At 58.8% G+C, this 107,756-nt stretch carries 93 protein-coding genes, 4 tRNA genes, 1 rRNA gene and 1 riboswitch (1 of these 99 cut by a window edge); of the genes, 35 read left to right on the top strand and 63 right to left on the bottom strand.

Features of this window, described 5'->3' with window-relative positions; genetic code table 11:
- From ACLEIV_RS07065 to ACLEIV_RS07080, 4 genes are all read right to left on the bottom strand, one after another.
- A tRNA-Pro gene (locus ACLEIV_RS07065) sits at positions 1-22 on the bottom strand; it reaches 55 nt to the left of the window's first position.
- 50 nt (positions 23-72) lie between these two features.
- Positions 73-158: transfer RNA gene (locus ACLEIV_RS07070), tRNA-Leu, on the bottom strand.
- A gap of 33 nt (positions 159-191) precedes the next feature.
- Positions 192-267: transfer RNA gene (locus tag ACLEIV_RS07075), tRNA-His, on the bottom strand.
- Positions 268-295: 28 nt separating this feature from the next.
- Positions 296-372, bottom strand: a tRNA-Arg gene (locus ACLEIV_RS07080).
- A gap of 230 nt (positions 373-602) precedes the next feature.
- Between ACLEIV_RS07080 and ACLEIV_RS07085 the strand changes: the two genes are divergently transcribed.
- The 10 genes from ACLEIV_RS07085 to ACLEIV_RS07130 all read left to right on the top strand — a co-directional run bounded on the left by ACLEIV_RS07085 (position 603) and on the right by ACLEIV_RS07130 (position 15,903).
- Complete coding sequence (locus tag ACLEIV_RS07085; RefSeq protein ID WP_410455943.1) at positions 603-1,169, top strand: TetR/AcrR family transcriptional regulator; 567 nt, start codon at positions 603-605, stop codon at positions 1,167-1,169.
- A 31-nt stretch (positions 1,170-1,200) separates the two neighbouring features.
- Positions 1,201-2,331 (top strand): efflux RND transporter periplasmic adaptor subunit, encoded by a 1,131-nt coding sequence (locus tag ACLEIV_RS07090; protein ID WP_410455944.1) that lies wholly within the window; start codon positions 1,201-1,203, stop codon positions 2,329-2,331.
- Between the two features lie 12 nt (positions 2,332-2,343).
- Positions 2,344-5,421 carry a multidrug efflux RND transporter permease subunit gene (locus ACLEIV_RS07095; protein ID WP_410455945.1) on the top strand — a complete coding sequence of 1,026 codons (3,078 nt, stop codon included), beginning with the start codon at positions 2,344-2,346 and terminating at the stop codon, positions 5,419-5,421.
- A 377-nt stretch (positions 5,422-5,798) separates the two neighbouring features.
- Positions 5,799-5,999: a hypothetical protein gene (locus ACLEIV_RS07100; protein ID WP_410455946.1), complete on the top strand. Its 201-nt coding sequence runs from the start codon at positions 5,799-5,801 to the stop codon at positions 5,997-5,999.
- Between the two features lie 99 nt (positions 6,000-6,098).
- The gene (locus tag ACLEIV_RS07105) at positions 6,099-6,992 is read left to right on the top strand and encodes a DMT family transporter (RefSeq protein ID WP_410455947.1); all 894 of its coding nucleotides are present in this window, start codon (positions 6,099-6,101) and stop codon (positions 6,990-6,992) included.
- 101 nt (positions 6,993-7,093) lie between these two features.
- Positions 7,094-7,753 carry a GntR family transcriptional regulator gene (locus ACLEIV_RS07110; protein ID WP_410455948.1) on the top strand — a complete coding sequence of 220 codons (660 nt, stop codon included), beginning with the start codon at positions 7,094-7,096 and terminating at the stop codon, positions 7,751-7,753.
- Between the two features lie 9 nt (positions 7,754-7,762).
- On the top strand, positions 7,763-9,553 hold the full coding sequence (locus ACLEIV_RS07115; RefSeq protein ID WP_410455949.1) for an aminopeptidase P family protein: 1,791 nt from the start codon (positions 7,763-7,765) through the stop codon (positions 9,551-9,553).
- Positions 9,554-9,811: 258 nt separating this feature from the next.
- Entirely contained in the window at positions 9,812-11,161 is a 1,350-nt protein-coding gene (gene pssA / locus ACLEIV_RS07120) for a CDP-diacylglycerol--serine O-phosphatidyltransferase (protein ID WP_410455950.1), read from the top strand.
- 114 nt (positions 11,162-11,275) lie between these two features.
- Positions 11,276-13,348 (top strand): ATP-dependent DNA helicase RecG, encoded by a 2,073-nt coding sequence (recG, locus tag ACLEIV_RS07125; protein ID WP_410455951.1) that lies wholly within the window; start codon positions 11,276-11,278, stop codon positions 13,346-13,348.
- Positions 13,349-13,866: 518 nt separating this feature from the next.
- Positions 13,867-15,903 (top strand): AsmA family protein, encoded by a 2,037-nt coding sequence (locus tag ACLEIV_RS07130; protein ID WP_410455952.1) that lies wholly within the window; start codon positions 13,867-13,869, stop codon positions 15,901-15,903.
- Positions 15,904-15,945: 42 nt separating this feature from the next.
- Here ACLEIV_RS07130 and ACLEIV_RS07135 read toward each other — a convergent pair whose 3' ends face one another.
- From ACLEIV_RS07135 to typA, 5 genes are all read right to left on the bottom strand, one after another.
- Positions 15,946-16,836: a bifunctional GNAT family N-acetyltransferase/hotdog fold thioesterase gene (locus ACLEIV_RS07135; protein WP_410455953.1), complete on the bottom strand. Its 891-nt coding sequence runs from the start codon at positions 16,834-16,836 to the stop codon at positions 15,946-15,948.
- A gap of 84 nt (positions 16,837-16,920) precedes the next feature.
- A complete protein-coding gene (gene dtd, locus ACLEIV_RS07140) occupies positions 16,921-17,358 on the bottom strand; it encodes a D-aminoacyl-tRNA deacylase (RefSeq protein WP_410455954.1) in 438 nt (145 codons plus the stop codon).
- Complete coding sequence (gene pip, locus ACLEIV_RS07145) at positions 17,355-18,314, bottom strand: prolyl aminopeptidase (protein WP_410455955.1); 960 nt, start codon at positions 18,312-18,314, stop codon at positions 17,355-17,357. The genes dtd and pip overlap by 4 nt, the downstream gene beginning before the upstream one ends.
- A complete protein-coding gene (locus tag ACLEIV_RS07150) occupies positions 18,314-19,213 on the bottom strand; it encodes a virulence factor BrkB family protein (RefSeq protein ID WP_410455956.1) in 900 nt (299 codons plus the stop codon). Before ACLEIV_RS07150 ends, pip begins: the two co-directional genes overlap by 1 nt.
- 160 nt (positions 19,214-19,373) lie before the next feature.
- Positions 19,374-21,200 carry a translational GTPase TypA gene (gene typA, locus ACLEIV_RS07155; protein WP_410455957.1) on the bottom strand — a complete coding sequence of 609 codons (1,827 nt, stop codon included), beginning with the start codon at positions 21,198-21,200 and terminating at the stop codon, positions 19,374-19,376.
- Between the two features lie 341 nt (positions 21,201-21,541).
- Between typA and glnA the strand changes: the two genes are divergently transcribed.
- Positions 21,542-22,951: a glutamate--ammonia ligase gene (glnA, locus tag ACLEIV_RS07160; RefSeq protein ID WP_410455958.1), complete on the top strand. Its 1,410-nt coding sequence runs from the start codon at positions 21,542-21,544 to the stop codon at positions 22,949-22,951.
- Positions 22,952-23,087: 136 nt separating this feature from the next.
- Here the strand turns inward: glnA and ACLEIV_RS07165 are convergent, their stop codons facing one another.
- Genes ACLEIV_RS07165 through slyA form a run of 3 tightly spaced genes read right to left on the bottom strand, consistent with a single transcriptional unit; the run spans position 23,088 to position 25,636 of the window.
- A complete protein-coding gene (locus ACLEIV_RS07165) occupies positions 23,088-24,104 on the bottom strand; it encodes a DUF2955 domain-containing protein (RefSeq protein WP_410455959.1) in 1,017 nt (338 codons plus the stop codon).
- A 10-nt stretch (positions 24,105-24,114) separates the two neighbouring features.
- Entirely contained in the window at positions 24,115-25,164 is a 1,050-nt protein-coding gene (locus tag ACLEIV_RS07170) for an HlyD family secretion protein (protein WP_410455960.1), read from the bottom strand.
- Positions 25,165-25,180: 16 nt separating this feature from the next.
- A complete protein-coding gene (gene slyA, locus ACLEIV_RS07175; RefSeq protein ID WP_410455961.1) occupies positions 25,181-25,636 on the bottom strand; it encodes a transcriptional regulator SlyA in 456 nt (151 codons plus the stop codon).
- Positions 25,637-25,828: 192 nt separating this feature from the next.
- Here slyA and glnL point away from each other — a divergent pair, with 192 nt between their 5' ends.
- From glnL to add, 3 genes are read left to right on the top strand one after another with little or no spacing between them, the layout of a single operon-like run.
- Positions 25,829-26,938 (top strand): nitrogen regulation protein NR(II), encoded by a 1,110-nt coding sequence (gene glnL / locus ACLEIV_RS07180; protein ID WP_410455962.1) that lies wholly within the window; start codon positions 25,829-25,831, stop codon positions 26,936-26,938.
- A 9-nt stretch (positions 26,939-26,947) separates the two neighbouring features.
- Positions 26,948-28,378: a nitrogen regulation protein NR(I) gene (gene glnG, locus ACLEIV_RS07185; RefSeq protein ID WP_410455963.1), complete on the top strand. Its 1,431-nt coding sequence runs from the start codon at positions 26,948-26,950 to the stop codon at positions 28,376-28,378.
- A gap of 31 nt (positions 28,379-28,409) precedes the next feature.
- Positions 28,410-29,414, top strand: coding sequence for an adenosine deaminase (gene add, locus ACLEIV_RS07190; protein ID WP_410456036.1), 1,005 nt, complete (start codon positions 28,410-28,412; stop codon positions 29,412-29,414).
- Positions 29,415-29,431: 17 nt separating this feature from the next.
- Here add and ACLEIV_RS07195 read toward each other — a convergent pair whose 3' ends face one another.
- Genes ACLEIV_RS07195 through ACLEIV_RS07205 form a run of 3 tightly spaced genes read right to left on the bottom strand, consistent with a single transcriptional unit; the run spans position 29,432 to position 32,974 of the window.
- Positions 29,432-30,139 (bottom strand): sulfite exporter TauE/SafE family protein, encoded by a 708-nt coding sequence (locus ACLEIV_RS07195; RefSeq protein ID WP_410455964.1) that lies wholly within the window; start codon positions 30,137-30,139, stop codon positions 29,432-29,434.
- Positions 30,136-31,566, bottom strand: a complete 1,431-nt coding sequence (locus tag ACLEIV_RS07200; RefSeq protein ID WP_410455965.1) for an amidohydrolase family protein — start codon at positions 31,564-31,566, stop codon at positions 30,136-30,138. Before ACLEIV_RS07200 ends, ACLEIV_RS07195 begins: the two co-directional genes overlap by 4 nt.
- A gap of 49 nt (positions 31,567-31,615) precedes the next feature.
- Positions 31,616-32,974, bottom strand: a complete 1,359-nt coding sequence (locus tag ACLEIV_RS07205) for a uracil-xanthine permease family protein (protein WP_410455966.1) — start codon at positions 32,972-32,974, stop codon at positions 31,616-31,618.
- A gap of 340 nt (positions 32,975-33,314) precedes the next feature.
- Here ACLEIV_RS07205 and ACLEIV_RS07210 point away from each other — a divergent pair, with 340 nt between their 5' ends.
- Positions 33,315-34,349 (top strand): substrate-binding domain-containing protein, encoded by a 1,035-nt coding sequence (locus ACLEIV_RS07210; RefSeq protein WP_410455967.1) that lies wholly within the window; start codon positions 33,315-33,317, stop codon positions 34,347-34,349.
- A 21-nt stretch (positions 34,350-34,370) separates the two neighbouring features.
- Here ACLEIV_RS07210 and hemN read toward each other — a convergent pair whose 3' ends face one another.
- From hemN to ACLEIV_RS07235, 5 genes are read right to left on the bottom strand one after another with little or no spacing between them, the layout of a single operon-like run.
- Positions 34,371-35,741: an oxygen-independent coproporphyrinogen III oxidase gene (hemN, locus tag ACLEIV_RS07215; RefSeq protein WP_410455968.1), complete on the bottom strand. Its 1,371-nt coding sequence runs from the start codon at positions 35,739-35,741 to the stop codon at positions 34,371-34,373.
- A gap of 13 nt (positions 35,742-35,754) precedes the next feature.
- Complete coding sequence (locus ACLEIV_RS07220; RefSeq protein WP_410456037.1) at positions 35,755-36,198, bottom strand: DUF2489 domain-containing protein; 444 nt, start codon at positions 36,196-36,198, stop codon at positions 35,755-35,757.
- Positions 36,199-36,209: 11 nt separating this feature from the next.
- On the bottom strand, positions 36,210-36,791 hold the full coding sequence (gene yihI, locus ACLEIV_RS07225) for a Der GTPase-activating protein YihI (protein WP_410455969.1): 582 nt from the start codon (positions 36,789-36,791) through the stop codon (positions 36,210-36,212).
- Entirely contained in the window at positions 36,788-37,450 is a 663-nt protein-coding gene (locus ACLEIV_RS07230; RefSeq protein ID WP_410455970.1) for a class I SAM-dependent methyltransferase, read from the bottom strand. The genes yihI and ACLEIV_RS07230 overlap by 4 nt, the downstream gene beginning before the upstream one ends.
- Positions 37,451-37,498: 48 nt before the next feature.
- Positions 37,499-38,116 carry a c-type cytochrome gene (locus ACLEIV_RS07235; protein ID WP_410455971.1) on the bottom strand — a complete coding sequence of 206 codons (618 nt, stop codon included), beginning with the start codon at positions 38,114-38,116 and terminating at the stop codon, positions 37,499-37,501.
- 143 nt (positions 38,117-38,259) lie between these two features.
- On the opposite strand from ACLEIV_RS07235, the gene yihA reads away from it, so the two are divergent.
- Genes yihA through rsuA form a run of 3 tightly spaced genes read left to right on the top strand, consistent with a single transcriptional unit; the run spans position 38,260 to position 40,307 of the window.
- Positions 38,260-38,907: a ribosome biogenesis GTP-binding protein YihA/YsxC gene (yihA, locus tag ACLEIV_RS07240; RefSeq protein WP_410455972.1), complete on the top strand. Its 648-nt coding sequence runs from the start codon at positions 38,260-38,262 to the stop codon at positions 38,905-38,907.
- A 37-nt stretch (positions 38,908-38,944) separates the two neighbouring features.
- Positions 38,945-39,604 (top strand): GntR family transcriptional regulator, encoded by a 660-nt coding sequence (locus tag ACLEIV_RS07245; RefSeq protein ID WP_410455973.1) that lies wholly within the window; start codon positions 38,945-38,947, stop codon positions 39,602-39,604.
- Positions 39,605-39,620: 16 nt separating this feature from the next.
- The gene (rsuA, locus tag ACLEIV_RS07250) at positions 39,621-40,307 is read left to right on the top strand and encodes a 16S rRNA pseudouridine(516) synthase RsuA (RefSeq protein WP_410455974.1); all 687 of its coding nucleotides are present in this window, start codon (positions 39,621-39,623) and stop codon (positions 40,305-40,307) included.
- Between the two features lie 64 nt (positions 40,308-40,371).
- On the opposite strand, the gene ACLEIV_RS07255 is transcribed toward rsuA, so the two are convergent.
- The 8 genes from ACLEIV_RS07255 to ACLEIV_RS07290 form a co-directional block, all read right to left on the bottom strand.
- Positions 40,372-40,659 (bottom strand): L-serine ammonia-lyase, iron-sulfur-dependent, subunit alpha, encoded by a 288-nt coding sequence (locus ACLEIV_RS07255; protein WP_410455975.1) that lies wholly within the window; start codon positions 40,657-40,659, stop codon positions 40,372-40,374.
- Between the two features lie 41 nt (positions 40,660-40,700).
- Entirely contained in the window at positions 40,701-42,014 is a 1,314-nt protein-coding gene (locus ACLEIV_RS07260) for a TRAP transporter large permease (RefSeq protein WP_410455976.1), read from the bottom strand.
- Positions 42,007-42,540: a TRAP transporter small permease subunit gene (locus ACLEIV_RS07265; protein WP_410455977.1), complete on the bottom strand. Its 534-nt coding sequence runs from the start codon at positions 42,538-42,540 to the stop codon at positions 42,007-42,009. Before ACLEIV_RS07265 ends, ACLEIV_RS07260 begins: the two co-directional genes overlap by 8 nt.
- Positions 42,541-42,680: 140 nt before the next feature.
- Complete coding sequence (gene dctP / locus ACLEIV_RS07270) at positions 42,681-43,742, bottom strand: TRAP transporter substrate-binding protein DctP (RefSeq protein ID WP_410455978.1); 1,062 nt, start codon at positions 43,740-43,742, stop codon at positions 42,681-42,683.
- Between the two features lie 142 nt (positions 43,743-43,884).
- Complete coding sequence (locus ACLEIV_RS07275) at positions 43,885-45,369, bottom strand: aldehyde dehydrogenase (protein WP_410455979.1); 1,485 nt, start codon at positions 45,367-45,369, stop codon at positions 43,885-43,887.
- Positions 45,370-45,379: 10 nt separating this feature from the next.
- Complete coding sequence (locus ACLEIV_RS07280; protein ID WP_410455980.1) at positions 45,380-46,255, bottom strand: dihydrodipicolinate synthase family protein; 876 nt, start codon at positions 46,253-46,255, stop codon at positions 45,380-45,382.
- 66 nt (positions 46,256-46,321) lie between these two features.
- Positions 46,322-47,785, bottom strand: coding sequence for a Na+/H+ antiporter NhaC (nhaC, locus tag ACLEIV_RS07285; RefSeq protein WP_410455981.1), 1,464 nt, complete (start codon positions 47,783-47,785; stop codon positions 46,322-46,324).
- A gap of 31 nt (positions 47,786-47,816) precedes the next feature.
- The gene (locus ACLEIV_RS07290) at positions 47,817-49,127 is read right to left on the bottom strand and encodes an NAD(P)/FAD-dependent oxidoreductase (RefSeq protein WP_410455982.1); all 1,311 of its coding nucleotides are present in this window, start codon (positions 49,125-49,127) and stop codon (positions 47,817-47,819) included.
- A 137-nt stretch (positions 49,128-49,264) separates the two neighbouring features.
- Between ACLEIV_RS07290 and ACLEIV_RS07295 the strand changes: the two genes are divergently transcribed.
- Positions 49,265-50,266, top strand: coding sequence for a 4-hydroxyproline epimerase (locus tag ACLEIV_RS07295; RefSeq protein ID WP_410455983.1), 1,002 nt, complete (start codon positions 49,265-49,267; stop codon positions 50,264-50,266).
- A gap of 71 nt (positions 50,267-50,337) precedes the next feature.
- Here ACLEIV_RS07295 and ACLEIV_RS07300 read toward each other — a convergent pair whose 3' ends face one another.
- Positions 50,338-53,172: a PAS domain-containing protein gene (locus ACLEIV_RS07300; protein WP_410455984.1), complete on the bottom strand. Its 2,835-nt coding sequence runs from the start codon at positions 53,170-53,172 to the stop codon at positions 50,338-50,340.
- A complete protein-coding gene (locus tag ACLEIV_RS07305; protein WP_410455985.1) occupies positions 53,147-54,982 on the bottom strand; it encodes a sensor histidine kinase in 1,836 nt (611 codons plus the stop codon). Before ACLEIV_RS07305 ends, ACLEIV_RS07300 begins: the two co-directional genes overlap by 26 nt.
- Before the next feature lie 160 nt (positions 54,983-55,142).
- Between ACLEIV_RS07305 and ACLEIV_RS07310 the strand changes: the two genes are divergently transcribed.
- Genes ACLEIV_RS07310 through ACLEIV_RS07320 form a run of 3 tightly spaced genes read left to right on the top strand, consistent with a single transcriptional unit; the run spans position 55,143 to position 58,459 of the window.
- The gene (locus ACLEIV_RS07310) at positions 55,143-56,795 is read left to right on the top strand and encodes a GGDEF domain-containing response regulator (RefSeq protein WP_410455986.1); all 1,653 of its coding nucleotides are present in this window, start codon (positions 55,143-55,145) and stop codon (positions 56,793-56,795) included.
- 15 nt (positions 56,796-56,810) lie between these two features.
- Complete coding sequence (locus ACLEIV_RS07315; protein ID WP_410455987.1) at positions 56,811-58,058, top strand: response regulator; 1,248 nt, start codon at positions 56,811-56,813, stop codon at positions 58,056-58,058.
- A 2-nt stretch (positions 58,059-58,060) separates the two neighbouring features.
- Positions 58,061-58,459, top strand: a complete 399-nt coding sequence (locus ACLEIV_RS07320; RefSeq protein WP_410455988.1) for a response regulator — start codon at positions 58,061-58,063, stop codon at positions 58,457-58,459.
- Positions 58,460-58,506: 47 nt separating this feature from the next.
- On the opposite strand, the gene mnhG is transcribed toward ACLEIV_RS07320, so the two are convergent.
- The 9 genes from mnhG to polA all read right to left on the bottom strand — a co-directional run bounded on the left by mnhG (position 58,507) and on the right by polA (position 68,253).
- Positions 58,507-58,887 carry a monovalent cation/H(+) antiporter subunit G gene (gene mnhG / locus ACLEIV_RS07325; RefSeq protein ID WP_410455989.1) on the bottom strand — a complete coding sequence of 127 codons (381 nt, stop codon included), beginning with the start codon at positions 58,885-58,887 and terminating at the stop codon, positions 58,507-58,509.
- Positions 58,877-59,152, bottom strand: coding sequence for an MrpF/PhaF family protein (locus tag ACLEIV_RS07330; protein WP_410455990.1), 276 nt, complete (start codon positions 59,150-59,152; stop codon positions 58,877-58,879). The genes mnhG and ACLEIV_RS07330 overlap by 11 nt, the downstream gene beginning before the upstream one ends.
- A 4-nt stretch (positions 59,153-59,156) precedes the next feature.
- Positions 59,157-59,630 (bottom strand): Na+/H+ antiporter subunit E, encoded by a 474-nt coding sequence (locus tag ACLEIV_RS07335; RefSeq protein WP_410455991.1) that lies wholly within the window; start codon positions 59,628-59,630, stop codon positions 59,157-59,159.
- Positions 59,627-61,129: a Na+/H+ antiporter subunit D gene (locus tag ACLEIV_RS07340; RefSeq protein WP_410455992.1), complete on the bottom strand. Its 1,503-nt coding sequence runs from the start codon at positions 61,127-61,129 to the stop codon at positions 59,627-59,629. Before ACLEIV_RS07340 ends, ACLEIV_RS07335 begins: the two co-directional genes overlap by 4 nt.
- Complete coding sequence (locus ACLEIV_RS07345) at positions 61,126-61,473, bottom strand: Na+/H+ antiporter subunit C (protein ID WP_410455993.1); 348 nt, start codon at positions 61,471-61,473, stop codon at positions 61,126-61,128. The genes ACLEIV_RS07340 and ACLEIV_RS07345 overlap by 4 nt, the downstream gene beginning before the upstream one ends.
- Positions 61,474-61,905: a Na+/H+ antiporter subunit B gene (locus ACLEIV_RS07350; protein WP_410455994.1), complete on the bottom strand. Its 432-nt coding sequence runs from the start codon at positions 61,903-61,905 to the stop codon at positions 61,474-61,476.
- Positions 61,902-64,202 carry a putative monovalent cation/H+ antiporter subunit A gene (locus tag ACLEIV_RS07355; protein WP_410455995.1) on the bottom strand — a complete coding sequence of 767 codons (2,301 nt, stop codon included), beginning with the start codon at positions 64,200-64,202 and terminating at the stop codon, positions 61,902-61,904. Before ACLEIV_RS07355 ends, ACLEIV_RS07350 begins: the two co-directional genes overlap by 4 nt.
- A 229-nt stretch (positions 64,203-64,431) precedes the next feature.
- Positions 64,432-65,235 carry a bifunctional hydroxymethylpyrimidine kinase/phosphomethylpyrimidine kinase gene (thiD, locus tag ACLEIV_RS07360; RefSeq protein ID WP_410455996.1) on the bottom strand — a complete coding sequence of 268 codons (804 nt, stop codon included), beginning with the start codon at positions 65,233-65,235 and terminating at the stop codon, positions 64,432-64,434.
- Positions 65,236-65,308: 73 nt separating this feature from the next.
- Positions 65,309-65,409, bottom strand: a riboswitch (TPP riboswitch).
- 99 nt (positions 65,410-65,508) lie between these two features.
- Positions 65,509-68,253, bottom strand: a complete 2,745-nt coding sequence (polA, locus tag ACLEIV_RS07365; RefSeq protein ID WP_410455997.1) for a DNA polymerase I — start codon at positions 68,251-68,253, stop codon at positions 65,509-65,511.
- Positions 68,254-68,576: 323 nt separating this feature from the next.
- Here polA and elbB point away from each other — a divergent pair, with 323 nt between their 5' ends.
- Together elbB and ACLEIV_RS07375 are read left to right on the top strand one after the other, a co-directional pair.
- Positions 68,577-69,224, top strand: coding sequence for an isoprenoid biosynthesis glyoxalase ElbB (gene elbB, locus ACLEIV_RS07370; RefSeq protein ID WP_410455998.1), 648 nt, complete (start codon positions 68,577-68,579; stop codon positions 69,222-69,224).
- A gap of 257 nt (positions 69,225-69,481) precedes the next feature.
- Positions 69,482-70,069 carry a hypothetical protein gene (locus tag ACLEIV_RS07375; RefSeq protein WP_410455999.1) on the top strand — a complete coding sequence of 196 codons (588 nt, stop codon included), beginning with the start codon at positions 69,482-69,484 and terminating at the stop codon, positions 70,067-70,069.
- 12 nt (positions 70,070-70,081) lie between these two features.
- Here the strand turns inward: ACLEIV_RS07375 and ACLEIV_RS07380 are convergent, their stop codons facing one another.
- From ACLEIV_RS07380 to ACLEIV_RS07395, 4 genes are all read right to left on the bottom strand, one after another.
- Positions 70,082-70,750, bottom strand: a complete 669-nt coding sequence (locus ACLEIV_RS07380) for a 7-cyano-7-deazaguanine/7-aminomethyl-7-deazaguanine transporter (RefSeq protein WP_410456000.1) — start codon at positions 70,748-70,750, stop codon at positions 70,082-70,084.
- Positions 70,751-70,871: 121 nt separating this feature from the next.
- Positions 70,872-71,771 (bottom strand): EamA family transporter, encoded by a 900-nt coding sequence (locus ACLEIV_RS07385; protein WP_410456001.1) that lies wholly within the window; start codon positions 71,769-71,771, stop codon positions 70,872-70,874.
- 185 nt (positions 71,772-71,956) lie between these two features.
- The gene (locus tag ACLEIV_RS07390; RefSeq protein ID WP_410456002.1) at positions 71,957-72,205 is read right to left on the bottom strand and encodes a DUF3630 family protein; all 249 of its coding nucleotides are present in this window, start codon (positions 72,203-72,205) and stop codon (positions 71,957-71,959) included.
- A gap of 11 nt (positions 72,206-72,216) precedes the next feature.
- Positions 72,217-73,650, bottom strand: coding sequence for a protein adenylyltransferase SelO (locus ACLEIV_RS07395; protein ID WP_410456003.1), 1,434 nt, complete (start codon positions 73,648-73,650; stop codon positions 72,217-72,219).
- A 208-nt stretch (positions 73,651-73,858) separates the two neighbouring features.
- On the opposite strand from ACLEIV_RS07395, the gene ACLEIV_RS07400 reads away from it, so the two are divergent.
- Complete coding sequence (locus ACLEIV_RS07400; RefSeq protein ID WP_410456004.1) at positions 73,859-74,158, top strand: c-type cytochrome; 300 nt, start codon at positions 73,859-73,861, stop codon at positions 74,156-74,158.
- A 50-nt stretch (positions 74,159-74,208) separates the two neighbouring features.
- Here ACLEIV_RS07400 and recQ read toward each other — a convergent pair whose 3' ends face one another.
- Entirely contained in the window at positions 74,209-76,035 is a 1,827-nt protein-coding gene (gene recQ / locus ACLEIV_RS07405; protein WP_410456005.1) for a DNA helicase RecQ, read from the bottom strand.
- A 214-nt stretch (positions 76,036-76,249) separates the two neighbouring features.
- On the opposite strand from recQ, the gene rarD reads away from it, so the two are divergent.
- The 3 genes from rarD (at position 76,250) to ACLEIV_RS07420 (ending at position 78,648) form a co-directional block, all read left to right on the top strand.
- Complete coding sequence (gene rarD, locus ACLEIV_RS07410; RefSeq protein WP_410456006.1) at positions 76,250-77,170, top strand: EamA family transporter RarD; 921 nt, start codon at positions 76,250-76,252, stop codon at positions 77,168-77,170.
- A 4-nt stretch (positions 77,171-77,174) separates the two neighbouring features.
- Positions 77,175-77,963, top strand: coding sequence for an AraC family transcriptional regulator (locus tag ACLEIV_RS07415; RefSeq protein WP_410456007.1), 789 nt, complete (start codon positions 77,175-77,177; stop codon positions 77,961-77,963).
- 61 nt (positions 77,964-78,024) lie between these two features.
- On the top strand, positions 78,025-78,648 hold the full coding sequence (locus ACLEIV_RS07420; protein ID WP_410456008.1) for a LysE family translocator: 624 nt from the start codon (positions 78,025-78,027) through the stop codon (positions 78,646-78,648).
- A gap of 38 nt (positions 78,649-78,686) precedes the next feature.
- Here the strand turns inward: ACLEIV_RS07420 and uvrD are convergent, their stop codons facing one another.
- The 7 genes from uvrD to lptM all read right to left on the bottom strand — a co-directional run bounded on the left by uvrD (position 78,687) and on the right by lptM (position 85,900).
- Positions 78,687-80,855, bottom strand: a complete 2,169-nt coding sequence (gene uvrD, locus ACLEIV_RS07425; RefSeq protein ID WP_410456009.1) for a DNA helicase II — start codon at positions 80,853-80,855, stop codon at positions 78,687-78,689.
- A 35-nt stretch (positions 80,856-80,890) separates the two neighbouring features.
- On the bottom strand, positions 80,891-81,598 hold the full coding sequence (locus ACLEIV_RS07430) for an HAD-IA family hydrolase (protein WP_410456010.1): 708 nt from the start codon (positions 81,596-81,598) through the stop codon (positions 80,891-80,893).
- 448 nt (positions 81,599-82,046) lie between these two features.
- The gene (gene xerC / locus ACLEIV_RS07435) at positions 82,047-82,964 is read right to left on the bottom strand and encodes a tyrosine recombinase XerC (protein WP_410456011.1); all 918 of its coding nucleotides are present in this window, start codon (positions 82,962-82,964) and stop codon (positions 82,047-82,049) included.
- Positions 82,951-83,676, bottom strand: coding sequence for a DUF484 family protein (locus tag ACLEIV_RS07440; protein WP_410456012.1), 726 nt, complete (start codon positions 83,674-83,676; stop codon positions 82,951-82,953). The genes xerC and ACLEIV_RS07440 overlap by 14 nt, the downstream gene beginning before the upstream one ends.
- Positions 83,673-84,500: a diaminopimelate epimerase gene (dapF, locus tag ACLEIV_RS07445; RefSeq protein WP_410456013.1), complete on the bottom strand. Its 828-nt coding sequence runs from the start codon at positions 84,498-84,500 to the stop codon at positions 83,673-83,675. The genes ACLEIV_RS07440 and dapF overlap by 4 nt, the downstream gene beginning before the upstream one ends.
- 9 nt (positions 84,501-84,509) lie before the next feature.
- The gene (gene lysA, locus ACLEIV_RS07450) at positions 84,510-85,766 is read right to left on the bottom strand and encodes a diaminopimelate decarboxylase (RefSeq protein WP_410456014.1); all 1,257 of its coding nucleotides are present in this window, start codon (positions 85,764-85,766) and stop codon (positions 84,510-84,512) included.
- Between the two features lie 11 nt (positions 85,767-85,777).
- Positions 85,778-85,900, bottom strand: a complete 123-nt coding sequence (gene lptM, locus ACLEIV_RS07455) for an LPS translocon maturation chaperone LptM (RefSeq protein ID WP_204796050.1) — start codon at positions 85,898-85,900, stop codon at positions 85,778-85,780.
- Positions 85,901-85,972: 72 nt separating this feature from the next.
- Between lptM and cyaY the strand changes: the two genes are divergently transcribed.
- Positions 85,973-86,284 carry an iron donor protein CyaY gene (gene cyaY, locus ACLEIV_RS07460; protein ID WP_410456015.1) on the top strand — a complete coding sequence of 104 codons (312 nt, stop codon included), beginning with the start codon at positions 85,973-85,975 and terminating at the stop codon, positions 86,282-86,284.
- On the opposite strand, the gene ACLEIV_RS07465 is transcribed toward cyaY, so the two are convergent.
- Complete coding sequence (locus ACLEIV_RS07465) at positions 86,281-88,794, bottom strand: class I adenylate cyclase (RefSeq protein ID WP_410456016.1); 2,514 nt, start codon at positions 88,792-88,794, stop codon at positions 86,281-86,283. The two genes, cyaY and ACLEIV_RS07465, sit on opposite strands and share 4 nt — an antisense overlap.
- Before the next feature lie 196 nt (positions 88,795-88,990).
- Between ACLEIV_RS07465 and hemC the strand changes: the two genes are divergently transcribed.
- Genes hemC through ACLEIV_RS07485 form a run of 4 tightly spaced genes read left to right on the top strand, consistent with a single transcriptional unit; the run spans position 88,991 to position 92,990 of the window.
- Complete coding sequence (gene hemC / locus ACLEIV_RS07470; RefSeq protein ID WP_410456017.1) at positions 88,991-89,920, top strand: hydroxymethylbilane synthase; 930 nt, start codon at positions 88,991-88,993, stop codon at positions 89,918-89,920.
- Positions 89,917-90,675, top strand: a complete 759-nt coding sequence (locus tag ACLEIV_RS07475) for a uroporphyrinogen-III synthase (RefSeq protein ID WP_410456018.1) — start codon at positions 89,917-89,919, stop codon at positions 90,673-90,675. The genes hemC and ACLEIV_RS07475 overlap by 4 nt, the downstream gene beginning before the upstream one ends.
- A complete protein-coding gene (locus tag ACLEIV_RS07480) occupies positions 90,659-91,804 on the top strand; it encodes a uroporphyrinogen-III C-methyltransferase (protein ID WP_410456019.1) in 1,146 nt (381 codons plus the stop codon). The genes ACLEIV_RS07475 and ACLEIV_RS07480 overlap by 17 nt, the downstream gene beginning before the upstream one ends.
- A gap of 10 nt (positions 91,805-91,814) precedes the next feature.
- Positions 91,815-92,990 (top strand): heme biosynthesis HemY N-terminal domain-containing protein, encoded by a 1,176-nt coding sequence (locus ACLEIV_RS07485; RefSeq protein WP_410456020.1) that lies wholly within the window; start codon positions 91,815-91,817, stop codon positions 92,988-92,990.
- A 411-nt stretch (positions 92,991-93,401) separates the two neighbouring features.
- On the opposite strand, the gene ACLEIV_RS07490 is transcribed toward ACLEIV_RS07485, so the two are convergent.
- From ACLEIV_RS07490 to ilvG, 7 genes are all read right to left on the bottom strand, one after another.
- Complete coding sequence (locus ACLEIV_RS07490) at positions 93,402-94,268, bottom strand: NAD(P)-dependent oxidoreductase (protein ID WP_410456021.1); 867 nt, start codon at positions 94,266-94,268, stop codon at positions 93,402-93,404.
- Entirely contained in the window at positions 94,268-95,110 is an 843-nt protein-coding gene (locus ACLEIV_RS07495; protein ID WP_410456022.1) for an urea transporter, read from the bottom strand. Before ACLEIV_RS07495 ends, ACLEIV_RS07490 begins: the two co-directional genes overlap by 1 nt.
- A 166-nt stretch (positions 95,111-95,276) precedes the next feature.
- The gene (ilvA, locus tag ACLEIV_RS07500) at positions 95,277-96,797 is read right to left on the bottom strand and encodes a threonine ammonia-lyase, biosynthetic (protein ID WP_410456038.1); all 1,521 of its coding nucleotides are present in this window, start codon (positions 96,795-96,797) and stop codon (positions 95,277-95,279) included.
- A gap of 35 nt (positions 96,798-96,832) precedes the next feature.
- The gene (gene ilvD / locus ACLEIV_RS07505) at positions 96,833-98,683 is read right to left on the bottom strand and encodes a dihydroxy-acid dehydratase (protein ID WP_410456023.1); all 1,851 of its coding nucleotides are present in this window, start codon (positions 98,681-98,683) and stop codon (positions 96,833-96,835) included.
- 69 nt (positions 98,684-98,752) lie between these two features.
- The gene (locus ACLEIV_RS07510) at positions 98,753-99,676 is read right to left on the bottom strand and encodes a branched-chain amino acid transaminase (protein ID WP_410456024.1); all 924 of its coding nucleotides are present in this window, start codon (positions 99,674-99,676) and stop codon (positions 98,753-98,755) included.
- An 11-nt stretch (positions 99,677-99,687) separates the two neighbouring features.
- Complete coding sequence (gene ilvM, locus ACLEIV_RS07515) at positions 99,688-99,948, bottom strand: acetolactate synthase 2 small subunit (RefSeq protein ID WP_410456025.1); 261 nt, start codon at positions 99,946-99,948, stop codon at positions 99,688-99,690.
- Complete coding sequence (gene ilvG, locus ACLEIV_RS07520) at positions 99,945-101,609, bottom strand: acetolactate synthase 2 catalytic subunit (RefSeq protein WP_410456039.1); 1,665 nt, start codon at positions 101,607-101,609, stop codon at positions 99,945-99,947. Before ilvG ends, ilvM begins: the two co-directional genes overlap by 4 nt.
- 382 nt (positions 101,610-101,991) lie before the next feature.
- On the opposite strand from ilvG, the gene ACLEIV_RS07525 reads away from it, so the two are divergent.
- Complete coding sequence (locus ACLEIV_RS07525) at positions 101,992-103,503, top strand: YifB family Mg chelatase-like AAA ATPase (protein ID WP_410456026.1); 1,512 nt, start codon at positions 101,992-101,994, stop codon at positions 103,501-103,503.
- 55 nt (positions 103,504-103,558) lie between these two features.
- Complete coding sequence (locus ACLEIV_RS07530) at positions 103,559-103,867, top strand: hypothetical protein (RefSeq protein ID WP_410456027.1); 309 nt, start codon at positions 103,559-103,561, stop codon at positions 103,865-103,867.
- Between the two features lie 44 nt (positions 103,868-103,911).
- Here the strand turns inward: ACLEIV_RS07530 and ACLEIV_RS07535 are convergent, their stop codons facing one another.
- The 4 genes from ACLEIV_RS07535 to rrf all read right to left on the bottom strand — a co-directional run bounded on the left by ACLEIV_RS07535 (position 103,912) and on the right by rrf (position 107,654).
- On the bottom strand, positions 103,912-104,514 hold the full coding sequence (locus ACLEIV_RS07535; RefSeq protein WP_410456028.1) for a thiol:disulfide interchange protein DsbA/DsbL: 603 nt from the start codon (positions 104,512-104,514) through the stop codon (positions 103,912-103,914).
- A 40-nt stretch (positions 104,515-104,554) separates the two neighbouring features.
- A complete protein-coding gene (locus ACLEIV_RS07540) occupies positions 104,555-105,523 on the bottom strand; it encodes a serine/threonine protein kinase (RefSeq protein WP_410456029.1) in 969 nt (322 codons plus the stop codon).
- Positions 105,524-105,569: 46 nt separating this feature from the next.
- The gene (gene ccoG / locus ACLEIV_RS07545; protein ID WP_410456030.1) at positions 105,570-106,991 is read right to left on the bottom strand and encodes a cytochrome c oxidase accessory protein CcoG; all 1,422 of its coding nucleotides are present in this window, start codon (positions 106,989-106,991) and stop codon (positions 105,570-105,572) included.
- A 548-nt stretch (positions 106,992-107,539) separates the two neighbouring features.
- Positions 107,540-107,654 (bottom strand): 5S ribosomal RNA (rrf, locus tag ACLEIV_RS07550).
- Between the last annotated feature and the right edge of the window lie 102 nt (positions 107,655-107,756).

Genomic DNA, 107,756 nt, shown 5'->3' on the forward strand with positions numbered 1-107,756 from the left:
TACCAAGCTGCGCTAAACGCCGAATTTTTCAATTGTACCTAATCGAGGAACAATTACAACCTATTGAAGCAGTGGTGCGAAGGGGGGGACTTGAACCCCCACATCCATAGGACACTAACACCTGAAGCTAGCGCGTCTACCAATTCCGCCACCCTCGCATTTTCTACTGCTTCCAGACCTTGGCCTGAAACTGGGGTGACCGACGGGGCTCGAACCCGCGACAACTGGAATCACAATCCAGGACTCTACCAACTGAGCTACGGTCACCATTTTCAATACTTCGTCCAATACCAGATGGCGCGCCCGACAGGATTCGAACCTGTGACCTCTGCCTCCGGAGGGCAGCGCTCTATCCAGCTGAGCTACGGGCGCTCTACATTTGGACGACGCGAATACTAAGACCCACCCTCTTTCTTGTCCAGCACTTTCTCACAATAAATCATCGAGTGGTGACTTTATCGACAAAGCGCTGTTTTTTTTAGCTAGGCTGGTCAGAGACACCTCGGCGGACGATTGACTTATAGAGGAAAAGACCTAAAATTCACAAAATGAATGAACGTTCATTCATAAGTCATCCTAATACTGAAAAAAGCGATAGCCTCATGTCCGACAAACGCGAACGTATTTTAGCTGCAGCAGAAGCCCTGATCGCCCATTGTGGTTTTCATGGCATGTCGATGCAGTTGGTGGCCAAACACGCCAACGTCGCGACCGGCACCATCTATCGTTATTTTGCCGACAAGGAAACCCTGCTACGTTGTGTGCATGAAGAACGGCTGCATGAAGTCTCGCATGCCATTCTGCAGAACGTCGACACCAACGATCCGGGCTACGCACAGTTCCGGCAGTTATGGCTCAACACCATGCGCTATCTGCAGGACAATCCGGACAGCCTCTGCTATCGGATCCAGTATGAGGCTTCTCCCCTGTTTAACCGGGAAGAAGAGCACCAGATAAACGAGCGTTACTTCAAACCTGTCTTCGAGTTTTTTGAGCGTGGCCGCGAGGCCGGGTTGTTTCGAGACATGCCGGCCGAACTGCTCGGCTTCCTGGCACTCGAAAACCTGATGTTGCTGTCGCAGAAATGCACCAAGGGCTGTATCGAGCTCGATGAATGCCTTTATCAACAGCTGCTCGATGCCAGCTGGAATGCCATTCTTAAACGTTAATTATTTTAATAAAAGTTGCGGGAGTAATCTGATGAAAAAATGGACACTGTCCATGGTGTTGCTGGTGGTTGTCATCTTCGGCAGCGTCATAGGCTTCAATCTGTTCAAGCAAAAAATGATGGGGCAATACTTCGCCAACATGCCGATACCCAGCTTTCCGGTAACGGTAGAAGAAATCACACCCAGCGACTGGACGCCGCGTATTGCCGCCATCGGCTTTATCGAGCCCATTCAGGGTATCAATGTCAGTAACGAAGCGGCGGGCGTGGTACGCGTGATCCACTTCGAGTCGGGCCAGAAGGTGAGTACCGGCGATATTCTTCTGGAGCTGGATGCCGATGTGGAAAAAGCCAACCTGCGCAGCGCCGAGGGCCGGTTGCCTGCGGTGAAGGCCAATCTGGAGCGGATGCGCCAGCTGTTTGCCCGCGGCTCCGTCTCCAAGGGCCAGCTGGACGAAGCCCAGGCCAGCTATCAAGAACTGCTGGGCCAGGTTGACTCGCTCAAGGCAACCATAGCACGACGCACCATTCGCGCGCCCTTCGACGGTGTCATGGGTATCCGCAACGCCTTTCTCGGTCAATACCTGAATGCCGGTACCGATATCGCGCGACTGGAAGACATCAGCCAGTTCCGCATTCGCTTTACCATTCCCCAGACCCGTATCGCCGATATCAAGGTCGGCCAGGCGCTGAACATCTTCGTCGATGCCTACCCCGACACCCCGTTCGAAGGCGAGATCACCGCCATCGAACCCCAGATCAATCCGGAGTCGGGCGTGGTGCAGGTTCAGGCCAGCATCCCGAATAAAGAAGGCAAGCTGCGTTCCGGCATGTTCGCCAAGCTGGATGTACAACTGCCAACCCAGACCGATCAGATCCTGGTGCCTCAACACGCCATCAACTTCACCCTCTACGGCCAGACCGTATATGTAGTGGAAGAAGCGCAGGTGGAAGGCAAGGAAGAGGGTGAAACCGTGCTGGTCGCCAGACAAAGAGTTGTCGATGTTGCCGAGCGGGAAGCCGAGTATGCACGCGTGGTCGAGGGCCTGCAGCCGGGCGAAACCATAGTGACCTCGGGCCAGGTACGCCTGTCTAACGGCAGCCATGTGAAGCCGGTGGAAGACGACGCGCTGGCCACGCCTGACTCAGCCCCCCAGCTGTAAGCGGAGAATTCGATGCGTTTTACCGATATCTTTATCAAACGGCCGGTGCTGGCCGTATCGATCAGCCTGCTGATCGTGCTGCTGGGACTACAGGCCCTGCAGAAAATGCAGGTGCGTGAATACCCCGAAATGACCAACACCGTCATTACCGTCAGCACCGGTTATTTCGGCGCCAGCGCCGATCTGATCCAGGGCTTTATTACCCAGCCGCTGGAGCAGGCCATCGCCCAGGCCGACAACATCGATTTCATGAGCTCCAGCAGCAGCAACGGCAGCTCGAAAATCACGGTGCAGATGAAGCTGAACACCGACCCCAACGCCGCCCTGTCGGATATTCTGGCGCGGGTCAACTCGGTGCGCTCCCAGCTGCCGCGGGAGTCGGAAGACCCCAGTCTGGAGATGACCACGGGGGCCTCAACCTCCATCATGTACATCTCTTTCAGCAGTGAGCAGCTGAACGCCCCCCAGATCAACGACTATCTGGAACGGGTCATACGACCCCAGTTCTATTCGGTAGACGGGGTGGCCAAGATCAACCTGTTCGGTGGTGCCAAGTTCGCACTGCGTATCTGGCTGGATCCGCTGCGCATGGCCGCCCATCAACTGACCGCTCCCGAGGTGCTATCGGTACTGCAGAGCAACAACTACCAGGCCGCAGCCGGTCAGGCCACCGGCTATTTCATGCTGTACAACAGCGATATCAATACCCAGATAGAAAGTGCCGAACAGCTGGAGTCGCTGGTGGTAGCCACCCGTGACGATGCCGTGGTACGGCTGCGCGATATCGGCCAGGTGTCATTGGAAAAGAGCCACGACGTGGTGCGCGCCCTGGCCGACGGCGAGTCGGCGGTCATCATAGGTGTGGACCCGACCCCGTCCGCCAACCCGCTGAGCGTGGCGGACAATGTGCGTAAGATGCTGCCCAGCCTCGAACGCAACATGCCCGACACCATCAAGATGAAACTGCTGTACGACGCCACCGACGCCATCAACGAGTCCATCAATGAGGTAGTCAAAACCATACTTGAAGCCTCGCTGATCGTTATCATCGTCATCACCCTGTTCCTCGGATCGCTACGCGCCGTGCTGATCCCCATCGTCACCATACCGCTGTCACTGATTGGGGTGGCGATTCTGATGAGCTTCTTCGGCTTCAGCATCAACCTGATGACGCTGCTGGCCATGGTGCTGGCCATCGGGCTGGTGGTGGATGACGCCATAGTGGTAGTGGAAAACGTCGACCGACACATCAAGGCCGGCGAGTCACCCTACCGGGCCGCCATTATCGGCACCCGGGAAATCGCCGTGCCGGTCATTACCATGACCATCACTCTGGCCGCTGTGTATGCGCCCATCGCGCTGATGAGCGGTATTACCGGCTCCCTGTTCAAGGAGTTTGCCCTGACCCTGGCCGGGGCCGTGTTTATCTCCGGCATAGTGGCACTGACCCTGTCGCCGATGATGTGTTCCAAGCTGCTCAAGCCCCATAATAATCCCAACCGCTTCGAGCGCGGCGTGGAAAACACCCTGGACAAGCTCACCGCCAGCTACGCCCGCATGCTGGATGCGGTGCTGGCCAAGCGCCCCGTGGTGATCGCCTTCGCGGTGCTGGTGTTCGGTTCCATGCCGGTGTTGTTCGGCTTTATTCCCAGCGAACTGGCGCCGAGTGAAGACAAGGGCGCCTTCCTGATGATGGCCAAGGCCCCCAACTCCGCCAACCTCGACTATATCGAGAACAATATGCGCAAGGCGGTGGAGGTACTCAACAAGGAAGATGGTCTCGCCACCTCCCTGACCATTGCCGGGGTGCCCAATGCCAACCAGGGTCTGGCCGTGGCTGTGCTCAAGCCCTGGAGCCAGCGCGACAGCCAGCAAGCGGTTATCGAACGCGTGACACCACCGCTGCAGGCCATTCCGGCGGTGGCCATCAGCGCCTTCGGATTTCCCGAGCTGCCCGGCGCTTCCAGCGGTTTGCCGGTACAGTATGTGCTGACCACCCCCAACAGCTTCGAAAGCCTCTATGCAGTGGCGGCCGAGATGCTGGGCAAGGTCAGCCAGAGCCCGCTGTTTGTTTACAGCGAGCTGGACCTGGCGTTTGACTCGGGCACCATGAAAATCAAGGTCAACCGGGACAAGGCCGGCGCCTATGGCGTAACCATGCAGGACATCGCCATTACCCTGTCGACCATGATGAGTGACGGCTATGTCAACCGGGTGGATCTGGACGGCCGCAGTTATGAGGTGATCCCCCAGGTGTTCCGCAAGGACCGGCTCAACCCGGACTCCATCAAGGATTACTATGTACGTGCCCACAATGGCGACATGGTGCCGCTGGCCAACCTGGTGTCCATCACCATGGAAGCCCAGCCCCGCTCCCTGCCTCACTACAACCAGCTGAACTCGGCCACCATCGGTGCCGTGCTGACGCCGGGCGTATCCATGGGCGATGCCATCGGCTTCCTGGAGCAGGACGTGACCGCCCAGCTGCCCAACGGCTACAACCATGACTATCTGGGTGCCGCCCGTCAGTTCGTGACCGAGGGCAATGCCCTGTACATGACCTTCCTGCTGGCGCTGTTCATCATCTTCCTGGTGCTGGCGTCCCAGTTCGAGAGTGTACGCGACCCGCTGGTGATCATGGTCTCGGTGCCGCTGGCCATTTCCGGCGCCCTGATCGCGTTGGCCTGGGGACTGGCGACCATGAACATCTACACTCAGGTGGGCCTGATCACCCTGGTGGGCATCATCACCAAGCACGGCATTCTGATGTGTGAGGTGGCCAAGGAAGAGCAGTTGCATCGCGGACTGGACCGAACCGACGCCATCCGGGTCGCCGCCCGCATTCGTCTGCGCGCCATTCTGATGACCACCGCGGCCATGGTGGCCGGCCTGATCCCGCTGCTGTTTGCCGTGGGTGCCGGTGCCGTCTCCCGTTTCGGCATGGGTATCGTCATCGTCTCGGGCCTGAGCATAGGTACCCTGTTTACCCTGTTCGTGCTGCCGGTGATCTATACCTTCATCGCATCGCATCACAAGCCGCTGCCGGAGTTTGATGAAGACCAGGCGCCCAAGGCCTTGGGTAATCATTAATCCCGTTGCGGAGTAATGAAGTGAATCGAAGGGCTGCCTCAGGCAGCCCTTTCTTTATTTATGCTCACCCAACTAATACCAATCCCAATAATGATATGGTCATATTGAGACCCCGGACCAGAGGCCACACAGCCGCCTCCCTCGACACGCCATGGGCTAAGGCCATCTGCGTTTGGCGATGGCTGCAAACATTCACTGAATGTCTGGTCCGTCACCACTCTTGATGCAGGCAGCAAGCTGCCCCATGGGGGCTCGGAATTGCCGTCCCCGGCATGTCCCTGTCGCCGATAGACAACGCTGGGCGAGGTGATTGGTACTCGACCCTAAACTTAACCCAATTGGTATAGACTGACCTTTTCACACCGGAGGGAACCGTCATGTTGCTGTGGATACTGTTGCTGGGGCTGGCCATCGGCCTGGTACTGCTACTGATACATCAGGGCCGGACTCAGGGCGAAATCGACGACCGACTGCAGAAACTGGAAACGGAAAACCGTCGGCTGTGCGAACGGATCAACATCCTGGAAGAGCTGCTGCTGGAAAAAGAAAAATGTCGCCCCTTCGAAGAATTGGAATAACCATGACACCTGCCCCTTGCCCCTAGCCTCCTGGCTTCCTACACTGGCCCCCTCTCGCACGGGTTGACAACCATTGTTCACAAACCAGTTGATAACAATATGAAAAATCAGAAAAAAGCCTATCTGTTCGGACTCGGGGCCGTGGCCTGCTGGTCTACCGTCGCCACCGCCTTCAAGCTGTCGCTCGGTTATTTTTCTCCGGCCCAGTTGCTGCTGGTCGCCACCTTCAGTTCTCTGCTGCTGCTGCTCGGCATACTGGCGTGGCAGGGTAAACTGACCTATTTGGCACGCTATTTTTGCGCCCGCCCCGGCTATTATCTGTTGCTGGGGCTGATCAATCCGGCCCTCTATTATCTGGTGCTGTTTCAGGCCTATGACCGGCTACCGGCCCAGCAGGCGCAAACGCTCAACTACACCTGGGCCATCACCCTGACCCTGCTGGCGGTGCCCTTTCTCGGCCAGAAAATCCGCCAACAGGACTGGATAGCCATAGTGCTCGGCTACCTCGGCGCCATGGTGATCGCCACCAGGGGCAACCTGCTCAGCCTGGACTTCGAAGATCCGCTGGGCGTCGCACTGGCGCTGTTTTCCACCCTGCTCTGGGCCGGTTACTGGATCCTGAATGCACGCAACCAGGACGATCCGCTGGTGGCGCTGACCCTGAGTTTTCTGCTGGCACTGCCTCTGGTGGCGCTGGCCACGGCGCTGTGGTCCGATTTTAATCTCACCGCCTGGCAGGGCTGGGTCGGTGCCATCTACGTGGGGCTGTTCGAGATGGGGTTCGCCTTCGTGATGTGGCTGCTGGCCATGCGTTATGCCGAAAATACCGCCCGCATCTCCAACCTCATTTTCATTTCGCCCTTCGCCTCGCTGTTGCTGCTGCGTTTTCTGGTGGGCGAAGAAATCTACCCCGCCACCCTGATCGGGCTGTCGATGATAGTGGCGGCGCTGTTTATCCAGCAGTTGAAAATAGGGGCCAAAAAACTCCGGTAACAGGGACCGGGAACATCCGGTTCCCACCCTCGAAGGCCCCGTTTGCCAACCGTATCAAGGCAGAGTAGAGTGACTCCATCGCAAACCGTATACGATTTCAGATGAGCCGAACGCCTTACAAAACCCTGACTCAGTCGGTGGTCGAAACGCTTCGCGCCCGCATCCTCAAAGGGGAATTCGGCGCCGGTGCTCCCCTGCGCCAGGACACTCTGGCCCAGGAGCTGAACGTCAGTCGGGTACCGGTGCGCGAGGCACTGATGCAGCTGGAAGCCCAGGGGCTGGTGCGCTTCGAGGCCCATCGGGGTGCAGTGGTAACCGAGCTGGACATCACAGCCATCGACGAGCTGTTTTATCTGCGCGCCATGCTCGAAAGCGACATCCTGTTCCACGCCGTCGACAAGCTCACCGAAGCCGATCTGCAGCAGGCAGAACAGATACTGGCGGAGTTCGACCAGATACTGGAAACCGGCACCCATGTCGAACGCTGGAGCGAACTCAACCGCCGCTTTCATACCACCCTCTATGGCCCGGCCCAACGACCCCGCACCCAGGCGCTGGTGGATCAGATCAACCTGAGCTGTGACCGCTACATTCAGATGGAGCTGCTTCATTCCCGCCAGGGCATCACTACCGCCGAACGGGAACATACCCAACTGCTGATGCTGTGCCGGGAACGACGCAAATTTGAAGCCGCCGCCCTGTTGAAACAACATATCGAAACGGCGGGCCAGTCCATCAAACAACTGCTTATTTCTCGCTAAGGAGACACCATGACTCATGCCTCTCGCATTAACGCTGTGCGCAACAGCATGACACAACAGGGTCTGAACGCTTTTATCGTGCCCCACGACGACGAGCACCTGGGCGAATACATTCCCCCCTATGCCGAGCGACTGAACTGGATAAGCGGCTTCAACGGCTCAGCCGGTGCCGCCGTAGTGCTGGCCGACAAGGCCGCCGTGTTCGTGGATGGCCGCTACACGGTTCAGGTGCGCCATCAGTGCGATCCGGCGCTGTTTGAATATCACCACCTGATTGCCGAACCCTATCTGGACTGGCTGCTCGCCGAGCTGGCTCCCGGCAGCCGGGTGGGTTTCGATCCCCGCTTGCACAGCCATCACTGGCACCGGAATGCCGAAGCCCGGCTGGCCGCCAGCAACATCATGCTGGTGCCGGTCGATGGCAACCTGATCGACAGCCATTGGCACGACAGGCCGGTACCGGCCAGCCGCCCCGCCTTGCTGCTCGACCAGGAATACAGCGGCCAGCACAGCGAGGCCAAGCGCAGCCGCATCGCCGACACCCTGGCCGCTGGCAAGATCGATGCCCAACTGCTGACTCAGGCCGAGCCCATCAACTGGCTGCTGAATATTCGCGGCCGGGATATCGACTGCCTGCCGGTAGTGCTGGGCTTCGCCCTGTTGCACCGGAGTGGCGCCGTACAGCTGTTTGCGGATACGGACAAATTCGAAGGCCTCGACCTGCAGGTTCACTGCGGACAGGACGTGACTCTGGCGCCCGTCGGCGAGCTGGAGGCCGCCCTGCAGACATTGGGCGAACAAGGCGCCCGGGTACAACTCGACCCGCACACCGCCAATGCCTGGAGCGCTCTGATACTGAGCCAGGCCGGGGCCGAGCTGGTGTTTGCCGAAGACCCCTGCATGTTACCCAAGGCCTGCAAGAATCCGGTGGAAGTAAACGGCAGCCGCGCCGCCCACCTGCGCGATGGTGCCGCCGTCAGTCGTTTTCTGGCCTGGCTGGACAACCGGCTCCAGCAGCCGAACCCCGAGCAGGAAGACGAAGGCACCCTGGCCGACCGGCTGGCGGCCTTTCGCCGACAGCATCCGGAGTTTGTGGAACCCAGCTTCAACACCATATCGGCACTGGGACCCAATGCCGCCATGTGTCATTACCACCACGACAACGGTACCCCGCGCGCCCTGGGACAGGACGCCATCTATCTGGTCGACTCCGGCGGCCAGTATCTGGACGGCACCACCGATATCACCCGCACCGTGGCGGTCGGTCGGCCCGACGACGAGATGCGCAAGCTGTTCACCCTGGTGCTGCGCGGCCATATCGACCTGGCCTGCGCCCGCTTCCCCGCCGGTACCGGCGGCCTGCAGCTGGATGCCCTGGCCCGCATGCCCCTGTGGCAGCAGGGCTACAACTTCGACCACGGCACCGGGCACGGCGTGGGCCATTACCTCAGCGTGCACGAAGGGCCACAGCGCATTTCGCCCAAGGGCAGCATGATACCGCTGACCACCGGCATGATCGTCTCCAACGAGCCCGGTTATTACCGGGAAGACGGCTTCGGCATCCGCTGCGAAAACCTGCAGGTGGTGCAGCCCGCCGACACCGACGGCGAAATTCCGGTGTTCGAATTCGAGACCCTGACCCTGGTGCCCTTCGATACCCGACTGCTTGATGTCGACTGGCTCGAACCCAAGCATGTCCGGTGGCTGAACCAGTACCACCAGACGGTATGGGAGCAGCTCAGCCCGCAGCTGAGTGGCGATGATCTGGCCTGGCTGGAGCAAGCCACCCGACCACTGTAAGACGCCTGGGGATTAGGGACTAGAAGCGGCAGGAATTGCCGTAGCCGACCGTCAAATGCCATGGACGGCATTTGCCGAGCGTCCCATGGATGAGCTTGAAGCGTGTCGGCGCAGGTAACCCTGCTGCTCCTTCGTATTACGAACTTACGGCTTACAGTCGCTACTGTTTGCTGACTTTCCTCAAAATTCGGTAAACTGCTCCGAATCTTGTCGTGCGGGTATGGTCCTGCACGACAGTCTTATTAACCGGGTCCACCTATGCCACTAGCCAATGACTACCGCGCCTTGCTGGAACGACTGCCTACGCTGGCGGTAAATGCCGATCAGGTGCAGGTACTGCACTCTGCCCGCAGCTTCAAGCAACGGTTGCTGGAGCTGATCGCCACCGCGCATACTCGCATCTATCTGGCGGCGCTTTATCTGCAGGACGACGAAGCCGGCCGTGAAATTCTGACCGCCCTCTATGAGGCCAAACAGGCTCGCCCCAGCCTGGATATCCGCCTGTTCGTCGACTTTCATCGGGCCCAGCGTGGCCTGATCGGCCATCAGGGCCAGGGCGGCAACCACCAGATGTATCAGGAATTTGCCGCCCGTTATCCGGAACCCATCGCCATTTACGGAGTACCGGTCAAGGGACGGGAAATTCTGGGCGTGTTGCACCTCAAAGGCTTCGTGTTCGACGATATCCTGCTTTATTCCGGCGCCAGCCTCAACGATATCTACCTGCATCAAGAGGATCGCTACCGCTTCGACCGCTATCACCAATTCACCGATGCCACGCTGGCTGACACCATGGTCGACTACATGGACCGGCTCTTTGCCGATAACCCGGCCGTGCCCTTGCTGACGGCCAATCCCATCCCCAGTGCCCGCCAGCTGCGCCATGTTATTCGTCAGTTCAAACAGCAGATGAAGCGCACCCGCTACGAGTTTGAGTCCATGCCACGTCGGGCGGGCCAGGTGGCGGTCACCCCCCTGGCCGGCCTGGGCAAACTCGGCAACCGGCTCAACCGCGCCATTCGCAACCTGCTGCGCAGCCCGCGGGAAAGGCTGTTTCTCTGCACCCCCTATTTCAATCTGCCCAAGCCCCTGGCCAAGGATATTCGCGGCTTGCTGAAAAAAGGCATCGAAGTGACCCTGGTGATCGGCGACAAGACCGCCAACGATTTTTATATTCCACCGGAGCAGCCATTTCGTACCATAGGCGGCCTGCCTTATCTGTACGAAACCAACCTGCGCCGCTTTGCCCGCGCCCATCAGACCTATGTCTACCAGGGCAAGCTCAACATCATGCTGTGGCATCACGACCGCAACTCCTATCATCTCAAGGGGCTGTTCGTGGATGATGATCTGGCGGTGATTACCGGTAACAACCTCAATCCCCGCGCCTGGGGCCTGGATCTGGAAAACGGGCTACTGGTACAGGATCCGGATCGGCTGTTACAGGCCGACTTCGAGGCAGAAAAAGCCAATATCCTCGAACATTGCCGACGACTGGAGCATTTCTCGGAAATCGAAGAGCTCTGTGATTACCCCGCCCCGGTACAAAAGCTGCTCAAACGGGTACAACGTACTCGTGCCAACGTACTGCTCAAGCGGCTGCTGTAACACCCGGGATACGGGATTGGGAGCTGGCGAGTCCCCAGCCCTCGCCCCTCAACCCGCTTCAAGCTTCCAGCGCTTGCTGCTATTCTCTGTATATATTTACAGGGTGGGGCCGTTATGAATCTGGACAAGATGTCCCTCAGCCTGCTCAAGGGCGTGGGCGACAAGATGTTGGAAAAACTGCACCGGCTGGGTCTGGAGACGGTGCAGGATCTGCTGTTTCACCTGCCATTGCGCTATGAAGACCGCACCCGGGTCTGCCCTATCGCCGGGCTCATGCCCGGTATGCATGTTGCCGTGATCGGCGAAATCGTCGACAGCAATATCAGCTATGGTCGCAAACGCATGCTGGTCTGCCGCATGCGGGATCACAGCGGCACCCTGACCCTGCGTTTCTTCAACTTCGCCGCAGCCCAGAAGAACAACCTCACCGCCGGCACCCGGCTACGGGCCTTCGGCGAGATCAGGCCCGGTCATCACGGCCTGGAAATCATCCATCCGGAGTACAGCCTGCAGCAGGACGACCAGCCGGTGGCCGCCGAAGCCAGCCTGACCCCGGTGTACGGCACCACCGAAGGGCTGCGCCAGATAAGCCTGCGCCAGCTCACCGAGCAGGCCCTGGCGCTGCTGGAGCAGCAACCACTGCAGGAATGGCTGCCCGATGGCCTCTACGGCCGGCAGTTGGGCCTGAACGATGCCGTACGCCTGCTGCACCGCCCTCCCGCCGACGTGGCCCTGTTCGAACTGGAACAAGGCAAACATCCGGCCCAGCAACGGCTGGTGATGGAAGAACTGCTGGCCCATAACCTGTCGGTACTCAAGGTACGAGAGCAGAGTCAGTCCCACCGGGCCCGGGGCTTGTCTTACCCCCGCCGGCTGATTGACGACTTTCTGGCCCGGCTGCCTTTTGCGCCCACGGTTGCCCAGCGGCGGGTGGTCGCCGAAATCGGCACCGATCTGCAGAAAAACGTGCCCATGATGAGGCTGGTACAGGGTGACGTCGGCTCCGGCAAGACCCTGGTGGCGGCGCTGGCGGCGCTGCAGGTGATCGGCAACCAGGGCCAGGTGGCGCTGATGGCGCCCACCGAACTGCTAGCCGAGCAGCATGCCAACAACTTCGCCGCCTGGTTGGCCCCGCTCGGTATCCAGGTCGGCTGGCTGGCGGGAAAAATCAAGGGCAAGGCCCGGGCCGAGCAGTTGGAACGGCTGGCCAATGGCGAGCTGGGGATGATAGTCGGCACCCATGCGCTGTTTCAGGAACAGGTACAGTTCAACGCCCTGGAACTGGTGATCATCGACGAACAGCACCGCTTTGGCGTGCACCAGCGGCTGGCCCTGCGCGAAAAGGGCAGCCAGGGCGAATTCTACCCGCATCAGCTGATCATGACCGCTACCCCCATTCCCCGCACCCTGGCGATGACCGCCTATGCGGATCTGGACACCTCCATCATCGACGAACTGCCGCCGGGCCGCACCCCTGTGACCACGGTCGCCATGCCCGACACCCGTCGCGACGACATCATCGCCCGGGTGCGGGAGGTCTGCCGGGAACAGGGTCGCCAGGCCTACTGGGTCTGCACCCTGATCGACGAGTCCGAGATGCTGGAATGCCAGGCGGCGGAAGATGCCGCCGCCGAGCTGACCGTTCAGCTGCCGGAGCTGAAGGTCGGTCTGGTACACGGTCGCATGAAGGCAGCAGAAAAACAGGCGGTGATGGCCGACTTCAAGGACGGCAGGCTGGACCTGCTGGTCGCCACCACGGTAATCGAAGTGGGGGTGGACGTGCCCAATGCCTCGCTGATGATCATCGAAAACCCAGAACGCCTGGGCCTGGCCCAGTTGCACCAGCTGCGCGGCCGGGTGGGCCGGGGTGCCGTGGCCTCCCACTGCGTACTGCTCTATCACGCCCCCCTGACCAAGACCGCCGGCCAGCGCCTGGGGGTGCTGCGCGACACCAACGACGGCTTCATCATCGCCCAGAAGGATCTGGAAATTCGCGGTCCGGGCGAACTGCTCGGCACCCGCCAGACCGGGCTGGCGGACCTTAAGATTGCCGATCTGGTACGCGATCAGGCCCTGTTGCCCGAGGTGCAGAGGCTGGCCCGCTATCTGGCCGACCTCCACCCGGCGGTGGTGGAGCCGCTGATCCGGCGCTGGCTGGGACAAAGGGATCACTACGGAAAGGTCTAAGGCTGCATTGGGTCACCAATCGTGCATGCAGCAGCCAAAGGGCCCGCTCCGTCGACACGCCGTGAATATCTCCATGTAGGCTCCGCCGCCCCCTCCCTGGCGCGGAGGGTCGGCGGAGCAGATCCCTTTGTCCTCCTTGATACTACAGAGTCGCCTGTTGGCCTGTCTGCGGATAACTCGGTATGCCAGAAGAGGCAACAGAGAACGGCTCCCACGACCGTGACATGCCATATGGCATGTCCGGGCTTACAGGGGGCGAGCCTGCCTCGCCGTGACGAACGGTTTCAACCTGACCGAACATCCGGTGAATGTTCGCAGCAGGTTGAAACTGTGAGTATCGTTTATCCGTAGCGTGTCGAGGGAGGCGGCTCTGTTGCCTCTGGTCTGGGGCTTCAATATGATCAAATCATTACTGGGATTGGTATCAGCGACGAAAAGACAGGCTATGTATGGCAGGCTATTTCCGCCCCAGTTCAAGCTATGTATGATACAAGTATCGGATTTTAAAGGGATGCATCATGAAGAAGCTGGCCAAATATCTGCTGGTGTCGGTGCTGGTACTGTTGCTGGCCGGCTGGCTGTTGCTCAGTGTTTTTGATGCCAATCAACTGAAAAAGCCGGTGCTGGGCTGGCTCAACGAACACACCGAGCTGGATCTCACCATAGGCCGCCTGGAATTCAACCCCCTGCATCCCTATACCCTGCTGGCGGAAGACGTGCAACTGGGCAACTGGTTCAGCGCCCGTCAGCTGTATCTGCAGCTGGCAACGCTGTCGCCGCTGTCGGGCCAGACCCGCATCGCCACCCTGGACCTTATCGACGGCAAGCTGCAGCTGGATAACGCCACCGAGCTGGCGTTGCCGGACAACCTGGCCAACATCACCATAGACGAGCTGAACACCAAGAACCTGAGCCTGACCTGGAATGACTGGGAGGTCGGGGGTGCCGATCTCGCCCTGAGCCAGTGGCAGCCCAGGCGCCAGGGGGAATGGCAATGGTGGTCGGATCTCAAAGTCAGCGGCCAGCTGCGCCAGCTGTCCCACCCCGCGCTGGACATGGCCCAGATAAACCTGGCCGGTCATATCAGCCAGCGGCAACTGATGCTGGAGCGGATGCAGAGCCGCTTGTTCGGCGGCCTGTTCGATTCGGCCCTGACCCTGAACCTGCCGACGCGGGAGCTGACCCTGAACGCGCCACAATTCAGCCATAACAAGCTGCAATTCGAACAGCTGCCCCGGCTCGCTCAAAACTGGACTCTGCTGCTCAACCGCGCCCACATCAAAGACGTCAGCATCACCAGTCCTACGCTGACCGCCAACGGCATCGACGGTGATATTCGCTACCTCGAATGGCAGGACGGCGGCCTGCCCGAGGCCAGAGGTACCTGGAAGGCCGAGGAGGCGGTACTGGACTGGCTGCGGCTGGACAATCATCAGGGGCAGCTGCTGAGCAGCCGGGAACAGTTGGGGCTCAATGTCAGGGGCAGGGCCTATCAGGGCACCTTCGACTCCGAGCTGAGCTGGTATCCGCAGCAGGGTCGGCTGGATATCGACGACCTGCAGTTGCAGGGCAACAAGCTGAACTGGCAGCCGGATCTGTACTGGCCGGTGCCGGATGTCCGCATTCACAAGCTCAACCTGAACCAGGGCGAGTTGCTGTCGCTGGATCCCAGGCTGCCGCTGTCACTGCTGGGCGGTGAGCTGTTTATCGCCGATCTAGCCTGGTCAGCCGCCCAGTGGCGTCCGCTCAGCGAACAGGCTCGGCTGGAAGGCAGCTGGAACGAAGTTGCCTTCGACAGCCTGATCGCCCGCCATGGCCATTTCAATGCCCGGCTCGATGATACCCGGCTGTTACTGGACAAGCTGAGCACCGACGCCCTCGACGGCCGCATCAACCTCGATGGCAGCCTAGGGCTCTACCCGCCCCATCAGGGCAAAATCCGGCTGGAAGGGAAAGAACTGGAATTACGGCGGTTAAGCCACTGGCTGCAGGCCGAACGCGATTTTTCCGGCCAACTGGATATCAGTGCCGACCTCGCCGGAACGCTTCGCCAACCCGCCAGCTGGGAAGGCTCGCTGACATTGGATGGCCGCGATATCTTCATCGAAAAACTGGGGCTGGATGACTGGCTGAAACACCGGCTGGGCGAAGACTATCGCCACCCGACCCGGGTAGCCCCGCTACTGGCGGCATTGGATCTGGAGCAAAGCGACGGCTTTATCTACCGTGCCGAGCTTAAAGGTGCGGTCAAACAAGGTCGCTGGCAGCTGGATGGCAGTGCGATACAAAGCGTACGCCACCTGCTGGCGATTCGCGGGACGCTGGACTTCGCCGGACGCTGGCTGCTGGAGCTGGGCACTATCAATGACCAAGGCTGTCGGGAGCTGGCCATTCGGCTGGAAGACACATGGCGTGCTCCGCGGCTGCGTCTGCATCAGCCCGAACTGAATACCCCCTGCCAGCCCTGGTACCGGGGCCCTGTGCCCTACCCCGCCGCCGGACTACCCGGTCGCCTCACAGAGGCGGTACGCAAACTGGAACAGCAGGCGCGTTAATAGCTTCCACCTCGACCAAAGGTCCAGCTCCTTTCGCCATGCTCAGTGTGGCAGTATCACGTAGCGGCCGGTGAAACTGGCGGACTTGTGTTCGCCGCTATACAGGGTCACGTTAAGCTCTATTCGCACCCGCTCACCGGCCTGCAACGGCATCAGCTGCTCGCGCAGCCGCCCCTGTACCTCGGCGGTGGGCTCGTCCCATACCGGGGTCATGTACTTGATGTCGCCGCTACCCTGCACTATGTCGCCACTCAGCCCGAATTCCTGCATCTGCAGCCAGATCAGGCCCCAGCCGGTCAGCACGCACTGGCTGTAAATACTGCCGGCGAACATCGATTCATGCAGATTGAGGTTGGCGGTCAGGTTGGCCTTGGTTTTGAATCTGCTGCCGGTGTACTGAATGATCTTGATACCCATCTTCTCGCTGATGGGAATGCGTCTGTGCCACTGACGCTGCAGCTCGTCACAGAGCTCGGGACGGTGGCGAATTTGATGAATCGAGGTCAGCGCCTTGATCATCTGCCGGTGGGGGATTTTGCCGAAACTGATGGGACCTTCACCCACCACGGTAAAGCCGCAGCGGCCATAAAACGCCACCGCTTCTTCCCGGGCATTCATCACCAGTCGACGCACACCCAGCTGGCGGGCCACCTGCTCCAGGGCCTGTACCATTCGGGTACCCAGGCCATGATCGCGACAATCGGGCACCACCGCCATAAAGCGGATCTGGGCCTCGTCGCCACTGACATACAGCCGACCCACGGCCACCAGATTGCCGGTGTTATCCACCATCATCCGATGGTGGGCATATTCGTCGAATTCGTCCCGCTCCGAGCCCCTTGGCTGTTGCCAGGGCTTGCGCAGCAGCAACCAGCGTAGCTGATAATAGGCTTCAAGTTCCGCTTCCGATTGCGGGGTGACCACACGATACATGGTCTGCTCCTGTTGTGATTATTCTTGAGATATCTTGCCGCGAGGTGCGGCAGAGTAAAGTTTGGTTACATCAGCCTGACGGCTTCAAACCTGCAGCCAGAAGGTGACGGGACCATCATTGGTCAGGCTGACCTGCATATCGGCGCCGAAGCGCCCCGACTCGGTGGCGATGCCCTGATCCCGTGCCGCCATCACGAAATAGTCGTACCAGCGTTCGGCGTCTGCCGGCGCGGCACCGCGGGAAAAGCCGGGCCGCAGGCCGCTGTGGGTATCGGCGGCCAGGGTGAATTGCGATACCACCAGCAGGCTGCCACCGGTCTGGCGCAGGTTCAGGTTCATCCTGCCGGCATCGTCACCGAACACCCGATAACCGAGCACCTTGTTAAGCAGCTTGTCGGCGCGTCCCTTGTCATCACCTCGTTCCACCCCCAGCAGCACCAGCAGGCCGGGCCCTATGGCCCCTGCCATATCACCGGACACCTCGACCGACGCCGAACTCACTCTCTGGATCAGGGCTATCATGACTGCGCCAACTCCTTCGCCATCTGATCGGTGGCTTTCACCAGCGCGTCTATAATACCCGGTTCAAAGGCGGAATGTCCGGCTCCCGGTACAATTTGCAACATTAATTCCGGCCAGTGCTCCGTCAGACTGACGGCGCCACCCAGTTTGCAGATGGCATCATAACGGCCATGAATCAATACGGCGGGTATCTTACGCACCTTATCAAGATGCTTGATGATATAGTTTTCTTCTATAAAACAGTTATTTATAAAATAGTGACACTCAATTCGCGCCAACGGCAGGGCGGCATGCGCCTCGCCGTAACAGGCCTCGGCGTCTGTCTTCGGCAACAGGGTGGCGATGCGCCCTTCCCAGATAGCCCAGGCCCGGGCCGCATTCAGCCGGGCCAGTTCGTTACTGCTGGTCAGCAGGCGATAGTAACGGTTCAAGAGGTGGCGGGCATCCCCCTCCAGAGGGACCAGAAAATCCCGATAATAATCGGGAAAAAGCTGGGCGGCACCACCATCGGGCTGATAGAGCCAGTGCAGATCCTGCTGCCGGCCCAGAAAGAGGCCGCGCAGCACCAGGCCCCGCACCCGATCGGGATGATCGATGGCATAACACAGGGCCAGGGTTGAGCCCCAGGAACCACCGAATACCAGCCAGGAGTCAATGTTCAGCGTATCGCGGATCTGTTCCAGGTCGGCGAGCAGCGCCTGAGTGTGATTATCGGCCAGTTCGGCATGGGGCTCTGACTGACCGGCCCCCCTTTGGTCGAACAGAATGATGCGATAACGCTCGGGATCGAAAAAGCGCCGGTGTTCGGCGCTGGTACCGGCACCGGGCCCGCCGTGTAACACCACCACCGGAATGCCGAGCGGGTTACCGCTTTCTTCCACATAGAGTCGGTGTCGCGGCGACACCGATAACCACTGCTGGCGATGGGCGCCAATACTCGGATACAGGGTTCTCATCAATCAAGGTCCTCGGGCGAATCGGGATTCTCGTCCTCAAAGCTTAGCCCCTGGCGGCGTTCATAGTCACCGAGGCTGGCGGTCATTTCGGCCCCCAGCAACGCCACTAGCCAACTCAGATAAACCCAGACAAAGAGGATGGGTACCGTCGCCAGGGTGCCATAAATGGCCTCGTAAGACGGGAACTTCACGATATAAAAGGCAAAGCCCCGCTTGGCTATCTCGAACAACAAGCCCGCCACCAGGGCCCCGCAAATGGCATGGCTGAAACGTACCCGCACATTGGGCACTACCATATAAAAAACCACAAACATCATGGTAGAAAGCATAAAAGGCAGAAACGACAACAAGCCGGGGCCTATACCCAGCACGTCGTCATCAAACAGGCGTATGGTGGTGATATAAGAGGTCAGCACCAGGCTGGCCCCCACCAGAATGGGCCCCAGGGTCAATATCATCCAGTAGGTGGCGAAGGCAACCGACACCCGCCGTTTATGGGTGACCCGCCAGATATAGTTGAAATTCTGATCGATGGCGGAGATCAACAACATGGCGGTGATCGCCAGGGCCGCTACCCCGACCGCCGTCGTTTTTGAGGCGTTATCGACGAAGCCCTGGATTTTCTCCTGCACCACTTCACCGGCGGCGGGCACGAAATTGGTGAAAACAAAGTGCTGAATGGTGTCCCGCAACTCGCCGAACATGGGAAAGGCCGACATCATGGCAAAAATCACGGCGAGCATCGGCACCAGTGACAACAGGGTGATGTAAGCCAGATAACCGGCGGTGACCGTCAGCCGGTCCTTTTGTATCCGTTTAAGCATGAAACGACCGAAATCCAGACCATGCTCGCGAATAAAGTGCAGCCGATAAACAACCTGCGCGATAACTTGACTCATAAGGACCTCGTTTCGCTACTAAAGGATATCCATTGTGGCAAATTAATCAGTCACAGTGCCAGTCGGATATCATCACGCCGGGAACCCCTCCCCGAAATCCCCGCCAATGCACAATAAAAAAGGGCGCCGAGGCGCCCTTTTTTAGCTTAGCGAGTCGGAATTAATCGCGACCGGCACGCTTGCGTTCGTTTTCAGTCAGAGCACGCTTGCGAATACGCAGGTGGTTCGGCGTCACTTCAACCAGCTCGTCGTCACTGATGAATTCCAGTGACTGCTCCAACGTCATCTTGATCGGCGTTACCAACGTCAGCGCTTCATCGGTACCCGACGCACGAACGTTGGTCAGCTGCTTGCCTTTAATGCAGTTAACCGTCAGATCGTTCGCACGGCTGTGAATACCGATGACCATGCCTTCGTATACTTCGGTGGCGTGATCGATAAACAGACGGCCACGTTCCTGAATATTGAACAGCGAGTAAGCAGAAGCCTTGCCCTTGCCGTTGGAAATCAGTACACCGTTGGTACGAGCACCGATGGTACCGCCTTTATGAGGACCGTAATGGTCGAAGCTGTGGTTCATCAGACCGGAGCCGGAGGTCATGGTCATGAATTCGGTCTGGAAACCGATCAAACCACGGGCTGGTACAGTAAAGTCGATACGTACACGACCTTTACCATCCGGCACCATATCGGTCATTTCGGCTTTACGCTCACCCAGCTTTTCCATCACGGAGCCCTGGTGCTCTTCTTCCACGTCTACGGTCAGGTTCTCGAAAGGTTCCAGCTTGACGCCGTCTTCTACTTTCAGAATAACTTCGGGGCGAGATACGGCCAGCTCGTAGCCTTCACGGCGCATGTTTTCGATCAGGATGCCCAGGTGCAGTTCACCACGGCCAGATACGCGGAATTTATCCGGATCGGTACCCTGCTCAACACGCAATGCCACGTTGTGCACCAGCTCGGAGGTCAGACGCTCCATGATATTACGGGAAGTAACATACTTGCCGTCTTTACCGGCGAACGGTGAGTTGTTGACCTGGAAGGTCATGGTAACGGTCGGCTCGTCTACAGACAGCGGCGGCAGTGCTTCAGCAGAGCCCAGAGCACATACGGTGTCGGAGATTTTCAGCTCGCCCAGACCGGTAATGGCCACGATGTCACCGGCATTACCTTCGGTCGCTTCGGTACGCTGCAGGCCCAGGTAACCCATAACCATGCCAACTTTACCATTGCGGGACTTGCCATCGGCACCTACCACGGTGACCTGCTGGTTAACGCGCACGGTACCGCGCTTGATGCGGCCGATGCCGATAACGCCGACATAAGAGGAGTAATCAAGCTGGGAGATCTGCATCTGCAGCGGACCTTCCAGATCCGCATCGGGTGCCGGAACCTGATCAACTATGGTCTGGAACAGCGCTGTCATGTCCGGCTCGGGCTGGTCCACGTCCAGTGACGCCCAGCCATTGATGCCGGAAGCATAAATAACCTGGAAGTCGAGCTGGTCGTCGGTCGCGCCCAGGTTGTCGAACAGATCAAAAATCTGGTCCAGTACCCAGTCGGGACGAGCACCGGGCTTGTCGACCTTGTTGATAACAACAATAGGCTTCAGGCCCTGGGCAAATGCCTTCTGGGTCACGAAGCGAGTCTGCGGCATGGGACCTTCCTGCGCATCAACCAGCAGCAGTACCGAGTCAACCATAGACATAACCCGTTCCACTTCACCACCGAAATCGGCGTGTCCTGGAGTGTCTACTATGTTGATGCGGTATCCCTGTTCATCGGGAGCAGTCCAGCGAATAGCGGTATTTTTGGCAAGAATGGTAATGCCGCGCTCCCGCTCTATGTCATTGGAGTCCATGACTCGCTCTTCCGCTTCGCCACGGCTTTCCAGTGTACCGGACTGCTGCAGAAGCTTGTCTACCAGGGTGGTTTTACCGTGGTCGACGTGCGCGATGATTGCGATATTACGTAAGTTATCTAACATTCCTGCCTCAAAATACCGGGGGTGGATAAAAAATCGTCGTCATTTTACTCGCCCACCTCGGATCTGCCTAGCAGAATTGAAAATTACTGCTCGACAACTTCCCAAGTGGCGCCGAATGCACCATGATGATCTGCGCCGGATCCAGATGCACCAAAAAGATCCAATCATGCACCAATCAAGTGCAAGTCAGAGCACCCTGGTCGTGACGGTTTCCCGAACATCGGGGTAAAACACTAGTGTGACAAGCATTTGGCAATGTGGCACAGTTTTCGCTTTATATCTGGCAACTGATGAATTTGTTCATCAAACCCTAGGATGATTATTTTTGGAGGTCGAAATCCATGTCAGTAGAAAACGTAATGGACATGATCAAGGAACACGATGTCAAATTCATCGATCTGCGTTTTACCGATATCAAGGGTAAAGAGCAGCACATCAGTATTCCGGTCAATCAGATAAACGACGACTTCTTCGAAGAAGGCAAGATGTTCGATGGTTCTTCCATGACTGCCTGGAAGACCATTCACGAATCCGACATGGTACTGATGCCCGATCCGGCCTCCGCGGTGATGGACCCCTTCACCGAAGACGCCACCCTGAACATTCGCTGTGACGTGCTCGAGCCGGGCACCATGCAGGGCTATGACCGCGATCCGCGCTCCATCGCGCGCCGCGCCGAAGAATATCTGGTATCTACCGGCATCGCCGACACCGTACTGATCGGCCCCGAGCCCGAATTCTTCATGTTTGATGACGTGCGCTTCCATACCGACATGGCCGGCAGCTTCTTCAAGATTGATGATCAAGAAGCCAAGTGGAACTCCGGCAGCGAATATGCCGAAGGCAACAAGGGTCACAGACCCGGCGTGAAAGGCGGCTACTTCCCGGTTGCCCCGATCGATTCCTCTCAGGACATCCGTTCCGCCATGTGTCTGGTGATGGAAGAGATGGGCCTGGTGGTTGAAGCTCACCACCACGAAGTAGCGACTGCCGGCCAGAACGAAATTGCCTGCAAGTTCAATACTCTGACCCTGAAGGCCGATGAAATTCAGATCTACAAGTATGTCGTTCACAACGTCGCGCACGCCTTCAACAAGACCGCCACCTTCATGCCCAAGCCGCTGGTAGGGGATAACGGTTCCGGTATGCATGTGCATCAGTCTCTGGCCAAGAACGGTGAAAACCTGTTCGCCGGCGACCTGTACGGTGGCCTGTCTGAAACCGCCCTGTTCTACATCGGTGGTATCATCAAGCACGCTCGCGCCCTGAACGCCATCACCAACCCGGCTACCAACTCCTACAAGCGTCTGGTACCCGGCTTTGAAGCCCCGGTCATGCTGGCCTACTCGGCCCGTAACCGTTCAGCCTCTATCCGTATCCCGCTGGTCGGCTCGCCCAAGGCTCGTCGTATCGAGACCCGCTTCCCGGATCCGGCTGCCAACCCGTACCTGTGCTTCGCCGCACTGCTGATGGCCGGCCTGGACGGTATTCAGAACAAGATCCACCCGGGCGATGCCATGGACAAGGACTTGTACGATCTGCCGCCGGAAGAAGCCGCCGAGATCCCGACTGTGGCCGTGTCTCTGGACAACGCGCTGGACAGCCTGAACCAGGATCGCGAGTTCCTGACTCGTGGCGGCGTGTTCAGCGACGAGTTCATCGACGCCTACATCAAGTACAAGCGTGTTGAAGCCGAAACCATCAACATGGCCACTCACCCGCTGGAATACGACCTGTACTATTCCGTTTAAGCGGTAAGCTGGAAAGTGAAAGGCCCGGGAAACCGGGCCTTTTTTGTTTGCATCTGGGGGAAGGGTTTACGGCGAGCCGGCGGAGCAGGCCCTTTGCCCTCCCGGCTTCTGACGTGCGCCTCCCCCTCGCACTGGATTACCCCAGGATCTCGTGCCGGGTGGAAGGAAACAGGTTGAGAACCTTATGCACCAGATACACACAGCACAGGGTCAGCAGTATGGCCACCGTCATCGAGCTCATGCGGTACAGGGCGCTGTACACCAAATCGTGCTCCGGTGACACATACTGGCCGAACAGAATGCCCACCGTGGTCAGGCCGGCAAAACCCACCCCAGGCATGCCTTCCTTCACGTGCCAGCGCGCAAACACCATGACACACAACCAGAATGACAGCAGCAGCAGCAGCAGGTTGTGATAATAGTTATATAGAAACAGCTGGGTCAGCAAACCCAGGGCGCAGCCGAGCAGGGTGCCAATGCAGCGCTGGCGACCCGATTGCACCGCCCCCACAAAGCTCATGGGAAACAGCACCAGTACCGTCGCCACCTGAGCCGAGAGAGAGTCCACAAGGTCCACCGTCTGAAACACCGTGAAGCTGAGAGTCGCCACTATGGCGCCCAGCAGCGCCTGATGGCGAACGATATTATCGTTCTTGGCCGGTAGCGCTCGTGCGGCCGGCGGCTCACGATTGGGCAGCATAGCGTAGGCGATGTACGCCAACGCCACCGATAACACAGAGGCGGTGATATTGCTCATCGCCATGTCGGCCAGATCAAACTGCCGGTAACTGGAAAAATGCAGCATGATACTGAGGCTGACGCACCCCGAGGCACCAAACAACAGCATGGGCCCCCTGGCCATCAGCAGGAAGCGGCCCAGAAACAGGCAGAACACCACCACCGTAAAGGCGGGGGGCCAGTGGTTGAGCAAGCCGGGCAGCACCATGATCTCGAGCGAGGTCAGCAACGATGAGCCAATAAACTGCAGGCTGACGAAGCGGTTCAGCACCGGCACCATGCCCAGCAACAGCATGGGATAGACGGTGAAGAAGACCCCGAAGTTCCAGTTCATCATCTTGGCAATCAGCATACCGGCGGCGCTGCCAAAGGCGATGCGCAGACAGACGCGCAGCCGATCTGGGGTCAATTCCATCGCCATCTCCTCAATACAGGTAACGCAGCAGACTGACCACTCGCGCCTGCATGGCGGCCAGGCCATTCAGCACCGGATTATCGACCGGATACAGCTGCACCGTGGCCTTGGCACCGGTGGCCAGCGGCGGCCAGGTGTCATCCAGCGCAATATGGGTACGCAGACGCTGGGCGTCGCGCACCCAGCGATCGGAATTGACCGGCTGGGCCAGCAGCCCGTCGGCCGCCTGCTGACCCTCTCGAACCCCGCTGTCGATGCTGGTGACATGGCCGGCGAAAACTTGTCCCGGCAGGGCATCGAAAATAATATCTACCGGGGTACCGGATTGCACATGGCGCAGGCTCTTCTCGCGCAAGTCCGCACTTACCCAGGCCTGATCGGAAATCAGCGCCATCAGCGGCTGACCTGCCGCCGCATGCTGACCCTGGCGTAACTGCAGATTGCCGATGCGACCGCGACTTTCCGCCTGAACCCGGGTGCGGGCCAGCTCGAGCCGGGCCTGGCGCAAAGCCACCTCGGTCTGTTCGACCGCAATGGCTGCCGCCGTCAGCGACTGCTCTACCTCCTGCCGGCGAGCTTCGGCCACGGTGAGTACATCACGGGCCAGACTGGTGCTGGTGTTGGCCTGCTCCAGCTGTTGCTGCGACATATGACCCTGTCGATGCAAGCGGGCTATTCGCGCCGCCTCCCGGGCCTGCTCATTCACCTGCAGTTCGGCCTTGTGAGCCTCGGCCTTCACTTCTTCCAGACCGGATTGCGCTCTCTGTTGCGCAACCCGCGCCTGACGCTGCGCCAGCTCGGCCCGCTTGACCGCCAGTTGATAATCGCTGTCATCCAGTTCAAACAGCAACTGCCCCGGCTCTACTCGCTGATTGTTGATCACATGCACCCGGTTGACCTGACCGGATACCCGGGCCGAGACCGGCACCACATAGCGCTGGATGCGGGCTTCCGGTGTCATCGGCATATAGTTGTCGACGATGACGAAATAAACAAAAAGCAGAAAGAAAGCGCTCAGGGCCACTTTTATCCAGCGGCTGAAACTCTGTTCTGGCGTCATGATGACCTCGGTTACGTTATTCTTTGTGATCACAGATCCCGTTAAGGTTCTGGTTGATGTGGGCCACCATGCGATTGAACTCCTTGATTTCCTGTTCACTCAGACCCGCCAGCACCTGCTGGCGGGTCTGATCCAGCACAGCGTCCATCTCATCCATCAGCGGACGCACCGCCGGCGTCAGGTACACCCTCTTGCCACGGCGATCATCGGCACAGACCCTGCGTTCCACCAGCCCCAGCTGTTCCAGCCCGTCCAGGGTGCGCACCAGCGACGGACTTTCCACCCCTACCCGGCGCGCCAGCTGATGTTGCTGGATTCCATCTTCATATTTCAGATGTGTCAGGGTGATCCAGCGGCTTTGGGTCAGCCCCAGTGGCTTGAGTCGTTCATCGTTGAGCCAGCGCCACTGCCGAACCAGGCAGGCCAGAGCCATTCCCAGGGTTTTCATCGCCACCTCCAAATTAGTTAGCATGCTAATTATGCTCTTGCTAACTATATTATTCAATATCCCTGACCGCATCGTTCGACCCCTTGATGCGTTCTGGCAAACCGGCAGGTTTCTTGCATTCTTACGATACCAGTAGCGATACAAGTACCGGCCCCCTGCGGGGTATGCCGGCACCATGCAGCCCCCGAGCGGCAAGAACGCCGAATTCGGGTTAGAATGCATGCACCATGGTGGTGCAAATGCAGACAAGAGGACAAACCGGTGTCGGGATCCCAGCCAGACGTACAAGCGATTATAGATAACCTGCTCACGGCGGTGCTGGTGGTGGATGCCGAACTGAAGGTGCTGTTTGCCAATACCGCCGCCGAACAATTGCTGCCCCTGAGCAAGCGCCGGCTGCAGGCGATGCCGCTCAATCTGGCGGAAGAAGATATTTCACTGGATATGGCCCGCATCAGACACTGCATCTATACCGAACAAGGTTTTACCGACAGCGAGGTGCAGCTGATGATCGACGGCGTACCGCGCTGGGTCGAGGTCAGTGTCACCCCCCTGCCCTTGTCGTTACCAGAGCGGGGGCAGACCCGGGCGCTGATCGAACTCAGACTGATCGACCAGCAGAAGAAAATCAGCCAGGAGCTGCAACAGCGCACCCAGCAGCAGGCAGCCCGGGAGCTGGTGCGGGGCCTGGCACACGAAATCAAGAACCCGCTGGGTGGCCTGCGCGGAGCCGCCCAGCTGCTGGAACGAGAGCTGCCCCGGGAAGAGTTGAAGGAGTTCACCCAGCTGATCATCGCGCAGGCGGACCGACTGCGTAACCTGGTCGACCGGTTACTGGGCCCTCAGCGCCCCGGCCGGCGCCAGGTCGCCAACCTGCACTCGGTACTGGAGCAGGTGCGCCGTCTGGTGGCGATGGAAATTCCGCCCGGCATCGGTCTCGGCCGGGATTACGATCCCAGCATTCCCGACTTCGAGATGGACCCGGAACAACTGCAACAGGCGCTGCTCAACATAGTCCGCAACGCCGTCGAGGCACTGGGCGACCACGGTCATATCCAGATCCGGACCCGCACCGCCTTTCAGGTGATGCTGCAGGGCCGCCGCTACCGACTGGCGGCGGAAATCCGCATTATCGATAATGGCCCCGGCATTCCCGACCCCCTGCGCGACACCCTGTTCTACCCCATGGTGACCGGTCGCGACGGCGGCACCGGCCTGGGGCTGTCTATCGCCCAGGATCTGATCCATCAGCATCAGGGCCGTATCGAAACCCAAAGCAGTCCCGGGCGCACCGAATTTATTATCTATCTGCCGTTACGACGCTAGGAGAGCCTTATGACCGAACAGGTATGGATTGTCGATGACGACAGCTCGATTCGCTGGGTACTGGAGCGGGCCCTGGGCCAGGCCGGTTTCGACTGCCAGAGCTTCACCGACGGCGAAAGCGTGCTGGCCGCGCTGCCACAGGGCAAGCCCGGCGTGGTGGTGTCCGATATTCGCATGGGCGGCATGGATGGCCTGACCCTGCTGGGCGCCATTCACGAACAGCTACCCGAGTTGCCCGTCATCATCATGACCGCCCATTCGGATCTGGACAGTGCGGTCAGCGCCTACCGGCACGGCGCCTTCGAGTATCTGCCCAAACCCTTCGATATCGACGATGCGGTCGCCCTGGTGCAAAGAGCCACAGCCCACCTGCGGGAAAGCAAATCCAAAGCTCGGATCGCCGAGCCCGACACCGTCAATGCCCCCGAGATCATCGGCGAAGCCCCGGCCATGCAGGAGGTATTCCGCGCCATCGGCCGCCTGGCCCGTTCTTCCATTTCGGTGCTGATCAACGGCCAGAGCGGCACCGGCAAGGAGTTGGTGGCTCATGCGCTGCACAAGCACAGCCCCCGCGCCCAGAACCCCTTTATCGCCCTGAACATGGCCGCCATCCCGAAAGATCTGATTGAGTCGGAACTGTTCGGCCACGAAAAAGGCGCCTTCACCGGCGCCAACAGCATTCGTCAGGGCCGTTTCGAGCAGGCCAATGGCGGCACCCTCTTCCTGGACGAAATCGGCGACATGCCGCTGGATATTCAGACCCGGCTGTTGCGGGTGCTGTCCGACGGCCAGTTTTACCGGGTAGGCGGCCATCAGCCCATCAAGGTGGATGTGCGTATTATCGCCGCCACTCACCAGGATCTGGAGCTCAAGGTATCCGACGGCGACTTTCGCGAAGATCTGTTCCACCGGCTCAACGTCATTCGCGTTCATATGCCGGCGCTGAAAGACCGACGAGAAGACATTCCCAAGCTGGCCCGCCACTTTCTGGCCAAGGCTGCCAAAGAGCTGAGCGTCGACGCCAAGGGCCTGCATCCGGACGCCCAGGCCTGTCTGCAGTCTTTGCCCTGGCCCGGTAACGTGCGCCAGCTCGAAAACGTCTGTCGCTGGCTGACGGTCATGGCCTCGGGCCAGGAAGTGCTGGTCGCCGATCTGCCAGCGGAGCTGATGCAGAAAGAACGGGGAAAAGAAACCGGCGGCGCCGGGCAGGACTGGCGCCAGGCACTGCAGGACTGGGCCCGGCAGGAACTGGCCTCAGGCCGGCAGGATTTGCTGGCCGATGCCCAGCCCGACTTCGAGCGCATTCTGCTCGACTGTGCCCTGAGTCATACTCAGGGTCACAAGCAGGACGCCGCCCGCCTGCTCGGCTGGGGTCGCAACACCCTGACCCGCAAGCTGAAAGAGTTGCATGGCAACGACCAACTGATAGAGGATGAATAATCACGCCGACCCCAAGCACGAGGAAAACGCCATGATAGACCCCAGCCTGCCCCTGCTCGACCTGCACCGCCATCTGGATGGCAATATCCGCCCCGCCACCATACTGGAGCTGGGTCAATGCTTTGACATGACGCTGCCCGCCACCACTCTGGAGGGGCTGCGCCCTCATGTACAGGTACAGGGAAAAAGTCGGGATCTGGTGTCGTTTCTCGCCAAGCTGGACTGGGGCGTCAAGGTACTGGGCAGCTACGACGCCTGTCGCCGGGTCGCCTATGAAAACGTCGAGGACCTGCAACGCGCCGGTATCGATTATGCCGAATTGCGCTTCAGCCCGGGCTACATGGCGATGAGCCACCGGCTGGATCCGGAGGGGGTGGTGGAAGCGGTGATCGACGGGGTGGCCACCGGCAGCCGCGACTTCGGCATTCCGGCCAAACTGATCGGCATCATGAGCCGCACCTTCGGCCAGCAGGCCTGTGAACGAGAGCTGGCAGCCTGTCTGGCCCACAAAGACCGTCTCATCGCCATGGATCTGGCTGGCGACGAACTCGGCTTTCCCGGTGACTTGTTCGAGCGGCATTTCAGACAGGTGCGCGACGCCGGTCTGCATGTCACGGTACACGCCGGCGAAGCAGCCGGTGCCGCCAGCATCTGGCAGGCGATTAAGGATCTGGGTGCCGAACGCATCGGCCATGGGGTAAGAGCGGTGCAGGATGAATCCCTACTCGACCATCTGGCCGAGCATCGCATCGGCATCGAAACCTGCCTGACCTCCAACCTGCAGACCAGCACGGTGGCCGAGCTGAGCACCCATCCCATCCACCGTTTTCTGGGACGGGGCATACCGGTGTGCCTGAATACCGATGATCCGGCGGTGGAAGGCATAGAACTGCGCCACGAATACACAGATGCCGCGCTTGCAGCTGACCTGACGCCGGCGCAGACCCGCCAGTGTCAGGAAAACGCCCTGGCCATGGCCTTTATCAGCGCCGAGGAAAAAGCCGCCCTGCTGCTGGCCAGCGCCGCGCGGGAGTAGCAGAGGAAAAGCCCTTTTTATTGCCACAACACCAGGATTCCCGATACCAGGGCGAACACCAGCACGAACTGGCGTAGGAAGCGGGCATTGAGCCGCCGATGCACCCATTGGCTAAACGCCAGCCCCAGCGCCAACGCCGGCAGCATCCAGCCCACCGGCTGCAGTAGTTCGACCTGTAGCCGACCACTGAGCGCCAGCACCAGCAGCGAGACCAGCTCGCCGATCAGGAAACACAGGGCCACCGAGGCGCGCAAAGTCGCCACCGGCATATGCTGGTACACTAGGGCCAGGGGCGGCCCGCCGATGCCGGTGGCGGTTTCGGTGATACCGGTGATCACCCCAGTCGACACAAAGGCCTTGCGCCCCGGCGCAAAGGCCGGTGCCAGCCAGCTGACCAGCACCGCCGCTATAGTGGACACCCCGATCAGGATGTTGAGCTGATTCAGGGGCAGCACCACCAGCACCCAGAGCCCGCCGAAGGTGCCCAGCACCCGGCCCAAGGATATCCACTTGGTGCCCAACAGATCGATGGCGTGACGCTCCCGCCAGGCGATCAGGGCGTTGAGTGGTAGCATCAGCACCAGCAGGCTGATCGGCAGCAACGACGGCGCCAGCAGCCCCAGCACCGGCGCCACCACCAGGGCGAACCCCATACCGGTGGCGCCCTGAACAAAGGCGCCCGCCGCCACCGCCAGGGCGACCCAAACGAAGATATCCGGACTCATAATGCACGCTCGTCGAGTCGCGAGCTGATATCCGGCTGCTGCGCTTCCCGCTCCCGCCGATGCCGGCCCGAATCGGGATGAATTTTCTGGATCGGCGCCCGTGCCACCACCGCCTTGGCATGCTCGTCCACCTCACGCATCAGGGCCCGGGCATCCCAGTCCAGCGGCCAGCCCTCCCACAACCGCAGGCGGCCGGCCACGAACACCCCCAGGATTTGATCCCGGTTGGCCAGCCGCACCAGCTCCCAGCATAGATCCCAGGACGGCAACATCTCGGGCACCTCCAGATCCACCAGCAGGAAATCGGCCGCCAGGCCCGCTGCTATTTCCCCGGTGGCGAGATTCAGCACCTTGGCCCCGCCGCGGGTGCCCTGCTCCAGCCAGGGCCAGCCACCGCCGCAGGACGAATCACCCACCGCCAGGCCGAAGGCAAATCGTTGGGCCGCCTCTGCATAATCCAGCAACCGGAAACCGTCGCTGCGGGTACCGTCAGTGCCTAGGCCGAGGCGGATCCCCAGGCTGTGCATCAGTTGGGCCTGAGCCACGGCGTTGCCCTTCCAAGCACTGGCCACCGGGTTGTAACTGACCGCACTGTCGGAGTCGCGCAGCATCATCAGCTCGTCGGGGGTGAGCAGGGTCGCATGGGCGAGCAACGACTGGGGTCCCAGAGCCCCGACCCGGTGCAGGTGCTCCACCGGGCGCAGACCCCGCTGCTCCAGAGAGCGTTCCACCGCCACCAGGTGTTCGTTGACGTGGGTCTGGAACAAGATGCCGGCCTCGGCGCAGAGCGCCGACACACGATGCAGCATGGTATCGGTGGCGATCTCCGGGATGGGAATGGCCAGCGAAGGAGTGACCAGCGGCTGGTCCTGCCAGCCGGCAATGTGTCGCTCGGCCCGATCCAGTATGGGCCCGGGCGCCATCTCCTCGTTGCCACGCTTGTTGTTACACACCACTCCCAACACGCAGCGCAGTCCCGCTTCGGTAGTGGCGTGGGCGATGGCGTCCAGCCCCTCGCTGGCTCGTGTACCGGCATCACAAACGGTAGTGAAGCCACCACGCAGGGCCTCCAGCGCCGCCAGCTTGGCGGTCAGATAGAGGATATCTGGGTTCAGGCCGGATTCCATGGGTACCCATACCCGGCGGAAAATCTCCGACGGTTCGCCGAATACCAGGGACTTGCCGAAGGACTGGGTCAGGTGATGATGGGTATCGATAAAACCGGGCATGATCAGCTTGCCCGGCAGGGCGGTCACCGCCAGCTCCGGGTAGGCCGCCTGCAGCTCGGCCAGAGGGCCGACGGCGCCGAAGCAATCGCCATCCAACAGGATGGCGTGCTCCCGCACCGGGCCTGCCGCCAGCAATAGCCAGTCGGGCGCCAACAGGCAACGTTGTTCGAACTGACGGGGATTGAGTTGAGTCTTCATAGCTATCCTTTTGTTGATTAGAGCAGGTCCCAGGGCCTGCCCGGTTATATCAGCGGCTCTGTAGCCGGGAGTGGTTTTCGGCCTCGGCAACCGGTGCCGACCCCTTGCCTAGGTAGTGAAACAGGGCATTCATCAGGGCAGCGGTGATGGCGCCCATGGCGACACCGTTACTCAACAGGGAGGCCAGCCCGGAGGGAAACTGGCTATAGACGCCGGGCACCAGTATCGGGAACAGTCCCACCGCCAGCGCCACCGAGACCACATACATGTTGGCGTGCTGGCGCAAATCGACCCGACGCAGCATGTCGATGCCCATAGTGCCGACGATGGCGAACACTACCAGGCCGGTGCCGCCGACCACCGCCTCGGGCACGCCGTGGATCACCCGCGCCAGGGGGGAGAGCAGCGCGAACAGGATCAGCATCAGGCCGGAAACCAGGGTGACATAGCGGGAGCGGATACCGGTGGCCCGCACCACGCCGATGTTCTCGCCGCTGGTGATAATCAACGAAGTGCCGAACAGACCACCGAGCAAGGACACGACGGCGTCACCACGGATGGTCCTGGCCACGTCGTTTTCTGGATCCATCTTCTTGTCCACCACCTCGCCGATGGCAATGGTCTGGCCGGTGGCCTCCACCATGGAGATGATGCAGAAGATCATCAGAGGCAATGAGGCCAACAGATCAAACTTGGGCATGCCGAAGGGCAGCAGCGACGGCAGGCTGAACAGGGGAAACAACGATAGATGCTCGGTATGAAAGGCACCGAACAGCACCGCTACCAGGGTACCGCCCAGCAGGCCCAGCAGGATCGCCAGCTGGCCCATCATGCCGCTCAGCACCCGAGCGAACAGCACGGTGAAACCGATGGTGGCGAAGGCCAGCAACAGGTTGAGCGGCGCGGCGAAGCCCTCGGTGCCGGGGTTACCGACGATCAAGAAGCCCGAAATCTTCACCAGGTTGATGGCCACCAGCAACAGCATGGTTCCCACCACCACCGAGGGGAAGAAGCGCAAGAACTTCTTGAACACGGGCAGCACCAAGAAATAGAACAGTGCAGTCAGGAACACCGCCCCCGAGGCGGTGGCCACATCGGTCTGCTGGGCAATCAAAATGAAAAGAACGATAGGCGCGCCGCCCGGCAGCATGATGAACGGCAGCCGGGCGCCGAAGCCGCGCCAGCCGATGGACTGCAGCAGGGTACCGATACCGCAGATGATAAAGGTGGCGCTCAACAGGTTAATGGTCAGCTCCGGGGTAAAATCCAGCGCCGTGGCCATCAGGAACACGGAGGCGATGGGCGAAGCCGCCATCACCAATACATGTTGTAACCCGAACGCCAGCAGCGTCTTCAGGGGCAGCTTTTCGTCGACCGGGGCGGTGACGTCCTTGTGTACTTCCGACATGATATTCTCCTTGCATCCACATGCCGTCGGCGCTCATAGCCGGCGGCTCCTTGCCACACAACCCAAATCGATTTAGGTGATAGCCGAAAAATAACCCGTCACTATGATATCCAGCACGGATTTCCCATCCCTCGCCAATGTTTCCAGAGATGAATCGATTTGGGTGCTTAACCAACAAACCCCAAATCGATTTGGTTAAAAGTTATTCCAGCTTTCTCTCCCTGTCAAGCCGGTATTTTCACCAATTTTGTTGACCCGAGACCGACACCAGAATCGATTTGGTCCTGAACCGGACCGGGAGTATACTCGAGGGCATACGCGAGCAGCCCGCAGGGATCCCATGAGTTCAGCCAAGCACGGCGGCCCCCGCCGCCTGACCATCGCCGATGTCGCCGAGGCGGCGGACGTGTCCCGCACCACCGTCTCCCACGCCCTCAACGATCGGGGACAGGTGGATCCCAAGACCCGGGCTCGAGTCAAGGAAGTAGCCCGCCTGCTGGGCTACAGCCCCAACCTGCGGGCCCAGCGCCTGCGCACCGGCCGATCCAATTCCATTGCCCTGCTCTCCTCCATGCCCTTCGCAGTGGCTGGCGGCGCTTCCCGCCTCGGCTTCATGATGGAAATCGCCGCCACTACAGCAGAGGCGGCGCTAAGGCAAGGTCTGGCCCTGGTGCTAGTGCCGCCGCTGGCGGAGGCCAAGGGACTGCTGGACGAGCTGGACGTGGACGGCGCCATCATCATAGAGCCGGTGGCCCAGGATCCCCAGGTCACCCAGTTGCGGCGGCGCGGCATCACAGTGGTGTCCATCGGCCGCCAGCCGGAGGCAGATCCCCCCCTGCCCTACGTGGACCTGCAGGCCGGGGCCACCGGCCGCCTGTTGCTGGAACACCTGGCGGTCGGAGGGGCCCGCCACATCGCCCTGCTGGTCGGCCAGCAGCGCCGCCACTCCTACGTAGACGTGGAGCAGGCCTACCGCGACTTCATCACCGCCTGCGGCCTGCCCTGTCTGATCGCCAAGGCCGAGGAGGCCGGTGGCGAAGAAGCTGGGGCCGACGCCTGCCGCCGGCTGCTAGCCGAGCACCCGTCGCTGGACGCCATCTGCGCCCCGGTGGATGCCTTCGCCGTGGGCGCCATCCGGGCACTGCAGCAGGCCGGCCGCCGGGTGCCGGAAGACGTGAGGGTGGTGACCCGTTACGACGGCCTGCGGGCGCAGCAATGCCAGCCGCCGCTAACCGCAGTCAACTTGCACCTGGAAGAAGTGTCAGCCCAGGCCATTTCCCTGCTGCTGGCACACATCAACGGCAAGGCAGTCCCGGGTATCGTCCGTGGTCCGGCCCCCGAGCTGATCATCAGGGCTTCTTCCGATAATTCTTGAACCGGAAACAGGCCTCGCCGTTCAGATCACCCGCGAGAACTGCTGGCCGCGGGCCTGGCGGCGCAGGTGCACATCGAAACACATGCAGATATTGCGGATCAGCAACTGGCCCTTGGGCACGACTCGAATGGCATCATCGGTCAGGGTCACCAGACCATCGTCGATGAAGGTCTGCAACAGCTGGAGATCGTCGGCGAAGTAATCGGCGAAACGGATGCCGTATTGTCGCTCCAGCGGGGCAAGCTCCTGCTCGAAGTTGCAGATCAGCGTCTTGATCAGATCCCGGCGCAGGCAGTCGTCTTCGTTCAGTGCATAACCGACGGTCTGGGCATGGCCCAGTTCGTCCAGCTGGCGGTAATACTGCTTCAGATCCTTGTGATTCTGGGAGTAGGCATCGCCGATCATGCTGATGGCCGACACGCCCAGGCCCAGCAGATCGCAGTCGCCCCGGGTGGTATAGCCCTGAAAGTTGCGGTGCAGCCCGCCCTCGCGCTGGGCCACCGCCAGGCTGTCGTCCGGCAGCGCGAAGTGATCCATACCGATAAACTGATAACCCTGGCCGGTCAGGTAGGCGATGCTGTGCTGCAGCATCGCCAGTTTCTTCGCCGGCGCCGGCATATCCGAGTCTTTCAGCTTGCGTTGGGCGGAGAAGCGGCTCGGCAGGTGAGCGTAGTTGAACACCGACAAGCGGGCCGGCTTCATGGCCACCACCTGTTCCAGGGTATGGTGAAAGCTTTCCGGAGTCTGTAACGGCAGGCCGTAGATAAGGTCCAGGTTGGTGGAGCCAAAACCGAGCTCGGCGGCCCGGCTGACCAGCGCCTCGATGAAGTCGTTATCCTGTTCCCGGTTGACCACCCGCTGCACATCTTTGTCGAAGTCCTGTACGCCCAGGCTGATGCGGTTGAAACCTTCTTCCTTCAGCACGTCCAGCAGGCTCAGTTCGATTCTGCGCGGATCGATCTCGATGCCGAACTCGCCCTGCTCGGCAAAGTGGAAGTGCCGGCGCAGCAGACCGCTCAGTCGACGGATTTGGGGCTCGGTCAAAAAGGTGGGGGTACCGCCGCCCCAGTGCAGCTGGGTCACGGTTCGCTCGATAAACAGCGGCGCCAGGCGCGTGATTTCCCGCTCCAGATAGTCGAGGTAAATGTCGGCCTTGCCCTGATGACGGGTGATAACCTTATTGCAGCCGCAGTAGTAGCACAGCTTGTGGCAGAAGGGGATATGGACATAGAGCGACAGCGGTCGCCCGGGATAACGGCCGGCGGCGGCTTCGAGCTCCGTCATGCCGAAGCCGTCGTTGAACTCCAGCGCCGTGGGGTACGAGGTATAACGCGGCCCCGAATAATTGTACTTTTCGATCAGGGCCTGATCCCATTCAATCTGTGCTGACATTACCTCTCCCCGGTCAGCGACCGGGCAGTTCCAGACTGGCCAGCCGCGTTACCTCAATTTTGATTTGTGCTTCCAGCTCCTGTTCGAAGCCGGCTCGTTGCAGATCCATGCGCATGATTTCATTGCGCTTGTATTGCTTGCGGGCATCGTGGGTCGGCATTTCCCTGACTCGTTCATACAAGTCGTACAGGCCCGGGTATTCATCGGCAAATTCTTTCGGCTGTGCAAACTGCAGGGCGTTGAGCAGGTTGGTCAGGCGTATGGCGCCTTCCGACAGGTTGCACTGGTCTTCGCGCATGGCCATGGCGATGGTGCGAATGCTGTCCAGAATACGCTCGTTACGTTGGGTAACAGCCTGCTGTTGCCGCTGGGTTTGCTGCTTCAGCCGGGCCAGCAGTTTTCCCGCATAGACCGCCAGCCCCACTATGATGACGCCGCCCACGAGGGCGGCCATCAACCAGGGTGAGATCATGACTTATCTTCCTTGTCTTCGTATTGTGCAGGATCAAGATCTGCGTCCATAAAGCGGGTCCAGAGATCGTCGCCTTCTGCCGGCTCTTCTTCATCTTCTTCCAGCAGACCGAGCTCTTCCAGCAACTGCTGATGGCGAGCCAGGGTCTTGTCCAGCCAGCCGGCATCGTCTTTGCCCAGCTTCTCGCCCGCATCCACCTTGTCCAGCAGGGTATTGAGCCGCTCGTTGTTTTCCAGCTGTTCCAGCTGCTGCTCCGGCGTCAAGGCCTCGACATCTGGGTCGATAACCGGTGTCACCCTGGCCGGCTTCGGCGCCTTGGCGGGCTTAGCGGGTTTCGCTACCTTGGTGGTTTCCCCTTGCACCAGGGCTATCGGCTTTTTAGAACCCAGACGCGGATCCTGAGGTGCCTTGGTGCCGCCGTTCTGCTGACCAGCCTCACCGGTATTGTGCCGGGAGCCGGCCGCCAGCCCCTTGCGTTTGGCCTTGCGCTTGCGATCCTTGCTCTGCTCGGCAGTTTCCCGATTTTCCTTGCGGGCTCCGATTTGACCCGGGGTACGGGTCTTTTTCATGCGTGTCATACAGACTCCGGTATTTGCAGAAGTATCACATCGGCACCGATGAATTCGATGCCGAGCCCGTCCCGTGCCGCCAGCCAGAGAAAGGTTTCCCGGCTGAAAAAGCTGACATGGGTGGGATCCTGTTTGTAATGCCAGTTGGCAAAAGCCGCCTGGTCCTGGGCCAGCTTGGTCATGATGGCCAGCCAGCCTCCCGGCCGGAGCAGGGTCAGCAGCTGCTGCCACTCCCTGCCCGGCCGGTAAAAATGTTCTATCGCTTCGGTACAGCAGACAAAGTCGTAACACTGCTGCAACCGGGCCGGATAGTGCGCATAGTAAGGATCATAGGTGGTGGTGGCAAAGCCTGCTTCGGTCAGCATGGCCGCCAGCGCCGGGCCCGGCCCGCAGCCGAAATCGAGTCCCCGGCTGCCTGCGGGCAAGCGGGTCATCAGCGGCTCCGCCACACGTGCCAGAAAACGCCGATAGCCCTTATCATCGGGCCGGTTCTCGTGCAGATCATATTCCGCCTTCTCCGCCACCGCATCCAGCCGGCATCCGGGCTCGACGAAGATCAGCCGGCACCGGTCGCACCGATGGTAACGACGCCGCGCATCCTGCCAGAACAGGGGAGTCTCGATATGATCACAGAGGGGACAGTTCAGGTCGTGCGGCAGGGCAGACATGGGGAAACCAGATAAAGCAGGGGGCACCAGGCCCCCGGAGTGATAGTATTAACGCAGACCAGCTACGTACTGGGACAGTACGTCGATATCGTTGTCGGTCAGCTTGGCGGCAATGCCGCTCATCATGCCGTTGGGATCGTTGTTACGTTCGCCACTGCGGAACATTTTCAGCTGGGCCGCAATATAGGCCGGATGCTGACCAGACAGACTCGGAAACTTTGCCGACTCCAGACCTTCGCCGCGAGGACCGTGACAGGCCATACAGGCGGTCACACCACGCTCGATATCGCCACCCTGATACAGGGCGGCACCCTGCTCAATCACCTCTTCGGGAGTGGCGATGGGGGTAATGGCCTGGCTGGCGAAATATGCCGACACATCGGCCATGTCCTGTTCGGACAAGGGCATCGCCATACCGCCCATGATGGCGTTGGCACGACCTTCGCCACCGGTGAGGGCGGCCTTGAATTCAACCAGCTGCTTGGTCAGGTAAGAGGCGTGCTGACCGGCCAGTTTGGGATACATATCGGTCGGGCTGTTACCATCGGCACCGTGACAGGCCGCGCAGGTGGCGGCTTTGGCCTTACCTGCTTCGACGTCGCCCTGGGCCTGGGCAACACCGACCACTCCGAGCATTAAGGCTAGCGTGAAAATAATTTTTTTCATGACGTTCCGAGTTCTCGTTGTAAGAGCTTCCAGATCACATACCTGCGAGGGCATGTTACAATGCGATTCAAAAAACGGCACCATTCTACAACGATTTTGCGAGAAAGTAAGCAAAGCGGGTTTAGAACCCAGGGGAATTCATATTGAATAACAAACAGATAAATTTTAACACCGCCCGCTTTATTACCAGCGCGCCCGATATCAACCAGATGCCGGCAGACAGCGGGATAGAGATAGCCTTTGCCGGGCGCTCAAACGCCGGTAAATCCTCCGCCCTGAACACCATAACCCAGCAGAAAAGTCTGGCGCGCACCAGTAAAACGCCGGGGCGCACCCAGCTGATCAACGTATTCGAACTGAGCGAAGGCAAGCGGCTGATCGATTTGCCCGGCTATGGCTATGCCAAGGTGCCGGAAGAAATGAAGCTGAAATGGCAGCAGGCCCTGTCGGTCTATCTGCAACAGCGCGAAAGCCTCAAGGGGCTGGTGGTGCTGATGGATATCCGTCATCCGCTCAAAGACATCGATCAGCAACTGCTGCAATGGGCCAGCGAAAGTCGGCTGCCTGTGCTGGCCCTGCTGACCAAGTGCGACAAGCTCAAGCCGGGCCCGCGCAAGTCCGAAGTGCTGCGAGTGCGGGAAGCCGTGACCGTCTTCGGTGGCGACATCCGCGTCGAGTCATTCAGCTCGCTCAAGGGCCTGGGCCTGGACAGAGCCAGGGAAATTCTGAGCGAATGGCTGCTGCAGGATGATGAAGCTATCGCCACAGAAGTACCAGACGAGCAAGCATAACCACCGCCTCACCGACATCACCTTTGCCAGGAATGATATGCACAAAACCAGAACGCAATTTGTGGCCGACGCCATCAGAACCAAGATTCTACGCGGCGAAATAAAAGGTGGCTCGGCCCTGCGCCAGGATGCCTTGGCAAAGGAATTCGACGTCAGCCGGATCCCCGTCCGGGAAGCCCTGCTCACCCTGGAAGCCGAAGGCCTGGTGGAATTCGAGGCCCACAAGGGTGCCTACGCCACCGAGCTGTCAGCTCCCAAGATCCTGGAGCTCTTCGAACTTCGGGTATTGCTGGAATGCCACATCCTTGCCGCAGCCATTCCCAGCCTGACCAAAGAGAAGCTGGATGATGCCGAGGCCCTGCTCATCCAGCTGGATCATCTACTGGATACTTCAAGCCAGATAGATCACTGGAGCGATCATAACTTCGCTTTTCACCGAGCCCTGTACGAAGCCGCCGAAAAACCGGAAACCATGGCACTGATCACCCAGCTGAATACCCAGTCCGACCGTTATATCCGGATTCACTTGCTGCATGCAGCCGGTGTACACAAAGCCGAAGCTGAGCACAGGGAGCTTTTAGAACTGTGCCGGCGTGGCGATATCACCGCCGCCTGCGACCTGCTGCGACGCCACATTCTGGTTGCGGCCGATGATATCGTCGCCCTACTACATCAACAGCAGCAACAGGGTTGCTGACAACACTGGAAACCTAATGCGCCTCGATCGTTTTTTATGTGAAAGCACCGGTCTGACCCGCTCTGTGGCCAAGAAAGCCCTGCACCGGGGTGATGTCACCGTCGACGGCATCGTGGTCAAAAAGAGTGACCAGCAGATCGACGGCCAGGAAGTGCGCCTCGAAGGTCGCCTGCTGGGTGCCCCATCCGCACGTTATCTGCTGTTGCACAAGCCCGCCGGTTATATCAGCTCCACCCAGGATGAAGACCATCCCTGTGTGCTGCAGCTGCTGCCGCCGGAGCTGCGCCGCGGTATACAATGCGCCGGGCGCCTGGATGTGGATACCACGGGCCTGCTGCTGCTGACCGACGACGGCCAATGGTCGCACCGCCTGCGTTCGCCGAAGAAAGCCTGCAACAAGGTCTATCAGGTCGAGCTGGCCGAACCGCTGGCAGAAGATGTCGCCGGACGCTTCGCACAAGGAGTGGATTTACACGGAGAAGACAAGGCGACCCTACCAGCCACCCTGGAAGTGGTCACCCCTACCCGGGTACTGCTGACCATACAGGAAGGAAAATACCATCAGGTGAAACGCATGTTTGCCGCCGTAGGCAACCACGTCTCGGGCCTGCACCGGCTGCAAATCGGAGACATAGTACTGGATGACAGCCTGGCTCCGGGCGAGTGGCGACACCTGACATCGGAAGAAATAGCCAGTATATAAGCAAGCACCCCATAAAAATGGCGCCTGATGGCGCCATTTGCATCCAAAATACCCGATAACTGAGTCAGCAGCATGTAAACTGGTTCAATCGCTGCCCCAGCCTTTTGAAACTTGCGGTAATGGACAGGCCACCCAGAGCGGTGCAACGCAGCTCATGCGCAATACTCTTACCCACGTCGAACATGGTTTTTACTACCTCATCGCAAGTGACTACCGGATCGCAATCGGCCAGCGCCATATTGGCGCAAGACAAGGCATTAGAAGCGGCCATCACATTACGACCCAGGCAAGGAGTCTCTGCGCGATTGGCAACCGGATCACCGATCATGCCCAGCGAGGCAGCGGTAATCACCTGCCGCCGCCATCGAGATCCCGCCCCAGGGTTCAATGATTTCAATTGGTTATCAAGCTCGGCAGATAGGTGGCCGCCATCGGAAACACCACCACCGTCAACAAGACCAGTAACTGCAGGATAACGAAAGGCATCACCCCCTGGTACATATGCCGGTAGCTCATATCATCCGGTGCTATGGACTTCAGGTAGAAAATTGAAGGTGCCATCGGTGGAGTCAGATAGGAAGTCTGTATCACCACCATAAACATCACTGCGAACCAGATGGGATCTATGCCGGCTGTTTTTATAAGTGGCGTGAAGATAGGTACAAAAATCAGCACAATCGAGATCCAATCCAGCACGAAACCGGCCAAAAAAATCACCGCCATCAGGATAAAGGTAAGCTGATAGACTCCTATATCCAGGCTGTTGATGGCATCGACTATCATCCAGCCGCCGCCGGAAACGGCGAAGATACTGGTGAACATGGTTCCGCCAACCACAATCATCATAATCATGGCGGTGATCTGTATGGTGGTTTTCAATGCGCCGATAAAACTCGACCAGGACAGCTCACGAAAAACCAGGGCAATCAGTGCCGCACCGGCGGCGCCTACCGCAGCCGCCTCTGTCGGTGATGCAATTCCCAGTAACAGAGAACCCAGTACCGAACTGATCAACAACAAGGGGGGCAATATGGCCCTGGCAGTCATCAGCAGTTTTTCTGACAATGCCACTTCCTGTTCCAGTATCACCGCCGGTCCCAGGTCTTTCTTGAAATAACAGGCGACAACCATATAGATCATGAAGAAGGCCACCATCATTATTCCGGGGATCAGGCTGGCCGCAAACAACTGGCCGATCGACAACTGGGCCATGGAAGCATAAACCACCACCACAATGGAAGGCGGAATTATGGTACCGAGAGAGCCACCGGCACAGACGGTACCCGCCATTAGTCCCTTGTTGTATTTGTATTTGGCCATGGCCGGCAAGGCCATCATTCCCACGACGATTTCCACCGCCCCCACCACTCCCGAAGCAGCGGCAAAGATGGCACACATCACTATGGTTGACAGCGCCAGGCCACCGGGCAGACGACCAAACCACAGTTGTAATGCCTGAAACAACCTTAACGCAAGACCCGTTTTTTCCAGAATGGCCCCCATTAATATGAATAATGGAATAGATGACAGGGTGAAGTTTGCTGCGGTATGTAATATGGCACCATAAAGCTGGTTAAACAGCAGATCGCCAAAGGTGAAAAAACCGAAGATTACCGAGGTGACTATCAGTGATAGAGCCACGGGAATACCGAGAAACACGAATACAAACAGGATGATAAACATCCACAATGGAATTAGTTCAGTCATGGCTCATCTCATCCTTGGTAACCGATTCGCCGGGGATCTTATCCCCCTGTAAATATCTGATACCGTCCATATAGACCTGTAGGGTAAACGCCATCAAACCGATGGCGATGGCACTATAGAAAGGCCAGACCAGGGGTGACCAGGGACTGACACTTTCCACTTCACCCGTTACCCATGCGCTGATGGCTTTCTCTCCTGCTACATAACTCAGGAAGAAAAATGACGGTCCTATCATGAAGAAATAAAAAAACAAGTTGATAAATTGTTGATGCCTCAGGGAGAGCCGGGAAGAAAGAAAATCGATTCTCACATGAGATTCCACTTTAAGGGAATAACCACTTGCCAGTAAAAACAAGCTGCCATTGAGCATATAGGATATGTCAAATGACCATAATGTCGGCGCACCAAATACATAGCGTGAGATCACTTCATACAGGATCGAAGCCACCAGCATGACGACCATGGCCATGGATATTTTTGCCAACAAAAAAGAAATTCCGTCGAGACGTAAAAATAACACATTCATGACTTTCACCTCATGAGAAAATGACTCCAAAAGGATTCATTCTCCACCCCAAAAGAGCCAGTTAAGCAGAATCAATACCGGGCAGGCTGTAATAGACGGCCTGCCCTGCATCTTGAGTCAGGAGGGAATCGGCAAGGGATCTAATCTCTTACCAATACGGATGAATTTCTAGCCCAACGTTCCTGATAACCCTGATAATCCTTGAGCAGAGTTGTCATTTTTTTATTTCCTTTCTCGGCCTGCTCCCTGGCCCGCTCTGCCATCCATTGATGACCATAGCCTCGTATCTGCGCGATGACGCCCTGATCCAGAGTGATCACCTCGGTTCCATATTCCTTGTATTTGTCCATGGCCTTCATATCTTCGTGGGCAAAGTGAAGATAAGACTCCATCGTAGTCAAACGGGCGGCATCTTCGATACGTCCCTGCAACTCTGGAGACAGTTCATCCCAGGTTTCCTGTTTCACAAAGAACTCCCATACAAAGGTAGGCTGGTGAATTCCGGGAGTGATGATATAAGGCGCGACTTCATGGAAGCCTTCCATAATATTCGATCCGGGAGTGGCCCACTCTACCGCATCGACCCCCTTTCGTTGCAGCAGTGTATATATCTCACCGGGAGGCACGACAGTGGGAACACCTTTGAGATAATGTTGTAATACCCCGGCCCAGGCACCGGAGGTTCGGTACTTTAGGTTTTCAAAATCGGCAACCTTGTGAATCGGTTTATTGGCATGCGCCAGAATTTCCGAAGTACCCAACCCTACTACCATGGTATGCAGGCCCATGAGCTCTTGCCGATATTGCTGCAGACTTTCAAGCCCACCACCTTCATACAGCCAGGTGATGGTGGCCTCGGGCGACATACCACCGGGAAAACCGGCAAAGATGGCATTGGTCGGATCCTGATTGACCAGATAAGAAGGGGTGGAGTGTCCTGCTTCTACAATACCATCCTGCACCGCTTCATATACCTGGAATGCCGGCACCACGACACCGGCACCGAAGGTTCTCAATTTTATTTCCCCCTCGGAATATACCTTAAGATGATCGCTGAAACGTTGCAGGAAGTTATTGTAGAAAAAGGATCCTTCCGGCACAGAAGTGGGAACCTTCCAGGTCACTTCCTTGGCTGCGACAACCGGTGCGACCAGAAGAACACAGGCTGTAATAATGGCACTACAGGAATGAGCTAATTTCATTTTCATATCCTTTTGAAAAATCTATCCCTGTTTTCCACGCAATGGAAAACAAGATGACGAACGTCATAAGCAGAAATAAAAAATTTGATTGATTAATAATGACGTCATCCATTTTTATGACGCCATGCTATTAACTATTCATTCAGGCCTGGTTATACCAGATGGTTTTCTTTTGCAGATACTGATCCATAGCTTCAAGACCGTTGTCTCTGCCACCGAAGCCGGACTGACCATAACCCCCGAAGGGAGTACTGATATCCCCTTCACTGAAACAGTTGATGGAGACAGTACCCGCTTTCAGTGCCCGGGAGACTCTATGGGCTCGCCCCATATGGCTGGTATAGAGGGAAGCGGCAAGACCATACTGAGTCTGGTTGGCCAGAGATACCGCCTCTTCCTCAGTAGAAAATTCGGTTACCGCCAGTACAGGGCCGAATACCTCGTCTCGGAACAGGGTCATGTCGGCACTGACGTCATCAAAAATGGTGGGCTCCACAAAGAGGCCGGCCCCGAGGGCAGGAGTATTACCGCCATAGCGCAGCCGGGCGCCCTGCTCCCTGGCCTGCTCGACCATGGCCTTCACCTTGTTGAAATGCACCGGCTCCACCATGGGCCCAACCATGGTGTCCGTTTCCTTGGGATCACCCAGTTTCCAGCCGGACAGGCGGGAACACAGCTTATCCAACAGCGGTTCCTTGATACCCTTCTGCACCAGCAGACGGGAGCCACAACTGCAGTTTTCACCCATGTTCCAGAAGGCTGCCGCCAGCACATCGTCGACGATAGCATCCAAATCTTCTACATCATCGAACACCAGTTGAGGGCTCTTGCCGCCACACTCGAGCACCACCTCTTTCAGGTTGCTCTGGGCCGAATACTGCAGGAACAGACGGCCGACCTCGGTCGAGCCAGTGAAAGACACCATGTCCACATCCGGGTGCAACCCCAGTGGCATACCGGTTTGCTCACCCAGACCCGTTACCAGCTGCAGCGCCCCTTCCGGGATACCTGCCTGATGGGCCAACTGCACCATACGCCAGGCACTCAGCGAGGTTTGCTCGGCTGGCTTCACAATCACCGAGTTACCGGTCACCAGCGCCGGCCCCACCTTCCAGGCAAACATCTGCGCCGGAAAATTCCACGGCAGCACAGCAGCAACCACTCCGATCGGCTCATTGACCACCAGGCCCAGAGTGTCATCCCCGGTCGGCGCCACCTTGCCAAACACCTTGTCTACCGCTTCCGCATACCAGGCCAGGGTGTTGATGGTTTCCGGAATATCGGTGTTCAGACACTCGGTGATCGGCTTGCCGCCATCTACACAATCCAGCGCCGCCAGCTCTTCCTGGTTTTGTTCCAGCAGCGCAACCCAGGCTTGCATACGTTGCTTGCGCTCGGCCGGGGCCAGTTTGCGCCATTCGCCTTGCTCGAAGCTGGTTCGAGCGGCAGCCACCGCCAGGTTAACTTGTTCTTCGGTACAGGCTTCAACCTGACCGATAACGGATTCATCAAAGGGATCTCGAGATTCCAGTGTCTGATTACCGGGCGTATAGCCAACGATAATGGCATCGGCCCGTAATTCACCCTGCTTTGCCCTGGCAAAGACATTTTCCACTTGTACCGACATGCCTATCTCCTTATTTCAATGCCTGGGTCAGCAGGGCCAGGAAGTCTTCTTCATCCTGCTGGCTCACCGGGTACAGGGGGGCCCGCACCGGACCTACCGGATAACCGATATGACCACAGCCCAGCTTGGCTTTCTGGTTGTAACCACCGGATTCCATGTTCTGCAGCACCGGTAAGATGCGGGCCATGATGCTCCTGACCTGCTGCCAGTCGCCGGCCTTGGCCGCTTCGATTATGTTGACATGATCGGCGGCCAGGTAGTTGGCGCCGCCGCCAATCCAGGAGCGGGCACCCCAAAACATATAGTCCGCACCCTGGTCATCAGAGCCACACACCACTTCAAAGTCTTCCAGACCCAGATTGAGCAGGGTCACGGCGCGGGTAAAGTCGCCGCTGCTTTCCTTGATGCCGACGATATTGGGATCCCCGGCCAGCACCTTGATGGCCTCGATGCCGATCTCCACCCCGGAGCGGGCCGGGAAGTTGTACATGATGATCGGCATGTCAGCTTCACGACTCACGGTCTGGTAATGGGCGATAATTTCGTCCTGCTCCGGCAGACAGTAGATGGGCGGCGCCAGCATCAGTGCCTGATAGCCCAGCTCCTTCGCTTCCAGCGCCTTGGCAATGGATCCTGCCGAGTGAGTGTCGTTAACACCGGCCACCAGTAACGCCTTGTCACCCACTTCTTTGGCAATAAAGGCCATCAGCTCACGGCGCTCGGCCTGGCTCAGTGCGTAATACTCACCGGTGGTGCCGCAAGCGACGATGCCGCTGACACCTGCTTCCAGTTGGTGGGCCAGCAGCGCGGCCAATGCCGGATAATCGATATGGCCGTCTTGAGCAAACGGGGTTACTACCGGAACCATTACACCTTCAATTTTCATTATGCATATCCTTATCGTTATGAGGGGCCTGAGCACAGGCCCGAAAAAGTAAGTTATAAGAGTGAGTTATGAAGAAGCCTTAGCCAGCGCCAGGCTCTCTTCGGATTCGTCTGCAGGCAGGGAGCTGCCTGTACCGGTGCGCCAGACGGCAATGTTGGCGTAGCCGTAAATCAGCGAGATAATCAGCACCAGGAAATGGAACCAGAGGAAAGGCAGATAGCTGAGAGTGCTGACTCCCAGAGTGGTAGCCATGAAGACACCACCATCGGACCAGGGCACCATGGGCGTGGTGATGGTACCGCCGGCCTCGGCGTTACGGGACAACACCCGACGGTCGATACCCTGCTTGTCGTAGTTTTTCTCGGTGATGGTGCTGGCGGTGATCAGCGACACATAGGCCGCACCACCGAAGAAGTTGCCGAAGAAACCGCCCAGCAGGGTCGACAAGGTCAGCCGACCGGCATTGCTGGCCCAAGACAGAAAGCCGTTACAGATCACGGTCAGAACGCCGATGCGGTCCATCAGCCCACCCAGTCCGAGGGCGAACAACACCAGGGCGATGACACCGAACATGGACTCGATACCGCCCCGATTCAGCAGAGTGTTGAGGAAGTCGACGTCAGAGCTCATGGCATTGCCGAAGTAGGCGGTATTAACCGCATCCAGCGCCGCCATGTCCTGGAACAGCACGGCACAGATGATGCCCAGCACGGCGCCGAAGCTGATCACCGGGATAGATGGCTTGCGCATGGCCAGCAGGATGATCACCATCAGCGTCGGCAGCAGCAGATACCAATTGATGTTGAACTGCTCGGCCAGGGCCATCATGGCCGCATCCGCCCGACTGGTGTCGGCGGCACCGTCAACATAGAAATAGCCCACTCCCAGGAATAACAGGCCGGCAATCAGGGCGGAAGGCGCGCTGACATAGAGCATGGACTTGATATGATCGATCAGGTCGACGCGGCAAAGGGATGCCGTCATCACAGTGGTGTCGGACAGAGGGGACAGCTTGTCACCCACATAGGCACCGGAAATAACCGCTCCGGCCACCAGCGGCATCGGAATGCCGAAGCTGTGGCCGATGCCCATCATGGCGATACCGGCGGTGCCTGCGGTACCGAACGAGGTTCCGGTCGCCAGCGACGTCAGGGCACAGATGATAAAAGCCGCAAAAAGAAAGATGCTGGGGCTCATCACCGACAGGCCGTAATAGATGATGCTGGGCACTATGCCACCGGCAATCCAGGTACCGATCAGGGCACCGACGGTGATCAACACCAGCACGGCTTCCATGCCGTTATGAATCCCTTTCAACAAACCTTTCTGAATGGTTTCATATCCCAGTCCCAGCCGGATACCCAGGCCGATCACCAGAAACCAGGACACGAACAGTGCCAGTTGTATGGGCAGACCCCACACATTCAAAAATAAATACATGACGCCGATAAAGGCTGCCAGCAGGCCCAGCACTTCAAAACCACTGGGCAGGCGAATCCTATTCGCCGGAGTTGACTGCTTGATATCCATATACATTCTCCCTGTTGTGCTACGAGTCCGGTTACATTTCTGAGCCCGGCAGGCAAACACTGTTGTTTAAGGTGTGCGAGGGTGGTAATTGCCCAAACCGCGCCAGGCGGAAAGGAGCTATATCGAGCCCGGACGGTTTTCCCGACAACAGGCCCAGAATGAGTTGGGCGGTGACCGCCGCTTGCGTCAGCCCCAAATGATGATGACCCAGAGCCAGCAGCAGGCGGCCCTGGGGGCCAACCCGGTCGATTACCGGCAATGAATCGGGTAAAGAAGGACGGCAGCCCATCCAGGGAGTAGCGCCTTTATTATCTATCCGCTCCCTGAACAGGGCATCTGCATGGCTTAATAACCCTCTCGCCCGTCGATAGTCCGGTACCCGTTTTAGCCCGGCAAACTCCACCGTTCCGGCCAAACGTAGTCCCCCCTTCATCGGGGTCATGATGAATTTCCGCTCCAGAGAGCTGACCGCCATCGGCAGACGACCGGGCTCGGCCGGTAGCATCAGGTGATAGCCTCGTTCTGTATCCAGAGGAATCTTGATACCAGCCAGCTCCTTGACCAGAGGTGCGGACCAGGCACCGGCGGCAACCAGTACCCGTTTGGCGAGCAACTTGCCTTTGCTGGTGTTCAATTCAATACCGCCCTCCAGGCAGCGTCCGCCATGAACGTCAGCTTGAAGCTGTTCCAATCCTGCGCCGACTGCCTGCTCAAACAGCTTGACCACTAGCCGATAGGGATCGGTAACATGCGCGGTATCGGGGAAGAACAGCCCTCCCCTTACTTCCGGGATCAAGCCGCTTATCTGCTGATGCAGGTGCTTGGCCGACCAAGGCTCGGCTGTTACCCCCAGGGTTTCCAGCACCCGTAAATGCTGATGCAGCTCGGAGAAGGCCGACTCGCTTTCGCACACCAACAAAGAGCCGTTTTCCTTCAATGACTGGCTCAGACCCGCCTGCTGTAACAATTGCTGCCAGGCCGGCAGGCTGGCTTCATTGAGCAGGCGCAACCCGGCGCTGCTGTTACGCTGAGCTTGAGGCCGCATATTGACCACCAGCTTTAGCAGCCAGGGGGCAATCTGGGGTAGATAACGCCAATCCAGGCGCAGGGGTCCCAGGGGATCCAGCAGCATGCGGGGTAACTGTCGCAACACGGCCGGCGAAGCCAGCGGCAAGACCTGCTCGGTAGCGATATGACCGGCATTACCAAATGAAGCACCCTGCCCGATCTCATTCTTTTCCAGCAGTAATACCTTGTAGCCGGCACGAGTTAGCTGCCAGGCGCAAGTAACGCCGATAATTCCACCACCGATAACGACCAAATCGTGATTCAGGTCTTGCATCTGAGTATCCCTTCACCAAACTTCTTGATTGTATAAAATATACAACTTATACCTAGATGCCAGAGGTTCTGGTTAATGATTTGTAAAATCATGATCCAGATCTCACAAGTCGATATCATCAAAAGGAGAGACATTAGATGCGCGAAGGAACTTTTTTCTGTATAGATGCCCACACATGTGGCAACCCTGTAAGGCTGGTGGCAGGAGGTTATCCTGCATTACAAGGCAGCAACATGAGCGAAAAACGGCAGGATTTTCTGGCTCATCACGACTGGATCCGCCAGGCACTGATGTTTGAGCCTCGTGGACATTCGATGATGTCCGGCTCTGTTCTTTACCCCCCGTGTAGTGAACAGGCCGATGCATCCATTCTGTTTATCGAAACAAGTGGCTGCCTGCCCATGTGTGGTCACGGCACCATAGGCACGGTCACCAGCGCCATCGAGCATGGCCTGATCAGCCCGAAAACTCCGGGTAAACTGATTCTGGACGTACCCGCAGGGCAGATCCGTATCGACTACGAGCAAAACGGCAGCAAGGTAGAAAAGGTACGTATCTATAACGTGGCCAGCTACCTGGCACACAAGGATGTCACCATAGAGGTGGAAGGGTTGGGGGAGCTGACCGTGGATGTCTCTTATGGAGGAAATTACTACACCATTGTCGATCCTCAGGCTAATTTTCCAGGTTTAGAATCATTCAGCGCCGATCAGGTGCTGCATTATTCACCCAGGGTGCGGGAGGCAATCAACAAGGTGGTGGACTGCGTTCATCCGCTGGATCCTACCGTACGCGGCGCCAGCCATGTAATGTGGACCGGCCAGCCAACCCGGCCGGGTGCCCATGCCCGCAATGCGGTGTTTTATGGCGACCGGGCTATCGATCGATCTCCCTGCGGTACCGGTACCAGCGCCCGCATGGCGCAATGGGTAGCCAGAGGCAAACTCGCGATTGGCGATGAGTTTGTACATGAAAGCATTATCGGTAGTCTGTTTGTCGGGCGGGTGGAAAGCGAAGCCAGCGTGGGAGACTATCCCGCCATCATGCCCAGCGTTCAGGGCTGGGCTCGGGTCACAGGACACAACACCATCTGGGTGGACAGCGAAGATCCCTACGCCTACGGCTTCGAAGTGAAATAATAAATACCGGCAAGGATCCCATGGCGGTGGGATCCTTGTTGATCAACGAAACGAATGACCTGCCTGTGTTATCAGGAGGCCTCGGGTATATCCAGCCAGAAACAGGCACCCTGCCCCGGTATCGACTCGAAGCCGACGCCGCCTTCCATCCGCTCCATCAGCTCCCGGGTAATGGCCAGCCCCAGCCCGGTGCCACCTTTCTTGCGGGTATCCGAGCTGTCGGCCTGAGCAAATTTCTGAAAAATACGCGGGTAAAAAGACTCGGGGATCCCTTCTCCCCGATCCCGAACCAGAATACGCAGCATGCCGGGGCCGCTGCGCACGGTAGACACAGTGACCATGCCCTGATCGGGTGAAAACTTGATGGCGTTGGACTGCAGGTTGGACAACGCCTGCAACAGCCTATCCCGGTCGGCCAGGACGCGGGCACCGTCCTCCCGTCCACGCAGCTCCAGCCACACCCCCCGCTCTTTGCCCAACGGGCCGTTCATTTCCACCGCTTCATGCACCAGTTCGGCCAGATCATGACTTTGCAGATCAAACTGCATTTTACCGGCCACCAGTTTTTCCATATCAAGCAGGTCGTTGATCAACAGATTCAACCGCTGACTGTTGTTATGCGCCACCCGCACCATCTGCCCGGCTTTCGGCGGCAAGTCGCCCAGCACACCCTGGGTCAGCAACCCGAGCGATCCTGTGATGGAGGTCAGCGGCGTGCGCAGTTCGTGGCTCACGGTGGCTACAAACTCCTTCTGCATAAGTTCCACCTTCTTCAGCTCGGAAATATCTTCCACCAGCGACCAGAGCAATAGCCTGCCACTGGCGTCATTGATGACCATTCCCTGCTGACGCACCGGAAAACGGGAGCCATCCCGGTGAAAATATTCCTTTTCGTAGGGAGCATAACGCCCATTGAGCTTCAGCTCCTCCAACGCCAGTTTATCTGTCTCTGCATATTCCGACGGCGTCAGCGCCCGATAATCCAGCGCCAGCAACGATGCCTTGTCGAGCCCAGTCGCGTCCAGCAGGGCCTGGTTGACATCGATGAATTCGCCGGTAAAAAAATCGTTGAGGGCAATACCGATGGAAGACAACTCGAACAGCCCCCGCAGCCGCTGCTCGCTGGCGGTTCGTGCCAGCTCCACCTGTTTTTCATGTTGGATATCAACCTGGTAGCCATGCCAGATGGTACTGCCATCTTCCAGCCGCTCGGGCCGGGCCCGCCCTTCCACCCAGCGCAGGGAACCGTCCTCCTGCACCACCCGATACTGGATATGCCAGGTAGACAGATGCTGTTCCGATACGCTGACAGACTCGGTTACCGATGCCAGATCATCCGGATAAATCCGTTCGAAGAGCCGGCCGGCATCGAATCGGGCCGCGTCGGCCGTCGTCCGATACATCTGCTCTATACCCTTGCTGCTATAGGGCAAGGTGCTGTGGCCGTCGGGCCAGAGCCGGAACTGATACAGCATGCCAGGCAGTTGCTCCACCAGCTTGTCCAGTCGTTCCTGATGCGCCTTGTTACTCAGCAACTCCCCCAGCCAGTGGGCCAAGAGCCCGAGAAACATGCGGTCGGTGTCGTCGAAGGGCTGCTCTCGTACCGGGCCGGACGAAAAATTGAGGGTGCCGAACAGTTGCCCGTCCACTTCCAGCCGAATGGCGATATAGGTCTCCAGCCCCATGTTCCTGTAGCATGACGCCTGCCGGTAAGGCGAGAGCCCCATATGATCGATCGCCAGCACTCCCGCCTGCTGCTGCAGCAACAGGTTACAGTAGGTATCGGGCACCGCAAAATGCAGGCCGGGCTCAATGCCCAGGCCTGCCGGGGCCGCGACCCAACGCACTGCATACACATCACCGATAATCTCGCTGACGATACCTATCTCGAGCCGCAGATACTCACGGCCCAGCGTCAGCGCCTGATGGATTTTCTCATCCAGGGTGCCGGTCAGGTCGAAGGCCATGCGGTTGAGCAGGGCCAGCGCCTGGTTCTTGCGCTCCAACTGAACCACCGCCTCGTACTCGGCACTGACATCTACATGAGTGCCGTAAATCATCAACGGCTGGCCACCTTCGGTACGACTGAACACCCGCCCCCGGCTGTGTACCCAGAGCCAGTGCCCATCCTTGTGTTTCATCCGGCATCGGCATTCGAAAAGCGCCTCCCTGCCTGCCAGATGCCGCTCCAGCAAAGTATTGGCCTGCACCAGATCATCCGGGTGAACCCGCCGTCGCCAGGTATCGATGTTCGGCTTTCCCAGCTCTGCCAGCCGATAGCCCAGCATCTCGGCCCAGCGCTCATTGAAGGAACAGTCACCGCTTTGCAGATCACACTGCCAGGTACCAATATTACCGCCTTCGATAATCAGCTGGGCACGATATTCACTCGCCTTTAGGCTGTCTTTCAATGCAGCCAGCTGCCGCTGGTTGATCTGTTCTTCCACACAGTCGGCCAGTTCCCGCAACAGAATCGAGTCTCTGGCGCCGAAAGTGCGCGGCTGACTGTCGATAATGCAGAGAGTGCCGATCCGGTAGCCATCGAGGGTGTGTAGCGGAGCGCCGGCATAAAAGCGAATGTAGGGCGCCTCGGTCACCAGTGGATTATCGAAGAAGCACCGGTCCTCCAGGGCATCCTCCACCACGAAGACGTCCTTGTTCAGAATGGCATGACCACAGAAGGAGATATCCCGACCGGTTTCACAGACATCCACTCCCTGAGCCGACTTGAACCACTGTCGTTCGCCATCCACCAGCGATACCAGGGCTATTTCGACACCGAAACTCTGCCGGGCAATCCGGGTCAGCCGGTCGAAGCGCGCCTCGGGCGGCGTATCCAGCAGCCCGGTGTTCAGCAATGCCTGCAGCCGTTGCCATTCATTACTGGGTGTAGATGGCGTTATCATTATTCGCTTCCTCGTCCGCCTGGCTTTCGGCACCGCCGTTATCGTCCGGTGACATCATCGGAAGCTCCACCCACACATGGGCCCCGTCACTGTTGTAATAACCGATGTTCCCCTGCATCAGCTCCACCAGCTCCTTGCAGATAGTCAAGCCCAGGCCGGTGCCCCGACTCGCCCGCATGGTGCCGTGTTCGGCCTGAGCGAAGCGCTCGAACAAGCGACACTTGAACTCGTCGGGAATACCCCCACCCTGATCGCTGACGGTAATCCGCAGCCTGTCCTGCCTGACCCGCTCGGCTCTGACCGTAATCCAGCCGCCGGCGGGGGAAAACTTGATGGCATTGCTGATCAGATTATCCAGTATCTGTCGCAGCCGAAGCGGGTCAACGCTGGCCTGCAGCAACGAGGCCGCCTGGCTGCGTACCTGCACCCGGTACGCAGCCGCCATGGGCGCATTGCCGGAAACGGCGTCATCCACCAGCTCGGTTACATTGCTGAGTACCGGAGCCAGCACCATCTTGCCGGTGCTCAATTTATTGAAGTCCAGCAGGTCGTTGATGATGACCTGCAGCCGCTCGCCGTTACGTAACGCCAGCGTCGTCAGCTGACCGGCCTGGTCCGGCAGAGAGCCCGTCGCCCCCGACTCCATCAGCCTCAAGGCACCATTGATGGAGGTCAGTGGTGTGCGCAGTTCGTGGCTGACCACCGCCACAAAGTCATCTTTAATTTCGCTCAGTGCCTTTCGCTCCGCCGTCAGCCGATTGAAGGCCCGGGCCAGGCCCGCCACCTCGCTCACTCCGGTTTCCGGCAACGGCTGGTTGTTTCTGGCCTGAGTCGCCATCATCCGAATTTGCCGGGTCATGGACTCGAGTGGTCGCATCGCGGTCCAGGCCAGCCAGAACGCCACCAGAGCCAGAGCACCACCAATCAGCACACTGATGCCCGCAAAACGCAGAAAAAAGGCCCGGGCCGGCGCTATCGCCTGCTCATAAGGCACGGCGCGTACAAAAATCCAGCCCAGTTGCTGCAGGTGCGTGCTGGCAAACACCAGCCGCTGCTCGTCACCCTGCTCGGATACCCCGACACCGAAACCGGACAGGGCCGCATCGATCAGCGGGTTTTCCCGGGGGGGTGGCAGAGGTTGCAGCTCGGTAGATAAATCGGCCCCGTTATAGACATAGACCAGGTTATCGGTATCCAGAATCTTGAAGATAACCCCGTCGCGCCGGGCCTCGTCGATCTGTCGTTTCGGCAGAATGGATGTGTTCGCCAGATTGATCACGCCACTCAAGATTCCCAACAAATCGCCCTCATCCGACAGAATCGGACTCAAGAAGGAAATCAGCGGTGCCCCCGTGGTCCGGCCGATAATGGGATGACTGATCACCGGTTTACGGGTCTCCTGCATTTGCCTGAAATGGCTCCTGTCTGCATAGTTGGTTCCCAGCCGCCCCGGCACCAATACGCTTTCGGCGATGGCGGTGCCGCCACTGTCCATTACCACCAGTCCACCCGGAAAAAACCGCTGTAAATTTCGCTGCCGCTCTATCGTTGCGGTCAGTTTCGCCGCAGAGTCCAGCTGTCGACCATTGGACAGCTGACCACTGACACTTTCCAGAGCATGCATCCTGAGTGCCAGCATCTGCTCGACCTGTTCCGCCGCCCTCACCGTTTCCTGAGCCTGTCGCTCACTCAGCAGCCGTTCAAAATCATCCACCAGCGAATGATAGGCCGTCGCCAGCACTGCCACCACGGTGAACAGGGCCCCGGCCAGAATAATCAGTGCAATTCTTCCCTTCAGCGATAAACGCATGATCGCTCTCTTCCTTGTGATGGCATGCGACAGCGGATTAATGTATAGCTTAGGCTATCAGTATCAGATCAAGTGTCATACGAAACTTATCAGCATATACTGATCCTGGCTATCCAACTCACTCGGGTTGCGCGACACAAGATGAACTCTGGAGAATTGAATGGCGTCAGAAGTGACCGCGATTGATAACCGACTCATGTTACTGAAAACCCGATTTGCCGACAGAACGGCCAGCCAACTGGACGACATGCTCCGGAATCTGCGGACCTGGCATACCGGTGAACCGACCCATGGCAACCTGCTCGCCCTTTACCAACTGCTCCATCGACTGTCCGGCTCTTCCGGTACTTTTGGATTTGTTGCACTGGGTCGTCACGCGAGTGTACTTGAACTACGCATCAAGCCGCTGCTGGAGAGACCCGATTTTTCGGCTGCTCACGTCCGGCATATCGTCAATGCCGATTTTATCGGGCAACTAAGCCAATTGGCCGACTTGCTGCAGCAGGGCCGGGAAGCTCCCCCGGCTTCGGTGCCACGCAAAGCGGTGGTTTCCGATACTCAGGACACGGAGCTGCTGGTTCTGGGCGAAGCGTTAACCGAACTGGCCACCGCCCTGACCCATTACGGATTCAATACCCGGCACTGCCTCCAATCCGCCGACATATCCAGACAACATTGGCATGAAAACATCACCATCATCGCCCTGGCTCGGCATCTGGTGGAAATTTCCGAATGGAATCGCAGCCAGGCTCGGCGATTACAGCAGAAGGAAGTTCCTATTCTCTGTACCGGCGAGGAGGATGGTTTTTCCTCTCGCTACCGGCTGGCCGATCTTGGAGCCAGTGGCCTCTTCACCCTGCCGGCCGATGTGCCCAGGCTGGCGGAACGTATAGAGCAGCTGAGTCAGGAGCGGCAGCAGGCCGGAGGCGGCAAGGTACTGCTACTGGACGATGATGAAGAGCTGGCCGAGCACTACCGGCTGGTGCTCACCAACGCCGGCATGGATGTACGCGTCATGTCCCATCCCAAGGGACTGCTGGACACACTGGCGGAATTCAGGCCCGACATAGTGCTGATGGACATCCATATGCCTCCTTTCTCTGGTGTCACCCTGTCCCGGATGATCCGGTTCGAGCCCGAATGGCTGAGCCTGCCGATCATCTATCTGTCCTCCGAGCAGGACAGGGATCAACAACTCAGGGCCCTGGCCCAGGGTGCCGATGAATTCATCACCAAACCCATTTCCGATCGGCTGCTGATCCGGACCGTGCGCATTCTGTGCTACCGGGCTCGCCAGCTCTCCAAGCTGGTGTCCTGCGATGGTCTGACCGGCCTGCTCAACCACTCCCATATCAAACAGGCCCTGAGCCACGAACACGCCCGGGTGCAGCGCCTGGGCCACAGCACCACGGTCGCCATGCTAGATCTGGATCATTTCAAGTCGGTCAACGACACCCATGGCCACACCGTGGGCGACCGGGTTATCAAGGCCCTGGCCAACCTGCTGCAAAAGCGGCTACGCAATACCGATCACCTGGGCCGTTACGGCGGGGAAGAATTCGTGGTGATTTTACCCGAATGCGATCTTCCCCAAGCTAACGTCATGTTCGAGGAAATCTGTCATCAGTTTGCCGAGCTGAGCTTTAACAGCAGCGAGGGAGAATTCAGGGTCACCGTCAGTGTCGGCCTCGCCAATCTGAACCAGTTTATTCAGGCCGAACAGGTGCTTAATGCCGCCGACGAGGCGCTTTATGATAGAAAGCAACGGGGCCGTAACGGTGTCAGCTGCTATGCTTCTTCTACTCTGTCATAGGGGCATGGGGAAACCATGGATATACTGCTTCTCGAAGATGATGAACTGACCGCAGAACTGATGGATACGGTGCTGACAGGCGCCATGATCGGTGTCCGGGTGCGTCATGCCGCCAACCTCGCCGAGGCCAAGAGGGCCTGGGAAGAACAACAGGCGCAGCTGGTAATCTGTGATTGGCACCTGCCGGACGGCTCTGGCCTGGAACTGGTCAAACTTATTCGTGCCACCGATAAACAAACTCCCATCGTCATGGTCAGCGCCAGCTCCGACCGTGATAGTGTGATGACCGCTGCCCGCCATGGTATCAACGAGTTTATTGCCAAACCCTTCGATGTGGCCATGCTGCAAAAACGGTTGCTGCCGCTGCTGACCGCCGTCAAGGCTGCCGAGACGCAAACACCCGGCCCGGAATCTTCCCCGTCATCGGCCCGAAATGCACTGGATCGCTGGCTTGAAGATGCTCTGACAGAAACACTCCGGCTACCCAGTGATCTTGAACCGGGGGCCATAATGCCGCTGCTGGCCAAAAGCGATGATCTCTCTGCGGTAGAGCTGACCCGCCTCTGGAAAACAGAAACCGCATTGTCTGCCAGGCTGCTGAACCTGGCTAACAGCGCTTCCCTGAAACGCAGCGGCAAACCAGTTACCCGGCTCGATGAAGCCATCACTACCATAGGGGTCGACATGGCGCTGCGCTGTGCCGTTGCAATGTCACTCGATATCACCGGCTCACTGCACGATAAACAACTAATTGAACAGGCCAGCCTCTATCTGGGCACCGCCGAACAAGTCGCCGGTGTCGCCCGGGCCATGGCCCTGAGTATCGGCCTGGATGGCTTGGGCTGTTATACCGCCGGCTTGTTGAGCCGGAGCGGAGAGCTGGCGGTATTACGCGCGATACAGGACTTCATCAACCAGGGTGGCGAGATAAAAGATTCGGATACAGCAACGATGGTAGCCCGGTGGGGAGCCAAATATGGCAATCGTCTCAAGCTGCAATGGAAACTGCCGCTGCCGGTGCGCGAGCTGGTGGGGGCCATACATGTGGCACCCACCCATGCCTCACAGCGACCCTTGCTGATCATGCACCTGGCCGCCCTCAGGGTCGGATCCCGCCTGAATACCCCGGAAGCATTGCGCATGTTGCGCCGGTCGGGTCTGGATGTCGAAAAATGGCGGCCGGTGGCCGAAAAACTGCCAGAAGATCAGAGCGATAATGCAATCGAAGAAAAGACCGTACCACCCGACGAGACAAGGACGTAAGCATGCCTCAGAACGCCCCACAGCGTATCCTTTATGTGGAAGACGACGATGATATTCGCGAAATAGCCCAGCTGGCGCTGGAGCTGGTGGGGGGCTTCACCGTGTTGTTGTGCGCCTCCGGCGAGCAGGCCATCGCAGAAGCCGCAGACTTTGCGCCCGACCTGATACTGCTGGATGTGATGATGCCGGGCATGGATGGCCCCTCCACCCTGAGCGCCCTGCGCCAGATACCCGAGTTTGCACACACGCCGGTGGCCTTCATGACCGCCAAGATCCAGCCCCAGGAAATTGCTGCCTACAAGGCCATGGGCGCGATAGACGTTATCGCCAAACCCTTCGACCCCATTCAACTACCCGAACAGATCAGGGTCATCTGGCAGTTGGGCTGCCAGCCAGTCTGAGCCGCTTGAAGCTGACAGCTTTCGGCTTGGCCGTCTTGCCGCCTGTATCAGTCTTCTTCCCGCTGGCGGGGAGAGCTGCCCAGCCGGTGAGTCTTGAGATCGTAGCGTTCCTTGATCACGTCCTTGACCGTGCCTTCCCACAGCTTGATACCAACGAAGTAACCGGCCCGGGCCAATACGTGGGCTGCCACCGGCGCCGTGACGATGACGAACACCACCACCGCTAGGGCACGCACCACCACGCTGACATTGTCGCCATAAAATACCGCGAAGCCACAGGCCATCAGACCAATACCCAGGGCACCCGCCTTGCTGGTGGCGTGCATACGGGTCAGCAGATCCGGCATGCGGATAATACCGATGCCGGACAACAACATCAGAAAAGAGCCGAGCAGCAACAGCAGGCTGGTAATGATTTCAGTCATCATGGCGCTCTCCTCCCCGTTCCAGATAACGGGCAAAACCCACGGCTGTCATAAAGGACGTCAGGGCCAGCACTATGGCCACATCGATAAACTGGGGCGCATCGTAGCTGACGCTGTACAGCAGGATAAAACCCACCGTCAACGAGGCGATGACTTCCAGCGCCACCACTCGGTCCGGCAGCGTCGGGCCTCGCAGCAACCGCACCGTTGCCAGCACCAGCCCGATACTCAAAAACACAAAGGATAGGATAATCGCAATCTCAAGCATCGGCTTATCTCAACAAGTTCAGTACACGGGCCTCAAGAGCCTTCAATTCCGCCAGCTGACGGGCCTCGTTATCCAAGTACATCATGTGCACATAAAGCACCTTGCGATCGCTGGACACATCCAGCGTCAGTGAACCTGGGGTGACGGTGATCAGGTTGGCAAACAGCGAAATGCCGGCATCATCCTTGAGATCCAGCGGTATGGCGATCACTCCGGGACGCATCAGATGCGTCGGCGTCAGCACATCATGGGCAACCCGGGCGTTGGCCTTGACCAGATCCCAGATAAAAAACAGGACGAAACGGATGATTTGCGGCAGCTTGCCGAAATAATTGGCAAACGTCGGCTTGTCCCGTGCCACAAAGGCCAGCACCAGATAGCTCAGCAACATGCCGGCCACCAGGTTGCTGATACTGTAGTTACCGGACAATATGACCCAGAGCAGGGCCAGCAGCATATTCCAACCAAAGGCTCTCATCGGTTTACTCCCAGTACTGCCTCGATATAACCGGCCGGCGTCAGCAGCTGATCCGCCGCCTCCATCGCCAGTTGCACGGACCACTCGGCACCGAAGCCGATGAGCAGGGTCAGCGAGGCCAGACTCAATACCGGCAGATACAGGACATACCGGCTCGGATCCTCGGCGCCACGCAGCGGCTTGGCCTCTTCCGGCAACGGCTTCCAGAAGGCCTCGGCCCAGATCTTGACCATCGAATACAGGGTCAGCAGACCGACGATAAGCGCGATAGCCACCATCAGCCAGGACTGGGCCTCGATACCGGCCCTGATCACCGTGTATTTGGCAAAAAAGCCCGACAGTGGCGGCAGCCCCGCCAGCGACATGGCCGGGATCAAAAACAGCAGCGCCAGCCAGGGGGTGGAACGGTACAAGCCACCCAGCCGCGCCAGATCATAGCTGCCATGATAGCGATACATGATGCCGCTGATCAGGAACAGATTGGTCTTCACTATGATGTGATGGAAAATGTAGAAGATACCACCGGCGATGGCCAGCGGCGTAAACAGCGCCAGCCCCACCAGCATGTAGCCAATCTGACTGACGATATGGAAGGAGAGGATGCGGCGCACCTCGAACTGGGCCGCCGCCCCCAGCACCCCGGTCAGCATGGTAAAAATCCCCATTCCCATCAGTATGTTATGGTGCGTCAGCTCCACATCCTGTACGAAAATCAGGCTGAACACCCGATACAGCGCATAGACCCCGACCTTGGTCAGCAGACCGGCGAATACCGCCGAAATGGCCACCGGCGGCGTGTGATAGGAAGCTGGCAGCCAGAAGAACAACGGAAAGGCCGCCGCCTTGATACCAAACGCCACCAGAAACAGCATGGCGATCACCGTTACCAGCCCCGGCTGTTCGCCATTGCCCAGCTTCAGCGCCAGATCCGCCATGTTCAGGGTGCCGGCGTAGCCGTACAGCAGGCCGACGGCGGTCAGAAACAGCGCCGACGAGATCAGGTTCAGGGTCACGTACTTGAGTGCCCCCTCCATCTGCGCCCGCTCGCCGCCCAATATCATCAGGCCGAACGAGGCCACCAGCATGATCTCGAACCAGACATAAAGGTTGAAGATGTCGCCGGTGAGAAAGGCGCCCACCACCCCGGCCAGCATCAGGTGCAGCAAGGGGTAATAGCCGAAGGCCTCGTGGTTGCGGCTCATGGTGGCCAGCGAATAAATCGCCACCGCCAGGCCTATGATGCCGGTAACCAGCACCATGATGGCACTGAGCAGATCCGCCACCAGAGTGATGCCATAAGGTGCCGACCAGTTGCCGACGTAGGCCACCAGAATACCCTCCTGGCGTACTTGCGAAAACAGATAGAGTGAGGCCAGCAGCAGGCCGCCGCCGGACAGCACCGACAGCCAGCGTTGCACCCGCCGCCAGCGCCAGCAGATCAGGGTCAGGGCACCGGCCAGCATGGGGATAAAAATAGGTAGAATAACGGCTATATTCACAAGTCTGTGCTCTTCATTTCGTTCATGTCATCGGCACCGATGACTTCATAGGCCCGGTGGATCAGCACCACGGCGAAGGCCAGCACGCCGAAGCTGATAACGATGGCGGTCAGGATCAGCGCCTGGGGCAGCGGGTCGGCCATGGGGCCGGTCGCCCGTTCGAGCCCGTCCGGGATCAGCGGCGGTGCACCCCGTACCAGACCGCCACCGGTCAGGATCAACAGGTTGGCGGCGTTGGACAAAATCATGAGCCCGATCACCAGTTTGACGATGCTGCGTCTCAGCATCATGAACAGCGCCGTGGCGTAAAGACCGCCAATCACGAAAGCAAACAGGTTTTCCATTTATTCCCCCACCTTGTCCAGTGACAGCAATATGGTCGACACCACACCGATCACCACCAGGTAAACACCGATATCGAACAGCAGCGGAGTACTCACCGCCAGCTCGCCGATGCCCGGCACATCAAGAGTTGCCCACTGGCTGGTCAGAAAGGGCTGACCCCGGAATATCACGCCTATCATGCCGCTCAGCAGCGCCAGCAGCAGCCCCACGCCCATCAGCAGTTGGCTTTCCACCTTCAGCAGCTTTTTGGTGCTGCTGGCATCGAAGGCGAACAAATGTAGGGCAAAGGCGCTGGACGCCACCAGACCGGCGATAAACCCCCCCCCGGGCTCGTTATGGCCGCGCAGCAGCAGGAAGATAGAAAACAGCAGCAACAGCGGCACCAGCAAGCGGGTGGCGGTCTGCAGTATGATGGAAGTATCAGACTTCATTTCTGGGTCTCCCAGCGAAAGCGGATCATCGCATTGACACCGATCGCCGCCAGCGCCAGCACGAAGATTTCACCCAGGGTGTCCAGCGCCCGGAAATCGACCAGGATGACGTTGACGATATTGCGCCCGTGCGCCGCCACATAGCTGTTTTCCACCAGATAAGCGGTAATGCCCTCGCCCGGTAGAGAAGACTGGTTCACGGTGAGCACCATCATGGTCACCAGCACGCCGAAGGTCCCGGCCACGGCCGCATCGCGCCAGCGTACCAGCGGGCTGGACAAGTCCTGAAAGCCGGGCAGACGAAACAGCACCAGCACCAGCATGATCACGGTCAGGGTTTCGACCAGCACCTGGGTAATAGCCAAATCCGGGGCGCTGAAAAACACGTAAATCATCGCCATGGCAAACCCCAGCACCCCGATGGCGGCTACCGAGCCCAGCCGCAGGTGGGTAGCGCCGGCATAGATCACCGCCACCACCATCAGCACCGCGATCACCACCTCGTAGAAGCGCACCCCCTCAAACGACAGGGAGTAGACAAAGGCGTCTTCAGACCAGAAGGTATAGGCCAGAAGCGCTATGGTGGTCAGCAATATGGTCAGAATATAGCGAGTCATGTAGCCATTCTGCAGCACCCGGGTCTGCCACCGGGCCAGTGCTACCAGCGCGTCCATCATCCGCTCGTAGCCCCGTTCTGGACCATATGCCAGGGGCCCGAGAGCGGCGGCCAGGGGATTACGTATCCGCTCCCAGTAATGGTACAGGAGTCCGCCACCCACCAACGCCAGCGCACTGAGCAGCAAGAGCAGGTTGAAGCCATGCCACAGCGCCAGTTCCGGCTCGGCCGCCGGTGCACCGTCGATGGCGGTCACCGCCGCCTGCAGCAGAGGAGACACCAGGCCTGGCATCAATCCCAGCAAGAGGCCGACGATGGCCAGCAGGGTAAAGCCCAGCCGCATCGACAGCGGCGCTTCGTGGGGCGTTTTCGGCGTGGGCTTCAAGGCCCCGTAAAAGGGTTTGATCGCCACCAGGGCAGCCGCCGCCACTATGCCGATGGCGGTGATCACCGACAACCCGATCAACAGGTTCGATAACCAGGGCGCGCCCAGCGCCGATTCGAACATCAGCTCCTTGGCGATAAAACCGAACAGGGGCGGAATACCGGCCAGCGACAACGCCGCCAGGGTGATGAACAGCGCCGTCTGCGGCATGTGTTTTCGCAGGCCACCCAGCTCGCGCACATCCTTGGTGCCGGTGGCGTGGTCCAGAGTGCCCGCCGCCATGAAGAGCGCGCCCTTATAGAGCGCATGGGCCAGCAGGAACACCATGGCCGCTTCCAGCGCATGGGGCGTGCCAATACCGATAAGCATGGTCAGGGTGCCCAGAGCCATGATGGTGGAAAAGGCGAGAATACGCTTGAGATCCGTGCTGCACACCGCCATCAGGGCGCCGACCGTCATGGTCACGCCGCCAAACAGCGACAGGGTCAGCATCCAGGCCTCGCTGCCCGCCATCATCGGCTGCAGCCGGGCCATCAGGTAGACTCCGGCCTTGACCATGGTGGCCGAATGCAGATAGGCACTGACCGGGGTCGGCGCCGCCATGGCGTTGGGCAGCCAGAAATGAAAAGGGGTCTGGGCCGACTTGGTGAAGGTGCCCAGCAACACCAGCACCATCATCGCCAGAAACAGCGGGTGCTGCTGTATGTTGGTGCCTCCGGCCAGCAGCTCGTTCAGCTCGAAGCTGCCGCCGATGCTCCCCAGCAGGATCAAGCCGGCCATCAGCGCCAGGCCTCCGCCGGCGGTGATAAAGAACCCCTGCAGCGCCGCCTTGCGGGCCTTTTCCTGTTCGTGGTTGAAACCGATCAGCAAATAAGAGGTAAAGCTGGTCAGCTCCCAGAATACAAACAGGGAAATCAGGTTGCTGGACAGCACCAGCCCCAGCATGGCGGACATGAAGGCCAACAGATACATCAGCAACTTGTGAATATCTTTATGGCCCTGCAGGTAGCGGCCTGCATAGATAAAAATCAGGGTGCCAATACCGGTGATCAGCAGCGCAAACATCAGGCTGAGGCCATCGACCATGAAATTGAGGTTGATCCCCAGACTGGGGATCCATTCATGACTGAACAGCACCACCTGGCCGCTGGTCACCTGCGGCCAGAACGTCAGGAAATACCCGAACAGGGCGGCTGGCAGCACCGCCAGGCACCAGCCAATTTTCACCCCCATAACGGGGGTCAGTCGTGGCACCAGCATCGCCAGAATAAAACCAGCTATAACAGCAACAAGCATGAGAAAAACGCCTCCTTTCCATGCCGGTTCAGGCAATAGAATGAGCTAAGAGAGAGGGGAGAAAAGCACAGCGCACAGACTATAGTAAGGAAGTGTTTCGATTGGTTTTCAATCAGTTAATCGATTTTTTTTTGAGTTTTTATGGCGGCCGATATTACAAGCCGCCCCGATAAAACACAAGCAGAGCCGGACGCGCCGACTCTGCTGCCGATAAATCCCGGAGCGCAGCTCAGCGATCGAAAAAATGCTCCACCGGCCCCCGCCCCTGGCCGATGCGCAGCGTGCTACCGGCCAGAATGGCTCTGTCGATATAATGCTTGGCGCTGGACACCGCCAGATCCATGGACAGTCCCTGGCCCAGATAGCAGGCCAGCGCCGCCGACAGGGTGCAGCCGGTACCGTGGGTATTGGCGGTGATCACCCTGGGGGTATCGAAACAGCGTACCTCGCCGCCCCTCAGCAACCAGTCCGGGCTGCGCGACTCCTGCTGCAGAAAACCGCCCTTGAGCAGCACGGCGGCACAGTCCAGACCGGCCAGCCCCTCGAACAGGGACTCCACTTCGGACAGGGTCGCCGGCAGGGGGCTGCCGATCAGCGTCGCCGCCTCCGGCAGGTTGGGGGTGATCACATCGGCCAACGGCAGCAATTCTGCTCGCAGGCTGTTCACCGCCTCTTCGGCCAGCAGCATGTCACCATTGGCGGTGACCATCACGGGGTCCACCACCAGGTGGGCCGGACGATAACGCCGCAACACCTCGGCCACGGTATTGATGGTGGCGCTGTCACCGAGCATGCCGACCTTGACCGCAGTGACCTGCAGGTCACCGAATACCGCCTCCAGCTGGGCCCGTATCATCTCCTGGGGCACCGGATGAACGGCGCTGACACCACGGGTGTTCTGGGCAGTAAGGGCGGTAATCACCGAGCAGGCATAGCCGCCGGTGGCAGAAATGGCCTTGATGTCGGCCTGAATACCGGCACCGCCGCCGCTGTCGGATCCGGCGATGGTGAGTACTATCGCTTTGTGATTCACAGGTTTCTGACTTGAGGGGGTGTGACTGGGCATATCCTTATGGTCCTCCGGGCGAAGGAACCACCGGCAAACTGACGTTTACCCGTTAGTTCCCTACGCCAGCATTAACTGGATCAGGTACAGCGGGTCCGGTTCAAAGACCGTCTCAGCCTTGCGGCCCCCCGACTAACAGCCTTCGATGATAACGACCCCGGCTGGCAAATGCCAGCCAGAAGCCGTGAGGAGTAAATGGTGAGGCGTGAGGTGTTTTCCTTCTCACTCTTCACGCAATAGTTAATGCGCCTGATCCCAGTTGTCGCCTTCGCCGGCTTCCACCAGCAGGGGGACATCCAGGCTGGCGGCCTGCTCCATCAGCGCGCGGATCTGTTCCTTGAAGTCCGCGACCTTGTCTGCCCGGATTTCGAACACCAGTTCATCGTGCACCTGCATCAGCATGCGTACCTCATCATCCGCCTGTTGCTCCAGCCAGCCGGCGACCTTGATCATCGCCTTCTTGATGATGTCGGCGGCGGTACCCTGCATGGGGGCATTGATGGCGGCTCGCTCGGCCCCCTTGCGGCGGGCGCCGTTCTTGGCGTTTATTTCCGGCAGATACAGCCGGCGACCGAACAGGGTGGACACATAGCCCTTGTCGGCGGCCAGGGTGCGGGTGTCTTCCATGTAGCGCAACACACCGGGATACCGCTCGAAATAGATATCCATGTAGCTCTGTGATTCGGCACGGGGAATGCCGAGCTGGCGCGACAGTCCGAAGGCGCTCATGCCGTAGATCAGGCCGAAGTTGATGGCCTTGGCCCGGCGACGCTGTTCGGTAGTCACCTGCTCCAGCGCCACGCCGAATACCTCGGCGGCGGTGGCCTTGTGGATATCCAGCCCCTGGGCGAAGGCGTCCAGCAGGCCCTTGTCCCGGGACAGGTGCGCCATGATACGCAACTCAATCTGGGAGTAATCCGCCGCCACCAGCTTGTAACCGGGTGCCGCCACGAAGGCCTGGCGAATACGCCGCCCTTCCGCGGTACGGATGGGGATATTCTGCAGATTGGGATCGGAAGACGACAGGCGGCCGGTGGCGGTATTGGCCTGATGATAAGAGGTATGAATACGGCCGCTGTGCTCGTTGACCATCTGCGGCAGCTTGTCGGTATAGGTGGACTTGAGCTTGCTCAGACCCCGGTATTCCATCAGCAGTTTAGGCAACGGATAGTCCAGGGCCAGCTCCTGCAGCACCTCTTCGGCGGTAGACGGCGCTCCTTTGGGGGTTTTCTTCAACACCGGCAGTTCGAGCTTGTTGAACAGAATCTCGCCCAGCTGCTTGGGAGAGCCCAGGTTGAAGGGTTCGCCGGCCAGCTCGAAGGCTTCCAGCTCCAGTTCTTTCAGCCGCTTGGCAATCTCGTCGCTCTGAACGGCCAGCAGGCCGCTGTCGATGCCGACCCCCGTGTATTCCATCTGCGCCAGAATCGGTACCAGCGGCATTTCGATATCACTGAACACCTGCTGCAGCTCGGGATCGGCGGCAAGCATCGGCGTCAGGTGATGATGCAGCCGCAGCGTGATATCGGCGTCTTCCGCCGCATAGGGGCCGGCCTGCTCCAGCGGTATCTGGTTGAAGGTCAGCTGTTTGGCGCCCTTGCCCGCAATCGACTCGAACGAGATGGTGTTATGGTTGAGGAAAAACGCCGCCATGCTGTCCATGTCGTGCCGGGTCTGCACCGAATTGAGCACATAGGACTCCAGCATGGTATCCAGCCCAATACCCTTCAATTCGATGCCGTGATTTTTCAGCACATTGGCATCGTACTTCAGGTTCTGGCCCAACTTGATGAGCCGCTCGTCTTCCAGCAGCGGCTTGAGCGCTCCCAGTACTACAGCTTCACTCAGCTGCTCGGGCGCATCCAGATAGTCGTGCCCGAAGGGGACATAGGCCGCCTGGCCCGGCTCGATGGCAAAAGACACGCCCACCACCCGCGCATCTCTGTAGTTGAGGCTGGTGGTTTCGGTGTCGAAGGCGAAATAAGGCGCCTGGGCCAGCCGCTCGACCCAGTCGGTCAGCTGCGCTTCGGTGAGCAGGGTCTGATAGTCGGTGGCCATGGCCGGCTCTCTTGCCGGCTCTCTTGCCGGCGCATCGCCCAGGCCTGGCTCCAGCTCTTCCAGCAGGTTGCGGAATTCGTATTCACGGTAAAGGGTTTTCAGGGCCTCGGTGTCCGGCTCGCTCTGCTGCAAGTCCGCCGGGCCCCACTCCAGCGCCACGTCGGTCTTGATGGTGGCCAGTGTGTAGGACAAGCGCACCATTTCCTCATGCTCGACAAATTTGGCGGCAAAGGTCTTGGAGCCACGAAAGCCCAACGCGGCTACCTTGTCGGTATTGGCGGCGATCTCGTCGATGGATCCCAGCCCCTGTAGCAGCGCCAGCGCGGTTTTTTCGCCCACACCCGGCATGCCGGGAATGTTGTCCACCTTGTCACCGACCAACGCCAGCAGATCGATGATCAACTCCGGCGGCACGCCGAATTTTTCCACCACGCCGTTCCGGTCCATGAAGCTGTTCTTCATGGTATCCATCAGCAGCACATGATCCGATACCAGCTGGGCCATATCCTTGTCGCCGGTGCTGATCACCACATCCAGCTGCTGCTCGGTGGCCTGTCGCGCCAGGGTACCGATAACATCGTCTGCCTCTACCCCGTCCTCGATCAGCAACGGCAGTCCCATGGCCCGGATGATGGCATGGATCGGTGCGACCTGACTGCGCAGATCGTCCGGCATCGAAGGTCGCTGGGCCTTGTATTCCGGATAGATATCGTCGCGAAAGGTCTTGCCCTTGGCGTCGAACACCACCGTCACCCGGGAGTCGGGAAACTGCTTGTGCAGGCTGCGCAGCATGTTGGTGACCAGTCGAATGGCGCCGGTGGGGCGGCCGTCGCTGGTTCTCAGATCTGCCTGCTGGGAAGCAAAATAGGCACGGTACAGATAGGAAGATCCATCGACCAGGATCAGGGGTTTGGCAGGAATGGCAACCATGACGTTTTTCTCGTTAATGCGTTGGTCGCTAGCATGCCACAGCCGGGCCGCCGACACCACGGCGGCCCCGAACCAGCCTGTGGATAACTCTGTGTAAAGCGGATCGACGGAAGATCTTGATAAAATAAAAAACCATTTATTTATCAATAAATTATAATTTAAATATGGATCTTGCCTGCGGATCTTGAAATGTGGAAAATAGGCAACAACGACGTTCTGCACAATTGTTGAGCGAAATAAATGCTAGCATAGTTCTGACGGATCGCCCGGCGCTGGATCACAAATTCTTAATGCCAAATTTAATGCCGAACAAGGAGACTGACATGAAAAAAGTTGCCGTTATTTTAAGCGGCTGCGGCGTCTATGACGGAGCAGAAATTCACGAGGCCGTGTTGTGTCTGCTGCACCTGGCCAGACAAGGAGCCGGTTATCAGTGCTTTGCCCCCGACAAGCCCCAGCATCATGTGGTCAATCATCTCAGCGGCGAAGAAGAGCCCGGCAGCCGTAATGTGCTGGAAGAAGCTGCCCGCGTCGCCCGCGGCGACATCAAACCCCTTACCGAACTGAAGGTCGACGACTTCGATGCCCTGCTGCTGCCCGGTGGTTTCGGCGCCGCCAAGAACCTGTGCGACTTCGCCGTTCATGGCGCCGATGCGCAGGTGGATCCCCAGGTACTGAGCGTCTGCAAAGACTTCGCGGCCGCACGCAAACCCGCCGGCTATTGCTGCATCTCGCCGATACTGATGCCGCGCGTCTACCCCGCCGGGGTCAAGGGCACCATTGGCACCGAAGCCACCGTGGCCGAGGCCTTCACCGCCATGGGCGGCGAGCATATAGGTTGTGCGGTGACCGATGTGGTGGAAGACAGCCATTATCAGGTGATCTCCACCCCTGCCTATATGCTGGCCAAAAACATCACCGAGGCCGACATCGGCATCGGCAAACTGGTCAAACGGCTGCTCGAGATGTAATAAGCTAAAAAAAAGGCCGGCATAAGCCGGCCTAAAAACTCTGGAAGCAATGTGAGCAATGTCGTGCCTTCGCAAGCTGGCTTCACCTACCGCTGGAAAAAGTGGAAGTCATATCCCGAAAGCAAGTTAACGATAATCGTTATCATTTGTAATTGCAAACAAATTTCTTCTCCTGCGGTAACTTTTTCCCAGCCCGCTCTCGCTCCGGCCGATCTCGCCTTGACTACAATGGGTAAGAGGCAGCCGGAGGAAAGCAGATGAACAGACCATGTTTATGGGCAGGATTATGGGCGGGACTGGTGTTGCCCTGTGCACTGTTCGCCGACGATACCGACATCAGGCAGGCCATCTCCGAGGGGAACCGGGCCTATGAGGCCGGCGAGCTGTCCCAGGCGGCGGCACAATTCGACTATGCAGCGACCCTGATCCGCCAGCTGCAGGCCGGAGAACTCGGCACCCTGTTTCCGGAGCCACTCACTGGCTGGCAGGCCGATAAAATCGACACTCAAGCCGGCTCGGCTGCTTTTTTCGGCGGTGGCATCAACGCCTCCCGGCGCTATCGTAAAGACGGCGGCAGCATGGAAATCAGCATCACCAAAGACTCTCCTCTACTGCAAACCATGGCGGTACTCTTTACCAACCCCAGCATGGCGGCCATGGGTGGCTACAAAGTAAAACGCATCAAGGGACAAACCGCCATGATGAAAGAAGAGAATAACAGCCGAGAGCTACAGATGCTGATTGCCAACCGCATCCTGATCCAGCTGCGTGGTCGGGGTATCACGGAAGAGGACCTCAACGCCTATGCCGAGGCCCTCGATATCGAGGCGATAACCAGACTGTAGGGTCAACAGACCCTAATAGCCGGCGCGGGCCTCGATACTGGTGTTGGCCTGACCGACAAACTTGCTGCTCAGGTATTTAAGCAAGAGACCGTAGGCGGGCACGAACAGGCCTAAGCTGAACACCAGCTTGACGCCGTAATCCACCCAGGCAATTTCGATCCAGTGCTGGGCCATGAAGGGATCCGGAGAGCGGTAAAACGCCAGGCTGAAGAATACCAGGGTATCGACCAGGTTCCCGAAGATAGTCGAACAGGTTGGCGCCACCCACCAGGTTTTGAGCTGCCGCAGCCGGTTGAATACCGACACATCCATGATCTGACCCAGCACATAGGCCATGAAGCTCGCCAGGGCGATACGGGAAACGAAGAGGTTGAACTCGGACAGGGAAGCCAGCCCCTGATACTGCGCCTCGAAAAACAGCACCGACAACACATAGGAGGTAGCCAGCGCCGGCAGCATCACCAGAAAGATGATACGCCGGGCCATGTCGGCACCGAAGATACGCACCGTCAGATCCGTGGCCAGGTAGATGAAGGGAAAGCTGAGCGCACCCCAGGTGGTATGAAAGCCGAACAGGGTAAAGGGCAACTGCACCAGGTAGTTACTGGCGGCAATGATGGCAACATGGAACAACGACAGCCGAATCAGGGCCCTGCGGTATTGAGAAGAAGAAATAACCATTTTTTACCTTTTTGATTAATGGGGTCAGGGAACCCATCCCGGAAACGGCGCCCAGTATAGCCAGCCACCCGATATTGACCATTGCTTTCTTTTTGACCACCGGAATGTGTATAGTGCCATCTTACCCTTTCACCTCACTTTTGTCTTCACCTGAAAATAGTTTCCAGAGGCGTACACCGAACACATTCAGCCCCAGCCCCAGCATGACCAGCAAGGCCCCGCCCCACTGGGCCGAGGTGAGCCGTTCATCCAGCAGCCACACCGCCGAGCTCAGGCCCACCACCGGCACCAACAGCGAGAACGGCGCCACCATGCCGGTAGGGTAACGCTGCAGCAAACGGCTCCAGAGTCCGTAGCCCAGCAAGGTGGCCACAAAGGCCAGGTATCCCAGCGCCAGCAGGGTATGACTGCCGATATGACGCAAGGCCTCTGCTATCTGCTGTGGCCCCTCCAGCCAGAGTGACAGGCCGAGAAACGGCAGCGGCGGTATCAGGTTACCCCAGACGATAAGGCCGACAAGATCGACCCGGCCTATCTTCTTGGTCACGATATTGCCCAGTGCCCACATGGCCGACGCCGCCAGGGTCAACCCCAGCCCCAGCATGGTCATGGTGCCGTCGCCACCCCGGCCGATCACCGCCAGTCCGGCCGCCGCCACCAGCAAACCGGCCAGATTGACAGGCTTGACCCTTTCCCCCAGCAGCACGGCGGCAAACAGCATGCTGAAGAAGGCCTGCGACTGCAGCACCAGCGAGGCCAGCCCCGCCGGCATGCCGTTGGCCATGGCGTAGAAGAGAAAGGCAAACTGACCCAGCGAAATGGTGCCGCCGTAGGCGACCAACCAGCGCCAGGGCACCTGCGGCCGCCTGATCAGCAGTACGGCGGGAAAGGCCACCAGGGTAAAGCGCAGCGCCCCCAGCAACATAGGCGGCACTCCGTCCAGCCCCACCAGGATCACCACGAAATTCATGCCCCAGACGCCAATCACCACCAATGCCAGTAACAAATCCTTGGGTGCCATGCGGTGAGCTTCCTTTGATTATAAAGACAGGGTTAGCGTTAGATAGTCATGCAAATCTGATGTGTCACGGTTATAGAGGCAAGAGGCCGCCCCCTCCGACACACCATGAACCCTGCTGCCTCTTCTTAACGCCCGAGTCGACGGCGGGTAGCGCAAACAGGGATATCCGAGGTTCAAGCGCCTGTTCAGGGGTTCCACTGTGTAGTCAGCCAGTCGGCCACATCCCGATCCTGCTCGCTCAGCGGCTGCAGCCAGGCGCAGTCCGCATAATGCTGAAAGCACAGAAATAATCGGCTCTCTTCAAAACTGACCAGCCACTGATAATAGTCGGCCCCCTGTTCCCGCTCGAGCAGTTCGAGATCCAGTTCCTTGATCAGCGCCTCGGCCCAGGCGGGAAAATTTTCCATGGTCAGCGGCGTGTCGGTGTTAAGCATCGTCGTCCTCATCAGGAACTGCAGGAAATACAGAGTGATTCGGCCCACGCCGGAGCCGGCATGGCGTAATGGTCAAATTCGGGCTGTTCATCGAAGGGGCGAGCCAGCAGCATCAGCAGGCGATCGGCCTCGCTCATGTCGCCCTGCTCCGCTTGCGCTATCGCCTGCTGAGCCAGATGGTTACGCAATATGTATTTGGGGTTGACCGCATTCATCTGCCCGGCTTTTTCGGCCTGAGCCTTGCCCTCGCGCGCCAGCCGGGCCTGGTAACGGCCAAACCAGTCGTTCCAGGCCTCGGGGGCGGCCAGCAGGCTCTGCAGGCTGTCGGGCACAGGGCCGGACGACTCCAACAGTGCCAGACGGCGGAACCAGCAGCTGTAATCCACCTTCTGGGCCGCCATCAGGGTAAACATGTCCCGAAACAGCGCCGGGTCCTCGTCTTCCCAGGCATCCAGCCCCAGTTTCTGGCGCATGCCCTCGGAGTAGGTCGACAGCAACCGGTACTCGTACCTGCCCAGCGCCTGTTGCAGCGCCTCAAGCTCGATCACACCGGATAGGGACTGGGCCAGTCGTTGCAGATTCCAGTTGCCGACTGCCGGTTGCTGATCGTAGGCGTAGCGACCGCCCGGATCCGAATGGTTGCAGATATGATCCGGATCGTAGGCATCGAGAAAGCCGTAGGGGCCGTAGTCCAGGGTCAGGCCCAGCATCGACATGTTGTCGGTGTTCATCACGCCGTGACAGAAGCCGACCAGCTGCCACCGGGCAATCAGGATCGCCGTCTTTTCCACTACCCGTTCGAACAGGGCCGCATAACCGGCCCGATCTTTAGTGAGATCGGGCCACTGGGTGTCGATCAGATAATCGAGCAGTTCGGGGATCCGCTCCGGCTTGCCGCTGTAATAGAAATATTCGAAATGACCGAACCGCAAATGACTGGGTGCGGCCCTCAGCACGGCGGCTCCCGGCTCCACCCGCTCCCGATATACCGGCTCTTCGCTGCTCACCAGGCTCAGGGCCCGGGTGGTCGCAATGCCCAGATGGTGCATGGCTTCGGAAGCCAGATATTCACGCAGTGAAGAACGCAGCACCGCCCGGCCGTCGCCGAAGCGGGAATACGGCGTCTTGCCGGCCCCCTTGAGATGCAGATCCCAGCGACTGCCATCTGGCGCCACCACCTCGCCCAGCAGCAGGGCGCGGCCATCGCCCAGCTGCGGGCTGAAACCGCCAAACTGATGGCCCGCATACACCTGGGCAAAGGGTTCCATTTCCGGCAGCAGCCGGTTGCCTGCGGTCAGATCCCGCCACTGTGGCTCGGACAGCACAATGCCCAGTTCGTCGGCCAGATCACGGTTCAATAACAGCAGTCGGGGCGATGCCAGGGGGGTCGGTTCGACCCGCGTACCGGCCCAGTCAAACCTTGCATATAAATTGTCTAACGTCATATATTCCATCCTGTGGCCGTCGACCGCATTTTCTTTTTGGCCATGGCTTACTTTATACTGCTTTGGCTAAATAAATAGCGATTACTGGATCTGGCAGCATCGGCATCGAATACCGACGGCAAGATTGTCTGCACAAGCCCGGTCCCGTCTTCGCTATCCAACGAAGCTCGGAAGCCATTTATTTCTCTAACAATAACGGAGTTCAACCATGAAAAAACTGATGACAGCCGCCGCTGCCCTGGCCCTGCTCAGCGCCCCCGCCTTCGCCGCCGGTGACGCCGAAGCCGGCAAGGCCAAATCTGCCGTTTGTGCCGCCTGCCACGGTGCCGAAGGTATTTCCGCCATGGACATCTACCCCAACCTGGCCGGTCAGAAAGCCGCTTACCTGGTTACCCAGATGACGCACTTCCGCGACGGCGAGCGTAGCAACCCCATCATGGCCCCCATGGCCAAGCCGCTGTCCGATCAGGACATCGAAGATCTGGCCGCCTACTACTCCGGCCTGTAAGACTGTCCGGGTCCGCTCCTGGCGGACTCGAGGGTGTGTTTCGGCACACCCTAGTCCTGCCGACGCAACAGTGCCAGAAAAGCCGCGCCATAGCGTTCCAGTTTGCGCTGCCCCACCCCGTTGATCCCCAGCAATTCAGGCTCTGTCTTGGGTCTGTATCGGGCCAGCTCGGTCAGGGTCGCATCGCTGAATACCACATAGGGCGGTACATCGGCCTCCACTGCCAGCTGCTTGCGCAGTTGTCTTAGCTCCTTGAACAAGGCCCTGTCTTCGGCCCGGCTCAACACCGCCTCACCCTTGTCTTTCTGCTTGACCCTGACCAAACGGGGTTCTGCCAGCTGCAAGCCGGTCTCGCCACGCAGCACTGGGCGCGCCGCCTCGGTCAGCTGCAGCACCATGTTGCGGGTGATGTTCTGAGTCAGCAGCCCCGAATGAATAAGCTGACGAATGACGCTGACCCAGTGCTCCTGGCTCTTGTCTTTACCGAGCCCATAGGTAGAGAGTTTGTCGTGGCCATGTTCGCGAATACGCTGGGTGTCCGCGCCACGCAATACTTCCACCACATAGATGACGCCGAAATGCTGCCCTACCCGATAAACGCAGGACAGCGCCTTCTGTGCATCTTCGGTGCCATCGTAGCTTTTGGGCGGGTCCAGGCAGATATCGCAGTTGCCGCAGGGTTCGCGCTGATACTCACCGAAGTAATTGAGCAACACCTGACGTCGGCAGGTCAGCGACTCGGCAAACGCCGCCATCACGTTGAGCTTGTACAGCTCGACCTGCACCTGCTGCTCGTTGTCGCTGTTTTCCAGCAAGCGCCGCACCCGGCCCACATCGCCCGGATCGTAGAGCAGCAGCGCTTCCGCCGGCAGGCCGTCCCGGCCACCGCGGCCGGTTTCCTGATAGTAGGACTCGATATTCTTGGGAATGTCGTAATGCACCACGTAGCGCACATTGGGCTTGTCGATGCCCATGCCGAAGGCGACGGTGGCCACCACTATGTCCAGATCGTCGCGGATGAAGCGCTCCTGAACCGACTGACGCAGCTCCAGCGGCAATCCCGCATGATAGCTGGCTGCCTTGTGGCCCCGGGCCAGCAGCCGTTCGGCCACCTCTTCCACCCGCTTGCGGCTGGAACAATAGACGATGCCGCAGTGGCCCGGCTGCTCGGCCACATACCGCAGCAGCTGGTCGATGCCCTTGAATTTATCCACCAGGGTGTAGCGAATATTGGGCCGGTCGAAGCTGGAGATATGAATAAGGGGATCGGTCAGGCTCAACCGGCTCAGCATGTCCTGGCGGGTGGCTTCGTCGGCGGTGGCGGTCAGCGCCATCACCGGAATATGGGGAAACCACTGCTTGAGTCGCCCCAGGGCCGCGTATTCTGGCCGGAAGTCATGGCCCCACTGGGAAATACAATGGGCTTCGTCGATGGCGAACAGCCCCAGCTCCAGCTCACCGATGCGCTCCATGAATTCGTGTTGCAGCAGCCGTTCCGGCGATACATAGACCAGCTTGAGCTCACCTCGGCGCATGGCCGTGAAGTGACGCAGCATTTCTTCCCGGCTGAGAGAGCTGTTGATATAGACCGCCGCCACCCCGTTGGCCACCAGGGTATCCACCTGATCCTTCATCAGGGAGATCAGCGGCGACACCACTATGGTCAGGCCCGGGCGCAGCAGGGCGGGAATCTGGTAACAGATGGACTTGCCACCACCGGTGGGCTTGATCACCAGGGCGTCGCGCCCGGCAATCACGGTGTCGATGATCTCCTGCTGGCCGTCACGAAAGCCCTGGTAGCCGAACACCTGCTGCAACACCGCCAGCGGTGTGTCGGGAATGGGAACGGAATCAGGTTCTTCGGTTAAGGAGTTCATCTCGGTCTGCCGGGGTAAAAGCGAAGGGGCATTGTAAAGCAGGGCCCGGCAACAATAAACCGCACGAGCAGGAGAGTGGTCCCGACTCAAGGAACGACCGGGTCCCGGCAATGCCAACGCAGTGCCACCGATAACACCAGTGACATTTGCTGCTGGTCAGCCGCATCCGGTTGTCGTTACACTGGGTTCTTAGCCTCTTGCCAGATTTCTGACCATGGAAAAAGACCAATCTACCCAGGGGGCCCTGCTTGCCCTCGGGGCGTATTTCCTGTGGGGCATAGCCCCCATGTACTTCAAGCAACTGATGCATGTACCCGCCTACGAGATCCTGACCCACAGGGTGATCTGGTCATTCCTGCTGTTGCTGGCGCTGATAAGCGGGCTCGGTTACTGGCCGCGGGTTCGGGCCATGTTGCGCGAGCCCAGGCATCTGATGCTGCTGATGCTGTCGTCGACCATCATAGGTCTCAACTGGCTGGTGTTTATCTGGGCGGTGAACAACGATCACATGCTGGATGCCAGCCTGGGGTATTACATCAATCCGCTGTTCAATATAGTGCTGGCCATGCTGTTTCTGGGCGAACGCTTTCGCCCTACCCAGTGGCTGGCGGTCGGGCTGGCGGCCAGCGGGGTGGTGATACAGCTGCTGGTGTTCGGCAGCCTGCCCTGGGTAGCGTTGGTACTGGCCATTTCCTTCGGCTGCTATGGTCTTATTCGCAAGAAGGTACCGGTGGATCCCTTTACCGGCCTGATGCTGGAGACCCTGGTGCTGCTGCCCATCGCCGCCATCTATCTGTGGGGCTTTGCCGACAGTGCCACCAGCCAGATGAGCAGCAACTCACTCAACACCAATTTATGGCTGATCTCCGCCGGCATCGTCACCACGGCCCCGCTGCTGTTGTTTGCCGGCGCCGCCAAACGGCTCAAGCTGTCGACCCTCGGCTTCTTCCAGTATCTGGGCCCCAGCCTGATGTTTCTGCTGGCGGTATGGCTGTACGACGAGTCCTTCACCCAGGACAAGATCATCACCTTCGCCCTGATCTGGGTGGCGCTGGTCATTTACACCCTGGACGGGGTCAGACAGCGACGGCGCAATTCTTTACAAAACAGCGGCGCCCCCGGCACGCTAAAATAATGCCATGAGCTGCGTAAGATACTGGAAATACCCCGGCTTTGCCGGCCTGGAGTTGTGTCTGGCGGACCATGCCGGCTTCACCTATGGCCGCCATATCCATCTCGACTACCATATCGGCTTGGTTGAGCAGGGTGCACAGAAATTTATTCATAAAGGTAGCTCGGCGCCGCTCGCGCCGGGTCAGCTGTCGCTGCTCAACCCGGATGTCGCCCACGACGGCAGTTGCTTCGACGAGCAGGGCTTTCGGGTACGGGTGTTTTCCATCGCGCCCGAGTTGATGGCCAGCCTGGCCGAGGAGCTGCAGCAGGCCACGCCCTACTTCGGACAGCCCCTGATCCACCAGCCCCGGCTCTATCGGCAGAGCCTGGCGCTGCATCGGCAACTGGAGCAGGAGCAGCTCGACCGGCAGGAAGCCGAAAACCACCTGCTGGCGCTGTTATCCACCTTCTTCCCCCATCAGGAATTACAGCCGCTGGCGCCGCCCGCCCTCACTCGCATCAGAGACAAGCTGCTGGCCGAGCTGGACTCATCTCACCCCCTGGAACAGCTCGCCGCCGAACTCGGCCTGTCCCGCTTTCAGTTCTTGCGCCGGTTCAACGCGGCCATGGGTATCACCCCCCACGCCTATCTCAAGCGACTGCGGCTGGAGGCGGCCAAAAAATACCTCGCCGCCGGCGCCACCATCGCCGACACCGCCCAGGCTGTGGGCTTTTTCGATCAGGCCCACTTTCACCGCGCCTTCGTGGCCGCCTACCGGCTGACGCCGGCCCGCTTTCGCGCCCAGATGCAATAACTTACAAGCCTGCCGCTGACCTGCTCCCTAAGCTGTGGTCTCACCATTGCCGGAGCCGAACATGAATCTCTCACTGCTTGTTACCATAGGACTTATCCATATCGTCGCACTGGCCAGCCCGGGTCCGGATATGGCGCTGATGCTGCGCTTTGCTGCCCAGCGGCGAGCAGCCCTCGGGGCCGCGATCGGCATTGCCACCGGCATACTGGTGCACAGCATACTGAGCCTTACCGGTATCAGCCTGCTGATCCAGGGACACCCGCTGTTGTTTACCCTGGTTCGGCTGGCAGGCGCGGCTTATCTGGGCTGGCTGGGTTGGGGGGCCTTGCAGGCGGCACTGACCCCGGCTGCCGCTCCGGGAATTCCGGCCGCTACCGGTGGGCTGCCCGGCAATGGTTTCTGGTCCGGGTTTAATACCAATCTGTTCAATCCCAAGGCATTGGTGTTTTTCATCGGTCTGCTCGCCGCCCTGGTCGGCCCGGAAGTCAACTGGCTGACCCGTACCGCCCTGGTGGTGGAGCTGTTTTTGCTGAGCCTGATCTGGTTTGTGCTACTGGCCTACTGGCTGTCCTCATCCCGAGTGCAGGCTAGGCTGAAGGCCTGGAGCCGGCCGATCAACGGCCTGTGCGGCCTGTTGTTCTGCGGCGTGGCCGGTTCCATCCTGTGGCTGGTAATCAACGCATAATTTGCCTGACGGCCCCCCCTGAGGTGGGCTCCCTCATGTTACAGGGCTTCCAGCCGGGCATAAGAGGTAACCAGCCATTTGCTGCCGCCGTCATCGAAGTTGACCTGTACCCGGCTCTGGGCGCCGGCGCCTTCGAAGTTGAGCACTATGCCCTCGCCAAATTTGGGGTGCAATACCCGCTGGCCCAGGCGGAAGCCGGTTTCATTGAAAGTATCCTGCACCCTGTCCTGGCTGAAACGACCATTGGGCACGGCGCGACTGACGGTGGCCTTGAGCCGGATTTCTTCCAGGCAGTCGACAGGAAGCTCCTTGATGAAGCGGCTGGCCCGGTGAAACATTTCCCGGCCGTAGAGGCGGCGGCTCTCGGCGTGGCTGATATAGAGCTTGCTCATGGCCCGGGTCATGCCCACGTAAGCCAGGCGGCGCTCTTCTTCCAGTCGCTGGCTTTCTTCCGCCGACTGCTGGCTGGGGAACATGCCTTCTTCCACCCCCACCATGAACACCAGCGGGAATTCCAGGCCCTTGGCCGAGTGCAGCGTCATCAGCTGCACCGCGTCGTCGAACTGATCCGCCTGACTCTCGCCCGCCTCCAGTGCCGCATGAGACAGAAAGGCCGACAGCAGCGGCATGTCGTCGTCTTCCGACGGGGTGAACTGGCGGGTGGCGCTGACCAGTTCTTCCAGGTTTTCTACCCGGGCCTGGGCCTTTTCGCCTTTCTCGGCCTGATACATGGCCTTGAGGCCGGACAGCTCGATCACCCGGTCGGTCTGCACATGAAGCGGCAGCTCGCGGGTTTCGTCTTCCAGCTGGTTGATCAGCGCCAGGAAACGGCTCACCGCCGAGGCGGCACGGCCGGTCAGTACCTTTTCTTCTACCAGTGCCCAAGCCGACTGCCACAGGGTCACCTGCCGCTCCCGGGCCGCCTGGCGCACCAGACCCAGGGTGCGCTCACCGATGCCTCTGGTGGGAGTGTTGACGATGCGCTCGAACGCCGCCTCATCGCCCCGGTTGTTGACCAGCCGCAGATAACCCAGTGCATCCTTGATTTCCTGCCGATCGAAGAAGCGCAGACCACCGTAGATCCGATAGGGCAGACGCGCCTGGATCAACGCTTCTTCCAGCACCCGCGACTGGGCGTTGTTGCGATACAGAATCGCCGCCTCGCTCAGCAGCCCGTCCTGCTGACGCCATTGCTTGATACGCTCGACCACGAAACGGGCCTCGTCCACCTCATTGAAGGCGCCATAGAGGGCGATGGGCTCGCCCTCGGAGCCTTCCGTCCACAGTTCCTTGCCCATGCGCTCGGCGTTATTGGCAATCAGGGTGTTGGCGGCCTTGAGTATGGTGCCGGTGGAGCGGTAGTTCTGCTCCAGACGAATGGTGTCGGCACCGGGAAAGTCACGCAGAAAACGGGCGATATTCTCCACCCGGGCACCGCGCCAGCCGTAAATGGACTGATCGTCATCGCCCACTATCATCACCCGGGCCTGCTGGCCCGCCAGCATCTGCAACCAGGCGTACTGGATGCTGTTGGTATCCTGAAACTCGTCCACCAGAATATGGCGGAACCGGTCCTGGTAGTGGGCCAGAATATGGGGTTTATACAGCCACAGCTCGTGGGCGCGCAGCAACAGCTCGGCGAAGTCCACCAGCCCGGCCCGATCACAGGTGTCCTGATAAACCTGATAGATACGCTGGTAGGTTTGTTGCAGCGGATCCTTGAGCACCTGAATGTCCTTGGGCCGCAGGCCTTCATCCTTGCGGGCATTGATGAAGCCGGCCGCCTGCCGGGGCGGCCACTGTTTTTCATCCAGGTTCATGCCTTTGAGGATGCGCTTGAGCAGGCGTAGCTGATCGTCCGAGTCCAGGATCTGAAAATCCTGGGGCAGATTGGCATCCAGATGATGCGCCCGCAGCAGCCGGTGCGCCAGGCCGTGAAAGGTGCCGAGCCAGAGTCCGAACAGCCGACCGCCGAGCAACTGCTCGACCCGGCCGCGCATTTCCGCCGAGGCCTTGTTGGTAAAGGTCACCGCCAGAATGGCCGACGCCGGCACCTGTTCTACCTGCATCAACCAGGCGATGCGATGCACCAGCACCCGGGTCTTGCCACTGCCGGCACCGGCCAGCACCAGCATATTCTGGGCGGGAGCGGCTACCGCGTCCCTTTGCTTGTCGTTCATGCCGTCAAGCAGGCTGGATACATCCATTACAACTCCTGGGAATATTTACAGTATGGCGGCGATTATAACAGCTCCAGCATTTGCTCCAACCGCTCGAGGGCGACATGGGGCAAACAGCGTAAATCCGCCTCGGTCCGGCCATGGTCGTTGAGCCATATGGCCTGACAACCGCCGTGCACCGCGCCGGCCACATCGGTGTTGATATGGTCGCCGATATGCAGGATCTCCGACAGGCTCACCCCGGTCTGCTCCGCCAGCCGATGGAACATATCCGGTGCCGGTTTCATCCGGCCATCGATACCGGCCCGCAGCACGATATCGAAATAGGGCGCCAGCTCGGTACTCTCAATCGGCAGGTTGCCGTTGGTGATCACCGTCAGCCGGTATTTTTCTCCCAGCGTCGACAAGACCCTGTGGGTGGCCTCCGGCACCGTGATTTTACCGCGCTGATCCAGAAAGCCCCGATAAAATTCCCCGGCCAGGGCCGCGGCACGCGCCTCATCCAGCCCCTGTTGTTGCAGGCCTTCACTCAGTACCCGCAGGCGGCAGGCGCTGACGTCGTGGCTCAGCTCGGGTTGTTCCCGCAGGATCCGGCGCTTGATCGCCGCCAGATTTTCCTTGCCGAGCAGGGTCGACTCCGGGTGATGCTGCTTGAGCGCATCCAGCAACCAGGCTTCCGCCGCCGCGATCACCGGCACATTGTCGTACAGGGTATCGTCCAGATCGAAGCTGAGTACCTTGACCGGGGTGAGTCGTTTATAAAAGCGCATGGGCATCTCTCTAAAATCTGTAGCCCGGCAGTAACAGGCGCAGCACACCGACTCGCAGCATAGAATGCCACCTCCACTTGTTACCTGCTGCGAACTTTCACAGGAAGTTCGGTCAGGCAACAAGCTTGGTACTCGCGAGAAAACTCGCCCATCTATGCTCGACGACAGCATCCCTGCTGTCGACGATCGGCTTAGCTGTATCCTGCAACTGCCCGGTTGAATCGTTCGCCAGATCGACCATAGCGTCGTCCGGCACATTTATTAAATTTTGATGCTCGATGTCATCAGGCACTCGAAACTGATGACTCAGGAATCCGACAGAGGACAAAGGGATCTGCTCAGCCGACCATCCGCGCCACGGATGGCGCGGCTGAGCCCCCAGGGAGGGGTTTACGGCGTATCGGCTGAGCGGGCCCTTTGTCCGACTTTCGCCCTGAATATCCAGGCGTCAGACGTCTTCATCCTTGCTGCGTTTGGCTCTGGGATGGGCCTGATCGTAGGCCTTGGCCAGATGCTGAAAATCCAGATGGGTATAGATCTGGGTGGTGGCCAGATCCGCATGGCCCAGCAGCTCCTGCACCGCCCGCAGGTCGCCGCTCGACTCCAGCATGTGGGTGGCGAAGGAATGGCGTAGCTTGTGCGGATGAATATGACTCGACAACGCCTGCTTGCCGCCCCACTGGGCCAGCCGCAGCTGGACACTGCGATGACTGATGCGCCGCTGTCGCTGGCTGACAAACAGCGCCGGCTCGTCGGCACCCGCCAGGACGCTGCGTACCTTGAGCCACTTGTCCAGCCACTCCAGCGCCATCCGGCCCACCGGCAGTATGCGTTCCTTGTTGCCCTTGCCGATCACCCGCACCTGACGTTCGGCAAACTGAATGTCTCCCAGGTTCAGGTTCACCAGCTCGGCCAGCCGCAGGCCGGAAGAGTACATCAGCTCCATGATGGCCCGATCGCGTACCGCCAGCGGATCCGACTCGTCGATGTTCATCAGCTGATGCAGTTCGTCCACGTCCAGGTTCTTGGGCAGAGGCCGGCCCTGCTTGGGCGCACTGACGCCCCGGGCGGGATTGGCCTGCAGCTGGCCTTGCAGGATAAGCCAGTCGCAGAAGCTGCGCAGGCTGCTGAGCTTGGTGGCGATGGATCGCGGCGACAGTCCGCCCTTGTGCATGCGGGTGGCCAGGCCACGCACATGGCTGACCGTGAGCGCCGGCCAGCCGTCGAGCGACAACTCGGCCAGCTGCCCGGCCATGGCGTTGAGATGACGGCCGTAGCCGTCACGGGTATGTAGGCTCAACTGGCGCTCTACCCGCAGGTATTCGAGAAACTCGGTAATAGCCGGGGTCAACTCAACAGTCGTCATCGGCCATCCGAGCCGGTAGTACCGAGGCCGATAACACCAGCCTGGGCAGTAACAGCGCGAGAATATCGGCCAGCTGGCGGATCAGCAGGGTATCCATACCCGAGCGATAGTGACTGCTGTCGATGCTGCCAAACGCCAGCAGGCCCAATTCACCGCGACTCCCCAGACGGATCAGGGCGCAGGAGTTCACCAGCGCATCCTGGAACAGACGATGCTTCTCATCCTTGCCGAGTCGACCCAGATACACATCCTGGCTCGCCATCCGCTCGCGATAGAGCCGTTCCAGCTGCTCACCCGCCGGACTCAGCTCACGCGGATAAGTGCGAGGATCCAGCACCAGTCGCAGCGCCGAGATGCGCAACTGCTCTTGCAGCGTACGGCGCATGCACAGCTCCAGCTCGCTCACACTGGTGCATTCGAACAAGCGGGGCATCAAGTCCATATAGACCCGAAAGATACGCTCGTTTTCTCCGGCCACCGTCAGCAGCCCGGTAATTTCATCTTCCAGCTCATAGATGCGCTGGCGCTGGCGGTCCAGTTTCACTTCCACCAGCGACACGCTGCCATGCTGTTCGTGGGGCAGCCGCAGCTGTTCCAGCAGGCTGCGATGCCGATCGAAAAAATGGGGTCGGGCGGCCAGATAGTCGGCAATCTGGCTGTCGTTCAGGCCCGTTTCCGCACACTGGCCAGTCTCGGTCACGTTCTCGGTCATAGGTTGATCTGTCCGTCAAATACATGCTCTGCCGGGCCCGTCATGTACACCGGCTTGCCCGGTCCCTTCCAGGCAATGCTGAGGTGACCGCCGGGCAACTGTACCTGTACCCGATCCGCCAGCTTGCCCCAGCTCATGCCCATCACCGCCGCCGCACAGGCACCGGTGCCGCAGGCCAGGGTTTCCCCCGCGCCGCGTTCATGCACCCGCAACTTGATCTCGCGGGCATTAAGGATTTGCATGAAACCGACGTTGACCCGGGACGGAAAGCGTTCGTGATTTTCCAGCTCGGGGCCCAGGGTAGCTACCTGATCGGTATTTATATCGTCCACTTCCAGTACACAGTGCGGGTTGCCCAGAGACACGGCGCCACAGAGTACCGTCTGCTGCTCGGTCCGCACCAGGTAGGTTTTCTCCGCCTTCTGGGCCTTGAATGGAATTCTGGCCGGGTCAAACTCGGGCACGCCCATGTTGACCGTGACCTGATTGTCCTTCTCGAGCTGCAGCACTATGTTGCCTTTCTGGGTGCTGACGCTGATCCTGTCTTTATGGGTCAATCCCTTCAGCCGCACGAAGCGGGCGAAACAGCGAGCCCCGTTGCCGCACTGCTCCACCTCGGAGCCGTCGGCATTGAAGATGCGATAGTGAAAGTCGAGGTCCGGATCATAGGGTGGTTCCACCAGCAGCAGCTGGTCGAAGCCGACACCAAAATGACGGTCGGCCAGTTGCCGGATCACCTCGGGATTGAAAAATACCTTCTGGGTGACGCCATCGACCACCATAAAGTCGTTGCCGAGCCCCTGCATCTTGGAAAACTGGATCACGTTCACCCCTCAGGATTCGGGCAACAGGCTTTCGCCCCGCCACAAATCGGCCAGTTGTTCACGCTCGCGTACCACCAGGGCCTGCTCCCCGTCCACCATCACCTCGGCGGCCCGCGGGCGGCTGTTGTAGTTGGACGCCATCACAAAGCCGTAAGCACCGGCGGAACGTACCGCCAGCAGATCACCTTCGGTAATCGACAGTGTACGATCCTTGCCGATAAAGTCGCCGGTTTCACACACCGGGCCCACCACATCATAGACGGCGGCCGGGCGTTCCAGGGTCTTGTCCAGCGGAATAATGGCCTGCCAGGCACTGTACAGCGCCGGACGGATCAGATCGTTCATGGCCGCATCGACGATGGCGAAGTTCTTGGCTTCACCGGGCTTCAGGTGCTCCACCCGGGTCAGCAGCACACCGGCGTTGGCGGCAATGGCACGGCCCGGCTCGAACACCAGGGTCAGATCGCGCTCCTGCAGCCGCGCCTTGAGCTGTTCGGCGTAGCGGCTGGGCTCGGGTGGCGTTTCGTTGTCGTAACGCACGCCAAGGCCGCCTCCCACATCCAGATGGCGAATATGAATGCCATCTTCGGCCAGGGCATCGATCAGCGCCAGCAGCTTGTCTACCGCTTCCAGGAAGGGCTCCAACTCGGTCAGCTGGGAACCGATATGACAGTCTACTCCGTGAATGTCGAGGTGCTCCATGGCCGCCGCCTGACGATAAATGCTCCGGGCCTGCTCGATGGGAATACCGAACTTGTTTTCTTTCAGCCCGGTGGAAATGTAGGGATGGGTACCGGCATCTATGTCCGGGTTCACCCGAATGGAAACGGGCGCCTTGCGGCCCATATCACCCGCAATCTGGTTGATGCGCGCCAGCTCAGCCACCGATTCCACGTTGAAGCAGAAAATATTCTGTTCCAGGGCGAAACGGATTTCATCGACGCGCTTACCGACACCGGAAAACACCACCTTGCCGGCATCGCCGCCAGCGGCCAGCACGCGGCACAACTCGCCCTTGGACACGATATCGAAGCCGGAACCCAGCCGGGCCAGCACGTTGAGCACCGCCAGGTTGGAGTTGGCCTTCACCGCGTAGCAGATCAGATGATTCACATCACCGGCGGCCTCGTCGAAGGCTTTCCAGTGGCGTTCCAGGGTGGCGCGGGAATAGACATAGAGCGGCGTGCCGTGTTGCTCGGCCAGACGACTGAGATCGCAGGCTTCGCCGTAAAGGCGGCCATCGTCCTGATAATTAAAATAATCCAAGATATTTTCCTTTACGACTGCTCAACCCGGGGTTGCTTTTGCTCTGTGTCCGGCAGGGTCAGCGGGCCTTTCAGGCCGCATGCCGCCAGACTCAGACACAGGGCAACCAGCGCGGTTAGCTTGAATATGTTCATAGGATGACTGTGAATATGTTTCCAGGCTCTTATAATCGCATTCACATTCTCAAAAGCAATAGGAAGCGGGCGATGAAAGACAGTGAGTTCCATGCCTTGGCGGATGCCATTTACCAGCATATTGAAGAGTGCATAGACAGAAGCGGGGTCGATATCGACTGCGAAACCATCGGCGGCGTCATGACGCTGACCTTCGAGAACAACATCAAGTTCGTGATCAACCGTCAGGAGCCCTTGCATCAAATCTGGCTGGCTACCAGAGAAAACGGCCATCACTTCGCGCTTCAGGGCGACCAGTGGATCGATAACCGCCAGGGCGTTGAACTGCTGAGCTGGCTCAGCCTGCAGGCACAGCGCCAGGGTGATACCGAACTCGCGCTCTAACTGGCAGGACAGGGTCGGGAGTCGTCCTTGTCTTCCTTGATGGTTCTGTAGGGCAACACCCGCTGTTGCCCGCCCTCCGCCACGATTTCGTAATACTGCGGCAGATTGAAATGGGCAAAATGGCTCTGCCCGGCCACCTGCTGGTCGGAGGTATAGAAACGGTTGATGCTCTGCACCAGCTCCTCCTTGCTACCGGCCACCTGGCGGTAAACCTCGACACGGTTGGCCTCATCGAGGATATAGAGGTTGTAGTCATCGCCGCTGTCTTCGAAGAAGAACTGCATCAGTCCTTCACTGGCATAGACATCCACTATTTCGGGTATCGGCTTTCCTGCCTGCTGATCCAGCCGCAGGGTGCGCTGCGTCGGTGGCAGCCGGGATGGCTGCTGGCCGATGTCCGCCGCACCTTTCCGGTGTTGCACGCTGACCCCCCGCCGCTCGAAAAAGATGCTGTATTCTTCGCTGCCCAATAACAGGGTCTTGACGGTGCTGCCCTGATCCCGGGCCAGCCGCAGGCCGATACATTCCTTGATCAGCTGTTCGAAACGAGTGCGGATCAGGCTGCGGAAATTCAGGCTGTAACAGAACACCTGCAGGCTTTCCGGCGCATTGGCGCCCTGGTGCATCTTGCCGAGAATGGTGGTGAGCGCGTCCACCACCGCCGTGATGCCGCTGAAATGCAGGGTGCGTATTTCGTCCCAGGAATTACGATAGAGCAGCTCTACCGAACCCACCAGATTTTCCAGCTGCTGGCCGAAGCTGAAGGGATCACTGGTCCTGGCGTTGAATTCGATGGGTCTGTCGCGCCAGTGGGCGGTTGGATCCTGCTCCAGATTGATGAAGATGCCGAGCTGGCGCACCTCGCAGGGCCGGCTCAGCGCCAGATTGCTGGGTGATGGCGCCCGTACCGGGAAGAGTCGTGCCAGATCGCTCCGGTACTCCTGCAAATGCCGTTGGCTGATGTCGGTATTCTGGTTGAACAGGTGCAGCCGGGTATCCTCAACCAGCAGGCCGTTGAAGTGGGCCCAGGCGATCAGCTTGCCTGCATAACCGCTGTATTCAAGCTGGCTGCGGCCTATGATATCGGCGGGTTTCAGGCCGTATTTGTACAGGTACCAGCCGGCCTTGTTGAGCCGCCCTTCGGGCACCTGCACCAGGCTGATGTCCGGCTCGCCCAGATCCGGTGCTATGTGCAGGTTGATCAGCTGTACCTTACCCGGCAGATTTTCGAAGGCCGCATAGAGCTTGCGCGATAGTATGCCGATGTCTTCCGGATTGATTGACTCACTGATGTTATTGCGCCGGGCAAACTGGATCAGATTGCGATAGCTCTGCATCAGGGCTTCCAGCAACTCGCCGTAGGCCGATTTGACCTCTTCCACCTTCCAGTGGGCCCTGTCGTTCAGCAAGGCGATTTTTTCCGTTGACCAACCCCAGGCCGACACCAGTTCATTGATACGTGTTCGCCGCCAGTTATCCTGATCGCCGCCCTGACTCAGATCCAACCCTTCCGACACCTTGAGATAAAAACAGCGCCGCACCAGATCGAGCCGTTTGTCATCACCGATGGACTTGAGATAACCGGTCACCTTTTCCAGCATCAACATATAGTGATCCTGGCGTTCATCCAGTCGTTCGGCGGTATGAAAATGCCCCTTGAGATGACGACAGAGCAGTTGGGTGTCCGGATATTCGTGGGAGTAGGCCTCCATCAGCACCGTTTTCAGCACCGCCTTGTAGGGCGAATCGATGCTTTTGTACAGCTGCCACAGGGCAGAGCCGAAATACTCCTCCGCCGGAATACGGGCAAAGCCGCCCAGATCCAGCCATTCGTCGGTATTGAGGGTGCCGTTGGCAAACTGCTCGGCCACAAAACGGTCGTAGCGAGGCCCCAGCTTGCCCGGCGCAAACATCCACACCAACCGCTTGCCGGCAATGCGCAGATGGCTGCGGTAAAACTCGTCCAGCAGCAGCAGGTGCTGGGCGCTGCCACAGCTTTCGCCTTCAACCAGCTGTTGATTATCGGTGCGGAATTTATTGTCCGGAATCAGGAACAGGTTGAGCTCGACCTGGCGCTGTTCGGCCCACTGTGAAATCAGCAAACATTTCTGCTGCAGCCAGGCGACCCGCTCCGGCGCCATCCGGTGGGAATAACAGACCCAGACATCCAGATCGGAGTGGCGGCTTTGGCCTATGGAAGAGGTGCTACCCATGGAATAGAGACCGAATATTTCGCTTCGACCGTGCTCCAACCCCTGATGACCATTGGCGGCCTGGCAGAGTTCATCAATAAACTGCTGCTGGCGTGGGTTCGGCTGGAAGTGACACACACCCGCAGGCACATCACCCGGCACATAGCCCGGCAACAGGGGGTGGTGATAGTGCAACAGCACCGGCAGCAACTGAAATACCTGCTGGCCGTAACGGCTCATCGCCGCCAGGGCTCTAGCCTGTTTCTGCTGGTTAAACTGCTCACATCGCTCGACGAGCCGGTGAAAATTCGCGTGCAAGGGTTCAGGCCTTTGGTGGACCGACACAGACCCGGGACAGGTCAAAAGTGTGATCATGGTAACAATTAGCCGATAGATGAACAATATGTGGCAAGACACATTTCGGCAACATGCCGCCATGCCGCCGTTCCCCCCTGTAAAGCGCCGACAGGAATGATAGTATCGGCGTATTAATGGACACAAAGAAGAGATTCAAATGGCAAATCGCATCATTCGCATCGCCACCCGCAAAAGCCTGCTGGCGCTGTGGCAGGCCCATTATGTCAAGGCCCGGTTGGAACAGCTGCACCCCCATATTGGTGTCGAGCTGGTGCCGATGACCACTCAGGGTGATGTTCTGCTCGACACGCCGCTGTCCAAAATCGGCGGCAAGGGGCTCTTCATCAAGGAGCTGGAGCAGGCCATGCTGGACGGCCGTGCCGATATTGCCGTGCATTCGATGAAAGACGTGCCGGTGGAATTTCCCGAGGGGCTGGGCCTGACCGTGATCTGCGAGCGGGAAGACCCGCGCGATGCCTTTGTTTCCAATCACTATACCCACCTCGAGCAGTTGCCGGCCGGCGCCGTGGTCGGCACCGCCAGCCTGCGCCGGGAATGTCAGATCCGCGCCCGCTACCCGCACCTCGAGGTCAAGACCCTGCGCGGCAACGTGCAGACCCGGCTGCGCAAGCTGGATGAGGGCCAGTACGATGCCATCATTCTGGCCGCCGCCGGCCTCAAGCGGCTGGAGCTGAACGAACGTATCGCCGGACTGATGAGCCCGGAAGACAGCCTGCCCGCCAATGGCCAGGGCGCCGTGGGCATAGAATGTCGGCTGGATGACACGGAACTGCTTGAACTACTGGCGCCGCTCGATCACCGTGACACCCGGCTGTGTGTGGTCGCGGAACGCGCCATGAACCACGGTCTGCAGGGTGGCTGCCAGGTGCCTATCGGATCCTATGCCGAGCTGCAGGGCGATAATATCTGGCTGCGCGGCCTGGTCGGCCGCCCCGATGGCAGCCAGATCATCTTCGAGGACATCAAGGGGCCCGCCGTTCAGGGCGAAGCCTTAGGTGCCGAACTGGCCAGGCGGCTGCTGGCCCGGGGAGCAGACCAGATACTGAATGAGGTCTATCGGTCATGACGCCGTTGGTGGTACGCGCCGAGCCGCAGGCCGCCAGCCTGAGCCAGGCCCTGCTGGCGGCAGGCCACCAGCCGGTGACCAGCCCGCTGCTGAGTTTTGTCGAGGGTACCGAACTCGACCGGCTACCCGCCCTGCTCGCCGGCCTGTCGGCACGGGATTATGTGATAGCGGTCAGCGTACAGGCGGTTCATTTCGCCGATAATGCCTTGAAACAACAAGGTTCTAGCTGGCCCGATACCCACTATATTGCCGTAGGCGACGCCACCGGCAAGGCCTTTGCCGACGTGGGTGTTCCCGGGGTCGCCGTGCCCGAAGACCCCCGCTCCGAAGGTATTATCTCGCTGCCGGCCCTGCAGCAGCTAGCCGGCAGCCGGGTGGTGATCTTGCGGGGCAACGGCGGCCGTCATCTGATCGCTCCCACCCTGATGCAAAGAGGAGCCCTGGTCGATTACTGCGAGATCTACCGTCGCTGTTACCATAAAGATTCGCGCGGCACTCTGGTGAAAAGCTGGCAGAGCCAGAACGTGGACAGTATTATCATCACCAGTGGCGGCCTGCTTCATCACATTGTTCAGCTGGCGGCCGCCAGCGCAAGGGACTGGCTGCTTAGCCGTTTATTGATTGTTCCCAGTATCCGGGTCGCCCAAGAGGCCAGGAAGCTGGGGTTCACTCGGGTCATTAATGCAGAAGGTGCATCCAATCAGGCACTGATTGCCGCTCTGGATGAGAGGAAACGGAATGACAGACAAGACTGACAATAAACAAGAACATCAGAACGCGACGGTCGCTGGCAAGGTTGATGCCGACGTGACCACAGCACAACCGCAGACGGTGCCGCCGGCAACGCCTTCCGAACCGGAACCAAAAGCACCGGAACAGAAAGAGCCCGAACAGAAAAAAACCTCTTCGTCCGGCAAGATCCTGGCCATTGTTGCCATCATCATCGCCATAGCACTGGCGGCGATACTGTACTGGCACGGCCATAACCAGGCGCTGGCCCAGACCGAACAGCTGAACCGGATGCAGGCCGAGCTGCAACAGCAGCAAAGCCGCCTCGAGCAGGCCGAGAACGAGCAGAGCAGCAAGCTGGCCGCCGTGGTAAGCAACCAGAACAGCACCAGCGAAAAACTCGATGGACTGTCGCACAAGGTACTGGATCTGGACAGCAAGCGCCCCAACGACTGGATGCTGGCGGAAGCCGAATATCTGGTGCGCATGGCCGGCCGTAAACTCTGGCTGGAACAGGACGCCGTTTCCGCCGCCATGATGCTGGCCAATGCCGACGAGCGTCTGGCCGCCCTGAATGATCCCGGCCTGACCTCGGTGCGCCGCGCCCTGGCGGACGATATCGCCAACATCAAGTCGGTGAAAAAGGTCGATCGGGAAGGCCTGGTGATCAAACTCAACAGCATCAATGATCAGGTCGACAAACTCTCGCTGGCCGGAGTCATCATGGCCCGCGCCGAAGAACCGGACTTCACCCTGTCCGAGTCGGTCGGTGACTGGAAGGAAAACCTGAAGAAAAGCTGGTCCAGCTTCAGCGACAGCTTCGTGACCGTACGCCGTCGTGACGGTAACGTTGAAGCCCTGTTGTCACCACAGCAGCACTGGTACCTGAGCGAAAATCTCAAGGGCAAACTGTTGCAGGCTCAGCTGGCGGTCTATCGCGAGCAGCAGGAAATCTACGACAGCGCCCTGGCCCAGGCCGAACAATGGCTGCAGGACTATTTTGCCGACGACAGCGTGCGCCAGTTCATGCTGGAACAGCTGAAGCAGCTTGATGGTCAGCAAATCAAGGTAGACTATCCCGAGCAATTCAGCGCTCAGGAACGCCTGCAGCAACTGCTGGATGACAGGCTGCAACGCCTGCTGACCGGCCTGTAAGGGGGAGTCCATGATACGTCTTGCCATTATTGTCGCCATCCTGGTCGCCGGCCTGATCATAGGTCCGGATATTACCGGCCAACAGGGTTATGTGCTGGTGGCCGCCGCCGATTACACCATCGAAACCACCGTTACCGTCTTTCTGGTGGGTGTAGTGCTGTTTTATCTGTTGTTGCTGCTTATCGAATGGCTGCTGGGTCGCATCTTTGGCGTCAGCCATCGCACTCGCAACTGGTTTGCCGGTCGCCGTCGTCGCAAGGCACTGAGCTACACCCAGAGCGGCATGCAGGCACTGGTAGCGGAAGACTATGCCACCGCTGAGAAGATGCTGCTCAAGGGTACCAAGGGCAACGATCAGGCCCTGCTCAACTACCTGAACGCGGCCACCGCCGCCCAGGCCCTGGGCCACGAAGAAAAACGCGACGATTATTTGCGCCAGGCCCATGAGCAGAGCCCGGGTGCCGGTCTGGCAGTTGGCCTGACGCAGGCTCGACTGCAGTATCAGCAGGGGCAGCTTGAACAGGCTCTGGCCGGTGTACGTCAACTTGGGCAGGAATACGGCAGTCAGCCTGCCCTGCTCAAGCTGCAGAAAGACGTCTACTTCGCCACCGGCGAATGGTCATCCTTGTTGACCACCCTGGAGGCACTGGCCAGTCAGGGACTGATCGAGGCCGACGAGCAGCCGTTGCTGAAACAGCAGGCTTATGCCGGCTGGTTTGACAGCACCGCCAATGCCGATGGCAGCGAAGGGCTGATTACCCTGTGGCAGGGGCTGTCGCGCAAGGAAAAATACCAGGCCGAGATTCTGGCCCCGCTGTGCGATCGGCTGATCGGTCTCAAGGCCCACAAGGAAGCACAGCAGCTGCTGCTGGAAGGGTTGAACAAGCAGACAGATCCACGGCTGCTGGCCTGCATGACCCGGTTGCAGCTGAGCGACTATCATCCGCTGCTTACGGAACTGGAGAAGAGGGCAAAGAAAGAAACCCTGCCCGAACTGCACTCCACCCTGGGTCAGCTGTATCTGAAGGACAACAAGCCGGAAGCAGCCGACGCACACCTGCAGCAGGCGGTGGCGCTCAAGCCGTGTGCCGGCGACTATGTGCTGCTGGCCGGCCTGGCAGAGAAACGCAAGGAGCTGGCCAAGGCCAACGATTACTATCGCCACAGCCTGGCACTGGCTCCCTGAGCCGGTGTTTATCAAGATGAAAAAAGGGAGCCGTAAGGCTCCTTTTTTTCTTAATACTTACTTGATTAAGCCTCTTGCCCGAAATCCAGAGGCAACCGGATTACCTCCACCGACGCGCTGTAAATACATTCCTGTACGCTCTGCCACTTCATCCCTGAAGCGGAAGGTCGGCAGAGGCAAACCCGGTTACCTCTTCCTGAGCACCGAGTTATCTGAAGGCAAAGCCAACAGACGACTCCGGCTCATCAAAGAGGGCAAAGGGATCTGCTCCGCCGACCCACCGCGCCAGGGATGGCGCGGTGGAGCCCCCATGGATGGGTTTACGGCGAGTCGGCGGAGCGGGACCTTTGTCCGATTTAAGCGGAGTTATCTGCATAGCCTATAAAAAAGGAGCCTTGCGGCTCCTTTTTATCAGTCCTTGTACAGCTTGATCAGGGTGGCAGGATCCCGTTCCAGATAACCCTTGCTGCCGTGCTGACGCATCAGCTGGGCCGCCAGTCCCGACATGGGAGTGGCGCTGCCCTCGCGCAGGCTCTGGGCCACCGCCATGTCCAGATCCTTGAGCAGGGTACGTACGTGCCACTTGGGATCCGGGTCGGATTCCGTCGCCATCAGCGGACCGGTGATCTGCATCGGTTTGGAGTCGGCAAAGCCGCCGGCCAGCGCCTCGGGGATCTTGTCGGCATCCACGCCGCAGACCTTGGCCAGCGCCATCATTTCCGCCAGCACCATCAAGTTGCAACCGACGATCATCTGATTACAGACCTTGGTGACCTGACCGGCGCCAATAGGGCCCATGTGAGTGACTCGTTGTGACAAGGGCGCCAGCACGGGCCGGATACGTTCTATGTCCGCCGCCTCGCCGCCACACATGATGGCCAGAGAGCCAGCTTCGGCACCGGCTACACCACCAGATACAGGTGAGTCGACCCAATGCATGCCACATTGCGCCTTGAGGCGAGTGGCAAAGTCCCGGGTAGCCTCGGGATCCGAACTGGAAAAATCCACCAGCAGCTGATCTGCCCGGCCATGGCCGGCCACGCCACCGGCGCCGAACACGACCTCTTCTACTACGGCGGTATTGGCCAGGCACAGCAGCACCAGATCCACCTGTTCTACCAAGTCGCTGATGCTGCCGGCCACGGTGGCGCCGGCGGCCCTGACCTCGGCCAACTTGTCCGCGCTGCGGTTCCAGACCGAAACCTCAAAGCCGGCTTGCAGCAGGCGCTGCGTCATCGGCTTGCCCATCAGTCCTATTCCGATAAAACCCAGTTTCATCAAAGCTTCTCCCTGTCGGTCATGTATTTGGTCTGGTAATAACAAAAGCCACTGCGTACGGCCAGGCACAGCCAGCAACTCAACACGAAGGGCATGGTCAGCATCGGCAATCCGGTTTTCAACATGGCAGCCGTCATCAGGCCCGCCAGCACGGCGGCAACGATGCTCCAGCCCGGCTTGAACTGATGCCAGAACATGGCAACCGCAGCCAATACCCCGTTATAACCGGTCAAACCAAAGTTGATATAGTCGGGGTTAACCAGCAAGAAAGTGGCGGTACCACTGGTGATAACGGCACCGACGAAGGCCCAGCCCAACATGCCGATGCCCGACAGCAACAAGGCGGCACAGACCATGACCGCCGGTACCGTATCGGGTAAGAAAATCACCTGACCGATGGCCGATAACGAAAATTCGTAATTACTCGGCACCTCGTCGGCCAGACGTTGCCCGGTCCAGTATAACCAGGGCAGTATCAAGAGGTTAAACGGCAGGGTATAGCAGGGAATATTGGCCACCTGGCGCAGTAAATAATATAGCGGGCATGACACGGCCCCCACCACGGCGGCGGCAACCAGCATACCGGCACTGGGAGGAGCAAACAGCGCCAGCGACAGCCCGACCAGAGCCGCATTAAAGCCATAACAGCCTTCGGCCTGTAATTCCGGGTCGTATTTCAGAAAATGTGCCGCCAAAACCCCGCTCAGGGTCGCGATCAGCATGGCCAGTCCCATATAGGGGGACGCCCAGAACACACCTAGCGTAATCAACAAACCGGCTAACGGACGGTTAACAAAATAGATCTGACTGATGGAAGCCAGTAGTGCAGACAACAGACCCATTGTGGGAACCCTGAAGATAGTGAAGAAACGTGCAGAATTAGAGCAGGATGTTGTGTTTTTTTCAACAGAAAAATGTACACAATGTTAATTCGATGTCAAGGTGGATGTTACGTACTTGCCTGAAAAGAAGCCGGAAAAGGCCGCACGGAGCCTTTTCCGGAACTGCTTAGTGGGCGAGGAAAAACTGGTAGGCGGGATCCCGAGTCACCTCGTCCCAGCGATAGCCCAGCTCGGCCAGGTGCCGCTCGAACGAAGCCAGATCCTGGTCGGGCAGCTCGAAGGCACAGAGCACCCGGCCAAATTCGGCACCGTGGTTGCGATAGTGAAACAGGCTGATGTTCCAGTGCGTACCCAGAGTATGCAGAAAGCGCATCAGGGCACCGGGTTGTTCGGGAAACCTGAAGCTGTACAGCCGTTCGTTAAGTGCCTTGGGTGGCCGACCACCCACCATGTAACGCACATGGGACTTGGCCAGATCGTTGTCGGTCATGTTGGCCACCGGATACCCGGCCTGCTCCAGTTCCATCATGATCTGGGTCAGTTCCCGATCCCCGTCGCTGAGCCGGACCGACACCAGCAGCGCGGCCTTGTCTTCCGACGAATAACGGTAGTTGAACTCGGTCACCATGCGGTTACCGAGTACCTCGCAAAATTCCAGGAAGGCGCCCTTGCGCTCGGGGATGGTTACCGCCAGTACCCCCTCTCGCTTTTCACCCAGCTCGCAACGCTCGGAAACATAACGCAGGGAATGGAAGTTGACATTGGCACCGCTGAGCACCGCCGCCATCCGGGCATCTTTGTAATCCCCCGCCTGACTGTATTTCTTCAGCCCGGCCAGCGACAGCGCACCCGAAGGCTCGGCGATGGCGCGGGTATCTTCGAAGATATCCTTGAGCGCGGCGCAGATTTCGTCGGAACTGACGGTCACCACACCATCGAGATACTCCCGGCACAGGCGAAAGGTCTCGGTGCCCATACGCTTCACCGCCACCCCGTCGGCAAACATGCTGACCCGGTCCAGGGTAACAATTTCCCCGGCCTTGAGGGCGGCATTAAGACAGGCCGAGCCCTCGGCCTCGACGCCGATCACCTTGACCTGAGGCAACAGCTGCTTGATGTAGACCGCCACCCCGGCCGCCAGACCGCCGCCGCCCACCGGCACAAAGACATGGGTCAGGCGGGTATCCTGTTCCAGCAGTTCGCGCCCTATGGTGCCCTGACCGGCGATCACGTCCTGGTCATCGAAGGGCGGGATCAGGGTCAGATTATGCTCTTGTGCCAGCTCCAGGCAACGGGCGTAAGCTTCATCGAAGTTGTTACCATGCAATATCACCTTGCCGCCGAAACGACGCACCGACTCCACCTTGATATCGGGCGTGACCGTAGGCATCACTATGGTGGCGTCGATGCCCAGCTTGGCGGCCGACAGCGCCACGCCCTGGGCATGGTTGCCGGCCGAGGCCGCGATGACCCCGGCTTGCTGCTGCTCCTGGCTTAACTGGGCTATCTTGTTGTAGGCACCCCGTAGCTTGAAAGAGTGCACCGGTTGCATGTCTTCCCGTTTCAGTGAGACATGGTGACCCAGCCGCTCGGAAATCTTCTTGAGCGGCGACAAGGGAGTTACCCGCGCCGCCTCATACACCGGAGACAGCAGGATGCAGCGTAGATACTCGGTCGCCGAGCGCAGTTTGGCGGCCTCTTTCAATGCCGGTTGTGCCATCCTTATCCCCCCAGCTTGCTGATGTCGCGTACCGCGCCCTTGTCAGCACTGGTGGCCAGCGACGCATAGGCGCGCAGGGCAAAAGAGACTTCCCGCTCGCGATCAACCGGGCGCCAGCCCTGCTCACCTTTTGCATTCATGACTTCACGACGAGCGGCCAGTTCGGACTCCGCCACGTCCAGCACTATGCTGCGACCCGGGATATCGATATCGATAATATCGCCGTTCTGTACCAGACCTATGGTGCCGCCGTTGGCCGCCTCGGGGGAGACATGGCCGATGGACAGGCCCGAGGTACCGCCGGAGAAGCGACCGTCGGTGATCAATGCACACTTGGTGCCCAGGCCCATGGACTTGAGGTAGGTAGTGGGGTAAAGCATTTCCTGCATACCTGGGCCGCCCTTGGGGCCTTCGTAGCGGATCACCACCACATCACCGGCTTTCACTTCGCCACCGAGAATACCGGCAACGGCGGTGTCCTGGCTTTCATAGATACGGGCAGGACCACGGAACACCAGGTTGTCGTCGGACACACCGGCGGTCTTGACGATACAGCCATCTACCGCCAGATTGCCGGACAATACGGCCAGACCGCCTTCCTGACTGTAGGCATGCTCCAGGCTGCGGATACAGCCTTCGGCCCGGTCATCGTCCAGAGTCGGCCAGCGGCAATCCTGGCTGAAGGCCCTGGTAGTCCGGATACCGGCTGGGCCGGCGCGGAACATGGTTTTCACCGCTTCGTCTTCGGTCACCATCACATCATATTGGGCCAGCTGTTCGGCCAGGGTCATGCCCAGCACGGTCGGCAGCTCGGTGTGCAGCAGACCGGCACGGTCCAGCTCGCCGAGAATGCCCATGACACCACCGGCTCGATGCACGTCTTCCATATGGTATTTCGGGGTGGAGGGCGCCACCTTGCACAGCTGGGGTACCTTGCGCGACAGGGCATCGATGTCGGTCATGGTGAAGTCAACACCGGCCTCGTGGGCCGCGGCCAGCAGGTGCAGTACCGTATTGGTGGAACCGCCCATGGCCACATCCAGCACCATGGCGTTTTCAAACGCCGCCTTGGTCGCGATGTTGCGCGGCAGGGCAGATTCGTCATCTTGCTCGTAATAACGCTTGGTCAGCTCGACGATTCGATGACCGGCTGACTTGAACAGTTGCTCCCGATCCGCATGGGTCGCCAGCAAAGAGCCGTTGGCCGGCTGAGACAGACCCAGGGCTTCGGTCAGGCAGTTCATCGAGTTGGCGGTAAACATGCCGGAACAGGAACCACAGGTCGGGCAGGCGCTGCGTTCAACTTGCTCACTCTGAGCGTCGGATACGGTAGGGTCGGCACCCTGGACCATGGCATCGACCAAATCCAGCTTGATGATTTGGTCAGACAACTTGGTCTTGCCGGCTTCCATGGGGCCACCGGAGACAAAGATCACCGGAATATTGACTCGCAGGGCGGCCATCAGCATGCCGGGGGTAATCTTGTCGCAGTTGGAAATACACACCATGGCATCGGCACAGTGAGCATTGACCATGTACTCGACCGAATCGGCGATAAGATCCCGGCTCGGCAGGCTGTAGAGCATGCCGCCGTGACCCATGGCGATGCCGTCATCCACGGCGATGGTGTTGAATTCCTTGGCAACGCCACCGGCGGCCTCGATTTCACGTGCCACCAGCTGACCCATGTCTTTCAGGTGCACATGGCCCGGTACAAACTGGGTAAAGGAGTTGACCACGGCGATGATCGGCTTGCCGAAATCTTCTTCGGTCATGCCGGTGGCGCGCCAGAGGGCGCGGGCGCCGGCCATGTTACGGCCGTGGGTGGTGGTGGCGGAACGATACCTTGGCATTCTTTAAACTCCTGTAATAACAATTGAGTAAAACAGGGGCGCGATGCGCCCCTCTCTCTTATCTGAAAATCAATCTTTCACCGGGGTTAACCAACCCCATTTATCCCTGGTACTGCCATCGAACAGGCCGAAGAAGGCTTTTTGCAATTCTGTGGTGATCGGGCCTCGTTTACCGGCCCCAAGCTCTATGCCGTCCACACTGCGCACCGGAGTCACCTCGGCGGCGGTGCCGGTCATGAACATTTCATCGGCCAGATACAGCGCCTCGCGGGAAATGGCTTCTTCCCGCACCTGATAACCGGCTTCGCGCGCCAGCGTCATCAGGGTATCGCGGGTGATACCGGGCAGGATACAGGCGGTGACCGGCGGGGTATAGAGTACCTTGTTCTTGATCAGGAACAGATTCTCGCCCGCGCCCTCGCTCAAATGGCCGTGCACGTCGAGCGAAATACCCTCGTCATAGCCGTGGCGCTTGGCTTCGCCGGATATCAATTGGGAAGACAGGTAGTTACCGCCGGCCTTGGCACCTGTGGGCATGGTATTGGGTGCCAGCCGGTTCCAGGATGTGACGCAGACATCCACGCCCCGCTCCAGCCCCTCTTCGCCCAGATAGGCGCCCCAGGGAATGGCGGCGACAATCACGTCACAAGGCACGTCTTTCGGCGCATTGAGGCCCATGCCGACATTGCCGATAAATACCAGTGGCCGCAGATAGGCGCTGTTCAGCTCGTTTTCGCTCACTGCTTTTCGGCAGGCGTCCATCAGTTCTGCGTGGGTATAAGGAACCTGCATTCGATAGATTTTGGCGGAGTCGAACAGCCGCTGTACGTGCTCTTCGAGACGAAAAATCATCGGTCCCTTGGGAGTGTGGTAGGCACGGATGCCTTCGAACACCGAAGAACCGTAATGCAGCGCATGACTCATCACATGCACCTGGGCCTTGTCCCAGGGCACCATATCACCATTGAACCAGATGTATTTGGCAGTAGACATTGGTTGTTCCCTCAAGCCGTTTTCTTGAACCGTGGCTCCACAAGCTGTGCCTCGACACGGGTTATATCCATCAGCTTTTCGAGTTGACGGCTCAACAGCTGAATGGCTCTGTCACTGCTGACAGTAACTCTAATATTAAGTCTTTTACAATCAACCGAGGTGGACATTTCCATGTCATCCACCCGAAAGCCACGATGACGGATCAGACGAAGCACCCGCTCGAGGACCTCGGGACGAAACTGGGCTTCTATCTGCAAATTGTGCTGGTTCATGCTTTTTTCTCCATCATCTGGTCGTTGGCAACTCCGGGCGGCACCAGGGGCCATACGTTTTCCTGCTCTGAAATACGAACATGCAACAGGTAGGCGGTATCGGCCGCCAGCATGCGCTGGATGGCGGGCTCCACTTCCTCTTTATGGTTGATGGTTTCGCCGGGAATATTGAAGGCGGCAGCCATGGCCACAAAGTCGGGGTTATCGGTGAGTATGGTTTCGCTGTAGCGACCGTCGAAGAACAGTTCCTGCCATTGACGCACCATGCCCAGTCGCTGGTTGTCGAGCAGTACCATCTTTACCGGCAACTGGGCGCGCTTGAGGGTGCCCAGCTCCTGCACGTTCATCATGAAAGAACCATCGCCGGAGACCAGCACCGATTCGTGTTCGGGGCGAGCCAACTTGGCACCGATGGCTGCCGGCAGGCCGAAGCCCATGGTGCCCAAGCCTGCGCTGCTCAGGTGGTTGCGCGGGCTGGTGAAGCTCATGTGCTGCGCCACCCACATCTGGTGCTGGCCCACGTCACAGCTGACCATGGCGGTATCCTGCAGGGCATCGCTCAGCTGCTTGAGCATCAGGGGGGCATAGATGGCCTCGCCCGGGTGATCATAACGCCAGCCGTGATCGGCCTTGAGTGTCTTGCAGTGCTGCCGCCAGTCGTCGATAGCCAGTTGCTCGTTGCCCAACTTGTCATTCATCAGCAAGGGCAATACCGTTGCCAGCTCCGCATCGATCCCCACCTGGGCATGACGCACCTTGCCGAATTCGGCGGCATCCTTGTCCAGGTGAATCACCTTGGCATTCACCGCAAAGGCGTCCAGTTTGCCGGTGACCCTATCGTCGAAACGGGCACCAACCACAATCAGCAGATCACTCTGCTGAACAGCCAGGTTGGCGGCTTTTGTTCCGTGCATGCCGAGCATACCCAAAAACAGCTCATCATCCGGATCCAGGGTGCCGATTCCCTTGAGGGTCGTCACGGCAGGGATACCGGTTTGGCGGGCAAAAGCACGTAATTCTGCCTCGGCATTGGCCATGCCGACACCGCCACCGACGTACAGTACCGGCTGACGAGCGGTCGCCAGCATCGACAGAGCCTGAGCCAGCGCCTCTTCATCCAGCGCATTGGGTTCGGTGCCGAAATCAGGGACTGCTTTGGGCTCAACCAGCGCCACCTGAATATTCTTGGGCACGTCGATCAACACGGGGCCGGGGCGACCGGAACGGGCCACTTCGAAGGCTTCGGCGATGATGACGCCAAGATCCTCGACATTTTCCACCAGATAGGAGTGTTTGGTGCAGGATAGCGACATGCCCAGTACGTCCACCTCCTGAAAGGCATCGGTGCCGATGGCCGCCATCGGCACCTGACCGGTGATGGCCACCAGCGGAATGGAGTCGAGCATGGCATCGGCCAGACCGGTGATCAGGTTGGTAGCCCCGGGGCCGGAAGTGGCCATACACACTCCCACCTGACCACTGGCTCTGGCATAGCCCACGGCGGCCAATGCGGCAGCCTGCTCATGACGACACAACAAGTGCTCCACTCCACCGTCGTAGAGCGCGTCGTAGAGCGGCATGATGGCACCGCCGGGGTAGCCGAATATCTGGGTGACCCCCTGTTGTTTCAAAGTCTGAACGATGTACTGTGCGCCATTCATTTTATTGCTGTCCATGTGTTACTGCCAAAGCCGGTTTAAAAAAAAACCCCCGAGTGAATAACTCGGGGGTTTTGCGTTGTTGTCTGCCGGTTATTTTACGTTTCGTCAGACCACAGTGCCCCGAGAGGTGATTTAATAATCACCACTAGGACCACGATAATGTTGACGAAACGTACAAAAAAATTCATGTCACCGACCGTTAAATAGGATGAAGAGCCAGAACCTTCGACTCAAGCAGATCTATAGAACTAGCATGGTGAACTAAGCTAGACAAGACTTTCTTGTCCACAGCATTAAAAAAACGGTCAAATTGGGTAACGAAAAGGTAGTTTAAAAAGCTGAAAAAAATTAATTCTTAAAAATAAAATATCAGGGAGACCGGATGTCACTCGCCGTTGTTTTTGCCCGCGCCAGCCTGGGCGTCGCCGCACCACTGGTCACCGTTGAAGCCCATCTGGCCAATGGTCTGCCCGCCTTCAATATCGTCGGCCTGCCGGAAACCACGGTCAAGGAAGCCCGGGATCGGGTACGCAGTGCCCTGCTGAATTCCGGTTTTGAATTTCCTGCCCGTCGTATCACCGTCAACCTGGCTCCCGCCGATCTGCCTAAAGACGGGGGCCGTTTCGATTTGCCTATCGCCATGGCCATTCTTGCCGCCTCCGGCCAGATTCCCGCCACCAGCCTGGAGCAGCTGGAGTTTCTGGGAGAACTGGCCCTGACCGGGGCGCTGCGATCGATTAAAGGCGCCCTGCCTGCGGTATTGGCCGCCCGCGACAGTAAGCGGATCCTGATACTGCCGGCCGGCAATGGCATCGAGGCCGGTGTGATCCACCCCTGCCCGGCCCGGCTGGCTCCTCACCTTCTGGCCATTACCGCCTGGTTGCAAAAAGAGGGCGAATTGGCGATTCCAGAGCCTGTCATATCGGAAGAACGCGACCATATCACCGATCTTTGCGATGTGATCGGTCAGGAAGCGGGTAAGCGAGCACTGGAGATTGCCGCCGCCGGCGAGCACAACCTGCTGCTACTCGGCCCTCCCGGAACCGGAAAGAGTATGCTGGCCAGTCGTCTGCCGGGGCTGCTGCCGCCGATGAGTGAGGAGGAAGCACTCGAGACCGCCGCCATCAGATCCATCAGTGGTCTGAATCTGGATCCCGAAAACTGGCGACTGCGAGCTTTTCGTCAACCCCATCATTCGGCGTCTGCCGTGGCGCTGGTAGGCGGCGGCAGCTATCCCAGGCCCGGAGAAATCTCTCTGGCCCATAACGGGGTGCTGTTTCTCGATGAAATGACCGAGTTTGAACGACGGGTACTGGATGCCCTGCGAGAGCCGCTGGAAACCAGCAGTATTTCCATCGCCCGGGCGGCGCACCGAGTGACATTTCCCGCTCGTTTTCAGTTGATCGGTGCCATGAACCCCAGCCCTTGCGGTCACTACGCAGATGGTTACAGCCGCAGCTCCTCCGAGCAGATACTGCGTTACCTGAGCAAGATATCCGGTCCTTTTCTGGATCGTTTCGATCTGTCGGTAGAAATACCGCTATTACCCCCAGGGGAGCTGAGTCGAACCCGGCCCAAGGCAGAAGCATCGGCCCAAATCCGCAAGAGGGTACTGGCCGCCAGGGAGCGGCAACTGAAACGAGCCGGCAAGACCAATGCCCGGCTCAATGCCGCCGAGCTGGATAAATTCTGCCCGCTGGAGCAGGAAGACGCCTTGTTCCTGGAACAGGCCCTGCACCGAATGAAGCTCTCTATCCGCGCCTGGCATAAATTGATCCGGGTCGCCAGAACCATCGCCGATCTGAACGACGAACAAACAATAGGCCGTCATCATTTAATCGAAGCACTGGGATACCGGGCCATGGATCGGTTGCTACAGCAGTTACAGAGCTGAGTCGGCAATACACTGCTATAACTAAGCAGACAGTCCGGCTCTAAAGGAGTAACAGATGAAGAGTGCGAAGGAGTTTGCCATTTGGCTGCATGAACGCTTCAGAGAGGTGAAAAGTGGTGTTTATCTGACCAAGACAGATATTGCTATGCTTTCCGGGAGGCAGCGTTTCACCCACGAGTTCATCACCGATATTCATTATGAACTGGCGTTAAAGGGCATGGGGTTTGTCACCGACACCCACAGGGAGAAATTTTATCTGTTTCATCTGCCTACCGAGTACTGGCAGGCTCAGGGTGATCGCTATCAGGAAGACAGTCAGTCCAACGTTCGTACCATAGTTCAGAACAAGCGCCATACGTCATGATACCCAATGCCATGATGCGGCGGACCGCATCATGGCAAGACCGGTTATCCGGCCGATAGCAAGTATTCCACTACCCGGTAAAACCGCTCTTCCGAGCCGATTTCGCTCATGTTCAGCTCATACTTGTCTCTGACCACTATGGTGGGCGTGCCGCGCACATTGAAGCGTTCGGTGGCCTTGTCGTACTGGGCAACCATGCCATTGAGCGCAAAGCTGTTGATCACGCCATCGAAGGCCTTTGCTTCAACACCATTGGCAACGAAAATAGTCTTGATATCATCCAGACCGCCGGGCATTTTTTTCTGGCGGTGAATACGGTCGAAGATAACCGGCGTCAGCTTGTCGTCCACCTTGAGCAATACCGCAGCACCGTAGGCACGCTGCAGCACAGGGCCCAGTTCCCGGCCGAGAAAAGACACAGGAACTTTCTTCAACTGCACTTCGGGCAACCGCTCTTGCAGTTTTTCCATCAAGGGCTCAAAGCTGTAGCAATGCGAGCAGACATAAGAGAAAAACTCGGTTACTTCCGGTTTGCTGCTCGCGGTTTCATTTACCACCTTGTATTCGACACCCTCCTTGAATTCGGGAGCGGCATTGACCAGTGGAGCCAACAGCAGGGTAAACAAAACAACAATATACTTTTTCATACGGGATCCCATTCGATAGAAACTGACTCACGGTAAGTAATCAGTTCCAGGAGGTCAAGGATAATGGTACCGCATCCAGACTCTGCATTTGATCGGACAGCACTCGAATTTGCTGTTGCCAGTACTCTTCGGTGTTAAACCAGGGAAAATTGGCCGGAAAGGCAGGATCAGACCAACGCGCCGCCAGCCAGGCCATGTAGTTGACCATACGCATGGCTCTGAGTGGTTCAATCAGCGGCAGCTCGGTCACATCAAATTCCCGTACCGTCTCGTAACCGGCCAGCAGGGTGTCCAGCTGCATCAGCTGCTCCTGACGACTGCCGCTGAGCATCATCCACAGATCCTGTACCGCCGGCCCGGAGCGACAATCATCGAAGTCGAGCAACCAGAGTCCGTCGCGCCACAGTATATTGCTGACATGGCAGTCACAATGCAGGGTCAGCTGTTGTTTGGGCCTGTATAGCCCAGTCGCTTTCTCTACCACCTCAGTCAGCCGGGCAAAAAATTCTCCCCGCAGTCGATTCGGTATCCGAGCCTCTTGTTCAAGCACCCTTTGAGCCCGCAGCAGATAGTCGTCGGTACTCAGCTGTGGTCGATGGCGTAACACAAACTGTTCGCCTACCGTGTGTAGCCGCCCCAGTTGCTCTCCCAACGCCTCCAGCTGATCGAGGTTATCGGCCTCAAACTGACGGCCGGAGACCGAAGGCCAGACCGCAAACAGCATGTTGCCGTATTCAAAGACGCTGTTGTTATCGCGTATCAGCGGTACCGCGACTCGAACTCCCGCATCATCCAGGGCGAACAGAAAATCATGTTCCTCCTGGATCTGCTGTCGACTCCAGCGCTGGGGGCGATAAAACTTGGCCACCAGGATGCCATCGCTATCACTCTTGAATCGGTAAACCCGGTTTTCATAGCTGTTCAACGCCATGAGTCCCGAATCGATATAAATGCCGGCACTGGCCAGCGCATCGGCAATAACATCGGGTGTAAGCTGGTAATAGTTCATGCCACTCCAAAAAAAGACCGCAGCGACTGGCTGCGGTCTGAGAATATCAGTTAATCGAACTGAAGAACTTGGTATCGCTGCGTAAGTTGGCCTTGCTGTCGTTCTCATCAAGCCCGGCATGGGTCATCACGAAGGTGATGTCCTTGACCGGCGTTGACAGCAGGTAAGGGTCTGCCGCAAGACTAATCGGCAGACTCAACACCTCGCCACCGCGAACCACGACTTCTTCGGGGCCTATCCACTCAACATCATCCATCCCCTCGACACGGAGTCGGTAGGTTTCGGTGTCCAGCGTCTTGTTCATGATTTTCAGGGTGTAGGTGTTCTCTACCAGCCCCTCGGCGGTTTCACGATAGAGCTGGTTTCGATCCCGGATAATCTCGATACCCATCGGCATGATATTGGATGCCATATAAGCAAAGGCGACCAGCATGAGCACCATGATAACGCCGTAGCCAATCAGCTTGGGACGCGCCACATGGCTTGCTCCGTGCTGCAACTTGTGCTCTGTGGTGTAGCTGATCAGCCCTCTTTCGTAGCCCATTCGATCCATGGTCTGATCACAGGCGTCCACACAGGCACCGCAGTTGATGCACTCATATTGCAGACCGTCCCGAATGTCGATGCCGGCAGGGCAAACCTGTACACAGAGGTTGCAGTCGATACAGTCACCCAGCCCCAGCTTTGCGGGATCCGCCTTGCGTGGACGAGGGCCTCGGCTCTCTCCTCGCTCGACGTCGTAGCTGACCGTATAGGTGTCTTTATCAAACATGGCGGACTGGAAGCGGGAATAGGGACAGATGTGGGTACACATTATGGTACGCATCCAGCCCGCATTACCGTAAGTACAGAACACAAAGAACAGCACCCAAAAACCAATCCAGAAGCTGGTAGAAAAAGTCAGCAGGTCTATCGCCAGCTCTCTTGCCGGAACGAAATAGGCAATGAAGGTAAAACCAGTAAGGAGTGATACCGTCAGCCAGGAGAGATGTTTGGCACTCTTGCGCCATATCTTGTTGAAGTTCCATGCCGATTTATCCAGCTGGCGGCGTTTGTTGGCGCTGCCTTCCAGCTTTTCCTCGAACCAGATAAACACAAAGGTCCATACCGTCTGGGGGCACAGATAGCCACACCATACCCGTCCGAGGAAGGTAGTAATAAAGAACAAGGCGAAGGCCGCTACCATCAGCAGCAGAGCCAGCAGGGTCAGATCCTGTGGCCAGATGGTAGTCGAAAAAATCTGAAAGCGCTGCTGCTCCACATCAAACAGTAACGCCTGACGCCCATTCCAGCTCAGCCAGGGACCAACGGCAAACAACAGCATGAAAAACCACCCCATCACCTTGCGCAGCTGCTGCCATTGTCCCTTTTGCGCTCGTACATAGATGTGGCCTTCGTCTGTAGGCCTGTGGGAACGCACCGCCTCGGTAACATCCTTGATGTCTATCTGCTTATGTTTATCGTTCATTATGCTCACATAGTTGTTCTAACTGGCTGCGACCAAATTATCCGCGCGGTAAAACATTCTTAACTTGCAGATAAAATACGAGTTATGCCGCATTTTGCAGCAAAACATCCGATTAAAAGGTGATATGGATCACTCTTTGCCGAGCCGGGATCGGTTCATGCTACCCAGGGCATCATGATAGAGCACTAGGACTGCCAAACACCATGACGGCGATCAGCGAATGACGTGAAAAAGAGAGAATTTGGATAATACCAATTGGAATAACGGTCTGATCATTTTTAAACCCGCGCTCAGAGGCAACACCGCCTCCTCCCACGACACACCACTGACACATGACACTCACCGTTACAGCCTACTGCAGACATTCACTGGATATTCGGCCAGGCTGCAACCGTTCGTCACGGCGAGAGAAGCTCGTCCCCTGAGGCTCGGGAGGTGCCGTCCATAGCGAAGGAACTGGCCATTTGTCCGTCCTTAAAGAGAAAGGCAGAATAAAAAGCAAAAAAAAACAAAAAACCCCGCTCAATGAGCGGGGTTTGGTGATAGGCGTTTGACTGTGACCTACTTTCACATGGCAGCTGCCACACTATCATCGGCGCGGGTGCGTTTCACTTCTGAGTTCGGCATGGGATCAGGTGGTACCACAACGCTATGGCAGTCAAACAAAACTGGTTATTTCAAATTTCAATATGGTGCTGATACCCGGATTTGAACTGGGGACCTCACCCTTACCAAGGGTGCGCTCTACCAACTGAGCTATATCAG

It is taken from the genome of Oceanisphaera submarina (assembly GCF_046521305.1).
Taxonomy (GTDB): domain Bacteria; phylum Pseudomonadota; class Gammaproteobacteria; order Enterobacterales; family Aeromonadaceae; genus Oceanimonas; species Oceanimonas submarina.

What these genes read in the sequence shown, in the direction of transcription:
- ACLEIV_RS07195 (WP_410455964.1), bottom strand. Translation starts at nt 30,139, where the DNA reads ATGAGTCCGGATATCTTCGTTTGGGTCGCCCTGGCGGTGGCGGCGGGC.
- mnhG (WP_410455989.1), bottom strand. Translation starts at nt 58,887, where the DNA reads ATGATGACTGAAATCATTACCAGCCTGCTGTTGCTGCTCGGCTCTTTT.
- ACLEIV_RS07165 (WP_410455959.1), bottom strand. Translation starts at nt 24,104, where the DNA reads ATGGAATTGACCCCAGATCGGCTGCGCGTCTGTCTGCGCATCGCCTTT.
- rarD (WP_410456006.1), top strand. Translation starts at nt 76,250, where the DNA reads ATGGAAAAAGACCAATCTACCCAGGGGGCCCTGCTTGCCCTCGGGGCG.
- glnA (WP_410455958.1), top strand. Translation starts at nt 21,542, where the DNA reads ATGTCAGTAGAAAACGTAATGGACATGATCAAGGAACACGATGTCAAA.
- ACLEIV_RS07490 (WP_410456021.1), bottom strand. Translation starts at nt 94,268, where the DNA reads ATGAAACTGGGTTTTATCGGAATAGGACTGATGGGCAAGCCGATGACG.
- polA (WP_410455997.1), bottom strand. Translation starts at nt 68,253, where the DNA reads ATGGTTGCCATTCCTGCCAAACCCCTGATCCTGGTCGATGGATCTTCC.
- ACLEIV_RS07230 (WP_410455970.1), bottom strand. Translation starts at nt 37,450, where the DNA reads ATGTCTGCCCTGCCGCACGACCTGAACTGTCCCCTCTGTGATCATATC.
- ACLEIV_RS07315 (WP_410455987.1), top strand. Translation starts at nt 56,811, where the DNA reads ATGGATATACTGCTTCTCGAAGATGATGAACTGACCGCAGAACTGATG.
- ccoG (WP_410456030.1), bottom strand. Translation starts at nt 106,991, where the DNA reads ATGAACGATAAACATAAGCAGATAGACATCAAGGATGTTACCGAGGCG.
- ACLEIV_RS07090 (WP_410455944.1), top strand. Translation starts at nt 1,201, where the DNA reads ATGAAAAAATGGACACTGTCCATGGTGTTGCTGGTGGTTGTCATCTTC.
- recG (WP_410455951.1), top strand. Translation starts at nt 11,276, where the DNA reads ATGAATCTGGACAAGATGTCCCTCAGCCTGCTCAAGGGCGTGGGCGAC.
- ACLEIV_RS07395 (WP_410456003.1), bottom strand. Translation starts at nt 73,650, where the DNA reads ATGACGTTAGACAATTTATATGCAAGGTTTGACTGGGCCGGTACGCGG.
- ACLEIV_RS07295 (WP_410455983.1), top strand. Translation starts at nt 49,265, where the DNA reads ATGCGCGAAGGAACTTTTTTCTGTATAGATGCCCACACATGTGGCAAC.
- ACLEIV_RS07330 (WP_410455990.1), bottom strand. Translation starts at nt 59,152, where the DNA reads ATGCTTGAGATTGCGATTATCCTATCCTTTGTGTTTTTGAGTATCGGG.
- ACLEIV_RS07280 (WP_410455980.1), bottom strand. Translation starts at nt 46,255, where the DNA reads ATGAAAATTGAAGGTGTAATGGTTCCGGTAGTAACCCCGTTTGCTCAA.
- ACLEIV_RS07100 (WP_410455946.1), top strand. Translation starts at nt 5,799, where the DNA reads ATGTTGCTGTGGATACTGTTGCTGGGGCTGGCCATCGGCCTGGTACTG.
- ACLEIV_RS07245 (WP_410455973.1), top strand. Translation starts at nt 38,945, where the DNA reads ATGCACAAAACCAGAACGCAATTTGTGGCCGACGCCATCAGAACCAAG.
- glnG (WP_410455963.1), top strand. Translation starts at nt 26,948, where the DNA reads ATGACCGAACAGGTATGGATTGTCGATGACGACAGCTCGATTCGCTGG.
- ACLEIV_RS07390 (WP_410456002.1), bottom strand. Translation starts at nt 72,205, where the DNA reads ATGCTTAACACCGACACGCCGCTGACCATGGAAAATTTTCCCGCCTGG.
- recQ (WP_410456005.1), bottom strand. Translation starts at nt 76,035, where the DNA reads ATGAACTCCTTAACCGAAGAACCTGATTCCGTTCCCATTCCCGACACA.
- pip (WP_410455955.1), bottom strand. Translation starts at nt 18,314, where the DNA reads ATGAGAACCCTGTATCCGAGTATTGGCGCCCATCGCCAGCAGTGGTTA.
- ACLEIV_RS07485 (WP_410456020.1), top strand. Translation starts at nt 91,815, where the DNA reads ATGATACGTCTTGCCATTATTGTCGCCATCCTGGTCGCCGGCCTGATC.
- ACLEIV_RS07535 (WP_410456028.1), bottom strand. Translation starts at nt 104,514, where the DNA reads ATGAAAAAGTATATTGTTGTTTTGTTTACCCTGCTGTTGGCTCCACTG.
- cyaY (WP_410456015.1), top strand. Translation starts at nt 85,973, where the DNA reads ATGAAAGACAGTGAGTTCCATGCCTTGGCGGATGCCATTTACCAGCAT.
- elbB (WP_410455998.1), top strand. Translation starts at nt 68,577, where the DNA reads ATGAAAAAAGTTGCCGTTATTTTAAGCGGCTGCGGCGTCTATGACGGA.
- ACLEIV_RS07130 (WP_410455952.1), top strand. Translation starts at nt 13,867, where the DNA reads ATGAAGAAGCTGGCCAAATATCTGCTGGTGTCGGTGCTGGTACTGTTG.
- ACLEIV_RS07540 (WP_410456029.1), bottom strand. Translation starts at nt 105,523, where the DNA reads ATGAACTATTACCAGCTTACACCCGATGTTATTGCCGATGCGCTGGCC.
- ACLEIV_RS07510 (WP_410456024.1), bottom strand. Translation starts at nt 99,676, where the DNA reads ATGTCTACTGCCAAATACATCTGGTTCAATGGTGATATGGTGCCCTGG.
- xerC (WP_410456011.1), bottom strand. Translation starts at nt 82,964, where the DNA reads ATGACGACTGTTGAGTTGACCCCGGCTATTACCGAGTTTCTCGAATAC.
- add (WP_410456036.1), top strand. Translation starts at nt 28,410, where the DNA reads ATGATAGACCCCAGCCTGCCCCTGCTCGACCTGCACCGCCATCTGGAT.
- ACLEIV_RS07265 (WP_410455977.1), bottom strand. Translation starts at nt 42,540, where the DNA reads ATGAATGTGTTATTTTTACGTCTCGACGGAATTTCTTTTTTGTTGGCA.
- ACLEIV_RS07290 (WP_410455982.1), bottom strand. Translation starts at nt 49,127, where the DNA reads ATGCAAGACCTGAATCACGATTTGGTCGTTATCGGTGGTGGAATTATC.
- ACLEIV_RS07350 (WP_410455994.1), bottom strand. Translation starts at nt 61,905, where the DNA reads ATGAAGTCTGATACTTCCATCATACTGCAGACCGCCACCCGCTTGCTG.
- ACLEIV_RS07525 (WP_410456026.1), top strand. Translation starts at nt 101,992, where the DNA reads ATGTCACTCGCCGTTGTTTTTGCCCGCGCCAGCCTGGGCGTCGCCGCA.
- ACLEIV_RS07275 (WP_410455979.1), bottom strand. Translation starts at nt 45,369, where the DNA reads ATGTCGGTACAAGTGGAAAATGTCTTTGCCAGGGCAAAGCAGGGTGAA.
- ACLEIV_RS07235 (WP_410455971.1), bottom strand. Translation starts at nt 38,116, where the DNA reads ATGAAAAAAATTATTTTCACGCTAGCCTTAATGCTCGGAGTGGTCGGT.
- ilvG (WP_410456039.1), bottom strand. Translation starts at nt 101,609, where the DNA reads ATGAATGGCGCACAGTACATCGTTCAGACTTTGAAACAACAGGGGGTC.
- hemN (WP_410455968.1), bottom strand. Translation starts at nt 35,741, where the DNA reads ATGTCAGCACAGATTGAATGGGATCAGGCCCTGATCGAAAAGTACAAT.
- uvrD (WP_410456009.1), bottom strand. Translation starts at nt 80,855, where the DNA reads ATGGATGTATCCAGCCTGCTTGACGGCATGAACGACAAGCAAAGGGAC.
- ACLEIV_RS07530 (WP_410456027.1), top strand. Translation starts at nt 103,559, where the DNA reads ATGAAGAGTGCGAAGGAGTTTGCCATTTGGCTGCATGAACGCTTCAGA.
- ACLEIV_RS07335 (WP_410455991.1), bottom strand. Translation starts at nt 59,630, where the DNA reads ATGAGAGCCTTTGGTTGGAATATGCTGCTGGCCCTGCTCTGGGTCATA.
- ACLEIV_RS07200 (WP_410455965.1), bottom strand. Translation starts at nt 31,566, where the DNA reads ATGAAGACTCAACTCAATCCCCGTCAGTTCGAACAACGTTGCCTGTTG.
- nhaC (WP_410455981.1), bottom strand. Translation starts at nt 47,785, where the DNA reads ATGGATATCAAGCAGTCAACTCCGGCGAATAGGATTCGCCTGCCCAGT.
- ACLEIV_RS07300 (WP_410455984.1), bottom strand. Translation starts at nt 53,172, where the DNA reads ATGATAACGCCATCTACACCCAGTAATGAATGGCAACGGCTGCAGGCA.
- ACLEIV_RS07150 (WP_410455956.1), bottom strand. Translation starts at nt 19,213, where the DNA reads ATGAGTCAAGTTATCGCGCAGGTTGTTTATCGGCTGCACTTTATTCGC.
- ACLEIV_RS07420 (WP_410456008.1), top strand. Translation starts at nt 78,025, where the DNA reads ATGAATCTCTCACTGCTTGTTACCATAGGACTTATCCATATCGTCGCA.
- ACLEIV_RS07375 (WP_410455999.1), top strand. Translation starts at nt 69,482, where the DNA reads ATGAACAGACCATGTTTATGGGCAGGATTATGGGCGGGACTGGTGTTG.
- glnL (WP_410455962.1), top strand. Translation starts at nt 25,829, where the DNA reads ATGCATGCACCATGGTGGTGCAAATGCAGACAAGAGGACAAACCGGTG.
- ACLEIV_RS07345 (WP_410455993.1), bottom strand. Translation starts at nt 61,473, where the DNA reads ATGGAAAACCTGTTTGCTTTCGTGATTGGCGGTCTTTACGCCACGGCG.
- ACLEIV_RS07400 (WP_410456004.1), top strand. Translation starts at nt 73,859, where the DNA reads ATGAAAAAACTGATGACAGCCGCCGCTGCCCTGGCCCTGCTCAGCGCC.
- typA (WP_410455957.1), bottom strand. Translation starts at nt 21,200, where the DNA reads ATGTTAGATAACTTACGTAATATCGCAATCATCGCGCACGTCGACCAC.
- lptM (WP_204796050.1), bottom strand. Translation starts at nt 85,900, where the DNA reads ATGAACATATTCAAGCTAACCGCGCTGGTTGCCCTGTGTCTGAGTCTG.
- ACLEIV_RS07495 (WP_410456022.1), bottom strand. Translation starts at nt 95,110, where the DNA reads ATGGGTCTGTTGTCTGCACTACTGGCTTCCATCAGTCAGATCTATTTT.
- ACLEIV_RS07310 (WP_410455986.1), top strand. Translation starts at nt 55,143, where the DNA reads ATGGCGTCAGAAGTGACCGCGATTGATAACCGACTCATGTTACTGAAA.
- ACLEIV_RS07440 (WP_410456012.1), bottom strand. Translation starts at nt 83,676, where the DNA reads ATGACCGAGAACGTGACCGAGACTGGCCAGTGTGCGGAAACGGGCCTG.
- ACLEIV_RS07110 (WP_410455948.1), top strand. Translation starts at nt 7,094, where the DNA reads ATGAGCCGAACGCCTTACAAAACCCTGACTCAGTCGGTGGTCGAAACG.
- ACLEIV_RS07320 (WP_410455988.1), top strand. Translation starts at nt 58,061, where the DNA reads ATGCCTCAGAACGCCCCACAGCGTATCCTTTATGTGGAAGACGACGAT.
- ACLEIV_RS07260 (WP_410455976.1), bottom strand. Translation starts at nt 42,014, where the DNA reads ATGACTGAACTAATTCCATTGTGGATGTTTATCATCCTGTTTGTATTC.
- dtd (WP_410455954.1), bottom strand. Translation starts at nt 17,358, where the DNA reads ATGATAGCCCTGATCCAGAGAGTGAGTTCGGCGTCGGTCGAGGTGTCC.
- ACLEIV_RS07355 (WP_410455995.1), bottom strand. Translation starts at nt 64,202, where the DNA reads ATGCTTGTTGCTGTTATAGCTGGTTTTATTCTGGCGATGCTGGTGCCA.
- ACLEIV_RS07415 (WP_410456007.1), top strand. Translation starts at nt 77,175, where the DNA reads ATGAGCTGCGTAAGATACTGGAAATACCCCGGCTTTGCCGGCCTGGAG.
- ilvM (WP_410456025.1), bottom strand. Translation starts at nt 99,948, where the DNA reads ATGAACCAGCACAATTTGCAGATAGAAGCCCAGTTTCGTCCCGAGGTC.
- ACLEIV_RS07380 (WP_410456000.1), bottom strand. Translation starts at nt 70,750, where the DNA reads ATGGTTATTTCTTCTTCTCAATACCGCAGGGCCCTGATTCGGCTGTCG.
- ACLEIV_RS07105 (WP_410455947.1), top strand. Translation starts at nt 6,099, where the DNA reads ATGAAAAATCAGAAAAAAGCCTATCTGTTCGGACTCGGGGCCGTGGCC.
- slyA (WP_410455961.1), bottom strand. Translation starts at nt 25,636, where the DNA reads ATGCTAACTAATTTGGAGGTGGCGATGAAAACCCTGGGAATGGCTCTG.
- ACLEIV_RS07085 (WP_410455943.1), top strand. Translation starts at nt 603, where the DNA reads ATGTCCGACAAACGCGAACGTATTTTAGCTGCAGCAGAAGCCCTGATC.
- ilvD (WP_410456023.1), bottom strand. Translation starts at nt 98,683, where the DNA reads ATGCCAAGGTATCGTTCCGCCACCACCACCCACGGCCGTAACATGGCC.
- ACLEIV_RS07135 (WP_410455953.1), bottom strand. Translation starts at nt 16,836, where the DNA reads ATGTATCGTGTGGTCACCCCGCAATCGGAAGCGGAACTTGAAGCCTAT.
- ACLEIV_RS07115 (WP_410455949.1), top strand. Translation starts at nt 7,763, where the DNA reads ATGACTCATGCCTCTCGCATTAACGCTGTGCGCAACAGCATGACACAA.
- ACLEIV_RS07170 (WP_410455960.1), bottom strand. Translation starts at nt 25,164, where the DNA reads ATGACGCCAGAACAGAGTTTCAGCCGCTGGATAAAAGTGGCCCTGAGC.
- ACLEIV_RS07430 (WP_410456010.1), bottom strand. Translation starts at nt 81,598, where the DNA reads ATGCGCTTTTATAAACGACTCACCCCGGTCAAGGTACTCAGCTTCGAT.
- pssA (WP_410455950.1), top strand. Translation starts at nt 9,812, where the DNA reads ATGCCACTAGCCAATGACTACCGCGCCTTGCTGGAACGACTGCCTACG.
- ACLEIV_RS07480 (WP_410456019.1), top strand. Translation starts at nt 90,659, where the DNA reads ATGACAGACAAGACTGACAATAAACAAGAACATCAGAACGCGACGGTC.
- ACLEIV_RS07095 (WP_410455945.1), top strand. Translation starts at nt 2,344, where the DNA reads ATGCGTTTTACCGATATCTTTATCAAACGGCCGGTGCTGGCCGTATCG.
- hemC (WP_410456017.1), top strand. Translation starts at nt 88,991, where the DNA reads ATGGCAAATCGCATCATTCGCATCGCCACCCGCAAAAGCCTGCTGGCG.
- ACLEIV_RS07305 (WP_410455985.1), bottom strand. Translation starts at nt 54,982, where the DNA reads ATGCGTTTATCGCTGAAGGGAAGAATTGCACTGATTATTCTGGCCGGG.
- yihI (WP_410455969.1), bottom strand. Translation starts at nt 36,791, where the DNA reads ATGACACGCATGAAAAAGACCCGTACCCCGGGTCAAATCGGAGCCCGC.
- ACLEIV_RS07475 (WP_410456018.1), top strand. Translation starts at nt 89,917, where the DNA reads ATGACGCCGTTGGTGGTACGCGCCGAGCCGCAGGCCGCCAGCCTGAGC.
- rsuA (WP_410455974.1), top strand. Translation starts at nt 39,621, where the DNA reads ATGCGCCTCGATCGTTTTTTATGTGAAAGCACCGGTCTGACCCGCTCT.
- ACLEIV_RS07385 (WP_410456001.1), bottom strand. Translation starts at nt 71,771, where the DNA reads ATGGCACCCAAGGATTTGTTACTGGCATTGGTGGTGATTGGCGTCTGG.
- ACLEIV_RS07205 (WP_410455966.1), bottom strand. Translation starts at nt 32,974, where the DNA reads ATGTCGGAAGTACACAAGGACGTCACCGCCCCGGTCGACGAAAAGCTG.
- ACLEIV_RS07210 (WP_410455967.1), top strand. Translation starts at nt 33,315, where the DNA reads ATGAGTTCAGCCAAGCACGGCGGCCCCCGCCGCCTGACCATCGCCGAT.
- dctP (WP_410455978.1), bottom strand. Translation starts at nt 43,742, where the DNA reads ATGAAATTAGCTCATTCCTGTAGTGCCATTATTACAGCCTGTGTTCTT.